This window comes from Roseovarius sp. MMSF_3359, from assembly GCF_030733385.1.
Taxonomy (GTDB): domain Bacteria; phylum Pseudomonadota; class Alphaproteobacteria; order Rhodobacterales; family Rhodobacteraceae; genus Roseovarius.
In genome coordinates this window covers 1-113,672 of record NZ_JASHJC010000004.1, presented here as the reverse complement: position 1 = coordinate 113,672, position 113,672 = coordinate 1, and the positions used below count along the sequence as shown (strand labels likewise).

The following is a 113,672-nucleotide window of genomic DNA, read 5'->3' as shown; positions in this document are numbered from 1 at the left end:
ACGCTGATCTGCGAACACCCCAAGATCGGGCCGCATGCGGACGCGATGCGCCAAGCCCTCGCAGACATCACCGCCGTTGAGGTTGACCGGATCTCGGTCAAGGCCACCACATCCGAAAGGCTGGGTTTCACCGGGCGGGGCGAAGGTATCGCCGCCCAGGCCATCGCAACCCTGATCCGTCGATGAGCAGACTGACCCAAGCCATCGCAACCTTCGGCTATGTCGGACATCTGCGCCCTGCGCCAGGCACCTGGGGATCGCTTGCGGCGTTGCCAGTGGGATGGGTGTTGCATGCCATCGGCGGAACGCCACTTCTGCTTCTTGGCATTGTGGCGGCGTTTACATCAGGATGGTGGGCCACGTCACTGGAAACAAAAGGAAAAGAAGATCGCGATCCTTCGGAGATCGTTATCGACGAAGTCGCGGGCCAATGGATCGCGATCCTGCCATTATCGCTCGGCGCAAGCCATGTGAATGCCGATATCCTGAGCCTCTGGCCCGGTTGGATTTCGGCATTTCTGCTGTTCAGGCTTTTCGACATCCTCAAACCCGGCCCCATCGGCTGGGCCGACCGACGGGGCGACGCCCTTGGGGTGATGCTGGATGACGTGATTGCCGGGCTCTTTGCGGCCATCGGCGTGGCCCTCTTGGCCGGGGCAGCCCATGGGATCCTCGCACTATGAACCCGGCCGAACTCCTTGCAGCGGCGCGCGCGAAATCCTTGCGCTTCGCCCTCGCCGAGAGTTGCACCGGCGGCATGGTCTCCGCCGCCCTCACCGATATCCCCGGTTCCTCGGATGTGGTTGAATGTGGGTTTGTAACCTATTCTAATCAAGCCAAAATTCGCCATCTTGGTGTTTCCGAGGGGACGATTGAGGAATATGGTGCCGTCTCCGAGGAAACCGCGGTCGAAATGGCAAGCGGCGCCCTTCAACAGTCGCGTGCAGATATCGCCGTATCCGTGACCGGGATCGCAGGCCCGGGCGGGTCTGATTTCAAGCCGGAAGGCCGCGTGTGTTTTGGGATTGCAACGGCCACGACCGCCAGCGCAGAGACAATCGACTTCGGCGCCCTGGGCCGCGACAAGGTGCGGCAGGCCAGCGTCGCCCACGCGCTGAAATTGCTGGCAGACGCGACAGACACATACTGACGCAAATTTAGGCAAAGCGGCAAAATTTGCCTGCTTGCTGTGCATTTTACCCTGAAAAAGCCGATACGGTTGGATAATCCCCACCCCCCTTCTTGTTGCGCCCGGAAATTCGGCGATCACACCGCCGAAACGATCAAAAACAATGCACAGAGGGGAAATCAAATGAACGGAGCAGACACCGCGTGGATCATTGTTGCCACCGCCCTTGTCCTCTTCATGACACTGCCGGGGCTGGCCCTGTTCTATGGCGGACTTGTCCGCGCGCGTAACGTGCTGAGCGTTTTCATGCAGTGCTACGCCATTGCCTGCCTGATGAGCGTCTTGTGGTTCGCTTTCGGCTATTCGATCGCCTTCGGGGACGGCAATGCGGTCTGGGGCGGGCTGGGCAAGGCTTTCCTTGCGGGCGTCACCGCCGACAGCCTGTTCGGCACCCTGCCGGAGGTGCTGTTCTTTGCCTTCCAGATGACCTTCGCGATCATCACCCCGGCGCTGATTGTCGGCGCCTACGTGGAGCGGATCGGCTTTGGCTTTGTGCTTCTCTTCTCGGCGCTCTGGATGCTGACCTGTTACGCGCCAGTAACCCATTGGATCTGGGGCGGTGGCTTCCTGGCGGATGGCGGCATCTTCGGCGAAACCGGCGTCAGGGATTTCGCGGGCGGCATCGTCGTGCATGAAACCGCGGGTCTGGCCGCGCTGGTCATTGCCGTCTTCCTTGGCCCGCGCGCAAACCGCACCACCCCGCCGCATAACCCCGGCCTTGTCATGGTCGGCGCGGCAATGCTCTGGGTCGGCTGGTTCGGCTTCAATGGTGGCTCGCAACTGGCCGCCGATGGCGGGGCGGCGATGGCGCTGACGGTCACGCATATCTCTGCGGCCACCGCCTCGCTCAGTTGGGCGCTCTGGGAGCGGATCAAGTTCGGCAAGGCGTCCCTCGTGGGCATGGTGACAGGTACGATCGCGGGCCTCGCCTCGATCACCCCCGCCAGCGGTTTTGTCGGCCCGGTCGAGGCGCTGATCATCGGCGCCGTCGCGGGTGTCCTCTGTCAGGAGGCGGTCAACCTGATCCGCGAGAAGCTCAGGATTGACGATACGCTGGACGTCTTCGCGGTGCACGGCGTTGGCGGCATTTTCGGGACGATCATGATCGCCGCCTTCGGTGCCGGAAGCTGGGCCGCACAGCTTGGGTCGCTGGCGATTGTGGGGGCCTTTACCGTCATCGTGACCGTGGTTTTGGTCAAACTCGTTGGGCTCATCACTCCGCTGCGCGTCGATCTGGAGACCGAAACCAACGGTCTTGACCTGACCGTGCATGGCGAACGCGCCTATGACATGACAAGCTGAGCGATTTCACGTCACGGCGGAGACGGGCCCCATTCGCGGGCCCGTTTTGCGTTTAGGACCAAGGGGCGAGCGTATCCCGGGACCGGGTGGTCAGCCGTAAAGCTCTTCGGCGCGCGCCTCGAAGGCCCGCACGATACGCTGCATCGCCTCGTAGAAAAAAAGGCCCGCCGCCTTCTGTAGGAGCTTGTTGCGAAACTCAAAATCGACAAAGAAGGACACGTCACAGCCATCTTCGGCGGGGGTGAAGGCCCAGTTGGATTTCATGTGCTTGAACGGGCCATCGAGGTATTCGGTGTCGATCCTGAGGTCCTCGGGCCACAAGACAACCCGGCTGCGGAAGCGTTCGCGGAAGAGCTTGAAACTGATGACCAGGTCGGCATCCATCACCTTGCTCCCGTCCTGCTGCGGCGTGACCGAGCGCACCCGCGCGGCGGCCGTCCACGGCAGGAATTCAGGGTATCGCGCCACGTCGGCCACCAGGTCATACATCTGCTGTGCGTCAAAGGGCAGTCGGCGGGTCTCGGAATGGGTGGGCATTTGGTCTTCGATTTATGGTGCGAATTTTGGCGTGACAGTAGCGCGCTATTTCATAGACTAGCGGGAAAAGTGCAAGGGGTGTGTCATGGCGGATCGACCATATGTGATCGACCAGATGATCTCGGCCAAGTCGATCGCCGCGCGGATCGAGGACCTGGCGACAGAGATCAAAGCGGAATTTGCCGGTTGCGAAAAATTGGTCGTCGTGGGGCTCTTGCGCGGCTCCTTTGTTTTTATCGCGGATCTGGTGCGGGAACTCGACATGGATGTCGAGGTCGATTTTCTTGAAACCTCGTCCTATGGCAACGCGATGGAGAGCAGCCGCGAGGTGCGCATCCTGAAGGACATCCGCGGCGAGATCGAGGGGCGCGATGTGCTGGTCGTCGAGGATATCGTCGATACCGGGCACACGCTGGCCCATGTGCTGCACCTGCTGGAAAGCCGCCATCCGCGCAAACTGCGGACCATCGCCCTTCTGGACAAACCATCGCGCCGCGAGGCGGACATAAAGGCCGATTGGATCGGGTTCGAAATTCCGGACGAATTCGTCGTCGGCTACGGCATCGACTTTGCACAACGCAACCGCAACCTGCCCTGCATCGGCAAGGTACGGTTTACTGATGGCTGAGGCCATGGGTCGGTCACACGATGTCTCTCAAGGCGCAACCATGGTGATTACCGGTTTCGAGTCCAAGGCGTCCGTCTCCATTCTGGTCCAAAGCCGCGGGATTGCCAGACCGCGGGATGGCGATCAACCGTCGTCAAACGCGCTTTATCTTTGCCAAGTCCGAAGAACCTCAATTCGTTGCGCAACCTCTCCAAATCGCCAGCCCTTGCGGGCGGTCTGGCGATCGCGCGGCGGCCTTCGGCCTTGATTCCGCGCCGGGACGAAAGCCGAACGGCAGTCTTGTCCGCAATGCTGCCATTCCTCTCTTGATCCAAACCTTCGCAAGCCGCGTGACCAGGCAGAGAACCTGAGCCTAGCCTGGTGCCAGCCGATAAAGCGCGCCGTCGCCTGCGCTGAGGAACCAGATGGATCCGTCCGGGGCTTCGCGAATATCTCGCACCCGTACCGTCTCTGCCGACATCAGTTGTTCTGCCTCCGTCAGCGGCGCGCCATCCAACCGGGCGATGTAGTCGAACTTGAGCGATCCCACAAAGATGTCTCCCTCCCATTCCGGCCAGAGGGCGCCTGAGTAGACCATCAGGCCCGAGGGGGCGATCGACGGGTCCCAGTAAAAGGCTGGTTGCTCCATACCATCCTTGGCGGTGCCCTCACCGATCTTGGCGCCGGAATAATGCCGGCCATAAGAGATCACCGGCCAGCCGTAATTGGCGCCTTTGCGCACCGCGTTCACCTCGTCACCGCCCCGCGCGCCATGTTCGCTGACCCAGAGGTTGCCGTCCGGGTCCAACCCCGCGCCTTGCGGGTTGCGATGCCCATAGGACCAGATCGCTGGCCGCACAGCGGGGTCGTCCACAAAAGGGTTGTCCACGGGGATAGACCCATCCCGGTTGATCCGGATGACCGAGCCGTTTTCGCGACTCAGATCCTGCGCCGAGGGGCGGTCCCCGCGATCTCCGATTGTTATGAAAAGCGTGCCATCAGGAGCCTCGACAATGCGGCTGCCGAAATGCCGCCCGCCAGACGAGCCGGGCGTCAGGTCGAAAATCTCGGTCCAGCTCTCAAGCCCTTGCGCGTCGTCGGACAGGCGCGCCACCGCTACCGCGGTTCCGGCTCCGTCGGGCTGTTTCTTGGAATAGCTCAGGAAGATCTCGCGACTGGTGGCAAAATCGCGCGGGACCATCACGTCGAGCAACCCGCCCTGCCCCCGTGTAGCGACCTCCGCCACGCCCGACACCTCATGCAGGCCCGCCTCGGTCAGCCGCAACAGCGCCCCGTCACGTTCCGTGATCAGCACCGAGCCGTCGGGCAGAAACCCAAAGCTCCAGGGCGCATCAAGCCCCTCGGCCATTTTGGTCAGGGTCACGTTGCCCTGACTGGTGTTCAGCGCAAATGCCGGGCCGGCATGAACAATTGCCAGACACAGCAGCGTCATTGCCGTTGACAGTCTCAGCACCGTTTCTTTGCCCCTTTCAGCCATACGTGATAGGGAATGTAGGTCGGTTTGGTCGAAATGGCAGCCATGAAACGGTAAGTACCTTATGTTAACCCCCATCACCAAATGCCTTGCAGTTGCAGTATTCATCCTGTGCCTTCCGCAATCTTCATCAGCTGTCTTTGATCCGCGTTACAATTGCCAGACGCTGCACGATGAAACTGGCGTTCTTGTTGACGGCACCACCGTTGATTTGCCAAGCGGTACGAACGTAAGGCTCACTTTCTCACATGTCGGCTATGGATATATGCCGGTCTATATCGAGTTGCCCGACCAGATCGGGATAGAGGCCCATGACGGTTTCGCCCATGGAGAGGTGGAAGACCTTCCGAACGACAAAGTGCTGCGACACGGCGAGTTATTCCTGTGGGTACACTCACCAACGGGAAGCGCAGATGGCGTCGTTGAAATAGAGCTGGATTGCGGCCCGCCCCAGTGAACAAAAAAAGGGCGCCACGGCACGGAAGCCTGAGGATGTCAGGCGCGCCGGTCGCCGATCTGGGCGATGTCCAGCACCTCAAGCACCTTCGCCTCGATCTGCGCCGCGTCGAGACCGGCAACACGGTACATGTCTTCGGGGCTGGCCTGATCTATGAAGATATCGGGCAGGACCATGGAGCGGTATTTCAGCCCGCTATCAAAAACGCCGTTCTCCGCCAGGAGCTGCGCCACATGGCTGCCGAAGCCGCCAATCGCGCCCTCTTCGATGGTGATCAGCGCCTCATGCCCGGCCGCCAGCGACAGGATCATCTCTTCGTCGAGCGGCTTGGCGAACCGCGCATCGGCAATCGTTGGGGTCAGGCCACGCGCGCTCAGCGCCTCGGCGGCTTTTTGTACCTCGCCCAGGCGGGTGCCGAAAGACAAAAGCGCCACGCGGGAGCCTTGGGAAATGATCCGGCCCTTGCCAATTTCCAACGGCACACCGGTCTCGGGCATCTCGACGCCCTGCCCCTCGCCGCGCGGATAGCGGAAGGCAATCGGGCCTTGGTCATGCGCGGCGGCTGTGGCGACCATATGCACAAGTTCCGCCTCATCGGCGGCGGCCATCACCACGAAACCGGGCAGATTGGCCAGATAAGCCACGTCATAGCTGCCCGCATGGGTGGCCCCATCAGCGCCCACAAGCCCCGCACGGTCAATCGCGAACCGCACCGGCAGGCGTTGGATGGCCACGTCATGCACAACCTGATCGTATCCGCGCTGCAGGAAGGTCGAATAAAGCGCGCAGAAGGGCTTCATACCCCCCGCGGCCAGCCCGGCGGAAAAGGTCACCGCATGCTGCTCCGCGATCCCTACGTCAAAACAGCGCGACGGGTAGCGTTCGGCAAAGAGGTCCAGCCCGGTGCCATCGGGCATCGCGGCGGTAATCGCGCAGATCTTGTCGTCCTTCGCCGCCAGATCCAACAGGGCATTGGCAAAAACCTTGGTATAGCTCGGCGCGTTTGACGGTGCCTTTTTCTGCTTGCCGGTGACGATATCGAACTTCGCAGTCGCATGGCCGCCGTCGCGGGCGGCCTCGGCGGGGGCATAGCCCTTGCCCTTCTTGGTGGTCACATGGATGAGGATCGGCCCGGTCGCGCGTTGTTGCACCGTGCGCAGGACCGGCAGAAGCTGCTCCATGTCGTGGCCGTCGATAGGCCCGACATAGGAAAACCCAAGCTCTTCAAAGAGCGTCCCGCCCACGGCCATGCCTTTGAGCATCTCTTTCGCCCGCCGTGCACCCTCCTGGAACGGCTCGGGCAGGAGCGACACCGCACCCTTGGCGGCGGCCTTGAATTCCTGAAACGGCTCCCCGGCATAGAGCCGCGAGAGATAGGACGACAGCGCGCCCACCGGCGGCGCAATCGACATCTCGTTGTCGTTGAGGATCACGATCAACCGGCGTTTGAGGTGGCCCGCGTTGTTCATCGCCTCGAAGGCCATGCCTGCGCTCATCGCACCATCGCCAATCACGGCAATCGCATCGCCATGGCCGGTTTCGCAGGCCCCGCCCAGATCGCGGGCGACGGCAAAGCCGAGCGCGGCGCTGATCGAGGTCGAGCTATGGGCCGCGCCGAACGGGTCATAGGGGGATTCGCTGCGCTTGGTGAACCCGCTCAGCCCGTCCTTTTGCCGCAAGGTGCGAATGCGGTCGCGCCGCCCGGTGAGGATTTTATGCGGGTAACATTGGTGGCTCACGTCCCAGATAATCTTGTCGCGCGGCGCGTCGAACACCGCGTGAAGCGCCACGGTCAACTCGACCACCCCAAGTCCCGCACCCAGATGCCCGCCGGTTTCCGACACCGTGCTGATGGTCTCGGCCCTGAGCTCATGTGCCAGACGGCCCAGATCCGCATCCGAGAGACGTTTCAGGTCTGCGGGGCTTTGGACCTGATCCAAAAGAGGCGTTTCCGGGCGGTTCGACATTTGGGATCTACCCACGTTTGCTAGGATTTGCGCGCAATAACGAAACGCGCGATCTGCCGCAAGGTTTCGGCGTCATCACCATAAAGAGATAGGGCATCGCAGGCCTCTTCAACAAGGGCGTGAGCGCGGGTAATTGCCGCATCCAGTCCCAAAAGCGAGACAAAAGTGGCCTTTCCGGCGGCGGCATCCTTGCCGACAGCCTTGCCCACGGCCTCGGCGGTACCGGTCACGTCAATCACGTCGTCCTGTATCTGAAACGCTAGCCCGAGCGCCTGCGCGTAAGTCCGAAGCGGTGCAACATCCGCGCGTGCCATCACCGCCCCCGCCATCGCGGCCCAGCCGATCAGGGCGCCGGTCTTGCCCTCCTGCAGGTGCGTGATCTCATCCAGCGTCAGCGGATTTTCTGCAGTTTCGGCCGCGATATCAAGGGCCTGACCCAGGACCATCCCCTGCCCGCCCGCCGCGCGCGAAAGGGTCAGTACCAGATCGGCCCGAGCCTCGGGCGTCTCCGCCCCCTCCGGGTGGCTGGCCAGTTCGAAGGCCAGCGAGTGCAGCGCATCGCCCACCAGAACGGCGGTGGCCTCGTCCCATTTCACATGCACGGTTGGCTGTCCCCGGCGCATGTCGTCGTCATCCATGCAGGGCAGATCGTCATGCACAAGGCTATAGGCATGCATCGCCTCGATCGCCGTCGCGGGCCAGATCGCCCGGTCGTCAGAAATGCCATGCAGCCGCGCGCTTTCCATCACCAGCAGCGCGCGCACGCGTTTGCCGCCTTGGGTGGCGTAACGCATGCCTTGCGCCACGGCGCCATCGCCGAAACCCGCGAGGATCGTGTCGAAATGCGATTGAACCTCGGCCGCGACCGCCGCGCGTGCGTCCTGCATCGGGATTACTGGCCGTCGACCGGGGTGGTTCCCGTGGGCTGTCCGTCACCATCGAGCGTGATCGCCGCCACCTTTTCCTCGGCCTCTTTCAGCTTGGCCTCGCAGCGTTTTTTCAGCTCCGCCCCGCGTTCATAGAGCGAGATCGAATCCTCCAGCGCCACATCGCCCCGTTCCAACTGGCCCACGACCTTTTCCAACTCGCGCATGGCGGCTTCGAATGACATCTCGGAAATCGGGGTATCGGTCATGATCTGGTCCTGTGGGTCGACGTTTCGCGCGCACCATAGACGTGAGAGAAGCGGTGTTCAATTCGGTTGGGGTGATTGGTGTGTGAAACGGATCCGTTGCGTTTTTGTGTTTCGTTCACGTGATAGGCGACGAACCACGTTGGCCCGCACTGCCCGTGGATTTGGTGACCTCGCGCGGAATCAAAGCCGCAGGCCGCCGCGCATCGACGCCGCGCTCCCACGCGGCGGCGATTTGATCAAGGTCAGCGCAACACATCGAGCATTTCCGGATTTGGCGGACAAAAAAGTGCGTACCACCGACGTCGGATCGCCACCGCGCGCGTCGTCAATGCGCGGCTCGGCTCCGCAATCCCGTAGGTCGGCTCAGGCAAATTGATCTACCGGCGGCACAAACGCTCTACCGCCCCTTGAAGAGCCCGCCCAGAATACCGCGCACAATACGACGTCCCGTAGTGCCTTTCAGTTCCTTCAACACCACATCGGTCACGGCCTTGCCAAAGCTCTCGCCTATCGACACGTCACGCGCGGATTTGCGCGAGGAGGAGCGCGTGACCTTGATCCCCGTGTACCGCCTTCCGGCGTTGAACTCACGCTCTGCGGCGGATTGCTCTTCGGCCTGTTCCTCTGCCACCTCGGCCTCTTTGGCGGCCTCCTCGGCGCGGGCGGCGAGGATTTCATAAGCCGATTTGCGATCCACTGTCGCGTCGTACTTCCCGGCCAGCGGTGACGCGGCCATCACCTGCTCCCGCGTCGCCGCATCAATGGGGCCGAGTTTCGACGAAGGCGGGCGGATCAGCGTCCGTTCGACAATCCCCGGCACGCCCTTTTTCTGCAACATCGAGGTCACGGCCTCGCCCACGCCCACATCGCGGATCGCCTCGGCGGTGTCGAACCGTGGGTTCGGGCGATAGGTCTCCGCCGCGCGCACCAGCGCCTTCTGGTCCCGCGCGGTGAAAGCGCGCAGCGCGTGTTGAAACCGGTTGCCCAACTGCCCCAGGATATCCTCGGGCACATCATCGGGGTTCTGCGTGATGAAATAGACGCCGACGCCCTTGGATCGGATCAGGCGGGCCACCTGCTCGACCTTGTCGACCAGCGCCTTGGGGGCGTCTTCGAACAAAAGATGGGCCTCGTCAAAGAAGAATACCAGCTTGGGCTTGTCCGGGTCGCCCACCTCTGGGAGTGTCTCGAAAAGTTCGCTCAACAGCCACAGAAGGAAGGTCGCATAGAGCCGCGGCGCGCCCATCAGCTTGTCCGACGAAAGGATGTTGATCCGCCCGCGCCCGTCGGGGTCAGTCATCATCAGATCCTTGAGGTCGAGCGCCGGTTCACCAAAGAGCTTGGTGCCGCCCTGGTTTTCCAGGACCAGTAATTGCCGCTGAATGGCCCCTACCGATTGGGTCGAGATATTGCCGTATCGCAACGACAGGTCGCCCGCATTCTGTCCGACCCAAACCAAAAGCGCCTGCAGGTCCTTGAGATCCAGCAGCGGCATCCCCTGCTCGTCCGACACCCGGAAGGCGATGTTCATCACACCCTCCTGCGCCTCGGTCAGTTCCAGCAGCCGCGACAATAGCAATGGCCCCATCTCCGCAACGGTCGTACGGACCGGATGGCCCTGATCGCCGAAAAGATCCCAGAAGGTGACGGGAAATGCCTCGTAGCGGTAATCGGTGAACCCGATGGTCGCAGCCCGGCTCGTGAAAGCGTCATGCAACTTGAAATCAGCACTGCCAGCCGCTGCAAGCCCCGAAAGATCGCCCTTCACATCCGACAAGAAAACCGGCACGCCCGCGGCGGAAAACCCCTCGGCCAGAATTTGCAGCGTGACGGTTTTACCGGTGCCCGTGGCCCCCGCAATCAGGCCGTGACGGTTGGCATATTTCAGATTCAGGCCCTGCGCCTCGCAATAACCTTCACCACCACCGCCAATAAAAACCTGATTTTCCAACGCATTCGCCCTCTGTCTTACTTTTTTCACGGTCTGAACATACTCGGTTAATGTTTTCCTGCCAGTATGAAATTCTACCCGGGGCCTCATGTCCTCTTGGCTCTGGGTGACTTCCTCCCTGTCAGACTGGCCGCGCCCTCGGGTGCGGCCCTTTTTTGTCCATAACATTTTTTCATCATTGCCTGTTGACCGCTGCGGCCATCTGTCCTAGCGTCGCGATACAAATAAGCCGGCCAGTCCGGCAGGGAGATACTTTGAGAAGAGGCCGTCTGGCCTCTTTTCGGTTTTCTGGGGTTGGCATTAGCCCGCAGAGAGGGCAGTTTCGCGCCACATCGCTGGTTCTGGCAGATGGTTTTGACCTGACACGCCCGTCACACCATGTTAGAGCGCAGCAAAGACGTAGTAACCATCAAAACGGGGAACCGATGCCCAGATTATTGAATGTCCTGCCTCTGTTTGCCGCGCTTGTTTTTGGCGCCGCCCTGCATGCACAGGAAACCACCACACCTGATACCGAGGAACCCGCCCAGGCCGCGCCTGAGGCCGCACCCGAGGCGGAAACCACCGAGACAGAGACGACCGGGGCCGAAGCTGGCGCCGCCGAGACCGATGCCGACCCTGCGGCCGAAGAGGATGCCGCCGGGGTGGATGGCCTCGACATGGGCACAGAGGTCGTCGAGGACCCGACATATATCAAAGAGACATATGGCGACTGGCAACTGAAATGCTTCCGCAGCGAAGGCCAGGAAGACCTTTGCCAGATGTACCAGTTGCTGCGCGAGGATGCGGGCAACCCCGTCGCGGAGTTCAGCCTGTTCAAGCTGCCAGAAGGATCACAGGCCACCGCGGGCGCCACCATCGTCGTGCCGCTTGGCACGTTGCTGACGCGGGAACTCCTAGTGTCGATCGACGGCGGTCAGTCCAAGAGCTTCTCTTATTCCTTCTGCAGTGCCGTAGGATGCTTTGCCCGGATCGGCCTGACGGCGGCGGATGTGGATGCGTTCAAGCGCGGCGCTGCTGCCAGCCTGCAGATCGTACCGGCGCAGGCCCCCGACCAGAAGGTCAACATCAAGGTATCGCTCACCGGCTTTACCGCCGCTTACGACAACGTCTCGACGGTTCAGAACTGATTGTTGAAACGCCAATATGCACACCCTAGAACGCCGCTCCTTGCAGAGTGGCGTTTTTGTTTGCGGGAAGGTGTTTTTTCGCTGTGAACGGTGACAATCGCTTTCCGTATAGAACAACGGGTCCAAACCCAATACGGACATTGCTCCCGCCCGGAATCAAGGTGCGCAGCACCGCCGGGCAGCGGTTGCCCATTGAAGGCGCCATTGGTTCGAGCCCAATGGGCGACACCGCCCCATGGGCGGGCGCTTCGTCACCGTTTCAATCCCAGCGATCGTGGGAGGTGCACGCCACCATAAAGAGCGATGAACATCGCTAGGTGCGCCAACCCGCGGTCGGACGATGCCCTCTGTTTCGATGGCGATCCAAGGTCCGCTTCGTCCGCTTAACCGCCACTTATCGCGAGATTGACCAACTACTTGCATCAGAGGACCGCTTTGAGCCCAATGCGGACGTTCGAGTTCGAACCCCGCGCGGAATCAAGGCCGCAGGCCGCCGCGCGATCGCCAGACCGCCCGCAAGGGCTGGCGATTTCGACAGGTTGCGCACCGATCAGAGGTCGTCCGGACTTGGCAAAGATAAAGTGTGCCTAAGAACGGTAGATCGCCATCCCGCGGTCTGGCGATCGCGCGGCTCGTTCTTGGATGCCAGGTTAGTCCGCAAAGCGGCCAAGCCCAAGATCGCTCCCCTCAAAGGAACGTCAAAAACCACCAGGTCGCAGGCTCCTCAGAGCGCCTTGAGAAATTGATATGCAAAGGCCCGGAAATCGCGCCAGCTCGCGCGGGATCTGGTCTTCCGCCAGACATGGCGCAGCTCCGACCGGCGCAGGGGTTTGGTGACCCGCGCACTCACCTGCCCTTCATGCAACCGGTTCGCCACCAACACGTCAGGCAGGATCCCCGGCGCGCCGAGCTGTTGCGCGCAACGGTCATAGAATTCAACATCCATCAGCCAGATCAGGTTTTCATCGAAATGCAGCCCAACCTCCGCCCGCAGGGCCAGAACCGACGGGCTCGACACGGTGTTGCGGCCAAATCGAAGCTGATCGTTAAGGCGCGGCACCATCGGGTTCTCGACCGTCTCCCCGTCCCGCGACACGCCCGACCCGCAGAGCAGCCAGCGCGCACCGGCATCCTCGAACCCGCGCGCAATCTGCTCAAGCGCATCCGCGCGGGCCAGGAAATCATCCTGGAACAAGATCTTGAGGATCCGACCCGATGCATGGCGCATCGCATTGTTGGCATTGGCCGAGGATTGCCGCGGCCCGTCGGTGAAATCCACCCGGCGGATGTTCAGCCGATCGCCATAGCGCGCACAAACCTGCGCGACGCCATCGGTATCCGATTGATCCGAAACGACAACTTCGAAATCCGTGAACCCCTGCCCGACCATCCGCTCAAAGGAGGCCGCAAGAAATCCCGCCCCTTTGCCGCCCATGTCATAGGCCGGAATACAGATGCTGATCGCTGGTTGTGCCATGGGCCGGTTCTCTCGCAGTCTTGCGACAGTGGCAACAGAAAAACGGGGGGCCTTGGCCCCCCGGTAAGTTTCGCCACTCAAGCTCACTCTTTATACCGCCCGGTTTCTGCCTGCGGCCTGAGTGTCGTCAGGGGCGAGCGCACCCGCCCCGGGAAGGGAGACCAGAGCCTGTAAGTCCGATCTCACCTTATCTCCGCCTCCCCTTCACCTTGCGTGGAGGAGCGGCGGTATTCGTCGGGGTCCGGCTCTGGAGGAGACCGAGACCCCTACGCGCCCCAGGAGGACGCGAGTTCCTTAGCTACACCCGCTTGTCGCGCCGCAGGTGTTGCATTTCATGCAGGTGCCGTTGCGCACCAGCGTGTAGTTGCCGCAATCGCCGCAGGGGTCGCCTTCGTAGCCCTGCATCTTGGCCTTGGTGCGCGCATCCATCGTGGTTGCCGCCGCCACTGCCGTGGTCGACGTGGTGGTTGTGGCCACCGCCGCGGCGGTTTCCGGCACGAGCGTTTCAAGCGTGGCGACCGGATCGACCGCCCCATCGAGCGCCGTGGCCCCCACGGTCTGGCCGCCCTGCAGCACCACCAGTTCCTGCGGCAGACGCTTGCGCAGATACCCGGTCGAGCTGATCTGCTTCAGCACTTCGAGCGATTTGTTGGCGCTGGCCTCGGACATCTCGGCGATGTTGCTGACGCCTTCTTCCTCGCCGCGACCGAGATCATCAAACGACGCGCCTTCGGGCTTCACGTGGGCTAGGTCGGTGCGGTCGAGATAGGAAACAGCGAGTTCGCGGAAGATATAGTCGAGGATCGAGGTCGCGTTCTTGATGCTATCATTGCCCTGCACCATGCCCGCCGGTTCGAACTTGGTGAAGGTGAAGGCATCGACGAACTCCTCCAGCGGCACACCGTATTGCAGGCCCACGGACACGGCGATGGCGAAATTGTTCATCATCGCGCGGAAGCCGGCGCCCTCTTTGTGCATATCGATGAAGATTTCACCGAGGGAGCCATCGCCATATTCACCCGTCCGCAGATAGACCTTGTGGCCGCCGACAACCGCCTTCTGGGTGTAGCCCTTGCGGCGCTCCGGCATCTTTTCGCGGTGCGACTTGACGATTTCCTTGACGATCACCTTCTCGACGATCTTCTCGGCCAGCACGGCGGCTTTTTCCTGAGTCGAGCCGCTTTCGAGAATTTCGGCGGCCTCGTCGTCATCCTCGACAAGCGCAGCGGCCAGCGGCTGGCTCAGTTTCGAGCCGTCACGGTAAAGCGCGTTGGCTTTCACACCCAGCGACCAGCTGAGTTCATAGGCTTTCTGACAATCCTCGATCGTCGCGTCATTGGGCATGTTGATCGTCTTGGAGATCGCGCCCGAGATGAAGGACTGCGCCGCGGCCATCATGGTGATGTGGCTGTTGACGGAAAGGTAGCGTTTACCCTTCTTGCCGCAGGGGTTGGCACAATCGAAGATGTGATAATGCTCTTCCTTCAGATGCGGCGCGCCTTCGAGTGTCATGGTGCCGCAAACATGGTCATTAGCCGCGTCGATATCGGCCTTGGAGTAGCCGAGGCTCGCCAGCAGGTCGAAGGTCGGATCGTTCAACTTCTCCGCGGGGATACCCAGCACGTTGGTGCAGAACTCTTCGCCCAGGGTCCACTGGTTGAAGACAAAGCGGATATCGAAGGCAGAGCCAAGCGCCGCGTCAACCTTTTCCAGCTCGTTCGGGCCAAAGCCGTGACCGATGAGAGAGGTATGGTTGACACCAGGCGCGTTGCCGATGGTGCCGTGACCGACCGCGTAGCTCACGATTTCCTCGATATGCGCGGGGCCATAGCCCAGCTTTTCAAGGGCCGCGGGCACCGATTGGTTGATGATCTTGAAGTAGCCGCCACCGGCGAGCTTCTTGAACTTGACCAGCGCGAAGTCCGGCTCGATCCCCGTGGTGTCGCAATCCATCACCAGGCCGATCGTACCCGTGGGCGCGATCACGGTCGCCTGCGCGTTGCGGTAGCCGTGCTTTTCACCCAGTTTCAGCGCCTCGTCCCAGCTTGCCATCGCCAGATCGGCCAGGCGGCTGTCCGGGCAGTTGGCCAGATCGAGCGGCACCGGTTTCACGGCCAGTTGGTCATAGCCTTCGGTCGCGCCATAGGCGGCGTTGCGGTGGTTGCGGATGACGCGCAGCATGTGATCCTTGTTGCGCTTGTAACCCGCGAAAGGCCCCAATTCTCCGGCCATTTCGGCGGAGGTCGCGTAGGATACACCGGTCATGACGGCGGTAAGCGCACCGCAAAGCGCGCGGCCCTCGTCGCTGTCATAGCCCAGACCCATATTCATCAGGAGGCCACCGATATTGGCATAGCCGAGACCCAATGTGCGGAACTCGTAAGAAAGCTGTGCGATCTCCTGCGACGGGAACTGCGCCATCATCACGCTGATCTCCAGCGTCACGGTCCAGAGGCGCGTGGCGTGGACATAGGATTCGGCGTCGAACTGGCCGTCCTTGTAGAAGGTCAACAGGTTCATTGACGCCAGGTTACAGGCGGTGTCATCGAGGAACATGTATTCAGAACAAGGGTTTGAGCCGCGAATCTCACCGTCTTCCGGGCAGGTATGCCAGGCGTTCACAGTGTCGTGGTACTGGATGCCCGGATCGGCGCAGGCCCAGGCGGCGTGACCGACGTCATCCCATAGCTTTCTGGCGTCTATTGTGTCCGCGACTGACCCGTCAGTACGATTGATAAGATCCCATTTTCCATCACTCTCGACCGCCTTCAGGAAAGCATCGGTGACGCGGATCGAGTTATTGGAGTTTTGCCCCGAGACCGACGCATATGCTTCACTGTCCCAATCGGTGTCATATGTCGGAAACTCGATGCTGTCATAGCCCTGCTTGGCATAGTCCAGCACGCGTTTCACATAGGTCTCGGGGATCGCTGATTTTTTCGCCCCGCGAATGGCGTCTTTCAACTGCTCGTTTTTCTTGGGGTCGACCGCATCCTCGGTGCTGCCGTCCCAGGCACGGATCGCGCCGAAGATATCGTTCAGCTTGGCCTCGTGCATCTTGGAGCCGGCAACGATGCTGGCGACCTTTTGCTCTTCCTTGACCTTCCAGTTGATGAACTCCTGGATATCGGGGTGGTCCGCGTCGCAGATGACCATCTTGGCCGCGCGGCGTGTGGTGCCGCCGGATTTGATCGCGCCAGCCGCCCGGTCACCGATCTTGAGGAAGCCCATCAGGCCCGAGGATTTACCACCGCCCGAAAGCGGCTCGTCGGCTGCACGCAGTGACGAGAAGTTGGTGCCGGTGCCGGAGCCATATTTGAACAGGCGGGCTTCGCGCACCCACAGGTCCATGATGCCGCCATCGCCCACCAGATCGTCAGCGACCGACTGGATGAAGCAGGCATGGGGTTGCGGGTGCTCATAAGCACTGCTCGACTTGGTCAGTTTCTTGGTTTTGTGGTCGACATAATAGTGACCCTGGCTGGGGCCATCGATGCCATAGGCCCAGTGCAGGCCGGTGTTAAACCATTGCGGGCTGTTGGGGGCGGCCATTTGTTTGGCCAGCATCACGCGCATCTCGTCGAAATAGGCTTGGGCATCCTCCTCGGTGGTGAAATAGCCGCCTTTCCAGCCCCAATAGGCCCAGGCGCCTGCGAGACGGTCAAACACCTGCTTGGCGCTTGTCTCGCCGCCTTTTTCGACATCATCGCCATCGGGGACCGAGCGCCACAGGAACTCGGGAACGTCCTTCTCCTTAACCTTCTTCAGCCGTGCCGGGACGCCCGCCTTGCGAAAATACTTCTGTGCAATGACATCGCTGGCCACCTGGCTCCACCCGCTGGGGACTTCGACCTCTTCCAGGCGGAACACGATCTTGCCATCCGGGTTGCGGATCTCTGAACTGGTGATCTTGAAATCCAAAGCCGCATAGGCGTCTTGACCGGCTTGGGTAAATTTACGTTCGATTTTCATTTTTGCGCTGCCCCATCAATCCAGCATTTCATTTCATATGTCGGCCAGACGTTGCGGGCCGACTGCCCTTCTCCTCAGACAGACATCTATCCCCCTGCAACACGCGATAACCGCGGCGCAGAACACCAGCCCGAGCTTGCATCCGGGTATGTTTGGGTTAGTTGTCCCTGCCTGGCCGTCGCCACTATATGTTGTGGCTTGTCGGCCGGTCTACACAAACTGACGTATTCACCCCTAGCGGGTCAACGAAAATTTTTAAAAATTTTGAGGAAAAAACCGTTGACGCCGAGAGCCGCAGATGCGCGGACGTTCCCGCGTGATTCATTCGCCAAGATCTTTACGAAGATTAACCCGCGCGCGCGGATTTCGCCCATCCCGGAAAGCCTTTTTATTCGGCCTGTTTAGCCGCAAGAACTCATGGGGGCCGCAGGCAAGGTATCACTGACCGAAACCTGTGGGTCCAATAAATTAACGTAGATTAATGGCGCCCGAAAAAAGTTCGGCGCCGCCATCGGTCGTCGCGAAAATGTTACAAACCTTTGATCGCCGGGCGAGCGGCGCCGGAGAATCAGCCAGATCATGTCGGAAGGAATTCATGGTCGGGACGGCAAGATTCGAACTTGCGACCCCCTGTACCCAAAACAGGTGCGCTACCAGACTGCGCTACGCCCCGGACCGAGGCCGTATCTAATTGCGATTATCCGGATTGAAAAGCCCAAAAACCGCGAAGGGCGCAGGAACGCTCAGCAAGGCCAGGCGGCCACGTCCTTGCCGAAGGCGGGATGGCGCATCTGACTGCCCTCGGTGATGCCCATGACCTCGGCCAGACCACCATTGATTTCCAGGACCGCCATGATCCCAGGGCCGCCCATGATCGGCCGTTCATCGTGGGGAATGGCGTTGACATGTATCCGTCGCACCGTGCCGGTCTCATCCAGAAACACCATATCCAGGGGGATCAGCGTGTTCTTCATCCAGAAGCCAATGCGATCGCTGGGCCCAGGATAGATGAAAAGCATACCGGCACTCTTGGGCATGCTCTCGCGGAACATGAGGCCCTGGTTACGCTCGGCCTCGTCATCGGCCAATTCAACGGTAAAGCTCGCCTGCCCCCAATCGCCGCGCAAGGTCACCTTGTCGTCACGGCACTCACCCGCGACCGCGACCGACCCGGCCATCAGCAAAAGGGATGCCGCACCAAGAGCGCGGCAACATGCGGTGGCGCCGCTTCGGCCCAAGGCAAAAAGCGGCTGCACCCGTCTTACCAGTAAGTCGAAACGCTTCAGGCCGGCGCCTTGACCGCGGTTTCCCATCCACACACCTCTGTCGCCATCCGGCCACGTTTGCCTTCGATCACACGAATTGCCACGGCCTCGCCGGGCTGCAAATCGGCAAGACCGGAACGGCGGAGCACCTCGATATGCACAAACACATCCTCGTCGCGCCCAAAGGTATTGGCAAAGCCAAACCCCTTGCCCTTGTCGAACCACTTGACCCGCGCGGGCTCAAGCGTTGCAGAGTTGATGATTTCCGGATCGACATCATCCAGGTCAAGAAGCCCGGATGATACGGCATCCTGTGGTGGTTCGATGACGTGCACCTCGACAGCCTGAACACCACGATCCGTGTCCTGGACATCTATCTCAATACCAGCGCGATCCGCGACAGAACTCTGCCCGAAATTACGCAGTACATTTGCGTGCAACAGAATATCCGGCCCGCCTTCGTCGGCAACTACAAACCCAAACCCCTTGACGGGGTCGAACCACTTAACTTGTCCTTTTACTCTGCGGGTACCTTCGTTGTCTTTCGTCACTTTGTCCTACCCAACAGTCTTCGTCCCCAAGACCTTAACAACTTTTGCGTCACTCGATGCGCTCATGCAACCCCAAAAAACCCATAGCTCTCAGCACCTTGCATTTTACGTAGCGCGAATGTCACGGATTTAGCCGCTTTATCTCCCAAGGTTTCTCCGATGAAGCGCGGCGCCACACGAACCTGTCATGCAATCTGAACGCCCCATCTGCCCAGAACTCGACCTCCAGCGGGCGTATCCTGAACCCGCCCCAAAAGGGCGGTCGCGGCGGGTTTGGCCCCTTCTGTGCCGTGATCTTGGCCACCTTTGCCATAAGCGTCGCGCGGGACTTGAGCTCCTGCGATTGCTCGGATGCCCAGGCCCCCAGACGGCTCTGCAACGACCGCGATGCAAAATAGGCGTCTGCCTGCGGTCCGTCCTCACGTTCCACAAGACCGCGCACCCGCACCTGCCGCCTGAGCGATTTCCAATGCATCACCAGTGCCGCCTTGCCCGTCGCGTCAAGTTCGCGACCCTTCGCACTGCCGTAATTGGTGTAGAAAACGAAGGCGTCATCCTCGATTTCCTTGAGCAGAACCATGCGCACATTCGGCAGGCCGTCGGCATCCACCGTCGCCAATGCAATTGCATTGGGATCGTTCGGCTCGGTCTCTGTCGCCTCGTTCAGCCAGCCACGGGCTATGTCGAATGGATTGTCGCCTGCGAATATGCCGTCGCGTTCCGTCATGTCACCAACTCGTAACTATCTTCTTAGTAGCGGGTAGACCGGGAGCGCCAACATAGCAAGCTGGGTTTTGTAACAGCCGCCATTCATCGGCGGAGGGTCGCCATGCCCTTGATGCCCTACGGCCAATCGCCTAAAGAAATTGTATAACAAGAAAATTGGCCGAGGGCACGATATGTCGAATAATCTGATGGCAGGCAAACGCGGGGTGATCATGGGCCTCGCGAATGACAAATCAATTGCCTGGGGCATTGCCAAGGCCTGTGCCGATGCGGGGGCCGAACTGGCCTTCACCTATATGGGTGATGCGTTCAAGAAACGGGTCGAACCGTTGGCCGATCAGCTTGGGGTGACCAACCTCTTCGACTGCGACGTCTCTGACCCCGCCTCGATCGACGCCGCTTTTGCCGCCATCGAAAAGGCCTGGGGCAAGATCGACTTCCTGGTTCACGCCATCGGCTTTTCCGACAAGAACGAATTGCGCGGGCGGTACGTGGACACCAGCCGCGACAATTTCCTGATGACGATGGACGTGTCGGTCTATTCCTTCACCGCGGTGGCTCAGCGCGCGGAAAAGATCATGCCCGATGGCGGTGCGATGCTAACGCTGACCTACTATGGTGCCGAGCAGGTCATGCCGCACTATAATGTCATGGGCGTGGCCAAGGCGGCGCTTGAAGCGTCGGTGAAATACCTGGCCGAAGATCTGGGCAAGGACGGCATCCGTGTGAACGCGATCTCCGCCGGACCGATCAAGACGCTGGCCGCGTCGGGCATCGGTGATTTCCGCTATATCCTGAAATGGAACGAGCTGAATTCCCCCCTGCGGCGCAACGTGACCATCGACGACGTGGGCAATTCCGCGCTCTACCTGCTGAGCGATCTGGGCAGCGGCGTCACTGGCGAAAACCTGCATGTCGATGCGGGCTATCACGTGGTTGGCATGAAAGCCGTCGACGCGCCCGATATCGACAAATCCTGATCCAAGATGGAACTCACCCACCTGATTGCCTTCAACCTGGCACTGCTGGCGGCCCTGCTCAGCCCCGGCCCTGCCATGCTGATGGCCATTCGCACCACGCTGGCCTCAGGTCGGCGCGCCGGCATCCTCTTTGGTATCGGCCTTGGTGCCACGGCAGCAGGCTGGACCGCGGCCGCCCTTCTGGGCCTCAACGTCATTTTCCAGATGTTCCCCTTCGCCTACATGACGCTCAAGGTGATCGGCGCCGCATACCTTGTCTGGCTGGCGATTTCGACCTGGCGTCATGCGTCGGAGCCGATTGAAACCCGCGGCGACGTCAGTGGCGGCAACCTTGTCCTCGCCGGGGCGCTGGTCAACCTCGCCAACCCGAAATCGGTCCTTTTCGCTTCGGCGGTCCTTCTGGTGATCTTCCCGCCCGACATGGCGCTTTCGGGCAAGGCGCTCATTGTCCTCAACCAATTCGTGGTTGAATCGCTGGCCTATCTCGCATTTGCCACGCTTCTCTCCACGCGGCCCGCGCGCGACGGCTTCCTGCGCCTCAAGCCCGGCCTCGACCGGGTGACCGCAGCCGTGCTTGGCGCGCTTGGCCTGCGCCTTCTGCTCGACCGTTCCTAACACCGGCTACCGCGCCGCGACCTCGTACCGGCGACCATTGGCCGTCACTTCGGGCACCTGGCCGCTCTGTTCAAAGGCGTCATAGCCCGGCTTCAGCTCTTCCCAGAACCCGAACCACGCATGTCCCGCCGCCCGGGCCATGCGCGCGTCACTCATCCGGAACGGAAAGGCATGCACATCAAACGCGCCCTGCCCCTGCCGCAAGGCCGCCTCGGCCAGCACATAGATCTCTTCGATCGCCGCATCGGTCATCGCGTAGCAGCCAATCGACACGCAATCGCCGTGGACCATCAGGAAACTGCCGGTCCGGTCATGGGCCGTGTCATAGGCGTTCGGAAAGCCGAGGTTGAAGGAGAGGTGAAACCGGGAATTCGGGTTCAGCGCGCCGCGCCCGACCCGGTAGAACCCTTCGGGCGATTGCCGGTCGCCTTCGCGCAGTTTTGGACCAAGCGCGCCGGAATAGTTGCAGATCGCGTAGGTCTTGAAGAGCTCGAACCGCGCGGGGCCCTGCACCCAAAGCTCAAGTTCAGCCTCTTCCTTGAATATCCGCATGAAGACCGGCGCGCCGAAACGCAGCCCCTTGCGCTCAAGCTCTGCCGTGAGCGGCTCGGTCAAAGCCGCGCGGACCTCTTCGATCTCCCCGCCTACACCCAAGGGTCGGGCGATGCGATCCGGCACCGCATGTGGAAAATACCGCGCAAGGATCACCCCACCCCCGACGAGCAGGATCACCACCAAAACCACCGCGCGTATCACCCGCCTCATGTCGACCCCGATGCTACCTCGGGGCAAACGCTAACCCTCCGGGCGCGGGTGCGAAAGCAAAAATGCCGAATGCCTCTTTTGGCGCGCCGGTTCTGCCTGTATCAATGCGCAAATCCTGTCTCACGTCAAAGGAACCCCGATGTCCGACCGCCTGCCCCACGAAAAAGGTTTTCACGTCAGCTGGGATCAGCTGCACCGCGATGCGCGGGCGCTGGCCTGGCGCCTTGACGGGCAAGGGCCGGATGATGGATCGTGGAAGGCCGTTGTTGCCATCACCCGCGGCGGCATGGCCCCCGCGATGATCGTCGCGCGCGAGCTCGATATCCGCACGGTCGATACAGTGTCGGTCAAATCCTACCATTCCGGCGGCGGCAAGGCCGATCAGCGGCGCGAGGCGCAGGTTCTAAAGGCCCCTAATGCCGAGATGATGGGCGATGGCGAGGGCATCCTGATCGTCGATGACCTTGTCGATAGCGGCAAGACGCTGGAACTGGTGCGTTCGCATTATCCCAAGGCGCATTTCGCCTGCGTCTACGCCAAACCCGAGGGCGAGAAACAGACCGATACCTACATCACGTCGGTCAGCCAGGACACGTGGATCTTCTTCCCCTGGGACATGGCCCTGCAATATGTCCAGCCCTATCGCGGCGTCGACTGACCCCTCATTCGCTGACACGCAGCACCGGAGACCCCCATGGTGACACCCCGTACCGCCACCACCTTCTTTCCGCCCGTCATGGAGGCGCGCCGCTGGCTCGAAGGGGTCACATTTGCGCCGGACCGCCCGCTCATCAACGTGAGCCAGGCCGCGCCGGTTGACCCGCCGCCTGAGCCGCTGCGCCAGGTCATTGCCGATGCGGCGGTGAACACGCCCGAAGCGCATCTTTACGGGCCGGTCCTCGGCATGCCCGATCTGCGCGAAGAAGTGGCCCAGCAATGGTCGGCGGCCTATGGCGGTACGGTCACCGCGGCCAATGTCGGCATCACTTCGGGCTGCAACCAGGCATTTTGCGCGATGATCGCGACGCTCTGCGCCGAGGGGGATGAAGTTATCCTGCCAACTCCCTGGTATTTCAATCATAAAATGTGGCTGGACATGGTCGGCGTCACGTCGGTTCCGCTGCCCGCGGGTGCGGGTCTCTTGCCTGATCCGGAACAGGCCGCGGCGCTCATCACCGACCGCACCCGGGCAATTTCACTGGTCACGCCGAACAATCCCGGCGGCGTGGAATACCCCGCCGATCTGGTGCGCGCGTTCTTTGACCTCGCCCGGTCGCGCGGCATTGCCCTTATCGTCGATGAGACCTATCGCGATTTCGATGCGCGTAGCGGCGCGCCACATGACCTCTTCGCCGATCCCGACTGGGACGACACGCTTATCCAGCTTTATTCCTTCTCCAAGGCGTTTCGGCTCACCGGGCACCGCGTCGGCGCCATGGTCGCGGCCCCTGACCGGTTGGCCCAAGCCGAGAAGTTCCTTGATACTGTCACGATCTGCCCCAACCAACTGGGCCAGATCGCGGCGCTTTGGGGGATGCAGAACCTGTCGCAATGGCTGGCAGGTGAACGTGCGGAAATCCTCGACCGGCGCGCGGCCATCGAAGACAACATGCCCCGGCTCGCCGCCAAGGGGTGGCAACTGCTGGGCTGCGGCGCCTATTTCGCCTACATGCAGCATCCCTTTGCCATGGCATCGGATGAACTGGCCAAAAAACTCGTGGCCGAGGCCGGTGTGCTGCTGCTGCCGGGCACGATGTTCATGCCCGATAGTGACCCCGCCGGCGCGCGGCAGATGCGGGTCGCGTTCGCCAATGTGGATCGCGCCGGGATCGGTCAGCTCTTTGAACGGCTGGAGGCACTGGACTGGCCCCTTGCCCCTCCTGCGGCCAGCGCGTAGACAGTCGCGAAGAAAATCACATCCTCAGGTATGAAAAGAAGGCGTCATGGCGGGTAAAGGTATCTCAAAATCACTGGTCTGGATCCTGATGGGCCTGCTCATCCTGGGTCTCGGCGGCTTTGGCGTGACGAACCTTTCAGGCTCCGTGCGCAGCGTTGGATCGGTGGGCGAGACCGAGATCGGGTTGAACGACTATGCCCGCACTCTGCAAAATCAGATCCGTGCGCTGGAAACCCAGGTCGGCGGGCCCGTGAGCTTTGCCCAGGCTCAGGAAGCGGGCCTTGACGCCGCCGTGCTGTCGCAACTGGTCGCGATCACCGCGCTTGAAGAGGAAACCCGCCGCCTCGGGATCTCGATGGGCGATGGCAACCTGCGCCAGCGGATCACTGAAATCGAGGCGTTTCAACGCGCCGATGGCACGTTTGACCGCGAAGCGTACAGCTTTGCCCTGGAACAGGCAGGCAGCAACGAGGCCGAGTTCGAAGATGGTTTGCGCTCGCAGGAAGCAAGCTCGATCCTGCAAAACGCCGTTCTGGGCGGGGTAAACGCGCCGGATGCCTACACCGATACCCTGCTCAACTTCCTGGCCGAAGAGCGTGACATCACTTGGGCGGTTCTGACCCGTGACGATCTGGCGACCGGGTTGCCGGTGCCGACGGACGACGACCTGCGCGCCTATCACGAAGAGAATGCCGCCGCCTTCACGACGCCCGAGACCAAGCGCCTGACCTATGCGTGGATGACGCCGGACATGATCATCGACACCGTCGAGGTCGATGAAGACACCCTGCGCGCCGCCTATGACGACCGCGCGGCGGAGTATATCCAGCCCGAGCGGCGTCTGGTCGAGCGGCTGGCCTTTGCCGATGATGCAAGTGCCACGGCAGCCCTTGAGCGGATCAACAGCGGTGAGGCGACCTTCGAGGCACTGGTCGAGGAGCGCGGCCTAGCGCTGGCCGACATTGACCTGGGCGATGTGCAGAAGATCGAACTCGAAGCTGCCGGTGACGCGGTATTCGCCGCCGAGGCCGGGGATATCGTCGGCCCGCTCGAAAGCCCGATCGGCCCCGCCCTTTTCCGCGTGAACGCCATTCTGGCCGCGCGCGAGACGACGTTTGAGCAGGCCCTGCCCGAGCTGCGCGACGAGATTGCAGGCGACCGTGCCCGCCGCGTGGTGGATGGCCAGATCGAAGGAGTTGATGACCTTCTGGCCGGGGGCGCCACGATCGAAGATCTGGCCGAAGAGACCGAGATGGTCCTGGGGCAGATCGACTGGCATGTGGGTGTGACTGACGGCATCGCCGCCTATGACGCCTTCCGCCAGGCCGCGGGTGCGATCACTGCGGAGGATTATCCAGACGTGGCGCAATTGGAGGATGGCGGCATCTTTGCGATGCGGCTCGACGAGGTGGTGCCGCCGACGCTGCAACCGTTGGAGCAGGTCCGTACGGAGGTCGAAGACGCCTGGCGCCGCGAAGAGGTCGAGAAAGCCCTGAACTCGCAAGTGCAGGCACAGGCCGCCCAGCTGACCGAGGGGACATCCTTCGAAGATCTGGGGATGGAGGCGCAATCAGCCCAAGGCCTGTCACGCCGCGGGTTCCAGGAGGACGTGCCGCCCGAGTTTGTCGAGGTGGTCTATGGCATGGCCAAGGGCGATGTTGAACTGATCCAGGGCGGCGGGCGGCTTTTCGTGCTGCGGCTTGACGATGTGCGCAAACCGGACGCGACCGACCCCGATCTTGCCACCCTGCGCCAAAGCATCCAGGAGCAGACCGCGGGCAGCATCGCGCAGGATCTTTACCAGATCCTTGCCAACGACATTCGCACCCGGGCCGGCATCGAGATCAATCAGCAGGCGCTGAACGCCGTACACTCGAACTTCCAGTAGGAAAGGCGCGCCAGTGGACCTGACCCCAAGTTTCGACGCCTTCGCCGAGGGTTACGACGCCGGACGCAACCAGGTTGTCTATGCCCGGCTTGCGGCCGATCTGGACACGCCCGTTTCGCTGATGCTGAAGCTCACGGGGGCGGCGCGCGATGCGTTCGTGCTCGAATCCGTGACCGGCGGCGAGGTGCGCGGGCGCTATTCGATCATCGGCATGAAGCCTGACCTGATCTGGCAATGTCATGGCGAGGCGAGCCGCATCAACAGGCAGGCCCGCCTTGACCCGGCGGAGTTCGAGGCCCAGGACGGCCATCCGCTCGACAATCTGCGCGCCCTGATCGGTGAGTGCAGTATTGATCTGCCCGATGGGTTGCCCGCCGCCAGCGCGGGGCTTTTCGGGTATCTGGGCTACGACATGATCCGGCTGGTCGAACATCTGCCGGATGTGAACCCCGATCCGCTTGGCCTGCCCGATGCGGTGATGTTGCGCCCCTCGGTCATCGCGGTGCTCGATGGTGTCAAGGGTGAGGTCATCGTGGTTTCGCCCGCCTGGACCCATTCCGGGTTGAGCGCGCGGGCTGCATATGCCCAGGCCGCCGAGCGTGTCATGGATGCGGTGCGCGACCTCGAACGCGCCCTGCCCCAGCAGGCCCGCGACCTGGGCGAGGCGCATGAGGACGCGCCGCCGGTTTCGAACTTCACCCGCGAGGGCTACAAAGAGGCCGTTGAGACCGCCAAGGAGTATATCCGTGCGGGCGATATCTTCCAGGTCGTGCCAAGCCAACGCTGGACGCAGCCCTTCCGGCAACCGCCCTTCGCGCTTTACCGCTCGCTGAGGCGCACCAACCCGTCGCCCTTCATGTTCTATTTCAACTTCGGCGGTTTCCAGGTGGTGGGCGCCAGCCCCGAAATCCTGGTGCGGGTCTTTGGCAACGAGGTCACAATCCGCCCCATCGCCGGCACCCGTCCGCGCGGGGCGACCCCGGAAGAGGACCGCGCCCACGAGGAAAGCCTGCTGGCCGACGCCAAGGAGTTGGCCGAACACCTGATGCTGCTCGACCTCGGGCGCAACGATACCGGTCGCGTGAGCAAGATCGGCACCGTCCGCCCGACCGAGGAGTTCATTATCGAACGCTACAGCCACGTGATGCACATCGTGTCGAACGTGGTGGGCGAGCTGGCCGAGGATCAGGATGCGCTGAGCGCGCTTCTGGCGGGCTTGCCTGCGGGGACTGTCTCGGGCGCGCCCAAGGTCCGCGCGATGGAGATCATCGACGAGCTGGAGCCGGAAAAACGCGGCGTCTATGGCGGCGGGGTCGGGTATTTCAGCGCGAACGGGGATATGGACGTCTGCATCGCCCTGCGCACGGCGGTGGTGAAAGATGAAAACCTTTATATTCAGGCCGGGGGCGGCGTGGTCTATGACAGCGATCCGGAGGCGGAGTATATGGAAACCGTCCATAAATCGAACGCCATCCGCCGTGCCGCCGCCGACGCGGCGCGCTTCACCGGGAATGGCAATTCCTGAGGCGCCGATGGCTCGCCTGATCCTCTTCAACAAACCCTTCGGCGTCCTGTCGCAATTCACCGACAGGGGCTCTGAGGACAGCCCGCGCTCGACACTCTTGGATTACATCGACGTACCGGGCGTCTATCCCGCCGGGCGGCTGGATCGCGACAGCGAGGGGCTGATGATCCTCACGGACGATGGCAAGCTGCAGGCCCGCATCGCCAATCCGCGCCACAAGATGCGCAAGACCTACCTGGTGCAGGTCGAGGGCCTGCCCGATGACGCAGCCCTTCAGGCTTTGCGCGCGGGGGTGACGCTGAAAGACGGTCCCACCCGCCCCGCGAAACTCCGCCGGATCGACCCGCCCGACCTCTGGCCCCGCACCCCGCCGGTGCGCTTTCGCAAATCCGTCCCGGATTGCTGGCTCGAGATCACCATTTCCGAAGGCCGCAACCGTCAGGTCCGCCGCATGACCGCGCATGTCGGCCACCCGACCCTCCGCCTCGTCCGCTGGCGCGTGGGAAACTGGTGCGTAGAAGGTATCGCGCCAGGTGAATGGCGGCAGGCCGTGCCGCCCCGGGCTTGACCCCGGGGCCTCCGCCGCCAAGAGGTCCCGGGTCAAGCCCGGGACGGGGTCACCAGATGTCTTACTCCGCGGTCAGAACCGCCGACACAGGCGCAATCGCCACCCGGCCTGCGCGGTCCTGCAGGCCCCAGAGCAACAGCGCACTGATCGTGTCGGCGCGCAGGCGACCCACCATGATGACGCCCTTCTCTTCCTGTCCGGCGCGAAACGCGGCCTGGTCCAGGAACCGGCGGATGACGGTGGCGTTCTGCCCCTTGGCATCAAAGTCGCGGAACACGCTAGCCGAGGGCACGCCTTCGCGTGCGATGAGTTTTTGCGCGGTGTTGAGACCGTTGGGGAACAGCACTGCCCCGTGGCCGGTATCGCGCAGGATCTGCGCCAGTTGTTCGCTCGCTTCGCGCCCGGCCTGCAGCCCACTGCCGTCCCCTTCCATCACCGCGACGGCCTCCGGGACACGTTCAAGGTAGGTCTGCATCGACACTTCGGTGTCACTCGCGCCCTGACCTTCAGGCAGGTTGATCATGGCCAGCACTTCAAAGCCCGCATCGCGGTATCTCTGCATCGCCGCGCCTGCGCCGTCCCAACCGGTATCCACCGCGAAACTCAGCGGATAGGGAAAGCTGTTGAGCGCATCGAGACCTATGGGGCTGCTGCCGTCGTCGATCAGCACGATCGACATCAGCGGCTTTTCACTCGGGTTTTCAAAGACGGTGGCGAACCGTTGGATCGGCGGCAGGCTGTCATTGGCGGGTGCGGGCTCGGCGGCATCGGGATCGGCGGCAACGGCGGTGTCTTCCTCAGACGGCTCCGGCTCATCGGTGACCGACGGCAGGCGGTCCGTCGTCACGTTCGGCGCAATGTCGTCGATTGTGCCCGAAGGTTCCTCAGGTTCGGCCAGCGCGGCCAGTTCCTCTTCGGGAGCGGCGGGCGGCTCGGGCGTTGCAGGCACCTCGTCAGGTGAGGCGTCAGGAACCTCGATCACCGGCAGGCTGGGGGCGACGACGCTGTCCTGCACCTCGACGGTCTCGGCGTTTTCTTCCGCGGTCTCTTCTGTGGTGTCTTCCGTGGCCACATCACCGCTTTCTCCGGCATCGGCGGTTGTGTCCGTTGTTGCCTCGGCAACGGGTTCAGGCTCCGGCTCGGCCGTTGGGGTGGGCTCGATCACCGCTACCTCGGGCTCTTCCGGCACCTCGATGGTTGGCTCTTCGGCCGTGTTTGATGTGTCGGCAGTCTCCTCGGCGGGCGGCGCCTGCTCCGGCTCGGACGGGGTGGCAAAGCCGGTATCCTCTTCGGAGACATCGGGCAAGGCGGGCTGGGCCGGTTCGGTGGAAATCGACAGCTCTTCTTCAATTGCCGGGGCCGCGGGCGCCTCAGCCTGCGGGGTCGGCTGAACCGGTGCATCGCTGTCGGCGGCAATACCCGGGGCGCTTTCATCGGCGGCGGGGGCGTTCAATGCCACCTCCGTATCACCGGTCTCCGGCTGCGCGGCGCTTTCGGTGTCATCGGTGTCGATCAGGCTCAGGTCATCGGGCTGGGGCGGCTCGACACGGGCCACCTCGGCGGCATCGGTCGTGGCCTCGGCCTCGGGCAAGGTTGCTTCGGTGTCGTCCCGGGCCTGGTTGAATTCCGATCCGGCAGGTACTTCGATCGCGGTTGCCTCCGGCGCTCCCGCGCCTGGCACCTCGGTCATCACCGATGCGGTGCCAACAGCCAAGGCCGATACCACCAATCCTGTGACCGCGCCTGATAAAGTTCCCCGTGCCACTGCCTTTGCCCCTCTATTTGCCTTTTTCCCAGCTTTGCGCCCCTTGACGCTGCCTTGCAAGACTGAACAAGTATAGCGCGACCCTATATGGGGCCTCCAGCCCCCCAAAAGCAAGGACTGGCAAGATGCTGCTCTTGATCGATAACTACGACAGTTTCACCTATAACCTCGTGCATTACGTGGGCGAGTTGGGGGCGGATGTTGTCGTGCACCGCAATGATGCGCTCAACGTGCAGGAAGCGATGGCCCTGAACCCCGCCGGTATCCTCTTAAGCCCCGGCCCCTGCGACCCGGATCAGGCGGGCATCTGCCTCGCGCTGGTGGAGGCCGCGGCCGAGACCAGGACGCCGCTTCTTGGCGTCTGCCTCGGGCATCAGGCCATCGGTCAGAGCTTTGGCGGCACCGTAATCCGCCATTCCGAGATCGTGCATGGCAAGATGGGCATCATGCACCACCAGGCCACCGGTGTTTTTGCCGGCCTGCCTTCGCCATTTGAGGCCACGCGCTATCACTCGCTTGTGGTGGAACGCGACAGCTTTCCCGACAGTCTTGAGATCAATGCCGAGCTTGAGGACGGCACGATCATGGGCCTGCGCCACCGCGAATTGCCGATCCACGGCGTGCAGTTCCACCCCGAATCCATCGCCTCCGAACATGGCCACGCGCTTTTGAAGAATTTCCTCGACACCATGAAGGTTCCTGCATGAGTGACGATATCAAACCCCTGATCGGCGCGGCGGCTGACCGTCCCCTCACGCGGGACGAGGCGGAGGTTGCGTTCAACATCCTGTTCGAAGGCCAGGCCACGCCAAGTCAGGTTGGCGGGCTTCTGATGGCGCTGCGGACCCGGGGTGAAACCGTCGATGAATATGCCGCCGCCGCCGCCGTCATGCGCGCCAAGTGCAACAAGGTCAACGGCCCTGCGGGCGCAATGGACATCGTTGGCACCGGCGGGGACGGCAAAGGCACGCTCAACATCTCGACCGCCACCGCCTTCGTGGTCGCGGGCGCGGGTGTACCGGTTGCCAAGCACGGCAACCGCAACCTGTCGTCCAAATCCGGCGCCGCGGATGCGCTTGGTCAGATGGGCGTCAATGTCATGGTCGGCACCGACGTGGTCGAACGGGCGCTGTCGGAGGTTGGCATCGCCTTCATGATGGCCCCCATGCACCACCCGGCGATGGCCCATGTGGGGCCGGTCCGGGCCGAGCTTGGCACCCGCACGATCTTCAACATCCTCGGGCCGCTCACCAACCCGGCGGGGGTCAAACGGCAACTCACTGGCGCATTTTCGCGCGCGATGATCCGCCCCATGGCCGAAACGCTTGGGCAATTGGGATCCGAGCGCGCCTGGCTCGTGCATGGCAGCGACGGGACCGACGAGTTGACCATCACCGGGCTAAGCTGGGTCTGCGCGTTGGAGGCGGATGGCAGCATTCGCGAGATCGAGCTGCACCCCGAGGATTTCGGCCTGCCCGTGCATCCGTTCGAGGATATCGTCGGCGGCTCGCCCGAAGAAAACGGTGCGGCGTTCCGCGCCCTGCTTGACGGCGCGCCGGGAGCTTACCGCGACGCGGTGTTGCTCAATGCCGCCGCTGCGCTGGTTGTGGCCGATGCCGCGCCGGATCTAAAATCCGGTGTTGCCAAGGCCGCCGAGAGCATCGACAGTGGCTCTGCGCTCAACAGGATCACTGCCCTCGCCAAACTCACATCGGAGGCCGCATGAGCATCCCCACCATCCTGGAAAAGATCAAGGCCTACAAACTCGAAGAGGTTGCGGCTGCCAAGGCCGAGACCCCGCTTGAGGCAGTTGAGGCCCAGGCGCGCGAGGCCGGCCCCACCCGCGCTTTTGTCGAGGCGTTGCGGCAGGCGGCGCAGCCCGGTTATGGCCTCATCGCCGAGATCAAGAAGGCCAGCCCGTCCAAGGGTCTGATCCGCGAGGATTTCGACCCCGCCACCTTGGCGCAGGCTTATGCCGATGGCGGCGCGGCCTGCCTGTCGGTGCTGACCGATACGCCCAGTTTCCAGGGTGCCAAGGAATTCCTGCCGCAGGCGCGCGGGGCCTGTGACCTGCCCGTGCTGCGCAAGGATTTCATGTATGATCCCTATCAGGTGGCCGAGGCCCGCGCCCTTGGGGCCGACTGCATCCTCATCATCATGGCGAGTGTCGATGACGCGCAGGCAGCCGAGCTTGAAGACGCCGCCATCGGCTGGGACATGGACGTGCTGATCGAGGTGCATAACCAGCCGGAGCTGGAACGCGCAGCGGCGTTGAAATCCCCGATGATCGGGATCAATAACCGTGATCTCAACACGTTCGAGACGACGCTTGATACGACCCGGAAACTCTCGAAGCTGGTGCCCGTCGACCGGATGATCGTCTGTGAAAGCGGCCTTGCGACACGCGAAGACCTGGCCGACATGGCCCGCTATGGCGCGCGTAGTTTCCTCATTGGCGAAACGTTGATGCGCGCGGGTGACGTGACCGCCGCGACCCGCGATATTCTTGCCGCGCCCCTGACCCCCGGGGGCATGTAAATGTCGGGCCTCACGCATTTCGACGGCAAAGGCGATGCCCATATGGTCGATGTGTCCGACAAGGCCGTGACCGACCGGATCGCCACCGCCGCGTGTAACGTCAAGATGTTGCCTGAAACCTTTGATATCATTGCCGAAGGTCGAGCCAAGAAGGGGGATGTGCTGGCCGTTGCACGGCTGGCCGGGATCATGGGCGCCAAGAAAACCGCCGATCTCATCCCGCTCTGTCATCCGCTGCCGATCACCAAGGTGACCGTGGATTTAACACTCGACGCGGCGCTGCCCGGGGTGCAGATCGAGGCCACCGTCAAGACCACAGGCCAGACCGGTGTGGAGATGGAGGCGCTGACCGCCGCCAATGTCGCGGCGCTGACCGTCTATGACATGTGCAAGGCCGTCGATCGTGGCATGGAAATCGGCAGCACCCGCGTTATCCTGAAAGATGGTGGAAAATCAGGGCGGTACGAGGCAAAATGATCACCGTCGAAGAGGCGCTTGACCATCTCTTTGCGCTGATTTCCCCGCTTGAGACTGAGGCCGTTCCGCTGACCCAGGCCGTGGGTCGTGTACTGGCCGAAGACGCCATCGCCACGCGCGATCAGCCGCCCTTTGCCGCCTCCGCGATGGATGGCTATGCGGTGCGCGCGGATGAGGTGGCCGTTGGTGCGGGCTTCGACATGATCGGCGAATCCGCCGCCGGGCATGGGTTTGACGGCACCTGCGGCGCGGGACAGGCCGTGCGCATTTTCACCGGTGCGCCCCTGCCCGACGGCGCGGGCCATGTGGTGATCCAGGAAGATATCGACCGCGATGGTGATCGCATCACGATCAGTGACCGGCTGGGCGGCGGTGACAACATCCGCCCCGCAGGCGCCGATTTCCGTACGGGCGACCGCCTCGCTGCGCCCCGCCTGTTGCGGCCCTCCGATATCGCGCTTCTGGCGTCGATGAACATCGCCGATGTCCAGGTCGCCCGCCGCCCCGATGTGGCACTGATTTCCACCGGTGACGAGCTGGTCATGCCCGGCGAGGACCCGGGCCCCGATCAGATCATCGCGTCCAACACCTTCGGCCTCAAGGCGCTGCTTGACGGGATCGGCGCGCGCGCGCGCATTCTGCCGATTGCCAAGGACAGCCGCCCGCTGCTGGAGGCCGCTTTCGATCTGGCCCGCGATGCCGACCTGATCGTCACCATCGGTGGCGCCTCCGTGGGCGATCATGACCTGGTCGGGCCGGTGGCGGAATCGCTCGGGATGCAGCGGTCGTTCTACAAGATCGCCATGCGCCCCGGCAAACCGCTGATGGCGGGCCGGATGGGCGATGCGGTGATGGTCGGCCTGCCGGGCAATCCGGTCTCGGCCATGGTCTGCGGCCATGTTTTCCTCGCGCCGGTCATCCGCGCCCTGCTGGGTCTCGGGCAATCACCCCTGCCCCGGATGACCGCCCGGCTCGGCGCTGACATGCCAGCCAATGGCCCGCGTGAACACTATATGCGCGCCTTCGTCGCCGATGGCGAAATCACCGCCGAAACCCGGCAAGACAGCTCGCTCCTGACCGTACTGGCCGACGCCAATGCCCTCCTGATCCGGCCCCGCGACGACGGCCCAAGGTCCATCGGCGATATCGTCGACTACATCCCGATCTGATCTCTCGAAGCGTCAATTCAAAGCAAACTGGGTTCGTTCGGCACGGCGCCTGTTGCCTTTGATCCCCTTCGGAGCTGACACGCGTACAAAACGCCTCAGGGGACCTTGTTGAGCTCCCTGCGAATGTCGTCCCAGCCCGAACCAAGGCGCGCAGCACCGCCGGGCAGCGCCCACCCACGGTCGGGTACTGCCCGCTGGCTCCTCTGCCACACAGTGAAAAACAGCGAAGCCATTACGCCAGTATCCCATCTCCCTCTCCACGGATTTTATCCACAGTTGACACAAAACGGGAACATGCGTAGAACAAAACAAAACGCAGTGACCGGAGGATGCGTCAGATGTTGACCAAGAAGCAGTTGGATTTGCTGGAGTTTATCCATAAGCGTGTGCAGCGCGATGGTGTTCCCCCGAGTTTCGACGAAATGAAGGAGGCATTGGACCTCCGGTCGAAATCCGGCATCCACCGGCTGATCACAGCATTGGAAGAACGCGGTTTCATCCGCCGTCTGGCACACCGCGCCCGGGCATTGGAAATCGTGAAACTGCCCGAGACCTTGGGCGGCGAAGCGACCCATGGGTTTTCGCCCCGCGTGATCGACGGTGACAAGCCCGATGCGGCGAAACCCGCCAATGCCCAACCGGTTGAGACCGCCGCGGCGCTGGAACTGCCCGTGATGGGGCAGATCGCAGCCGGTGTGCCGATCGAAGCGATTTCTCATGCCTCGCATAACGTCGCCGTGCCGGGCAGCATGCTCAAAGGCTCGGGCGAGCATTACGCGCTTGAGGTCAAGGGCGACTCGATGATCGACGCGGGGATCAATAATGGCGACGTGGTGATCATCCGCGAAACCAGTGCGGCGGATAATGGCGATATCGTCGTGGCGCTTGTCGAAGATCACGAAGCGACGCTGAAACGCTTCTTCCGCAAGGGCAATGCCATCGCGCTCGAAGCCGCCAACCCGGCCTACGAGACACGGGTTTTCCCAGAGGACAAGGTCAAGGTGCAGGGCTGCCTCGTTGGGCTGATCCGCACCTACTGAGAATTCCAGAGCCGCGCGCCGGTGAGCTGGCGCGCAGACACCGTTTTGATCCCCTCATCGGTCCGATAGAGCGCCAAGGCACCTGATTTCTGCAATGTTTCCGGATGGATAACCCGGCACGGCAGGTCCCGCGGCGGATCGACATTCATCACCACCCAGTCCATTTCAGCACAATCGGTCAGGGCCTCTGCGGCGCGTTTGCCGCGGATGGCGGTGATGTTGAAGGCCGCAGGCAGCGCCTCGGACCAACGCGCGGCGGCGCCCTCTTGCAGCGCGGCATCGCCGTCGTTTTCAAGCCAGTTGAGCGCGATGAACCCGCCTCCCTTTGGCCGGCTCAGCGCCCGTCCTTCCTCGGTCATCACGCCGACGAGCCCGCCGGTATCGGCGATCAACACATCGGGCCGGGTAGTTTGTGACCAGAAGACAAAAGCCGCGATCATCGGAGCCACGCCAACGACCCGCGCCCGCCCCTGCCAGAGCACGATCACCAGCGCCCCAAGCATCATCAGCGGCAACACGAAAGGTTCGGGGCTGACCACTGTGCCGCGCGCGCCATCGAGGTTCGAGACGAAATGCGCGACCCCCAAGATCCAGCGCAGGCCAAGCCCCATGATCCAGAGCGCGATGCCCTCAAGCCCGAGAGGCAATAGGCAGGCTGCCAACACAGCAGCGGGCATCACCAGCACGCCCATCAGCGGGACGCTCAGCAGGTTGGCGAGCAATCCGTAATGGGCGAACTGGTTGAAATGCGCCGCCGCAACCGGGGCCGTGGCCAGCCCCGCCACCAGCGACGAGATGAAAACCGAAGACACGCCGTTCATCCAGGGCGGCCCGAACCGGATCTTGTGATCCCTGAACCAGCCGAAAACCGCGACAAGTGCCGTTGTGGCGGCGAAAGACATCTGGAACCCGGGGCCAAGCAACGCCTCGGGCCTGAGCACCAACACGATGATCGCCGCCACCGCCACGGCCCGGAGGCTGAAGACGCGCCGGTCAAAGAGTACCGCAACGAGGGCAACTGCGACCATGACGAAGGCCCGTTCCGTGGCCACGTTGCCACCCGAGAGCGCCAGGTAGCCCGCGGCCACGACCATCGCCATCGCCGCGGCCAGTTTCTTTGTGGGGACCCTGAGTCCGATAAAGGGAATCGCGGCAAGGCCAATGCGAAAGACCGCAAAGACGAACCCGGCCAAAAGCCCCATATGCAGGCCCGAAATGGCCAGCAAGTGGGCGAGGTTCGACACCCGCAGGGCCTTTAGCGTGTCCTGCCCCATGCCGGCGCGGTCCCCCGTCATGATGGCGGCCGCAAAGGCGCCGGTCTCGCCGGGAAGCGCCGCCTGCACCCGGGCCGAGAGCCACATCCGCGTCTTGAAGAGCCACTGGCCGCGCTCCGGCGGGGCGATGGCCAGCAGTGGCGTCCGCGTGTAGCCCACCCCGCCTAGTTTCAGAAACCAGGAGTGGCGCTGAAAATCGAAGCCGCCCGGTTCAACCGGCCCGCCCGGGGGCGAGATATGGGCGGTGGCAATCACCCGCAGCCCGGGAACCGGATCGGTAAACCCCTGCTGCCCATGGAGCGAGATCCGCACGCGTTCGGGGGTCTTCTCCGGCACCACATCGCGCAACACCACCTGATCCAGGGTAAGGCGCACCGCATCGCTGGCCGAGCGGTCGATGCCGATAATCCGCCCTTCGACCGGGCCGTAGTAACGCCAGCCAATCACCGGCGCCTCCATCTGGTGGGCGCGCAAGCCCGCCAGGCAAAACCCGAACGCCACGAGCGCCAAGGCCCAGAGCACCGGCGCCAGCATTGCACCGGACCAGCGGGTCGCCAGCGCCAGGACGCACCCCGCCCCGCCGACCCACCCATAGGCGGCCATCGGCGGTTCGGTTTTCATGGTGAAATAGGTCACGATCCCGATCGCCAGGAACACCGGCACCCAGGGGAACAAATGCCCCCGCTGCGTCAGCCACATGGTTTGCAGGACATGCCCCAAGGCCAAGACTTGTCACCCCTCTGACGGGTCGATAGACAGGCGTTAACGCTATCTCCATCCCGGTTACCGAAAGGTTAATTTGCCCCATGTCGCAGCATGTCGTGACCCGTTTTGCCCCCTCTCCCACCGGTTTTCTGCATATCGGTGGGGCGCGCACGGCGCTCTTCAACTGGCTCTTTGCCCGCCATCACGGAGGGCAGTTCAAGCTCCGGATCGAAGACACCGACCGCGCCCGCTCGACCGATGCGGCTACGCAGGCGATCCTGGACGGGATGAAATGGCTCGGGCTGGATTGGGACGGTGAGGCCACCAGCCAGTTCGAAAGTGCGGCGCGTCACGCCGAAGTGGCGCATGAGTTGCTGGCCAATGGGAAAGCCTACAAGTGCTTTTCGACCCAGGAAGAGATTGCCGCCTTCCGGGACGCTGCCCAGGCCGAGAAACGCTCGACCCTTTTCCAGAGCCCCTGGCGTGACGCCGATCCGTCGACACATCCCGACGCGCCTTTTGCGATCCGCCTGCGCACGCCGACCGAGGGCACAACCGTGATTCACGATCAGGTGCAGGGCGACGTGACCATTCGCAACGATCAGCTTGACGATATGATCCTGCTGCGCAGCGATGGCACGCCGGTCTACATGCTTGCAGTTGTGGTCGATGACCACGATATGGGCGTAACCCATGTCATCCGCGGCGACGATCACCTCAACAACGCCGCGCGGCAGATGGGGATCTATACCGCCATGGGCTGGGACGTGCCGGTCTGGGCGCATATCCCGCTGATCCACGGGCCGGATGGCAAGAAACTGAGTAAACGGCACGGCGCACTTGGGGTCGAGGAATATCGCGCCATGGGTTACCCGGCCTCGGGCATGCGCAATTACCTCGCCCGGCTCGGGTGGAGCCACGGCGATGACGAATTTTTCACCGATGCGCAGGCGCGTGCGTGGTTCGACCTTTCCGGTATCGGCAAATCCCCGGCGCGGTTTGATTTCAAGAAACTAGAAAACCTCTGTGGTCAGCATATCGCGGCCAGCGACGATGCTGCACTGCTGCATGATCTGGCGGATTTTCGGGCCGTAACCGGTCAGGCGCCGCTGTCTGACGCCAAGGCAGCTTTGTTCGAAAAGGGCATGTACTGCCTCAAAGAGCGCGCCAAGACATTCCCGGAATTGCTTGATAAAGCTGAATTTATCCTGGCGGATCGACCGATCACGCCGGATGAAAAATCTGCAAAAATGCTTGATGATGTATCCCGTGGTATACTGAAAGAATTGACGCCGCAGCTGCAAAATGCTAGGTGGTCCCGTGACGACCTTGAGGCGACTGCGAACCGGTTCGCCGAAGATCACGACATGAAGTTCGGTAAGTTGGCCGGTCCGCTGCGCGCGGCACTGGCCGGGCGGAGTGCAACGCCAAGCGTCTTTGATATGATGCTGGTGCTCGGGCGCGAGGAAACGATCGCCCGGCTTACCGACGCGGCCGGTTAGGTGGAGGAGACTGACCTGACGGCACAACGACAAGAGGCCGCCCTGGGGCGCGATGACGGAGGAAATCGACATGACAGACAGCACCAAATCCGCGAAACTTGAAATCGACGGGAAAACCTACGACCTTCCGATTTTCTCCCCCACTGCCGGCCCCGATGTCATCGACATTCGCAAGCTCTATGGCCAGGCGGGTGTGTTTACCTATGATCCCGGCTTCACCTCGACCGCAAGCTGCGACAGCACGATCACGTTTATCGACGGGGGCAAGGGTGAGTTGCTGCACCGCGGCTACCCGATCGACCAGCTGGCCGAGAAATCGCATTACCTCGAGGTCTGCTACGTGCTGCTCTACGGCGATCTGCCTTCGGCCGCGCAGCTTGAGGATTTCGAGAGCCGCGTGACCAATCACACCATGCTGCATGAGCAGATGCATTTCCTCTTCCGCGGGTTCCGACGGGATGCGCATCCGATGGCGATCATGGTCGGTGTCGTTGGCGCGCTCAGCGCCTTCTACCACGACAGCACTGACATCAACGATCCGTGGCAGCGCGAGGTTGCCTCGATCCGGATGATCGCCAAGATGCCGACCATCGCCGCGATGGCTTATAAATACACGATCGGACAACCGTTCATCTATCCGCGCAACGACGTGGACTACGCGTCGAACTTCCTGCGCATGTGTTTTGCCGTGCCCTCCGAGGATTACGAGGTGAACCCGATCCTGAGCCGCGCGATGGACAGGATTTTCACGCTGCACGCGGATCACGAGCAAAACGCCTCGACCTCGACCGTGCGCTTGGCCTCAAGCTCGGGTGCGAACCCGTTTGCCTGTATCGCGGCGGGTATTGCCTGTCTCTGGGGACCGGCCCATGGCGGCGCGAACCAGGCCTGCCTTGAGATGCTGCGCGAGATCGGGACCGTGGACCGCATCCCCGAGTTCATCGACCGCGCCAAGGACAAGGACGACCCCTTCCGTCTGATGGGCTTCGGTCACCGCGTCTACAAGAATTTCGACCCGCGCGCGAAGGTGATGAAGCAGTCGGCGGATGAGGTTCTTGAGCTTCTGGGCGTTGAGGACAACCCGACGCTTCAGGTGGCGAAAGAGCTGGAAAAACAGGCGCTTGAGGATGAATACTTCGCCGAGAAGAAGCTCTTCCCCAATGTCGACTTCTATTCCGGCATCATCCTGGAGGCGATGGGCTTCCCCACGTCGATGTTCACCCCGATCTTCGCCGTGTCGCGCACCATCGGCTGGATTTCGCAGTGGAAAGAGATGATTGCCGATCCGCAACTCAAGATCGGCCGCCCGCGGCAGCTCTACCAAGGTGCGACCGCGCGGGATTACGTGGATATCGAAAACCGCTAAGGTCTTCCGGTCGGTGCAGAACGCCCCGCCGTCCCGGGCTTGACCCGGGACCTCCTTTGGTGAGGCGCAGAGGCCCCGGATCACATCCGGGGCGTGTCATCGTCTCGGAACCCGAAGCGCGCTAAGGCAAATCTGCTTTTCGTTCAGTCATCGCATCGACGCGCCCATAGAGCGTCAGGCCATCGGCACCGGCGGGTGTCAGCGCGTAGATGCCGGTGGAGACCCTTTCGAACCAACCGTAATGGTCATCCGCCATGATCCGCGTGGCATTGCCCACCCCTGTGGCCTTGGCGACCACCGCACCCTTGCTGGCGCCGTGATCGGCAAGATAGGTGGCCACCCGCAACACATCCTGCCGGTAGGCCGTCACCAGCCCCGTGCGGGTCGAACCGCCCTTGGTCGGGTCCCCCACACGGCGCTGAAACTCCCGCAACAGACGGCCAAGATGCGCCTTGGACTTGCGCGGCTTGTAGGGGCCGGGATCAACCATCACATCGACGAAACCGTCGCGTTGCCGCACGGTCATCAGGCCAAGCCCCAACCGCCGGCAAAGCGCGGCATTGTCTCGCATGGCCACGTAAGCGCGGCGGCCAGTCTTGTGCGGCACGGCAAGGTAGACCGCGTCGCTCACCGCCTGCCGCGCAATGCCCTGATGGACGAGGCTCAGCGTGAAGCGGTTCTTGAGCTCGACCAATACGGGCGGATCCTCCCCGCGCACGGCCATCACGTCCACTGCGCCGATCTCGCCCTTGACCACATATCCCTGCCCCTCAAGGAACGCCTTGACTGGGGCATAGAGTGCCTCTTCGGGCGCATCGGACACTCAGCGCCCCTCGTAGCGGGCGGGCCGTTTTTCGAGGAAAGCCACAACGCCCTCCTTGAAATCGCGGGTCTTGCCGCAATCGCCCTGAAGCTGCGCCTCAAGATCAAGCTGCCGGGCAAAGCCGTTTTCCCAGCTATCTCGCACCGCCTGCTTGAGGTTGCCATAAGCCTGCGTCGGCCCCTGGGCCAGATGCGCCGCGCGGGCGCGCCAATGGGCGTCGAACTTCTCATCCTCGACCGCCTCCCAAATCATGCCCCAGTCATCCGCCTGCCGTGCGCTTATCGGCTCGGCAAAAAGCGCGGCCCCCATGGCCTTGGCCGCGCCCATCTGCCGGGGCAACCAATAGGTGCCGCCCGCATCGGGAATGAGGCCAATCCGGGTAAAGGCTTGAAGGAAATAGGCACTCTCAGTGGCGATCACCACGTCGGCGGCCAGTGCCAAGTTGGCCCCTGCCCCCGCCGCCGGGCCGTTCACGGCGCTGATCGTGGGGATCGGGCAGTCGCTGATCGCGCGCAGCATCGGCACATATTCGTCCTTGAGCACCCGTTCGAGGTCGATCGAGGCCGCATTGCCGCTATCGCTCAGGTCCTGCCCCGAGCAGAACGCCCTGCCCTTGCCGGTCAGCACCAACACCCGCGCATTACGCCCCGCATAGCCCGCCGCATCGGTGATCTCGGCGCGCATCTGGGTGTCGAGCGCGTTCATCTTGTCCACGCGGTTCAGGCTGAGAATGGCAATGTCTTCCGACAGCTCCAGCGTGATCGTGTCATACTCTTTCACGAGCGGCCCCTTCCTTTTGCTTGCACCTCCGCAGTCAAACCCGATTTCCGCGAGCGCAGAAAGGGGAACCGCGCGTCATTCTTTCATGATTTCCTTCAGGCGGGCTTCTTCCGCGTCGCTGAGGCCCGCCTCGGCGGGGGCCGTCGCCGCAGAGCGTCGGCGCAGGTAAACTACTCCGGTGACACCGGCCAGCAAGAGCATCACCGGCCCCGCCAGCCACAGCAGCAGGTTCGAGCCGCCCGATTGCGGCTTGAGCAGGACATATTCGCCGTACCGGTCGACGATGAAGGCAATCGCCTCGGCATCGGTGTCGCCCGCAACCAATCGTTCGCGCACCAGAAGGCGCAGGTCGCGGGCCAGGTCGGCGTTGGAATCGTCGATGCTTTCGTTGCGGCAAACAAGGCAACGAAGGCCCTTGGACAGCTCGCGCGCGCGTTCTTCGAGCACAGGATCGTCCAGCACCTCATCGGGCTGCACGGCCCAGGCGGGAGACATCAGCAGGATGAGGCAAAGGACCAGGCGTTTCATTCCGCAGGCACCCCCGCCCGGGGCGCCTTGCGCGCGCCCGCCGCCACGCGGTAGCGGCGGTCACTGAGCGACAGTGCCCCGCCGAGCGCCATCAGGATCGAACCGCCCCAGATCCAGTTTGCCAGCGGTTTGTAATAGCTGCGGACCGCCCATCCACCATTTGCCTGCGGGTCGCCGATCACCACGTAGATATCACGCAGGAACCCATTGTTGAGCGCGGCCTCGGTCGTGGGCATCCCCGCCACGGGATAGATCCGTTTTTCGGGGTGCATGGTGGCGATCACGTCGCCTGCGCGCGAAAGGGTGATGTCCCCGGTGGTCGAGAGGAAATTCGGCCCCTGAACCTCGCGGACACCGTCGAGCGTGATGGTGAAACCGGCGAGGTCGAAACTCTCGCCCACCTGCACGACACGGATATCTTCGACCTCCCAGGCCATCATCGCCGCCACACCGGCAATGGTCACACCAAGGCCCGCATGGGCCACGGCCTTGCCCCAATCCGCCCGCGGCAAACGCCGCAAGCGCCGCAACCGATCCGCGCCCCGCCCGGTCCGCCCCCAAAGGTCGACCGCCGACCCGGAAATCAACCAGGCCGCAAGGAAGAGACCGACCGGCCCAAGCGCCGAGCGGCCGCTCTGCATCGCCCAGGCCAGTGCACCAATCGCCAGCGCCAGGAGGAAGGGCCAGCGCAGGGTTTTGAGGACCCGGCCCAGTTTCGCGCGTTTCCACGGCAGCATCGCGCCCACCGGCAGGATCAGACCGAGTGCCACCATGAAGGGAGTGAAGGCCAGGTTGAAAAAGGGCGGGCCGACCGAGAGTTTGCGGTCAAAGAAAAGCTCGGCGATGAGAGGCCAGATCGTGCCCACGAAAACCACGAAGGCGGCAACGCATAAAAGGATGTTGTTGACCACCAGCATGGATTCGCGGCTCATCAGGCCAAAGACACCCTTGGCCTGCATCACCCCTGCCCGCGCGGCGAAAAGCGTCAGCCCGCCCAGCATGAAGATCGCGAGGATACCCAGCAGGAAGACACCCCTTTCGGGGTCATTGGCGAAGGCATGGACCGAGGTGATGACACCCGAACGGGTGATGAAGGCCCCGATCATCGAGAACCCGAAGGCGATGATGGCCAGCAGGATGGTCCAGCTTTTGAGCGACTCGCGTTTTTCCACGACGATGGAGGAATGCAGCAGCGCCGCCGCAATCAGCCAGGGCATGAAACTCGCGTTCTCGACCGGGTCCCAGAACCAGAAGCCGCCCCAGCCCAGCTCGTAATAGGCCCACCAGCTTCCCAATCCGATGCCGATGGTCAGGAAGATCCAGGCCGCCAGCGTATAGGGTCGCACCCATCGGCCCCATGCCGCGTCGACGCGCCCCTCGATCAGGGCCGCGACGGCGAAGGAGAAGGTCATCGAGAGGCCGACATACCCGAGGTAGAGAAACGGCGGGTGGAAGGCGAGGCCGGGATCCTGCAAAAGCGGGTTGAGGTCGCGACCGTCAAAGGGCGGCACAGCAAGGCGCAGGAACGGGTTTGAGGTGAAGAGGATGAAGGCGAAGAAAGCAACGCCGATCATGGCTTGCACCGCCAGAACCCGCGCGCGCAGACCGGGGGGCAGATTGCCACCGAACCACGCGACCATCGCGCCGAAGAGCGTCACGATCAGCACCCAGAGCAGCATCGAGCCTTCGTGATTGCCCCAGACGCCGGTGATCTTGTAGAGGAGCGGTTTCGCCGTGTGGCTATTGTTCACCACCAGTTGCAGCGAGAAATCCGAATAGACGAAGGCATAGGTGAGCGCCGCGAAAGACGTCGCCGTCAGCAGGAATTGCAGGGTCGCGGCGGGTTCGGCGACGGCAATCCAGCCGGGCATGCGTCTTTGCGCCCCGATGAGCGGCACGATGGCCTGAAAACAGGCGGTAAAGAACGCCAGGATCAAGGCGAAATGACCAAGCTCGGTAATCATACCGTCATTATAGGTCGCAGGCCCCCGAGGGCCAATGCGAAAACCGCTTTCCGCGGGTTCACATTGTCGCGGGCGAGATCAGGCGGCGGTGCGGCGCCAATCGTCAAGTGCCGCGTTGTTCGCCGGGGAAACACTGGCCAGCGTCAGCGCCGCATCGGGGCGGGTGTCAGCCACGCCGGGGCTCTTTGCGCCGAGCTTGCGCAGCGCCTCGATATTGTCGATCACCTTGGGGGCGCGGGCCATCGTGTTGGCCAGCGAGCGTTGGAACTCCTGTCCCTTGAGCTGGTGGCGCGCGCCGAAATAGAACGACACGATCGCCCCCAGTAGCCACCAGAGCGGCTCAGGCACCAGGGCAATCCCCTGCATCCGCTCGGCAAACCAGATCGGGTCGGCCATCGCCGCAATAAAGAGCGCCAGTGTGCCCAATGCCATCGCCGGGCGCGGCAGGCGGTTCAGCCCATCCATGAACCGGTCGAACCAGCCGCGCTGCCGTGGCGCGAATTCGCTGGCATATTGCACCATGGTCTGCTGGCGCATGTCGGCCTCGCGCGCGGCCCCGGCCTCGGCGTTTTCGCGAAAAACCTCCGCGGTCTCGGCGACGACATTCCGCCCGCCGCCGAATACCAGGTTCAAAAGCTGACCGATCAACCCCATGCCGCGGTCCTCTTGCGGAACTCGGCGGTGCTGAGGTGATAGCGGGGCGAAATGAACTCCTCCGCCCGGCGGATCCAACCGCCTTTGCCACCGGCGCGGGAGCGGGCGTATTTGCGTGATGCCGGGCGCCGGTCTGCGAGGCGGAAGTAGTAGTTGCGTCGAGCGATCCCATAGGCATCGACTAGATGGTCAGGCGCAGCGTTGTGGGCGGCGGCTGCCGCGGCCGCGGTCTTGGGCCCGAGGGCGCCATCGACCGTCAGGGCCTGCCCCATCTGCCGCAGCAGCCGTTGCAGGATCTTGATCGCGTTCGATCCAGCATTCACGTACATGTCAAACACGCTGGCCTGCAACGGTTCCGGCAGACGGGCAATGCCGGGACGGTGGAAATAATGGCTGATGAAAATCTCTTCGGCCTGCGCGCGGCTCAACTGCCGCACGTCACGCACATTGATCCGCCCGTCTCCGGTGAGGTCCAACCCAAGCCGCCGCATCGTGTGAATGGTCACGCCGTATTTGGTGGCCCCGCCCGGATCGTCCGGATCATTTACAAACCCGCCTTCACGGGCGACGATTTCTTTTGCAATCTCGGAGACGCTCTGCATGCCTGCACCCATTTTCCTGTTGAAAATTTGGCGCAGAGAGTGCGGCGGGAGGGTTAATGCCGGGCTTAACTACCGTCCGGCTCCTGGTAGACGCCCTGTTCCTTAAGGGCATCGACCACTTCCTTGGGCATGTAGTCTTCGTCGTGTTTCGCGAGGATTTCGGTGGCCTTGAACACCCCACCTTCGAGCGTCCCGGTTCCGACCATGCCCTGATTTTCCTCGAAGAGGTCAGGCAGGATGCCGGTGTAGGTGACCGAGACGACGGCGCCGCCATCGGTGACGTTGAACCGCACCGTCTCGCCCTCGCCGCGCACAAGGCTGCCCTCTTCGACAAGACCACCGATGCGGAACACTTCGGTGGGTGCCGGCGGTTCGGCCACGATCTGGCTCGGGGAGCGGAAGAAGTTGATGCCGTCGCGCATCGCGTACCCGATGAGCGCGGTCGAAGCGATTAATGCCACGGCCGCGATCGAGATGATCTGAATCCGGCGCTTTTTCTTGAGCGACTTCATCTTTTTCCCCTACGGAAAGACCGGCGCCAGCATAAGGCCCGTCGTCTCCTCTTCACCTAACATCAGATTGGCATTCTGCAAGGCCTGTCCGCTTGACCCCTTGGTCAGGTTATCGAGCGCGGCAATGACAATCGCCCGGCCCGGGATGCGGTCGCCCGTGACCCCGACATGGCAGAAATTGCTGCCGCGGATGTGCCGGGTGCTGGGGTGCTGACCGAAGGGCAGCATCTCGACAAAGGGCTCATTCGCATAGGCGCACGCCAGTGATGCATGCACCGCCTCCGGGTCACCTTTTACGTAAACGGTGCCAAGTATCCCCCTGTTTGCAGGCAATAAATGCGGGGTGAACTGCACCTTGACGGGCCGTCCGGCGATGGCGGAAAACTCCTGATCGAACTCGGCCAGGTGCCGGTGCGTGCCGCCCACGGCATAGGCGTGGGCACCCTCGGACAGTTCCGCATGCAGCAGGTTTTCCTTGAGGGACCGCCCCGCCCCGCTCACGCCGGTCTTGAGGTCGATGATGATATCGTCGAGGTCGATCACCCCATCCGCGATCAATGGCCGCAGGGCGTATTGACCGGTGGCCGCGTTGCATCCCGTCCCCGCGACCAGCCGCGCGCCCCGGATTTCCTCGCGGTAGAACTCGGTCAGGCCATAGACCGCCTCTGCCTGGCACTCGAGCGCATCGTGCTGCCCGCCATACCATTTGGCATAGACCTCCGGGTCACGAAGCCGGAAGTCCGCGCTCAGATCCACGATCTTGAGCGTTTTGGGCAGCGCCTTGATCACCGCCTGCGACGTGGCATGGGGCAACGCGCAAAAGCACAGGTCAATGCCGTCAAAATCAATCTCTTCGATCTTCACAAGATCCGGCAGTTTCAGGTGGCGCAGATGCGGGAACACGGCGGCCATCGGCTGGCCCGCTTTCGAATTGGCGGCAAGGGCGGCGATCTCCATCGTCGGATGGGTGGCGATCAGCCGGACAAGTTCGGCGCCCGTGTAACCGGAGGCGCCCAGAATGGCGATTTTATGGGTCATGGCAGACCTCTTTCATTGTTCATGTGGTAGCGTTTAGAAAATTATCGGTGCGGCGGCAATCTATGCCGCTTCAAACTCGATTTTTCGTCGCAAGAACTGCGTGGCGCGGTCCGAGACGCGCTTGGCATCACCGGTGGTCAGGAACCGGGATTCGGCGCCCTCCCCGGCCATATCGGCATGCCGCCCGAGGTAGTCGGCAAGGCTTTCGGCCACCAGGTCGGCCTGAGAATAGACCTTTACCTCCGGGCCGAGGGCAGCCTGAAAAACCTCTTCCATCAAAGGGTAATGCGTGCAGCCGAGAATCGCCGCCTGCGGATTGGGCATCTTGCGTTTGAGCGCGTCCACATGGCTCCGCACCAATGCTTCCGCGAGGATCATGTCACCGTCCTCGATCGCATCGACAACACCGCCACAGGCCTGCGCCTCGACATCGACACCGATGGCGCGGAACGCCAATTCGCGCTGAAACGCCCGGCTGGAAACGGTCGCAGGGGTCGCAAACAGTGCCACATGCTTGACCGCGACCTCGCGCGGCGGGGAATTGTCGCCCCATTGCCGCTCGGTCAGTGCCTCGATCAGCGGCACAAACACGCCAAGCACCCGCTTGCCATCGGGCACACCGGCCTCCTGCATCCGCCGCAGCGCCGCCGCAGAGGCCGTGTTGCAGGCCAGGATGACAAGGTTGCACCCATCCTCCCAAAGCCGCGTCACCGCCGACCTGGTCAGATCATGCACGTTATCGGCATCGCGCACCCCATATGGCGCATGGGCATTGTCACCGAAATAGACGAATGGCACATCGGGCAGTCGCTTCTGAACCGCGTCCAGAACCGTCAAACCGCCAAGGCCACTATCGAAAATTCCTACTGCCATCTGTCCTGCGCCCGTGCGCCATCAATCCCATTCGAATCCGACCGACCGCGAGTCGACCGGGGTTGGAGAAAGCTCATACGTCTTATGGCGGAGGAATTCCATGAGGGATTTCGGATCGCGCGAAAGCGGGTCGAGAAGGTCGCGCCCAAGGGGCTGACCGATATGGACCCGAACCGGCGTATCAACGCGGCGCCCGAACTCCTTGATGAGCAGACCGAGGCGCAACGTCTGATGCAGATGGCTTGCGACCTGGAACAGGCGGCTGTTCTGCCCGTCGAAAAAGAGCGGCACCACGGTGGCATCGGATTTTGCCACCATCCGTGCGGTAAACCCGCGCCAGCCCGGATCCATGGGTCGCGAAAACGGCTTGGCCGAGGTCGCAACGGCCCCGCCCGGGAATATCCCGATGGCACCGCCCTCCCCGAGGAAATCAAGCGAACGGCGGCGAGTCTCCAGGTTCGTTGCGATGGCCGCGTGGGTTTCATCGAAGCTGACCGGCAGGATGAACCGGTTCAGCTCCTCGGCCTTGCGAAAGACCGAATTTGCGAGGATGCGAAAATCACCCCGGGTGTGGCTCAGGATATGACCCATCATCAGCCCGTCGAGGATGCCATATGGGTGGTTTGCGATCAGGATGAGCGGCCCCTTGCGCGGGATCGCGTCGAGCCTGCCCTGCACCACCTCCAGCGACAGGCCATAGCGGTCGGCCATCACCTGCCAGAAATCGCGCCCGGCGGCGACTTCGTCTTCGTAGCCCCGCGCGCGTTTGATCAGGCCGATGCGTCCGGTCAGGTTCTCCATGGCCCGGATCATGGCCCGTCCGCCGCGCGTCTCGGCGGAATGCGCGTAGCTTACATCTCGGACAACTCTCGCGGGCTCGTGCATCGGCAAACCTCCCAAAGCGACACGGCGGGTGGCTGCCACCCGACCGCGTTAGTCTGGAACGTCCTTATCACGTTTTGATGACGGTCACTGCGCCGCCTGGCGTGTTTTCTCGCCCCCTGCGCGGATCACCGCCAACAGCTCCTCACGCCGTTTCTCCGCCTTCGCTGCGTTTGCCTCCTTGACCGGGCCGAAACCGCGGATTTGCAGCGGCAGGAGCGCCAGGGCAAGGATTGCATCACGGGTATCCGCGTCAAGTTTGGGCAGCACCTCCTGCATGTCCCGCTCGTATTGCCGGATCAGGCTGCGTTCCATCCGTCGCTCAGCCGAATAGCCGAAGATGTCCAGCGGCGTGCCCCGCAGACCCTTGAGTTTGGTCAGCATTTTCAACGGTTTCGCCATCCACGGGCCAAAGGTGCGTTTGATCGGACGCCCATCCGTGCCCTTCTTCGACAGGATCGGCGGGGCCAGGTGGAATGTCATCTTGAAATCGCCATCGAATTCGGCGGCGGCCTTCTCCTGCGAGGTCAAGAGAAGTCGGGCAACCTCGTATTCATCCTTGTAGGACAGCACTTTGTGATAACCTTGCGCCACGGCCAGCTTCAGCCCCTCATCATCCACCTTGTCGACCATTTTGCGGAAGCGTTTGGCAAGCCGCTTACCCTGGTACGCCACGAGGTGATCGGCGCGGAAGGCGATCTTTTCCTGGGGTGATTTCGGCAGTTCAATCACCTTGGGCTGGATCAGGCGCGCGGCCTCTTCCGGATGAAGCGCCGCCCAACGACCGATTTCGAAGGCGCGCAGGTTCTTGGCCACCGCCGCGCCGTTCAATTCGATCGCCGCGGTGATCGCCTCAAGGCTCAGCGGGATCAGCCCACGCTGCCAGGTCGCGCCAAAGATCATCATGTTGGAAAAGATCGAATCGCCCATCGCCGCCCGCGCCAGTTCGGTCGCATCGAAAAGCTGCACCCCATCCTTGAGCCGCGCCTGCAACGCCAGCTCCAGCCGGTCGGTGGGCAGTTTGAACTCGGTATCGCGGGTGAAATCGCCGGTGATGATCTCGTGGCTGTTGACCACCGCGCCAGTCCTGCCGCGTTTCGTGAGGCCCAGTGTCTTGGCCCCCGCGCTGACCACAAGGTCTCCACCAATGAGCGCGTCGCATTCGCCCGTGGCCACGCGGATCGCCGCGATATCCTCGGGCCGCTCCGCCAGGCGGCAATGGATATGCACCGCGCCGCCCTTCTGCGCGAGGCCGGCCATTTCCATCATGCCGGCCCCCTTGCCGTCGATCTGCGCCGCCTGCGCCAGCACCGCGCCGATGGTCACGACGCCAGTGCCACCGACGCCGGTGATGACCACGTTATGCGTGCCGTTGATCGCGGGCAGATCGGGCTGCGGCAGATTGGGAAGCTCGATCTCGGCCGTCTTTTCCTTGCGGATGGTCGCGCCCTCAAGGGTCACGAAGGACGGGCAGAAGCCTTTGAGACAAGAAAAATCCTTGTTGCAGCTCGATTGGTCAATCGCCCGCTTGCGGCCCAGCTCGGTCTCGACCGGTACGATCGAGACGCAGTTTGATTGCACCCCGCAATCGCCGCAGCCCTCGCAGATATCAGTATTGATGAAGACGCGCTTGTCAGGGTCCGGAAACAGCCCGCGCTTGCGGCGGCGGCGTTTTTCGGCGGCGCAGGTCTGGATATAGACAATCGCCGACACGCCTTCGATTTCAGACATGCGATTCTGCACATCCATCAACTCGGCACGCTCTTTGATTTCAATGCCTTGCGGGAAGGCTTTAAGGTCAACGTCTTCTTTCTCGTCATAAACGACGGCGAGGTGTTTCACCCCCATCGCCTTGAGTTCAGCCACGATCCGGGGCGCATCAAGGCCACCTTCGTTGGGTTGCCCACCAGTCATCGCGACCGCGTCATTATAGAGGATCTTGTAGGTGATATTCGTCCCCGCCGCCAAGGCCGCACGGATGGCCTGCACACCCGAGTGGTTGTAGGTGCCGTCGCCCAGGTTCTGGAACACATGGTTGCGCGTGGAAAACGGTGCCTCGCCGATCCAGTTCGCGCCCTCACCGCCCATATGGGTGAAACCGGTGGTTTCGCGGTCCATCCATTGCACCATGTAGTGGCAGCCGATCCCGGCATAGGCGCGCGTGCCTTCGGGCAGCTTGGTCGAGGAGTTATGTGGGCAGCCCGAGCAGAAATAGGGCAAGCGCGAGGCGATTTCTTCGGCATTGTCATTCCGGCGCGCATCGGCCAGAAGGTCCAGCCCCGCCTTGACCCGTTCGGTCCCGCGGCCCTCTTCGATCAGGATGCCGCCGAGTTTTTCGGCAATCATGATCGGATCAAGCGCGCCCCGTGTCGGGAAAAGCTCTTCGCGGTGCATCCCACCCGCGCCGCCCTTGTACCAGCCATAGACGCGGCGCCCCTGCCGGTCGTCAAAAATCGCCTCTTTGACCTGAACCTCGATCAGCTTCCGCTTTTCTTCAATGATAACAATCAGGTCCAACCCTTCGGCCCAAGCATGAAACCCCTTCATATCCAGCGGGAAGGTCTGCCCGATCTTGTAGGTGGTGATGCCCAGCCGTTCGGCCTCGTCCGCGTCGATGCCCAGCAGGTCAAGCGCGTGCACCAGGTCGAGCCAGTTCTTGCCCGCGGCGACAAACCCGATCTTGGCCCCGGGTTTGCCGGTCATCCGCTTGTCCATCTTGTTGGCATGGCTGAATTCTTCGGCGGCGAAACGCTTGAAATCGATCATCCGCGCCTCTTGCAGGTGCGGCGTGTCGCCCAAGCGGATGTTGAGCCCACCGTCGGGCATGTCAAACTCCGGCGTGACCAATTGCATCCGGTCGATCCGACCATCGACAACCGACGTGGCCTCGACCGTGTCTTTCATCGTCTTGAGCCCGACCCAGAGCCCCGAAAACCGGCTGAGCGCATATCCGTAGATGCCGTAATCAAGGATCTCCTGCACACCAGCAGGGCTGACCACGGGCATGTAGGCGTCGACCAGCGCCCATTCCGACTGGTGCAGCACGGTGGAGCTTTCGCCGGTATGGTCATCCCCCATCGCCATCAGCACGCCGCCCTTGGCGCTCGTCCCGGCCATGTTGGCGTGGCGCATCACGTCGCCGGTGCGATCCACCCCTGGCCCCTTGCCGTACCACAGACCGAAAACACCGTCATACTTGCCCTCGCCGCGCAGCTCCGCCTGCTGGCTGCCCCACAGCGCGGTGGCCGCCAGGTCTTCGTTAAGGCCTTCGTTGAAAGTGATGTTCGATTGCCCGAGCAGCTTGGCCGCGCGCGTCATCTGCAAATCGACCGCGCCCAGGGGCGAGCCGCGGTAACCGGTCACGTACCCGGCAGTGTTCAGACCAGCCGCCCTGTCGCGCGCTGCCTGGGTCAGCATCAACCGCACAAGCGCCTGCGTCCCGTTCAGCAAAACCGGCGATTTCTCGAGGTCGAACCGGTCGTTCAGTGACACTTGTTGCTTGCTCATAATGGCCTCCCACCGTCTGGCGTGCTACGTCTCAATATAGGGTAATAATAGGTCAAAATATATGACCTACCAAGCGGAAATTGTGGGAATGGGCGGTGTATCTCCGTCGGTTTTTTGCTATTGCGTGACCGGGGACGTTTTGAATCGAAAGTTGCGGGTATGGATTGGGACAAGCTTAGAATATTTCACGCGGTGGCGGACGCGGGCAGTCTGACACATGCGGGCGACCAACTGCATTTGTCGCAATCCGCGGTGTCGCGGCAGGTGCGGGCGCTTGAAGAATCACTTAATGCCACGCTTTTTCACCGCCATGCGCGGGGGCTGATTCTGACCGAACAGGGGGAACTTCTGTTCGACGCAACCCGGGCCATGATGAAGCGCCTTGAGGCGGCGACCGCGCGCATCCGTGACAGCGAAGAGGAAGTCTTCGGCGAATTGCGCGTGACGACCACGATCGGTTTCGGCACGCTCTGGCTCGCCCCGCGTTTGCCAAAGCTCTACGAGAAGTTTCCCGATCTCAAGATCGACCTGATGCTCGAAGAAAAGGTACTTGACCTGCCGATGCGGGAGGCCGACGTCGCCATCCGCATGAAAGAGCCTAGCCAGGCCGACCTGATCCGCAAGCGGTTGATGAGCGTGCACATGCGTCTCTATGCGGCGAAAACCTATTTCGAGACCCATGCAATGCCGAAAGCGCCCCAGGATCTGCATGATCACCGGTTGATCTGCCAAAATCCGCGTTCGGCGCAGGTTGGGGCCGGCGCGGTGCTGGTCAAGGAGTTGATGACCTTTGACATCCCCTCCCGGCTGACCGTCAATAACTACTACGGTGTGCTTCAAAGCGTGCTCAACAACCTCGGGATCGGCGTCCTTCCGGACTACCTCATCAACGACTTCCCGCAGCTCGTGCCAGTTCTACCAGAGGTAGAATCGGTCGAAGTGCCGGTGTTTTTGGCCTATCCCGAGGAATTAAGACATTCGAAACGTATTGCAGCGTTTCGTGATTTCGTTCAGGAAGAAATCGTTCTTTACCGTAAAAATATGAAAAAACAAGAACTTACCTGAAATTCCACCGTGGTATGCACGCAACGCATACCAGCAATGCTGCGGGTGCGGCATTATTGTTCTTGAACGACTCACACGCAATCCCTAATTCAACCCTTGACGGTGATAGCCGCGAGGCGGTCACCATCATACCTCCCTGTTGGACTAAGGCCGAGCTTTTTGCTCGGCCCTTTTTTTTTGCGCTGCGTTGTGTGGCATGCAGGCGTGGCGTATCAATCCCCATGCTCTCTTTTATCCTCCGCGCGCCTGACCTCTCCGAACTGGATGATCTTTCGGCGCTGCAAATGCGGTCCAAGGCGCATTGGGGATATGACGCGGCTTTCATGGCCGCCTGCAAGGAAGAACTGACCCTGACACCCGCGGATCTGTCGGACACGGCGCTTGTGGTGGGCGCGGTCGACGGCGCGATGGCCGGTGTGGCGCAGGTTGGCCCCCGGGGGCAGGATGCCGATCTTCTCGCGCTTTTTATTGACCCGCCCTACATGGGAATGGGCTTGGGCAAAGAGCTTTTCAACTGGTCTGTCACCGCCGCCCGCCAGTTTTCACGGGACAGGCTCCTGATAGACGCCGACCCGGATGCCGCGGCGTTTTACGAAAAGATGGGCGCGCACCGTATCGGCATAACGCCATCGGCATCAATTCCCGGGCGGGTGTTACCGTTGCTGGAGTATCGTCTCAGATAAGCGGGATATCTGCCGCGGCCATCGGCGACAGCATTCGCGGACCATCGGCCTCGATCACGATGTTTTCCTCATGCACCATCAGCGTCCCGTCACCGGTCTCAACGCCCGGCTCCAGCGTGATGACCATGCCCTCCTGCAGGATGGTGTGATCCTTGGACGTGAGCGACAGCCCTTCTGTCAGTTGCATGCCAAGACCATGGCCAAGCCGCCCTGCCCCTTCGCCACCGCCGACAATATCGGCCATCGCCCGCCAGACATCGCTCGCCCGGGCGCCGACGCGCGCGGTCTCAAGCCCCGCCTGCGTCGCCTCGATCAGCCTTGCATGACCGTCCTTCGTGGCCTGACTGGCGTGGCTCACCGCATAATTCCGGTCATAGTCGCAGAAATACCCGTCCCGCACCGCGCCGGTGTCGAGCATCAGCACATCGCCCGGCACCAGCGGCGTATCGCCGGCGGGCGAGATCACATCGCCATACCCGTCCTGCCCCGCCCCACCGGCCAGATAAGGCACCCAATCGGCGCCCTCTTCGAGCAGGAGCCGCTGGAAATCGCGGAACACCTGCGAGAGCGGCACGCCTTCATGCGCGATCTCACCAACCCGGCCAAAGGCGCGGCCCGCGATGGCGCAAACCGCTTCGATCTTGTCGACCTCTGCCGGCGATTTGACCATCCGCAGCGTCGCCACGATCCCGCGATCATCGGTGAAGGTCAAGCCCGACGCCGCCTTGACCCGGTCGTAATCGGTCAGCGGCATGCGCAGATGGCTCTCATAGCCCGATGGCACGCCGACCTTGCCGTCACTCACCAACTCGCGCAGGGTCGAGGCCAGAAGCGTCACGCCATCATCCGCAGGCTCCGGCGCGGACCACGTGCGAATGTCGCTGATCCATGTCCGGCCCATAAGCGCCGCCCCGATCGAGGGGATCACCGCCACGGGCGCGCCGCTCGCCGGCACCACAAGGAACCACGGGCGGCTCGGGCTTTCCCAGAAGCGCGTCAGATAGCCGGTGAAATAGCGGATGTCCGGCTCTGTCGTCAGGAGGATCGCGCCGAGCCCTGCATCATTCATCCGCGCTTGCGCGGCGCTCACCCGTGCCTGGTACTCACTTGGCGGAAAGACGGCGCTCATGCTCAGGCTCCTTCACTGATGATGCAAAGAACCCGTGCCTCCGGGCCAAGGTTCATTTCCTTTGCCGCGGCAAGCCCCGCGCCGCCCGATGTGCTGGTCTCCGCCCCTTGTGCGGCGAGTATCGGCAAGACGGCAAACCCCTCGTCCTCGCTGATCGTGATGAAACCATCGGCATCACGTGCCAGCCCGTTCAGGGCAATCAACGAAGGCTCCTTGCAATCAAGCCGCCCCATGTCCGACACAGGCCCCGCCGCGTTTACGCATTCGCCCGCGCGGATGCTGGCCTGCAAGGCGGGGGCGAATTCCGGCTCCACGACGAAAATCTCCGGGCTGTCGCCCCAGGCCTTGCGGAAATAGGCGGCGCAGGCCCCGGCAAGTCCCCCAACCCCGGCTTGCAGGAAAATATGCGTGGGCGCTTCCGGCATCTGGCGCACGGCCTCTTCGGCCATCACGAGGTATCCTTCCATCAACCGGTGCGGAATGTCGAAATACCCGGGCCAGGAAGTGTCGGACAACAGCGTCCAACCATTCTCATCCGCCGCCGCCATCGCAGCGGTCATGCTGGCCTCGTAATCCGCGCCTGCACGGACGACTTGCGCGCCGAGATCACGCAACCGCTCGGCAAATCCTTCCGGCACCGTCTCAGACAGGTAGATGACCGCCCGGGCGCCAAACGCCTTTGCCCCCGCGGCGATCGACAATCCGTGGTTTCCGGCACTGGAGCTGACAAAGGTGTGTCCGGCCATGGCGGAGGTCATGTCATCCGCGCCCGTGGCCGCCGCCTGATGCGCGATCACATAGGCCGCGCCGAGCGCCTTGAAACTGCCAAGGCCCATCCGCTGCCGTTCATCCTTGGCCCAGACCGCCGCGCCCAACCCGTCGATCCGGAGCATCGGTGTTTCCACCGCGGCCGGGCATTTCGTCAAAAGCGATTGCGGATTCTCAAACAGAACACTGGGTGCGGGCGCCCCGCTGAGGCGGTCCTCGGGAAGTCCCCCGCCGCGCCATTGGTTTTCCAAAATGTCCATGCCGTCCCCTCGGTTTCGCGTCACACAATCCGATAAGCAAGATTCGGTCAAGCAACCTCGCCTCAGCCCCTTCCCCCCCGGCGCGCGATACCCTAAAGAGGCGCCAGAGCAAGATTTGGGGGAATCCATCCACATGCAGGATCCGGCAATCACCGACGAGCTGATCGCGGCACATGGCCTGAAGCCCGACGAATATGAACGTATCCTTGAAATCATCGGACGCGAGCCGAGCTTTACAGAGCTTGGGATTTTCTCGGCCATGTGGAACGAGCATTGTTCCTACAAATCCTCCAAGAAATGGCTGCGGACCCTGCCGACCGAAGGCCCACAGGTCATCTGCGGCCCCGGCGAAAACGCGGGCATCGTCGATATCGGCGACGGCCAATGCGTTGTTTTCAAAATGGAAAGCCACAATCACCCGTCTTATATCGAGCCCTATCAGGGCGCGGCCACGGGCGTGGGCGGCATCCTGCGGGACGTGTTCACCATGGGCGCGCGCCCCATTGCGGCAATGAACTCTTTGAGTTTCGGTGAGCCGTCGCATCCCAAGACGCGGCAGCTTGTGCATGGCGTCGTGGCCGGGGTCGGCGGGTATGGCAACTGCTTCGGCGTGCCGACCGCGGGCGGCGAGGTCCGGTTCGACAAGGCCTATAACGGCAACTGCCTGGTCAATGCCTTCGCCGCCGGTCTGGCCGAGACCGACAAGATTTTCTACTCCGCCGCCTCAGGGGTTGGGATGCCGGTCGTGTATCTCGGCGCCAAGACCGGCCGCGACGGTGTCGGCGGGGCCACCATGGCCAGTGCCGAGTTCGATGACAGTATCGAGGAAAAGCGCCCCACGGTGCAGGTGGGTGATCCGTTTACGGAAAAACGCCTGATGGAAGCCACGCTGGAACTGATGGCCACCGGCGCAGTGATTTCGATCCAGGATATGGGCGCGGCGGGCCTGACCTGCTCCGCCGTGGAGATGGGCGACAAAGGGGGCCTTGGTGTCAAGCTGACCCTCGAAGACGTGCCGCAGCGCGAAGAAAACATGACGGCGTACGAGATGATGCTGTCGGAAAGTCAGGAACGCATGTTGATGGTCCTAAAGCCCGAGCTTGAGGCCGAGGCGCGCGCGGTGTTCGAGAAATGGGATCTGGATTTCGCCATCGTGGGTGAGACCATCGCCGAAGACCGTTTCCTCATCCTGCACCACAACGAGGTCAAGGCGGACCTGCCGCTCTCGAAACTCTCATCGACCGCGCCGGAATATGACCGCCCTTGGGTCGAAACCCCGGCGGCAGCCCCGCTCGATACCGCGAGCGTCACGGAGGTCGATCCAATCGAGGGCCTGAAGGCGCTGATCGGCTCGCCGAACTACTGCTCCCGCCAATGGGTGTTCGAGCAATATGACACGATGGTCATGGCCGATACTGCCCGCACGCCGGGCTTGGGCTCGGGCCTTGTGCGGGTACACGGCAGCGACAAACTGCTGGCCTTCACCTCGGACGTGACCCCGCGCTACGTCAAGGCCAACCCGGTCGAGGGCGGCAAGCAGGCGGTGGCCGAGGCTTATCGCAACCTCACCGCCGTGGGGGCGTTGCCGCTCGCCACCACGGACAACATGAATTTCGGCAACCCCGAAAAGCCCGAGATCATGGGGCAGTTCGTCGGCGCGATCAAAGGCATCGGCGCGGCGGTCTCGGCGCTCGATATGCCAATCGTGTCGGGCAACGTGTCGCTTTATAATGAAACCGACGGGTCTGCGATCCTGCCGACGCCGACCATCGGCGCCGTTGGCCTGATCCGCGGTGCTGATAGCGCGATCAACGGTGTCGCGCGCGAGGGCGATGTTGCCCTGCTGGTCGGGGAAACTGCCGGGCATCTCGGTCAATCTGCCCTGCTGGCGGAGCTTCTGGGACGGGTCGAGGGCGATGCGCCCGCGGTCGATCTTGACGCAGAGAAGCGCAATGGCGACTTCATCCGCAGCAACCATGCCCGGATCGGCGCATGTACCGACCTGTCCGACGGCGGGCTGGCGCTTGCGGCGTTTGAACTGGCCGAAGCGGCAGGTGTGGGCGTCGAGATCGACGCGGGCGATACCGCAACGCTCTTTGGCGAGGATCAGGCGCGATATCTGATCGCATGTCCGGCAGCAGACGCCGAGGCGCTGAGTGCCGCCGCGGCTCATGCGGGCGTGCCGGTTCAGGTTGTCGGCAAGTTCGGGGGCAGTGACGTCCGCTTCGGCGGATCGGCAGCCGACCTGAGCAGCCTTGCCGGAATTTTCCGCAGTACCTTCGCCGCGACCTTCGACTGAACATCTGTTCACGATTGCTTTAGGGGCGTAGCGGCCGGACCTGTGACCCGCCTAGTATGGGACAGACCCAGAAAAGGACTGTTCCATGCGCCGCACTCTCCTCGCCCTTTGCCTTGCCCTGATCCCGCTGACCTTATCGGCGCAAGAAGAGGCGCAACCTTCCGATGCGGTCGAACCCGAAGCGGCGATGACGCTTGAGACCCTGGGGCAGATCATCACCGCGCTCGACCCCGAGGCCAAGACAAACGGCGCGGCCTGGCAGATGCAGGTGGCAGGCACGACGGTCTTCATCGTCACCGATGAGGGCGCCGACCGGATGCGCGCCATGACACCCATCGTCAACAGCGACGAGGTCACGCCGGAAGAGATGACGCGCCTGATGCAGGCCAATTTCGATTCCGCGCTGGATGCGCGCTATGCCATTGCCCAGGGGATGCTGTGGTCGACCTTCATCCATCCGCTGTCGCCGCTGGAGAAGGATCAGTTCATTTCCGGCCTTGGGCAGGCGGTGAACCTGGTGAAGACCTATGGCTCGCTCTATTCCGGCGGGGCGATGCAGTTCGGTGGCGGCGACAGCAACGCGATCCAGCGCAAGTTGATTGATGATCTGCTGAAAAAGGGCGAGGAAATCTGACCGCGGCCACGAGCGTGGTATCTTGCACTCGGTACCGGCGCGCTCTACATCTTGGGCAAGAACCAAGGAGGGCTCAGATGGCCATTCTCGCCTCAGATATCGAAGCATTGATCCGCGAAACCTTCCCCGACGCCCAGATTACCGTGCAGGGTGATGACGGGGCGCATTTCGCGGCCGAAGTGATCGACGAGTCGTTTCGGGGCCAGAACCGTGTGCAGCAGCAACGCGCCGTGATGGCCGCCCTCAAGGGCAAGATGGATGGCCCCAACGGGGAAATCCACGCGCTCGCGCTGACCACGAAGGCACCGGAATAGTGGACCTCTTCACGCTCATCATCGGCGGTCTGGTCGTGCTGTTCATCGGCGCGCTGGCGGTGATGGGTAAGCGCAAGGATACCGACCAACGCGGCAGCGAACCCGGCAAGGGATACCACACGCTGACCTCCGATTATCAATCCGGCATGGGCGGCGGGCATGTCACCACGTGGAAAGTGCCACGCGACCCGCAGGAATATGCCAAGAGATTTGTACCAAAGGACACACCGAAATGACCGACGCAAAGACACAGATCGCAGAGACCGTCAAAGCCAATGACGTGGTGCTCTACATGAAAGGCACCAAGGAGATGCCGCAATGCGGGTTCTCGTCCCGCGTGGCAGGTGTTTTGAATTTCATGGGGGTCGAGTACTCGGATATCAACGTGCTGGCCGATGATGCGATCCGCCAGGGCATCAAGGATTACTCCGATTGGCCGACCATCCCGCAGCTTTACGTCAAGGGCGAGTTCGTGGGCGGGTGTGACATCATCACCGAGATGACGCTTTCGGGCGAGCTTGACACGCTCTTTGAAGAAAACGGCGTGACCTATGACAAGGAAGCCGCGGACAAGATCCGGGAAGCCAACGCCTGAGACCTGCAAAGTGATCTGATTGTGCGCCTGTCGGCGCGCAGGATATCTCGTCGTCCGCCTCCGGCCTCCTCCTCGTGTTGGCGCTTTGGGCGGAGGCTTGGACGAAATCTGCGCCTGAAGCGTGGTTGTCGCGCGACGAGGCGCCGGGTTTTTGGCGGGCCGAGAGGTGATTTAGCCTTTCATGATCGCCTCGAACCCGTAACCCGCCAGGAGGGATCCCGTGATCGCCAGGGCCAGGTAGAGCAGGAAAGGCGGCAGGCGCAGGACCGGGAAGATCGCCATTGCGCCCCAGATGCTCACCACCCCGCCCGAGACCAGGAAGGCCATTGCCGCACCCGGCGACATGCCGTGATCCATCAGGGCGCGGGTGAGTGGCAAGGCCGCATAGCCATCCACATAGGTCGGCGCACCGACGAAAACCGATAGCGGTATGGCCCAGGCCGTGTCCCGCCCGACATAGGCGCTGAGGGCTTCGGGGTGGAGCAGTTCGTTCAACATATGCTCCGCCGCGAAGGCCGGGATCAGGCAGATCAAGATGAGCCGTGTCGTCGCCTTTGCCTGCCGCATGAACATGTCGCGGCGGGCCTGCTCACGCCAGATTGCCGGGCAAAAGGACGTGGGCGCCCCGCAGCGCGCGGCCACGACCCGCCCGACCAGCGCATTCTGCCGCAGGGGGTTGGCAACCCAAGGTGAGCCGCCGAAGAGAACCGTTCCGGCCCCGCCGAGGAGGCCGAGGATGAAGGCGGCAACGGTCTTGCCGATCGCAAAGCTGAGCCCAAGGGTCGCGGCTGTGGTCGCGAGCATGGCCGGATCCGTGACCGGTGAGGCCAGCCAGAAGGCCATGACCGGCGCCAGCGGCACCCCACCTGCAAGAAGCCCCGCCATCAGCGGCAGCACCGTGACCCCACATACCGGTGTGACGGCCCCGATGGCCGATGCGGCGACGATCGCCCGGCCCATGCGCCCTTCGAACGCCATCGCGATCCGGCCATCGGCACCGCTGGCAATGATCCATGCGGCAAGGAGGATGCCGGGAATCACGAGCGGCGCAATGATCACTAGGCTCCACCCTACGAACACGAGGGTTTCGAACGCCACATGCGGCCAGCGCGCCGCCGCAACAGCTAGGGCTGCGCCGCCCGCCATCATTGCAATCTGCCAACGGCTCCAACCGGGGTGTTCTTTCGTGCGCTCTGACATTTCGGTCATCCTTTAATCTTCGGGTTGCCAATATGAGGCGGCACGAGATAAAAGAAAAACGAATATTATTTCTTTCAGATATGAGTAAATCGAATGAATAGTCTGGAAAGCGATCTGCTGCGCACGTTTATCGCCGTTGCCGAAACCGGCAGTGTCACCTTGGGAGCCGCGCGCATCATGCGGACACAATCGGCCGCCAGCCTGCAGATCAAGCGGTTGGAAGAAACGCTTGGCCAACCGCTCTTCCGGCGCCACGGGCGCGGCGTCAGCCTGACCCCGCTCGGTGAGCAGCTTCTGCCGACGGCGCGGCAGGTGACGACCACGCTGGACACGACCTTGCGGTCACTGACGGCCGATACGCTAAGCGGCAAGCTGCGCCTCGGGTTTCCGGACGATCACAGTCACGGCACGCTGGCCAAGATCATCGCCGCCTTTTCGCAATCTCATCCGTCGGTCGAGCTTGATGTGATCTGCGATATCAGCGCGCAGTTTCCGAAGCTGCTGGCCGACGGTCAGCTCGATCTTGCGGTCTACGAGGTGGCCAACGCCGACAGCCCCGCAGACATCCTGTGGCAGGATCAGACCTATTGGGTCACCTCCCCCCATCACGACCTGATTTCGCGGGACGAATTGCCCGTGGCTCTTTTTCATCACGATTGCTGGTGGCGGGACGCAGCCCTCAATGCGCTGGAGACCATGGGGCGGCCCTACCGTATTCTCTACTCAAGCCAAAGCGTGCAAGGGATCGCCGCTGCCGTCGAATCCGGGATCGCGATTGCCCTGATGGGCAGTAACGCGCTTGGCGACAAGATCACCGCGCTCGGGCCAAAGGACGGCTTCCCCGAGATGCCCAAATCGAACCTTGTGCTGAAGACCGCAGGGCCTGACACCCCCGCGCGGCAAAGCATCGAGGCGGCTATTCGCGATACCTTCCGGCACCGCCCCGGTGCAACCTACGGCGCCTAACCGGCAACCTTGCCGTCAACGGTTTCGGCCAAAGCCTCCGCCCGGGCAGCAATTTCGGCCAGCGTATCGGTGACGTGGTTCGGCACCACCGGCACCTCGACGCGCTCGGCCTCGGGGCGCGGGGCGCTGCGCAACTGCTCCAACTCGGCCTCTTTCTCGGCCATCCGGTCCTCGGCCTCGCGCAACTTGTCCTGCACACCCGCCGTCTTGTCGGCAAGCATCAGCCCGGCCATCAGGAGCATGCGTGCCTCGGGGATACGCCCGATCTGCGAGGCCAGAACGCTGGCCTCTTCGTCAAGCATCTTGGCGGCGGCGTGCAGGTAATGCTCTTCGCCCTCCTGGCAGGCCACGTCGAAGGACCGGCCACCGATCTGTATCGTCACTTCGGGCATCAGGCGTCCTCCTCTTGGGTCGTGGTCGACGATGCGGCGCCGGTAATCAGCCGGTCCAGATCGGCCATCACGGCCGAGGTTTCCGCCCGATCCGCCGACCGGGCCGCGCGCAACCCCTCAAGCTCAGCCAACATGGATTTGTTGATGAGATGCGGCTCGGCCACGCCGGCCTCATTGGCCTCGCGCAGCGCCTTGTTGTTCTCGCGCAGCTGCTGATTGGCCTTGCGCAGGGATTGCAGTTCCGCATCCAGCTTGCGCACCGCATCCGCCTGCCGTTCATCGGCCTCGGATTGCTGTTTCTGCTTCTGTGACACGGCCTTGAGGCGCTCGGCAAGCTGCGCCGAGGCCAGCTTTTCATCCTCCAGCTCTTTCTTGAGGGCCTCGACCTCGCCGGCATCGACACCACCACCCGGTGACAACCCGTCAAGCCCCTGCCCGATCCGGTCCAGCGCCGCCGTGATCCTGCGTTCCAGCTCGTCTATCTGGCTCATTCCTCAACCCCCTCAACCATCATCTACCAGGGCAATCGCGAATCGCGGCCCCGCCTGTGTGGCCCCGAGTTTACCCAATGACCGGACAAAATGCGCCCCCTGAAACATGCTGTCCTTCTGGCCGGGTTGATCTTTGGGGCTGGGCTGATATTGAGCCTTATCTGTTGCCACTGCCAAAGGAAGACCCCCCGTGGACATTGCTGCCCTGCGCCAAGCCAATCCCGACCACTGGAACAAGGCAGCCGCCATTCGCGCGCTGACCCTGGATGCGGTTCACGCCGCCAATTCCGGCCATTCCGGCATGCCGATGGGCATGGCCGATGTCGCCACGGTCCTCTATGAAAAACACCTGAAATTCGATGCCTCCGCGCCCAACTGGCCGGATCGTGACCGTTTCATCCTGTCGGCGGGTCATGGCTCAATGCTGCTCTATGCGCTGCTGCACCTGACCGGGTACAAGGGCATGGAGCTGGATCAGATCAAGAATTTCCGCCAATGGGGCGCGCGTACCGCGGGACACCCGGAAAACTTCCTGCATGACGGGATCGAGACCACCACCGGCCCGCTCGGTCAGGGCATCTCGAACGCCGTGGGCTTTGCCATGGCCGAAGAAATCCTGCGCGCGCGTTACGGCCGCAAGCTGGTCGATCACTACACGTACGTGATCGCCGGTGACGGCTGCCTGATGGAGGGTGTCAGTCACGAGGCCATTGGCCTCGCCGGGCGGCATTCCCTGGGTAAGCTCATCGTCTTCTGGGACAACAATGACATCACCATCGACGGCAAGGTTTCGCTCTCGGACAAGACCGATCAGGTCAAACGCTTCCGCGCCGCGGGCTGGCAGGTGATCGAGATCGACGGACATAACCCGGATGAGATCGACGCGGCGATCACCGCCGCCAAGAAGACCAAGAAACCCACGATGATTGCCTGCAAGACCCATATCGCCCTGGGCCACGCGGCGCAGGACACGTCGAAAGGCCACGGGGCGCTGACCGACGAGGCGCAGATGGCCGCTGCCAAGGCCGCCTATGGCTGGACCACCGGCCCGTTCGAAGTCCCCGCTAATATCAAATCCGCCTGGGAGGCGATTGGCAGTCGCGGCGCGGCAGATCATGCCGACTGGCAGGCCCGGTTCGCGGAAGCCTCGGACCGTCGTCAGGCGGAATTCACCCGCGTGTTCGACGGTGACGCACCCGCGAAGCTGTCGGCCCGGATCAAGGCGCTGAAGAAACAGATTTCCGAGGAAAAGCCGAAGGTTGCAACGCGCAAGTCATCTGAAATGGTGCTTGAAGTTGTCAATCCGATCATGCCTGAGACCGTGGGCGGCTCCGCCGACCTGACCGGCTCGAACAATACCAAGACCGGTGATCTGGGCGTTTTTGACACCGATAACCGCAAGGGTCGCTATGTCTATTGGGGCATTCGCGAGCACGGCATGGCCGCCGCGATGAACGGCATGGCGCTGCATGGCGGTATCCGGCCCTATGGCGGCACGTTCATGTGCTTTACCGATTATGCCCGCCCTGCAATGCGCCTCGCCGCGCTGATGAAAGTGCCGAGCGTCTTTGTGATGACCCATGACAGCATCGGTCTGGGCGAAGACGGCCCCACGCACCAGCCGGTCGAGCATCTGGCAATCAGCCGCGCGACCCCGAACACGATGGTCTTCCGCCCCTGCGACACGGTTGAAACTGCGGAGGCCTGGGAATTGGCGTTGAGTGCCAAGGCGACGCCATCGGTTCTGTCCCTCACACGTCAGGGCCTGCCCACCGTGCGGGTCGAGCACAAGAACAAGAACATGACGGCGCAGGGTGCCTATGTTCTGGCTGACGCGGACGGCAAGCGCCAAGCGATCTTGATCGCCACCGGCTCGGAGGTCGAAATTGCGCTCAAGGCCCGCGACATGTTGCAGGCCGAAGGGATTGGCACGCGCGTCGTTTCGATGCCCTGCATGGAGCTTTTCGCCGAGCAGGATGAGGCCTATCGCAAGCGCGTCCTGCCCGGCGGGCCGGTCCGCGTGGCCGTCGAGGCCGCCGTGCAGCAAGGCTGGGACCGCTGGCTTTTGGGCGAGCGCGGGCGCGAGGCCAAGGCAGGTTTCGTCGGCATGTCGAGTTTCGGCGCCTCCGCACCGGCTGGCACGCTCTACGAGAAGTTCGGCATCACCGCCGAAGCGGTGGCCGAGAAGGTCAAATCACTGCTCTGAGCACCACACTGCGGATCAAAGCCCGGCACATGTAAAGGCAGGGCTTTGATCACCGATAGAGTTTGCCTCTGCGGATGAAGCTGTCGTTCGACTTTCATGTCCCGCGCGGAATCAAGGCCGAAGGCCGCCGCGTGATCGCCAGACCGCCCGCGGGGGCTGGCGATTGGGAGAGGTTGCGCACCGATCAGAGGTTTTTCGGACTTGGCAAAGATAAAGTGCATCTGAAAACGGTTGATCGCCATCCCGCGGTCTGGCAACCACGCGGCTTTGAATTGAGGATGGAGATGTTCGCACAGGGATCGGAGCCGCCTTTGAACCTGTCCGGCGACTGACCTCGCCAAGCAGCTCTCACTCCGCTCAGACGGTCGGACTTCTACGCGGATGGCTCCAGCTCCTCCGCCGGCATCCGCGCCATAAGGTTCCCCGACAGTTCGATCCGGCGCAGCTTGGTCTCGACCACCTTCACCTTTTCCACCTTCACCGTCAATTTCGGCTCCAGCGTCCCCGCGGAGGCCTTGGTCACCTCCCGATCCACCACCGTCAGCACCACGCCCGAGGCTTCGACCTCCAGTGTCACCGGCACGGAAACCGTCCGCAGGTCCGCAACCTCTCCCAGGCTCAGGCGGATTTCGGGCGTATGGGTCACCTTGAGTTTATGTTTGGCCAGCGCAGCAACCCGCGGCTTGCCGTCCATGGGACCTTCCCGACCGGTTAGGTCGGTGATGCTTTTGACCCCGTGCCACCCCTTCAGCAGCGCATCGAGAACCGAGATCGACAAGGCGCTTTCCACCGCATCGGCCACGCTTTTCTGCAACGCCCCGCCATCGAGGCCAACGCCCGCCAATCGAACGCCGGAATCACCGGTGGTCAACGAGGATTTCACCGCATCGACCACGTTGCTGAAGGCCGCGGGCGCCATGTTCTCGGCAATGGTTTCATCCTTCATTCTGCCGCCCTTTCCAGATCCGTTTCAAATACCATGAGCGCCGTGGGCGCCGCGCCGGGCGAGACTGTTAGCACGAGGCTGGGGAGGTCCGCGCCGCTGACCTCCACGGTTGGCGACATGTCCGGATGGGCCACCACGCGGAGGTTTGGTGCGCCTGCAATTGTCTCTGCACCGGGCCGGCGAAACCCGCGCCGAAAGAGCCCGACAATCGCCGCCAGCAAGGCGATCACGACCACCACCCCGATCCCCACCGGCACCAGCCAATCATTGACCGGCGGCGGCGGTGGGGGTGGCGGCGAGACCATCCGCCCCGGCACCTTGTCCGCGACCTGCGGGATGAGCGGTTGCGGGTCCACGCCCCTGCCCGCCTGCGACGCATCGCTGTTCCAATCGGGCGCAGTATCCGCCTGCGGCGGCGCAGGGCGCACCGGTGGCAGCGTGGTCACCTCCGGCCCCGGCAGCAGGATACGCTCAAGGTCTATCCGGCGCTGAGGTGTCTTGCGGTTGCCGTCTTCGACCCAGAAGACGATGTGGCCCTGTCGCCCGGCTGCGGGCATCACGACCGGCATCGCAACGGGGGTTCCGAAAAACTCAATGACGCCGCGCTGACCGTTGCTGCGGTTATGGAAAAAGATCCGGGCCTTGTCCGACCCTTCCACACGGGCCATCACCGCCAGTTCCGCCGCGTCGCTGCGCAGCAGATCACCATTCAGACCCTCGGCGGACAACAGAAGGGTCATCGGCCCGGGCCGCGAGAGGGTCACGGTCTCGGTGGCCAATATGTCGCCGGTGCGGCGGTCAATCGCCTCGAAGGTGATGCGGCTTGTGGCGCCTTCGGCCAGATCCACGTCAAACCGCAGCTCCCTGCCAGCATATTTTTTGCGCCCCGCCGCCGCGCCGTCGATGCGCATCCGCACTACGCCCACCGCGTCAGTCTGGCGCGGGTCTTGCACCCGTACCCTGACCGGGGTCGTCGGCCCGGTGGCCTCCGGCGGTGCGTTCACCTCAAGCGCGATCTGCACGACGCCCACCCGCCATTCCAGCTCCCTGGCAATCACGGGCCAGCTAAAACTCCCAACGATCCCCTTGTCCTTGAGCGCGCCGCAGGTGTTTGGCCCCGCAAGACCGTCGATCCCGCCCCCATAGCGGCCCAATCCCGTCAGGCTACGTTGTACGGATTTCACGGTTCCGACCGTCACGTCATCAACTCTGCCACAGCCCGGAATACGGCGAATGGTCACCGGCACCGCACGCGACGGGTTTTGACGACGGTCCCAGGCCTGGATGGCGATCTGCGTGGGCCGGTAATGCGGCGGCAGGGGAACGGATGCGGCGTAGCGGACCCCGCCAGCCGAGGCCATCGCGATCCGGCCCCCGTCGCCCACCACGACCGCGCGCGCGACGCCGCTTGCGTCGCGAATGTCGGCCAGGATGCTGGCGCTCCCCCGCGTGCTTTCGAAATTGTTCTGCACCGGTGTGATGACCGGCCCCTGCCGATCCGCGACCTGCACGTCGTCGCCATTCGTTGATCCGCCACCGGCAGGCGGCTGCACGTCATCGTTGTTGTTGGCGCGGTTCAACTCCTCTTCAAGAAGTTGGAGTATGCCGCCCACGAAGGGGTTCACCGGGTCATTTTGCTGTGCCGGCCGTGCGGGTTGCGCGGTGCCAGCGCCTTGCGCCTGCGCCAGGGATGCCGCGGGCAGGTTGATATAGGAAAGCGCGACCGCAAGGACCGCTGCCAGGAAACGAACGCTCATCTCAATACACTCGATTTTAAAATCCGGCTGACGACCCCGAAGGATCCGCCACTTCAACTAATGCGGGTATCATAGCACCAAAATGCGCCGCGCGCTACATCGGGAACTGTTAGCGCCATCAACCGGAAACGGCACCAAAACCGGTTGGGATTTATCGCTAACACCGGAAATTTAGCCAATTTTCGCCTTTCGGGGCCGCCAAGCGGGGTCTATATCGCGGGCAAGAATTCGCATCAGAGGAAACCGCCATGACCATCAAAGTTGGCATCAACGGCTTTGGCCGTATCGGCCGCTGCACCCTTGCCCATATCGCCCAGAGCAGCCGGGACGACATCGAAGTGGTCAAGGTGAATGCCACCGGCCCGCTGGAGACGGCGGCCCATCTCATCAAATATGACAGTGTGCATGGCCGGTTCGCCAACGAGATCACCCTGGGCGACGGCACGATGGATCTGGGCAAGGGTCCGATGCAGATGTTCTCGACCTATGACATGGACGAACTGGACTGGTCGGGTGTCGATGTGGTGCTGGAATGCACCGGCAAGTTCAACGACGGCGAGAAGGCCAAGAAGCATTTTGAACGCGGTGCCAAGAAGGTGCTGCTTTCGGCCCCGGGCAAGAACGTGGATCGCACGGTGGTCTATGGCGTCAACGATGGCGATCTGCAGGCCGGTGAGAACATGATCTCCAACGGGTCCTGCACCACCAACTGCCTGGCCCCCGTTGCCAAGGTGCTGCACGAAGGCATCGGGATAGAGTCAGGCATCATGACCACGATCCACGCCTATACCGGCGATCAGCCGACGCTGGACCGCCGCCACAAGGACCTCTACCGCGCGCGTGCCGCGGCCATGTCGATGATCCCCACCTCGACCGGTGCGGCGAAGGCGCTTGGCGAAGTGCTCCCGGCGCTCAAAGGCAAGCTCGACGGCTCTGCGATCCGTGTGCCGACGCCGAATGTTTCGGCCGTTGACCTGACATTTGTGGCGGGCAAGGACGTGACCGAAGCGGATGTGAACGATATCGTCGCCGAAGCCGCCGCGGGGCCGCTCAAGGGCGTTCTGGGGTACGACCCCGAGCCCAAGGTGTCGATCGACTTCAACCATACCGAGGAAAGCTCGGTCTTCGCGCCCGCGCAGACCAAGGTCATCGGCAACCGCCTCGTGCGGGTGCTGGCCTGGTATGACAATGAATGGGGCTTCTCGTGCCGGATGGCGGATGTTGCCGTTTTGATGGGCAAGCTCGGTTAAGTATTGAAATCTTGCAGTAATTCGTCCCGTCGGGCATACCCGGCGGGACGTTTTTGTTTCGGGCCGCCGCAAATGACCAACCAGATTGCCATGATATTGGGGGCCGCCATTCTGCTCGGTCTGGGGCTTGACTGGTTCTTCAACGACTGGACCGCGACGCTCTATCTCAGCCGCAAACTGGCGGACATGGTGGAATGGATGGCGTTCTGGCGATGAGGCAAGCACTCCGACCGTTTTCGTGTCCCGGATATTGATGTGCGCATTTGAAGAAGTTTAGATTAGCTGCCCCTGGGCTTGGATCTCGCACGCCCTGTTCCTTGATACGCTTGGCCAGCAAACCAGGTTCTGCGCCTTACATAGCCGGTAAGAGCCCCAATTCGCCGCGCTACGCCCGCCCCCAAAAGTATTTCGAGCAAAATGACGGAGGGCCGGATTTGGCATGATCCGTTTCGAGCGCAATGCGGACGTTCGGGGTTTCCACCCGCGCAGAATCAAGGCGCGTAGCGCCGCCGCGCGATCGCCAGACCGCCCGCAAGGGCTGGCGATTTTGAGAACTCGCACACCGATCAGAGGTCTTCCAGACTTGGCAAAGATAAAGTGCATCTGAACACGGTCGATCGCAATCCCGCGGTCTGGCAATCGCGCGGCTCGTTCTGGGGTGTCCTTTCAATCCGCTGAACGGTCCCGCCATCTGGCCAGAGCAAGGCGAACGACATGTTTCGACAGATCCCCGCCATGATCCGTTCAGGAATAGCTGCGCAACAACGCGTCCCGGACCGCGGGTGTGACGAATTTCGTAATATCACCACCCAGGCGCGCGATCTCCTTGACCAGTTTCGACGCAATCGCCTGGTGGTTGGCATCCGCCATGAGGAACACCGTCTCGACCGACGCATCCATCGCGCGGTTCATGCCGACCATCTGGAACTCATATTCGAAATCCGCCACCGCACGCAGACCGCGCACAATCATCTGGGCACCCACATCCCGAGCGCATTGGATCAAGAGGTTCTCGAACGGGTGCACCACGATCTCGGTCGCCGTTTCCGCCGACAGGGCCGCGCATTCGGCCTCGATCATCGCCACCCGCTCTTCGAGGTCGAAAAGCGGGCCCTTGTCGCGGTTGATGGCCACCCCGATCACAAGCCGGTCCACGAGCACGGCCGCCCGGCGAATGATGTCGATATGACCCAGGGTGATCGGGTCGAACGTGCCGGGGTAAAGGCCGATGCGCATGAGCATGCTCCTTGGAAAAATCGTCTGGCGTCACGCAATAATGACGCCGCCCGGAATGCAAGCGTTAATGGCCCATGATCATGCCCTGAAGGGCATCTTTTTCCATCGCCAGTTCCTGCAACCGCGCCTTGACCACGTCACCGATGGTCACGATCCCGACCAGGGTGCCGTCGGACACCACCGGCATGTGGCGGAAACGGCCATCGGTCATCCGCGTCAGCACCGCGTCCGATGTGTCCTGCTTGGAGCAGCAGACCGGGTTGCGCGTCATCAGATCCTCGACCTTGTCGGTCAGGCAACTTGCGCCGCGCATCGCCAGCGACCGGACGATGTCGCGCTCCGAAAGGATACCGTCCGCCGAAGTGCCATCCTTGGAGACCACAAGCCCGCCAATCCGCTTCTCCGCCAGGATGCTTGCCGCCTCTGACACCAGCGTCGACGGCTTGATGGTGATCACGCCACCATCGCCCTTGGATTTAAGGATTTGTTGGACCAGCATGGCGTGCCTCCGCTAAAAATTGTTTCAATATCCACAGGTTCCCGCATGAGCAGGAATGTGTCAAGTCAGCGCCTCAAGCCGTGCAACCTCTCGCCGCATCCCGTCAACCAGCGCCTCGGCGAAACGATTGAGCCGCTCCAGACGCCGGTCATCCGCATGGCGCACCAGGTAAAAGCTGCGGGTCAGGCTCAACTCCTCGGGCAAGACCTTCTGCAGCCCTTGGGTCCAGGGAATGGCGAAGTCATGCACGATGCCGATGCCGCTGCCGTTCCGGATCCAGTTGATCTGCACCGAGACCGAATTGGACGACAGCGTCACCTGTTCGACACCGGTCTCGCTGAGATAGTCCAGTTCCTTGTCGAAAATCATGTCCTGGATATAGCCCACCACCCGATGCCCCTTGAGATCGTCAAGCGACCGGATCGGCGGGAAGCGGGCTAGATATTCAACCGAAGCCGCGAGGTGCAGCTTGTAGTCCGCGACTTTCTGCACCGTCAGGCGGCCCGCATTGGGCGGGCTGACGGCGACGACCATATCCGCCTCGCGCCGGGTCAGGTTGAAGACCCGCGGCAGCGCAACAAGCTGAATTTCCAGGTCGGGGTTGTCGTTCGAGATCTGCTCGCACACCTGTGGCAGCAGGAAATTGGCCGACCCGTCGGGCGCGCCGATCCTGATCTGCCCGCTGAGGCCGCCGGTCGTCCCCATCATCTCTTCGGCGGCTTCCTGCATCGCCTGCTCCACGCGCATGGCATGGCCCATCAACCGCTGTCCTGCGTCGGTCAATGCGTAACCCGTTGGAGATTTGGCAAAAAGGGGTGCGCCATAGGCGCCTTCAAGCCGCGCGATGCGCCGGCCCACCGTGGCCGGGTCGATCTTGAGCACCCTGCCCGCCCCCGACAAGCTGTCGCGCCGCGCCACAGCCAGAAAAATCCTGAGATCATCCCATTGCGGGTCCATCCATCATCCCCTTTGCATTTTTGCAAATCTCTTTTGGAATATTGCCTCTTTTACAATGAAAATTGCAACGCTACCCTGCGCACAAATTTCCAAGGAGGAAGAAATGCAGGAACTGACGCACTTTCTGAACGGCGAACAGGTCAAAGGCTCGTCCGGTCGTTTCGACGACGTATTCAACCCCGCGACCGGCGAGGTTCAGTCGAAATGCCCGATGGCCAGCGTGGCGGAAACCACCAAGGCGATCGAAGATGCCGCCGCGGCGCAGGTCGCCTGGGGCGCCACCAACCCGCAGAAACGCGCGCGGGTGATGATGGCCATGGTCGGCCTGATGAACCGCGACATGGACAAGCTGGCCGAGGCGCTGAGCCGCGAGCACGGCAAGACCATTCCCGACGCCAAGGGTGACCTGCAGCGCGGCCTGGAAGTGATCGAATACTGCATCGGCGCGCCGCAGATGCTCAAAGGTGAATACACCGATGACGCGGGCCCCGGCATCGACATGTACTCCATGCGCCAGCCCCTGGGTGTTGTCGCGGCGATCATGCCGTTCAACTTCCCCGCCATGATGCCGCTCTGGCATGTCGGACCGGCGCTGGCCTGCGGTAACGCTGTTGTGCTGAAGCCGTCGGAACGCGACCCGTCGGTTCCCCTGATGCTGGCAGAGCTCTTTGTCGAAGCCGGCCTGCCCAAAGGTGTGTTCCAGGTCGTCAATGGCGACAAGGAAGCCGTGGACACGCTTCTGGATCATGACCTGATTGGCGGTGTGTCCTTCGTGGGCTCGACCCCGATTGCGCAATATATCTACAGCCGCGCCACCGCGAACGGCAAACGCGCGCAGTGCTTCGGCGGCGCCAAGAACCACATGATCGTCATGCCCGACGCCGATATGGATCAGGCCGCCGACGCGCTTGTGGGCGCCGGGTTTGGCGCGGCAGGCGAACGCTGCATGGCCATCTCGGTTGCCGTGCCCGTTGGCGATGAAACCGCCGACCGTCTGATTGATGCGTTGGTCCCACGGGTCGAGAAGCTGCGCGTAGCACCATATACAGACGGCAACGACGTCGACATGGGTCCGGTTGTGACCGGGGCCGCCAAGGAGCGTATCCTGGGCCTGATCCAGTCCGGCGTCGATCAAGGTGCAAAACTGGTCGTCGACAACCGCGATTTCAAATTGCAGGGCTACGAAGATGGCTTCTTTGTCGGGCCGCACCTCTTTGACCATGTCACGCCCGATATGGACATCTACAAGCAGGAGATCTTCGGCCCGGTCCTCAGCACCGTGCGCGCGAAGACCTACGAAGAGGCGATTGGCCTCGCCATGGACCACGAATACGGCAACGGCACGGCGATCTTCACCCGTGACGGCGACACCGCCCGCGATTTCGCACATCGGATCAATATCGGCATGGTCGGGATCAACGTGCCCATCCCGGTGCCGCTGGCCTATCACACCTTTGGCGGCTGGAAAAAATCCATGTTTGGGGACCTGAATCAGCACGGCCCGGATTCGTTCAAATTCTACACAAGGACGAAAACCGTCACCGCACGCTGGCCCTCGGGCATCAAGGAAGGCGGCGAGTTCAACTTCAAAGCCATGGACTAACCCCCTAGGATAGTCGATTTCAAAGCGTCCGCTCCGAAGCGGGCGCTTTTTTAATGTCAGGTCCGCTCTGAGCCCAATGCGAACACGGCCCCCGCCCGGAATCAAGGTGCGCAGCACCGCCGGGCAGCGCCCGACCGCCCCATGGGCGGGCGCTTCTTTACCGTTTCAATCCGAACGATTGTTGGAAGTACACGTCACCATAAAGTACGATGAACCACGTGGGTGCGCCCACCCGCGGTCGGGCGATGCCCTCTGTTGCAATGATGATCAAAGGGCCGTTTCGTACCGATCCAGACCAAACCCATCACCATCCCCTCGGGCGTCGACAGGTCAATTTTTCAACACATTTTCGTCCAATTCGTTGCTTAACCTAACCTCGATACAACTCGGGGATGTCAGATGATGAAACTGTTTGGCTTCAAACAGGAGAGCGACGCGGTACCGGCACCTGAGCTGGAGGTGCCGGATCTGGATAAACGCTACACGCGCTTTCCCCACAAACACCGCCGCACGCTGGCTAGTCCCCCCACCAATCCCCCTGCCAGTTTCGCGGAAGAACCTTCGCGGCAGCCCTGCGAAACCGCACCGGTCATGCCCCGGCGCCCCTCTGCGCGCGGCGTCAAGGAACAGGTCGAGACAACAAGCCTCGCTGATCAACTTCATTCCGAGGCGGCAATTTCCACCGCGCTTTTGCGCCGGGCGCTGCCGCTTCGCTTTGCCGATATCGACGCGGATACCCGGGACGTGGCGCAAGAGAGCGTCGCCGATCTGCAGGCGCAATTCCGCTAGCCCCACCACCACAACCCTCTGCAGTAAAAAAAGCCTCTGACCACTCGCCGCCGGTTCGACGGCCACCCGGCTTGCCAAAAACCCTCCCGGCGGGCATCGTGGACGTGGTGCGGCCAGAGGGAGGGAGCACGTGTCATCAGACCCGGAATTCACAATCGGTATCGAAGAAGAATACCTGCTTGTAGATCGCGACAGCCTGGCCCTTGCCGAAGCGCCGCCCGAGCTGATGGAGGCCTGCAAGAGCGAGTTGGAGGATCAGGTCAGCCCCGAATTCCTGAATTGTCAGATCGAGATCGGCACCAAGGTCTGCCGCAACGTGGCTGAGGCGCGTGATGAGCTGAAACACCTGCGTAGCTGCGTCTCGGAGAACTCGGCCAAGTTCAATCTTGCCCCCATCGCCGCCTCCTGCCATCCGTTCTCGGATTGGCGCGATCAGCATCACACCGACAAGGAACGCTATAACGACTTGTCGCAAAACCTCGCCGGGGTGGTGCGGCGGATGCTGATTTGTGGGATGCATGTGCATGTCGGCATCGACAGCCCCGACCGGCGGATCGACCTGATGAACCAGCTTGCGTATTTCCTGCCGCATATGCTGGCGCTGTCGTGCTCCTCGCCCTTCTGGCAGGGGCGTGACACCGGCCTCGACAGCTACCGGCTGACCGTGTTCGACAACCTGCCGCGCACCGGCCTGCCGCCGCGCATGGAGAGCTTTGGCGAGTTCGAACGCTCGGTTGACGTGCTGGTCGATCTCGGCGTGATCGAGGACAGTTCGAAAATCTGGTGGGACCTGCGGCCATCTTCGAAATTCCCCACGCTGGAGTCGCGTATCTGCGATGTGCAGCCAAGGCTTGAACATACGCTGACACTGGCCGCGCTGACGCAGGCCCTCACCCGGATGCTTTATCGCCTCGCGCGGAAGAACCAACGCTGGCGGATCTATGACAGCTTCCTGGTGGCCGAAAACCGCTGGCGCGCGCAGAGGTACGGCGTCCGCGAAGGGTTGATTGATCTCGGCGAGGGTCAGATCAGCCCGTTTGGCGATCTCTTGGAGGATATCCTTGAGCTGGTCGAGGAAGACGCCCGGTTCTTCGAATCCGTGGCCGAGGTCGAGACCGCCCGCGATATCCTCAGGACCGGAACAAGCTCCACCCGCCAACGCCGCGCTTACGAAGACGCCTTGGCAGCCGAGGATGACCGCGAACACGCGCTGCAGGCCGTCGTGCGCCACCTGATCGAGGAATTCCACGCCGATCTTTGAGCCATTTGCAGGTGCCGCAACGCTTGCAATATTCGTGTAATATTTGGTAATTAAACACACGTTCAATTACCGGATTAAGGGGACGATTCGATGGATTTCGCGCTGACCGAGGAACAAACCGCCATTTTCGACATGGCGCATGCCTTTGGGCAGGACAACATCGCCCCCCATGCCCGCGATTGGGAGCGGCAAGGCACCATCCCCAAAGAGCTTTGGCCGCAGATTGCGGAGCTTGGCTTTGGCGGCCTCTATGTCTCGGAAGAGACCGGTGGGTCGGGCCTCACGCGGCTCGACGCGACGCTGGTTTTCGAAGCCCTATCAATGGCTTGCCCCTCGGTCGCGGCATTCCTGTCGATCCATAACATGTGCGCCAAGATGATCGACACCTTCGGCAGCGATGATCTGAAGGCGCGGATCATGCCCGACATCCTGACCATGAAAACCGTGGTCAGCTACTGCCTGACCGAACCGGGCTCCGGCTCGGACGCAGCGGCATTGAAAACCCGCGCGACCCGCAGCAACGAGGGCTATACCCTGAACGGCACCAAGGCATTTATCTCGGGCGGCGGCTATTCCGACGCCTATGTGGTCATGGTCCGCACCGGCGAGGATGGCCCAAAGGGCATCTCGACCATCTATGTGGAGGACGGCACCGAGGGGCTGAGTTTTGGCGGGCTTGAGGACAAGATGGGCTGGCGCTCGCAACCCACGGCGCAGGTGCAATTCGACGAGTGCAAGATCAGCGCCGACAACCTCGTGGGCGAGGAAGGCAGCGGGTTCAAATACGCGATGGCGGGGCTTGATGGCGGGCGCCTCAATATCTCCGCCTGCTCGCTTGGGGCGGCGCAAACCGCGCTCAACATGACCCTGCAATACATGTCCGAGCGCAAGGCGTTTGGGCGGTCGATTGACCAGTTCCAGGCGCTGCAATTCCGCCTCGCCGACATGGAGATCGAGTTGCAGGCCGCCCGCACCTTCCTGCGGCAGGCGGCGTGGAAACTCGACACCGGCGCGCCCGATGCCACGAAATTCTGCGCCATGGCGAAACGGTTTGTTACCGAGACCGGCTCGAAAGTGGTCAACCAATGCCTGCAACTGCATGGCGGCTATGGCTACCTCGCCGATTACGGCATCGAAAAACTGGTGCGCGATCTGCGCGTGCATGAAATCCTGGAAGGCACGAACGAAATCATGCGCCTCATCGTCGCCCGCCAATTGCTGGCGGAACAATGAGCGATATCACGATCCGCAAGGCGGGCCGCGCGGGGCGCATCACCCTCACCCGCCCAAAGGCGCTCAACGCCGTCACCTACGAGATGTGTCAGGCGATCGAGGCCGCGTTGGACGAATGGCGCGACGATGATGAGGTCGCGCTGGTCATCATCGACGCCGAGGGGGACAAGGCGTTCTCTGCCGGGGGCGATATCCAGAAACTCTACGAGACCGGCCGCGCGGGCGATTTCGCCTATGGGCAGAAATTCTGGGCGGATGAATACCGGCTCAATGCCAAGATCCGTGAATACCCCAAGCCCTACATTGCCTTCATGCAGGGTTTTACCATGGGCGGCGGCGTCGGCATTTCCTGCCACGGGTCGCACCGGATCGTCGGCGAAAGCAGCCAGATCGCCATGCCCGAATGCGGCATCGGTCTTGTCCCCGATGTGGGCGGCTCGCTCATGCTGGCGCAAGCACCCGGGCGATTGGGGGAATACCTTGGCACGACCGGCGCGCGCATGGGGCCGGCAGACGCCATTATGGTTGGGTTTGCAGATAGTTACGTGCCACAGGAGATGTGGTCATACCTGATATCCAAGCTGGAAGAAACCGGTGATGTATCCGCGATCGGGAAAGAATCGCAAATCCCGCCCGACGGCACCCTGGCCGCGCAGCAGGCGCAGATTGATGCGCTTTTTGGCGGCGATGGCCTGATCGACGTTCTGAACGCTCTGCGCAGCGACGAAAGCGACTTTGCCGCGGGTGCGCTCAAGGCTCTGTCGCGCAGTTCGCCCCTGTCGGCGGCCTGCGCCATCGAGATGGTCCACCGGTTGCGCCGCACCGGGGTGACGATCCGCGATGCGCTGGAGCTTGAGTATCGCTTCACCCACCGTGCGATGGAACATGGCGACTTCCTTGAGGGCATCCGCGCTGCGGTGATCGACAAGGACCGCAGCCCGAATTGGCAACACGATCTGGACAACCCGCCCTCACTGGCGGCGACCAAGATGCTTATGCCACTGGGCGAAAACAAACTGACATTCGACGAGGGAGACTAGGCCATGAAGATCGGGTTTATCGGGTTGGGCAATATGGGCGGGCCGATGGCGGCCAACCTGGCCAAGGCCGGGCATGAGGTGGCCGGTTTCGACATGGCCGATGTGGCCATCGACGGCGTGAGCCTGGTCAAAAGCGCCGAAGAGGCCGCGACGGGCCGCGATGTGGTCATCACCATGCTGCCCAACGGTCAGATCCTGCGCGCGGTCGCGGATCAGGTCATCCCGGTCATGCAAAAAGGCGCAGTGCTGCTGGATTGTTCGACCGTCGACGTGGAAAGCGCGCGCGCCGTGGCCACTCAGGCGCAGGATGCCGGGCTTTCCGCGCTCGATGCCCCTGTTTCCGGCGGTGTCGGCGGCGCGCAGGGCGGCACGCTCACCTTCATGGTGGGCGGCGACGATGCGGGCTTTAATACTGCCAAGGAACTCTTTGACATCATGGGGCAAAAGGCGGTTCATTGCGGCCCATCTGGCAATGGTCAGGCCGCGAAGATCTGTAACAACATGATCCTGGGTGCGACGATGATCGTGACCTGCGAGGCCTTTGCGCTGGCTGACAAGCTGGGCCTTGACCGGCAGGCGATGTTCGACGTGGTCAGCACCTCATCGGGCTATTCCTGGTCGATGAACGCCTATTGCCCGGCGCCGGGGATCGGCCCGCAAAGCCCGTCGGACAATGACTATCAACCGGGGTTTGCCGCGGACCTGATGCTCAAGGATCTGCGCCTCGCGCTGCAGGCGGCGGAGGCCGCGGACGCGGACACGCCGATGGGCCGCGCCGCGCGGGATCTCTATGCGCAATTTGTGGAAAACGAGGACGGTGCGGGCCGCGATTTCAGCGCCATGCTGCCCCGGTTCGAAAAACGCGGGCACGCATAGGAAAAGGCCCCGAAAATCCTCCGGGGCCTTTCAATATCTCATGGGTTTCAGCCCGCGGCGGCCACAGCCCGCTTGGTCATCACGCCCACCAGATGGGCGCGGTAATCGCCACTGCCATGCAGGTCGCTGATCATGCCATCCCCGGCGAGCGACAAACCGTCAAGCGCGCCCGCGGAGAAGTCCGAGCTCAGCGCCGCCTCGGCCTCGGACCAGCGGAAGACGCCCTCTTCGGACGCCCCCGTCACGGCAACCCGCACGCCATCCGCGTATTTGGCGACAAAAATCCCCACCAACGCAAAGCGCGATGCGGGCTGTTCGAACTTCGCATAAGACGCCTTTTCCGGCACCGGGAACTTGACCTCGGTGATGATCTCGCCCTCGTTCAGGGTTGTCGCGAAAAGCCCGTCAAAGAAATCATCCGCCGCGATTTCCCGCGATGACGTGACCACCGTCGCCCCCGAGGCGAGAACCGCCGCCGGATAGCAGGCGGACGGATCGTTATTGGCGAGCGATCCGCCAATGGTGCCGCGATTGCGCACGGCCGGATCACCGATATTGCCCGCAAGCGACGCCAGCGCCGGATAGGCCCCGGCCCCGGCGGCGACATCGGCGTGGGTCGTACCCCCGCCGATGCAAAGCGCGCCATCGTCGGCAGTGCAGATTCCTTTGATCTCGTCCACCGCACCAAGGCTCACCAGCTTTTCCGGCATCGCCAGTCGCTGTTTCAGCGTCGGGATCAGGGTCTGCCCGCCGCCAAGCGCCTGCGCCTCGGACGCATCGCTCAGGAGTTTCACCGCATCGGCCAGGCGTGTGGGACGTTCGATATCAAATGAATACATGTCTGATCTCCTTACCCTTGCATGGCCTGCCACACGCGCGACGGCGAGAGCGGCATATCGATATGGGTGACGTTGTGACCGCCGCTTTGCAGCGCATCGACGACCGCATTGACCACCGTTGGCGGGGAGCCAATCGCCCCGGCCTCGCCGCAGCCCTTCACGCCAAGGGGGTTGTGCGTACAGGGCGTCTGGCACGAATGATCGACGGCATAGAACGGCACGTCATCGGCCCGCGGCATGGCGTAATCCATGTAGGACCCGGTCAGAAGCTGGCCGTTGTCGTCATAGGCGCAGTTTTCGAGCAAGGCTTGCCCGATCCCCTGCCCGAGGCCCCCATGGACCTGCCCGTCAACGATCATCGGATTGATGATGTTGCCGAAATCATCCGCCGCCGCGAAGCGTTCGATGGTGACCTTGCCGGTTTCGGGATCGACCTCCACCTCGCAGGCATAGGCGCCCGAGGGATAGGTGAAGTTGGCCGGATCGTAGAACGCGGTCTCCTCCAGCCCCGGTTCGACATCCTCGATCGGGTAGTTATGCGGCACGTAAGCGGCCAGGGTCACATCGCCCCAGGCCACCGATTTGTCGGTACCTGCGACGCTGAACTGGCCGTCCTTGAGTTCGATATCCGCATCAGATGCTTCAAGGAGGTGCGCTGCGATCTTCTTGGCCTTGGCAATGATCTTTTCGGTCGCACGCACCATGGCCGACCCGCAGACCGCCAGGGAGCGGGAGCCATAGGTGCCCATGCCAAACGGGATCTTGGACGTATCACCATGCACGATATCGACCATCGCGGGGTCGATGCCCAGCATCTCGGCCACCACCTGCGGGAAGGAGGTTTCATGCCCCTGCCCGTGGCTATGGGCGCCCACCATGACCGAGATCGAGCCGGTGGCATTCACCCGCACCGTTGCCGCATCGTAAAGCCCCGCGCGGGCACCAAGCGCACCGACCAGCGCCGAGGGCGCAATCCCGCAGGCCTCGATATAGCAGTTGACCCCAAAGCCACGCAGCTTGCCACGCGCCTCCGATTCCGCCCGCCGCGCGGCAAAGCCCGCGACATCGGCAATCTCTTCGAGCTTGTCCATCGTGGCCACGTAATCGCCCGTGTCGTACTCGACCGCCACGGGCGTGGCATAGGGGAACTCGGTGATGAAGTTCTGCCGCCGGAGCGCAATCGGATCGACGCCCAACTCCCGCGCGGCTTTGTCGATCACCCGTTCGATCTGATAAGTCGCCTCGGGCCGTCCGGCCCCGCGATAGGCGTCGACCGGCACGGTGTTGGTAAAGACCGCTTTGACGTTCACATAGATGTTGGGCGTCTTGTAGTTGCCCGCCATCAACGTGCCGTGCAGATAGGTCGGCACGCAGGGCGCGAAGGTCGAGAGATAGGCGCCCATATTGGCGTAGGTTTCCGTGCGGATCGCGGTGAAGTTATTGTCCGCATCCAGCGCCAGGTCGATCTTGGTCACGTGATCGCGACCTTGGGCGTCAGAGATGAACGCCTCCGACCGGCTCGAGGTCCACTTGACCGGCCGGTTCATCGCTCGCGCCGCGAAGGTACAGAATGCCTCTTCGGCGTAGTGATAGATCTTGGAGCCAAAACCGCCGCCCACATCGGGGGCGACCACACGCAGTTTATGTTCCGGAATGCCCAGCACGAACGCGCCCATCAGGAGGCGGATCACATGCGGGTTCTGCGAGGTTGTATAAAGCGTGCTTTCGTCATTGGCGCGGTGATAGTCGCCCACGGCCACGCGCGGCTCCATCGGGTTGGCCACAAGCCGCTGATTGACTAGCTCCAGCGTGGTGACATGGGCCGCATTGGCAATCGCCTCGTCCACGGCGCCCTTGTTATCCTCGACAAAACCCCAATCGTAGCAAAGGTTCGAGCTCAGATCGTCATGCACCTTGGTCGCGCCATCGGCGAGCGCGGCCTTCATGTCGATCACGGCGGGCAGTTCGTCGATATCGACCTCGATCGCCTCCGCCGCATCGCGGGCCTGTTCATAGGTTTCGGCCACCACGGCGACAATCGGATCGCCCACATGGCGGACCTTGCCCTGGGCCAGCACCGGGTGCGCGGGCTCCTGCATCGGCTCGCCATGCTTGTCGGTCACCTGCCAGCCGCAGGGAATGCCCCCCACCTCGGCGAAATCCGCCCCGGTGAAGATGCGCAACACACCCGGCATACCGTCCGCCGAGGACGTATCCACGTTGTTGATCGTCCCATGCGCCACGTCCGAGCGCAGGAAATGCACATAGGCCTGACCGTTCAGGTTGATGTCATCGGTATAATTTCCGGACCCGGTCAGAAACCGGACGTCCTCGCGGCGCGGTGTCGGTGCGCCAATGCCTCCATCTGCTGGCATGTCTTATCCTCCCTGTTGGCGCGTCATTCCGCGGCGATGTGCGATACGTCTTGACCGGCGGCGGCCATGATCGCCTTGACGATGTTGTGATACCCGGTGCAGCGGCAGATATTGCCCTCCAGGTAATCGCGGATTTCCGCCTCACTCGGGTTCGGGTTCTCCGACAAAAGCGCGGCGGCGCTCATCACCATTCCCGGGGTGCAGAATCCGCATTGCAATCCGTGGTGGTCCTGAAACGCCTGCTGGATCGTACCAAGGGAGCCGTCGTCATTGGCCATCCCCTCAACGGTGGTGACCTCGGCGCCTTCGGCTTCGGCGGCGAACATGTTGCAGGATTTGACGGCCTTGCCATCCACATGCACCACGCAGGCCCCGCATTGGCCGGTATCACACCCCACATGGGTGCCGGTCAGGCCCAGATTTTCGCGCAGGAATTCAACAAGTAATGTGCGGCCTTCGACTTCGCCGGACGCAGACTTGCCATTCACGGTCATGCTGACCTGTGACATCGGCACCTCCCAGTTTGTTATTGTCTATTGCCGAAAGATAACCACGCATCCCCCGCCATGGGAAGGATGTTTTCCGGCCCGGCAGGTAATCGCGACTAAAGTAGCATCCCGAATTTGCATGTTCCCTCTGCCTCCTTTCGTTCATCTTTTGGGTTGAATGAAGTTGGATGACATGTTATTCACCCATATGGTTGAACAAGAATCACATGACTGGCTGACCGATATTCTCAAGGCCGCAAGCGACCCGACCCGCCGCGCCATCCTGACGCTTCTGGCGCAGCATGGCGCGCAACGGGTCACCGCCATCGCCGGGCATTTCGACATGAGCCTCAATTCCGTCTCCAAGCACATCAAGGTACTGGAACGGGCCGGGCTGGTAATCCGCCGCACGGAATGGCGCGAACACCTGATCGAGGTGCAGATGGACCCGCTGCGGGAAATCGACCGCTGGTTTGACGATCTCCGTTCGATCTGGGCGCAACGGCTTGAGGCGCTCGACACTCTGCTCACAAAGGACACTGCCACATGACACTCACGGATACCGACCTCACCCTTACCGTTACCCGCACCATCGCCGCCCCGCCCGAGCGCGTCTTCGATGCCTGGCTCGACCCCGAGATGCTGATGAAGTTCATGCAGCCCGGACCCGGCATGACCACACCAAGCGCCTGCGCCGATCCGCGCGAAGGCGGGCGGTTCGACCTCATCATGAAACGCGACGAGGACGAGATGCCCCATGGCGGCGTCTACAAGGTCATCGACCGGCCCCGGCAGATCGTCTTTTCATGGGAATCGCCTTTCGCCGTCGAAGGCAGCACCGTGACACTCGATTTCCACGCCGAAGGGGGTGGCACCCATGTGACCCTCACCCACGTGCGCTTCCCCAATGAGGAGAGCCGCGGCAATCACGAAAACGGCTGGACCGCCATTCTGGCCCGTCTGGCTGACGTTATCTGAACCACACATGCGCAGGCGGGACTGAATTCCGACCCGCCTGGGCTTTATTTCGCTTGCCAAAACCGAGGCCGCAGGATTGAGTTTCCGGAAATGACCGGAGACCACGATGACCCTTCACTTTGATGCCGCCGAATATGCCGCCCGACAGGCCCGCGCCACCCAGGCCGTGGCCGATGCCGGGCTAGATGCGCTCATTATGTTCGCCCCCGAAAGCCATTTCTGGATCAGCGGTTATGACACGTTCGGCTTTGCCATGTTCCAGGCGATGGTGTTGACCGCCAATGGTGATCTGCACCTGCTGACCCGCCTGCCCGACCTGCGGCAGGCGCAACTGACCTCGACACTCTCGGATGACGAAATCCACATCTGGACCGAGGTCGAAGGGGCCCAACCGGTGCAGGACCTCATCAAGCTGCTGGGCCGGCTCGGCGTGGCAAACGGGCGGATTGGGTTTGAGTCCAACACCTCCGGCCTCACGGATTTCAACGGCCAGATGGTGCGCAGCGCCCTACCCGACATGGCGGATGCGTCCGAATTGATCCGCGGCCTGCGCCGGATCAAATCCCCGGCGGAGATCGAGATGCACCGCAAGGCCGCGGCCCTTTCGGATGATGCGATGGATGCGGGCCTCGCCGTGACCCGCGCCGGTGCCTTTGAGGGCGATATCCTGGCGGAGATGCAGGGCGCGGTCTTCAAGGGCGGCGGTGACTATGCAGGCAATGAATTCATCCTCGGCTCCGGCCCCGGTGCGCTTCTTTGCCGGTATTACTCAGGTCGCCGCCACCTCGATGCGCAGGATCAGATCACCTGGGAATGGTCCGGCGCCTATGCCCGCTACCACGCCGCCATGATGCGCACCGTTGTGATCGGCGAACCCGACGCGCATCAACGCCACATGCACGCGGCCTGTGTCGAGGCGCTGGAGGCTTGCGAAGACGCGATCCGTCCGGGCGACCCCATGGGCAATGTCTTTGATGCCCACGCCCGCGTGTTCGACGCCGCAGGTCTCCACCACGCCCGGTCACAGGCCTGCGGCTATGCCATGGGCGCGATCTACAACCCGATCTGGGTGGATTTCCCGATGTTCTATCACGGCAATCCGCTTCTGATGCAGGAAAATCAGGTGTTCTTCCTGCACATGATCCTGATGGACAGCGAGGCCGGACAGGCCATGTGTTACGGCCATTCGGTGCGCGTCACCGACACTGGCGTCGAGCGTCTGTCTCGCCAACCGCTGGAATTGCTGATCCGCTGAGTGACAATGACCGTTTTGCGGACGAACTGGACATCCGAGAACAAGCCGCGCGATGGCCAGACCGCGGGTTGGCGAACAACCGTGTTCAGATGCACTTTATCCTTGCCAAGTTCGGAAAACCAAAATTCGTCGCGCAACCTCTCCAAATCGCCAGCCCTTGCGGGCGGTCTGGCGATCGCGCGGCGGCCTACGGCCTTGATTCCGCGCTTGAAGCAAACTCGAAAGTCGGCACAGAGCTCACTGCGATCATCCGATGCCATTTAGCGAGCGGTTCAGGGACGAACAGTTGGTTTGCGGACAAAGCGTCCCTTGACGTGTCTAAATCCTTTGTTTCATGTGACGGCTATGTTGTGTTTCTCGCGCCATCACCGAAATGGGTGATTTTCCATCGAACGTACTTTCCCATTTTACACCATTCCACGAGTGGCTTGATGAAATTGTGGAACATTCCGACCATGCGTTTCCCGAAGGTGGAATGAATTGGCGGGTAGATTTCTCTAAGCGAAAATCGGACGTGGACAAAAAAGTGCTGTCCAATCTCAAAGATTGGCGTCAATTCAGCAGCCTCGAAAATACAAAAGATATCAGTCTCATGTGGTCGAGGTTCTATTGGGCCGCGGCTGGGCTTGGTGGATCGCTGCAAAGCCTCGTTCTTCCTGAGGAATGGTCTGCAAAAGAAACCAAGCTCACGCAGGACAATTTGAAGAATGTGGAATTTGTTGCGGCGCTGTTCGTCTCCGCCCAAGCTAGCGGTTATTGGTTTTCATTTGAAGAGGACGATAACGGGATATCGATAGACTGTGTTACGCTTTTCGGAAAGCGCGTTCTTGAACACAGTGTGTATTGGTCAATTGATTAGGCGGCTTTGGGCTCAGAGCAGCCATTAACAAAACAAATAATCGGCCCCTGTTTAGATAGCGGTCCGCTTCATTAATTCGCCAGATGCGTTCCGGCGACGACGGGAACCTCCATCGTATTCTTGCTCCGCCGCCGGGACTACCCCATATAAAGACCATGCTGAAGCTCATGCCCTTCATATTGGCCATCGCCTATGCCCTCGCCATGTACCGGTTTTCGGTCTGGCGGACCCAGCGCGAGCTTGACGCCCGCTCGACCGAACTGGCCGATCCGCTGCTCAAGGTGATGACCGACCGGCTGGCCCGCGCGCTCGATCTGCCGCGGATCAAGGTGCATATCTACGAGATCGACCCGGTGAACGGCCTCGCAGCACCGGACGGCCGCATCTTCATCACCCGCGGCTTTTATCGCAAGTTCCAGAACGGAGAGGTTAGCGCCGACGAAATGGCCAGCGTGATCGCCCATGAGCTGGGCCATGTGGCCCTCGGTCATTCGCGGCGCCGGATGATCGACTTCTCGGGCCAGAATGCGCTGCGCACGGCACTTGCGATGCTCCTGAGCCGCTTTCTGCCCGGGATCGGGGTATGGATTGCAAACGGGCTGACCTCCCTTCTGGCTGCGCGGCTGTCACGGTCGGACGAGTATGAAGCGGACGCCTATGCCGCCGCCCTGCTGACCAAGGCCGGGATCGGCACGACCCCGCAGAAATCGCTCTTCCACAAGCTTGAAGACCTGACCCAGGCCCGCGCCGGCGCCGCCCCCGCCTGGTTGATGAGCCATCCCAAGACCGACGAACGCATCGCCGCCATCGAAGAGCTCGAAGCGCGCTGGCAGTAGTGTCTTAGGGTTCAGGAGAGCGCCTTGCCCAGGCGAGGTAGCCGGGCTTTCTTGAGGAGGCTCCGCATCTGCCAGGTTTGACCGGAGAGGCGATTGGCGTCGGTCAGCACATCGGCCGCGACCTGCGCCACCAGATCCGGTTGCGCCTGCCAGATGCCGTGCAAAAACCCGTCGGGATCAGTCCGGCTCAGCCCCTCTTCGGCCAGGATGTTGCGTGGGAAGTCCTTGGCGTTGAGCGTCAGGATCACATCCGCCGATCCGGCAATCGCCGCGGCCAAGACATGCGTGTCCGCCGGATCCGGCAACCAGAGCCGTTCTTCGAGCGCCGCGGAATAGCGCACCTCTGCCTCGGGGAAGCGCGCGGCCAGCATCGCGGCTTCGGCGCCCGCCTGCGCAACGCCTTCAGCGCCGAGTTTCATCGCTGCCCGCTGCCACTCCTCGATAATCCGCGCGGACCAGAGCGGCGTGAAGACACCCTTTGCGGCCACGCCAAGGATCATCTGGCGCATCACCGTGGGATAGATCACGCAGGTATCGAGCAGCACTTTCATAACCGGTAGAACAGCGCCTTGAGATAGCTGCTTTCGGCCAGTTGCGGATGGGTCGGATGGTCCGGCCCCGCCGCGCCGGTGTGAATAAGCTGTCCAGACCGCCCCGCACGCCCGATCCCGCGGGTAGAGGCCGCGCGGAACCGCCCCAGATCGGCGGCGTGCGAACAAGAGCAGAGGCCCAGATACCCGCCCTCAGCCACCAGTGGTGCGGCAAGCCGTGCGACACGTTCATAGGCGCGCAATCCCGCCTCCAACGCCTTTTTCGACGGTGCAAAGGCCGGCGGGTCGCAGATCACCACGTCGAATTCGGCCCCTTCCGCGGCGAGGGCCGTCAGGACGTCGAAGGCATCGCCCTTGCGGGTGGCGAATACGTCGGATTTGCCCATGGCATCGGCCCCCTGCCCCGCCAGCGAGAGCGCCGGTTCCGAGCCATCGACCGCCAGTGCCGAGCTGGCCCCACCGGCCAGCATCGCCAGTGAAAACCCCCCGACATGGGAAAACACATCCAACACCCGCGCCCCTTGGGCCAGTTTTGCCGCAAAAGCATGGTTCGGGCGCTGATCGTAGAAAAGCCCGGTCTTCTGTCCCCCGGTCAGATCCGCCATATAGGTAGCGCCGTTCATCGGCACCGGCAGTGCCGCATCAGGGGCCTCGCCGATCAACGCTGCGCTCTTGTCATCAAGCCCCTCAAGCCCACGCGCGCGGCCGGATGCGTTTTTGAGCACCGTAGTGACGCCTGTCACCTCGACCAAGGCCTGCGCCAGCTCCGGCAGCAAGGCGTCCACCCAGGCAGCATTCGGTTGGATCACCGCCACCTCCCCGAACCGGTCGATCACGACGCCGGGCAGGCCATCCGCTTCGGCATGGATCAGGCGGTAAAAGGGCCGGTCGTAGAGCCGCGTGCGCATCTCCAGCGCGCGGGCAAGCCGGGCGATGAGCCAATCGCGGTCAATCGTCGCCGTCAGGTCCGTGGTCAATACCCGCGCCATGATCCGCGACGCGGGGTTGACCGCGACCAGCGCCATCGGCCTGCGCTCGGCATCTTCGAGAACCGCAATCGTCCCAGGGTGCAGCGCCTTGGTGCGGCGGTCGGTGACAAGCTCGTTGTCATAGACCCACGGGAAGCCGTGGCGGATGGCCTGGGGCCGGGTTTTCGGCTTGAGGCGAATAACGGGGCGCGAAGATTGTGTCATGCAGCCCCCATAAAAGGTTTCCGGCCCGTGCGAAAGATTGCATTTGGCGGGTCTGGGCGCAGTCGGCTTCGTTCGATGCCACCCCGAAGCCCCGGATACCAATCGGCGAATCCCGGCACCCCGCGACATGAGCCGCCGGATGGCGCGCCGGTCCGGGCGGATCACGACCGCAATTGCGGCGCAGAAACGGCGTGGGACGACCGAATTGATGGTCCCCAGGCGGCAAAATTTCTGCCGGGTCGGAAAGTGCAACGCATGTGCAACACTTGGCCGACCGACCACCCGCATCAGCGCCTTGCAGATTGACCAAAAGCTCAGGCAACCGAAATATGCGCTTGGGTTTCGGGGGCATTCACACTTGGGTTGACTGGACGTTCTGAATGCAAACCAAACTCGCCTCCGACACGATCGAAATGATCTGTCGCACCTCTCCGATCATCTCCACACCCTCTATCGACAACGCCACCAATGCCGCGCCGCTGGCGAAGGCTCTGACCCGCGGCCGCCTTCCGGTGATCCAGGTGTCGATCCGTGCGCGCAACGCGGCCTCGGTGATCCGCGAGATTGCGCAGGTGCCCGATGCGATCGTGGGCGCGGGCATGATCCTGTCGCCAGACGATGTGCAGATCGCCCGCGAGGCCGGGGCGCAGTTCTGCTCGACCCCGGGCATCACCGATCCGCTGCTGCGCTATTTCGACGGGATCGAAATGCCGCTTTTGCCGGGCGTTGTCACGCCAACCGAGGCGATGCACCTGCTGAGCCGCGGATATACCACGCTCAACTTCTATCCCGGCGGGTCGATGAACGCGCTGGAGACGCTGAAGGCCATGCACCCTCCGCTGCCGCAGATCAGGTTCAGCGTGTCGGGCAACATCGGACTGGACGCGGCCAGGGACTACCTGTCGATGCCCAACGTACTCAATGTCGCGTCTGATTGCGTGGCCCCGGCGGAGCTTATTGAAAGCCACGATTGGGATACCATCACCCGCCACGCCCGCACGTTTTCACAAAGAAAATCCTGACGAGGCGGCCACAGCGCGGGGATTTCGGGAGAATTTTAGCCATTTTGCCGCCATTGTTTCGACCATCACAGGAACGGTCCGGTTCAATCCAACTTCTGCCAGATTTGGGGGTGATCCTGCCTCCAGCTGCTCTTTATCTGGTTGTTTGTTATGGCTCTGTTCCCCATTTTGCTGGTGGCGCTCATCCTGTTGGGTGTTCTCAGCATCTTCTCGCTTGAACCTGCGCGCCGCACCTTTCTTGAAGGGATGGCGATCACCGTGATCTTCGGCTGCTCCTTTGTGGTCGCCGTCGTGATCTACATGGCCATTCAGGCGCTCGGTTAAGATCAAAGGTCACGATCAACGGGCTGCCGCCTCGCGCCGTGACCTCTCCGCGCCACCGTCAAACGGCGGTGGATTTGCATGACACCCGTAGCAGATTGCCCTAGTCGCGCGGGCGTGACCGCCATCCGCCCCGCCGTTTGGGTTTCATTGCCCTGGCATTGCCCTCATCGAGAACCTGCGTCATTGGGTGGTCGGGGAAATCGGCGCGGTACCGGTCCAGAAGCGCCGCTATCATGGGTCGGCTATCTGCCCCGTCCGGTGTCGAAAGCGCCCAGTCGAGAAAAATTGATCGGCATTCCCCAAGGGTGATCGCGTCAATCCGGTAGGCCTCCCGGATCAATCCCTTGTGGTCCAGTGGATCGCGCTCCATCTCAACACCCTCGCGGTTGCCGCGCCAGCGCACGGTCAATGATTTCTGCGGCGGCTCCGGTTTCGGCCTCCAACGCCTCAAGGAGCGCCTCGAGCGAGTCATGACCCGTCTCGCGCAACACGAACCCGGCACCTCCTGCGCCAAGCTGTTCGGGGTCGAGCGGTTTGTCACTCAGCAGGCGCGCCGCCTGAAGCACTTGCCAGCAAAGCCCGTAAGCCCGCGACAACGCCGTCCTGTCCGCGTCATCCAGCCAGCCGATTGCGACGCCCGCCGCCAAACCCGCCGCCACATCGCGTTTGGCACCGCCCCCCATCAGCGATCCGGCCTGTGCCAGAAGCTCGATCTCCTGTTGCCGCCCTGGGCCGAGCTTTGTGTCCCACGGACCTTCGGGGCGTTTCGCCGCGGCAATCCGTTCGCGCATTTCCGCGACCTCGATCAAGACCCGCGCCGGATCGCCCTTCTCGGCCAGAAGCGCCACGCGAAACGCCTCGACCTCTTTGGCCAGATCGTCAGGGCCGGTGATGACACGCGCGCGGGTCAGGGCCAGGTGCTCCCACACCCAGGCATCGTTGCGCTGATACTCCTGGAACGAGGCCCAGCCCGTGGCTACTGGCCCCTGGTTGCCCGACGGCCTTAGGCGCATATCGACCTCGTAAAGCCGCCCTTCGGCCATCGGCGCGGTCAGGGCGGTAATCATCGCCTGTGTCAGCCTGGCATAGTAAAGCCGCGAAAGAAGCGGCCGCCGCCCCTCGGACTGATCCACCCCCGCCGCGTCATAGATCACGATCAGATCGAGATCTGACCCGGCGTTGAGTTTCCTGGCCCCGAGCGAGCCCATGCCAAGCACGACCGCACCGCGCCCCGGCGGAAGCCCGTGTTTTTCGGCAAAATGCGCCACCACCTCGGGCCAGACCCCGGCAATCACCGCGCCCGCCAGATCCGCATATTGCCCCCCGGCATCATCCGCGCCAATTAGGCCGCGCAGGTGATGCACACCGATCCGAAAATGCCACTCCTTGCGCCACCGCCGCGCCGCATCGAGCTTGCGCTCGTAATCCGTCTCTCCTTCCAGGTGATCTTTCAACGCCGCCTCAAGCGCCGCACACCCCGGCCAGGGGGCAAAAAAATCACCGCCGATCACCGCGTCGAACACCCCTGCATTCTGCGACAGATATCCCGCAAGCGCGGGCGCGGTACCGACAATATCCACCAGCAGATCAATGAGGTGCGGATTGGCCTCGAAGAGCGAAAACACCTGCACCCCGGCCGGAAGACCGGCGAGGAATCCGTCAAACGCCATCAATGCCTCGTTGGGATGGGCGGTATTGGCGAGCCGCGACAGGATATCGGGTTTGAGTCGGTTGAAGATCTGCACCGCCCGCGCCGAGCGCAGCGCCGGATAGCTGGGCCAGCGGCGGATCACGTCATCGTCCAACCCCTCGTGCACCGCGCCGGTGGTTTCACCTGCTTCGGGGGCAAAGAACTGCTCGATCACGTCATGAACCTCGCGCAGCCGCCCCCGCAGATCGGCCTTGAGCGCATCGGTCTCTGTACCCATGAACGCCGCCAGCCGGTCAAATTCATCATCCGAGGTCGGCAGGGAATGCGTCTGCGCATCGCGCAGCATTTGCAACCGATGCTCCACCTCGCGGTGATGGCGGTAATGATCCGTCAAAAGCCGCGCTGCGTCGGACGGAATCCATCCCTTCTCCGCCAGTTTGCCAAGCCCCTCGACCGTGCCGCGCACACGCAGATCCACGTCGCGCCCCCCGGCGATGATCTGCCGTGTCTGGGTGAAAAACTCGATCTCGCGGATGCCGCCCTGCCCCAGTTTCATGTTGTGGCCCTGGAGGTTCAACCGCCCGCCTAGCCCCTTATGCTCGCGGATGCGCAGCCGCATGTTATGGGCATCCTCAATCGCCGCAAAGTCGAGATGCTTGCGCCAAACGAAGGGCCGCAGCGTATCGAGAAACCTCTGCCCGGCCACGAGGTCCCCGGCACAGGGGCGCGCCTTGATATAAGCGGCGCGTTCCCAGGTCCGCCCGAGGCTTTCGTAATAGGCCTCCGCCCCCGCCATCGCCATACAGACGGGTGTGACCGCCGGGTCCGGGCGCAGGCGCAGATCGGTGCGAAAGACATAGCCGCCCGCCGCGCGGTCGCTCAGCATCGACGACATCCGTCGCGTGGCCCGTACGAAGGACGCGCGTGCCTCGTGATACTCATCCGGGTCGAACCGGGTTTCATCAAACAGGCAGATCAGGTCGATATCCGAGCTGTAATTAAGCTCTCCGGCGCCCATTTTGCCCATGGCCAGCACCACCATGCCACCTGCGGTCGGCACATCATCAGGCGTCATCCCGGGCAGCTTGCCGCGCTTGATCTCGGCGCCGATGGTGGATTTTAGGGACAGATCGACCGACAGATCGGCAAAATCGGTCAGGACCTGCGTCACCATCTCAAGCGGCCAGACACCGGCCAGATCCGCAAGCCCGGTGATGAGGGCAACCTGCCGCTTGGCCTTGCGCAACGCCTCGGCAAGCTGATCCGGCGCCACCATCGGCAGGTCGGCGAACACATCGCTGACCGCGCCTTCGGGATCGTTCAGTGCAACAGGCAGCCAATCGGCCTCCTGCGCGATCAACGTGGCCAGGTACGGGCTGCACCCCGCCGCCCCGTCGATCAGATCGGCGAGCTCCGCCACCAAACCCGGCACCAGCGCACGGGCTTCGGCCCCCTGTTCGGGATCGTAAGGGCGCGGCAGGCGGGTGATACGCGGGGCAAATTCCATGGGTCCAGTGATACAAGCCCCCCCGGGCGGGTCAACGCCCAAGACGCGCCCGGAATGGCCGGTCTTTTGCTGGCGCAGCAAGGGTGATACGGATCGGCAACGTGATCTCGCCGGAGAAACCAGATGAGTAAGAGCCTGAAACGAGTGATCCGCGCCCTTTCCGAGGCCGGCATTGAGTCGGCACCGGTGGAAATCGGGCAGGCCACCACCGCGCAGATGGCCGCCGATCTTGTCGGCTGCGCGGTCGATCAGATCGCGAAATCAATTATTTTCCGTGGCGAAACCACCGGCGCGGCCCTGCTTTTCATCACCGCTGGCGGCAGCCAGGTGGATGCCGCCCGCGCCAGCGCCCTGGCGGATGAACCGCTTGGCAAGGCCGATGCGGCACTGATCCGCGCGCAGACCGGTTTTGCCATTGGCGGCGTCTCTCCGGTGGGGCATCTGACCCCGCCACGGGCGTTTTTCGACCCGCGTCTTCTGGCGTTCGATCAGGTCTGGGCGGCCGCAGGCACCCCCCGGCACGTCTTTGCCGCCGCACCCGCCGACATGATGCGCATCGCTGGCGCGACGGTGGCTGATTTCACCAACTGATATCTTTTTCGCGTCTTATTATGTGGTTACACAACAAAGCTAATCCACTCGCCTTGCGATCCCGCTTTCTCATCGCTACCTAAATCACCGTCACAGCCAACCGGGGCCTTATGCTGAAATTCATCAATCTGGGGCTTCTCGTCCTTTTTCCGATCTCCTGGTTTGCGCCGCTAATGCGCGCCGGTCTCGGGTTGCCCCTTTTCGGGCTGGATGAGATCAGCGTGATCTCCGGTCTGCAAAGCCTCTGGGATTCGGATATTTTCCTCGCACTTTTGGTCACCTTCTTCGCCCTTTTCGCGCCTTACATGAAAACGCTCGGGCTGGCGCTGATTCATTTCGGGTTGATGCGGCGCAAGGTGCTGCCCGTCCTGCATATCCTTGGCAAACTGGCGATGGCCGATATCTTCCTGATCGCGCTTTACATCACGCTAAGTAAGGGCATCGGCATCGGCAAGATCGAGACTGCCTGGGGGCTGTACCTTTTCACCGCCTGCATCCTCGCCTCGATCACCATCGGCTTTCTCACCGAAAAACGCGCGCGGCGCGAAACCTGATTTCGGGGTTTGACCGACCGCGCCGCATCGGGCATCACCGACCCATGGCAAAATCGAGCACTTTCACCTGCACATCCTGCGGCGCGACCCATTCTCGCTGGTCCGGGCGTTGCGATGCCTGCGGCGAATGGAATTCCATCGTCGAAGAGGCACCGCTGACAACCGGCCCCAAGTCGAAATCCCTGGGCGCCAAACGGGGTACGCCCATCCCGCTCAGCGATCTTTCGACCGATGAAGCGCCCCCGCCCCGGACGCGCTCGAACCTGGCAGAGCTGGACCGGGTACTGGGCGGGGGCCTTGTGCCTGCCAGCGCGATCTTGGTGGGAGGTGATCCAGGCATCGGCAAATCGACCCTTCTTTTGCAGGCCGCGGCGCGTTTTGCACAATCGGGGCTGAAAACCATCTATGTCTCGGGCGAAGAGGCCAGCGCGCAGGTGCGGATGCGCGCGCAACGCCTTGGGCTGGCCGATGCGCCGGTGCAACTTGCCGCCGCGACGTCCCTGCGCGATATCCTGACCACGCTTGAAGCCGAGAGCCCGGGCCTTGTCATCATCGACTCGATCCAGACGATCTGGTCCGATACGGTCGAAAGCGCGCCGGGCAGCGTGGCGCAGGTCCGCGCCGCGGCCCATGAACTGACCAGTTTCGCCAAGCGCAAGGGCGTCTCCGTCGTCCTTGTGGGCCACGTGACCAAGGAAGGTCAGATTGCCGGCCCCCGCGTGGTCGAACACATGGTCGACACGGTGCTTTATTTTGAAGGCGAGCGCGGGCATCAATTCCGCATCCTGCGCGCGGTCAAGAACAGGTTTGGTCCCGCCGATGAGATCGGCGTGTTCGAGATGACGGGCAAAGGGCTGGCCGAGGTCGCGAACCCCTCTGCGCTTTTCCTGTCGGCGCGCGGTACGCCCAGCCCCGGCAGCGTGGTTTTCGCGGGGATCGAAGGCACGCGGCCCGTTCTTGTCGAATTGCAGGCGCTCGTCGCCCCCACCCCGCATTCGCAGCCTAGACGTGCGGTTGTCGGCTGGGACGGGGCGCGATTGGCGATGATCCTCGCGGTGCTGGAATCACGCTGCGGCATCCCGTTTGCCGGGCTTGATGTCTATCTCAACGTCGCGGGCGGGCTGAAAATCGGCGAACCGGCGGCCGATCTGGCCGTTGCCGCGGCCCTTCTTAGTGCCCGGGAAGACACAGTTTTGCCCGCAGATACAGTGGTTTTTGGCGAAATTAGTTTGTCCGGCGCCCTCCGACCGGTAGGACAGACGGAAAACAGGTTGAAAGAAGCCCGAAAACTTGGTTTCACGTCGGCCATCGCGCCCGCGGGCGGAAAATCCACCGGGGATAGCGGCATGGAAGTGTCGCTGATGGGCGATTTGACGAGTTTTGTGGGTGAAAAATTCGGCGCGGGATAAGCGCCGCTGAGGTTCGAGGAAGAGCAAATGGACGGCTTTACCATCATCGACGGCGTTGTGGCGCTGGTTATCGTCTTGTCGGCATTGCTGGCCTATTCGCGCGGTTTCGTGCGCGAGTCGCTGGCCATCGCGGGCTGGATCGCCGCCGGTATCGTGGCCTTCATCTTTGCCCCGCAGCTTGAGCCGATCGTCAAGGAAATCCCCGTCGTGGGCGAATTCATCGCCGATAGTTGCGAATTGTCGATGATCGGGGCCTTTGCCGTGGTCTTTGCCATCGCGCTGATCGTGGCGTCGCTCATCACCCCGCTGTTTTCGTCGCTGGTGCAACGCTCCGCCCTTGGCGGGCTGGACCAGGGCCTTGGATTCATCTTTGGCGTGGCCCGGGGTATCCTTCTGGTTGCAGTAGCCTATTTCGTCTATGAGACGGTCATCACCTCGCAAAATATTCAGATTATCGACGACAGCCGCTCTGCCCGGGTCTTTGCCCAGATGACCGACAAGGTCGAAAGCGGCAATCCCGAAGAGGCGCTTGGCTGGATCACCAAGCAATACGAAGAACTCGTCGGCAAATGTGACGCCCCGCGCCTGCAGCAGGTCGAGTAAATCGCCGGAAAAACGGGGAATCAGGCAGAATCACTCCGATTCGACCGGTTTCGGAATGCAATCAAATCCTTGTTTTTAAGGGCGAAACCGTCGTTCTTGGTTAACAGTTTATTACCCGGCGTTCGCATCTGGCGGGGAATGGCATGCTGGTCAGGGTGACTGGCAACCATATGGAAATATTGACTTTTAATCGCCCTGACCGTGTCGAAATTATGGCAGATTTTCGGGTCCTGTTGGTTGGCAGACAACGAACCGCATCTAGCCGAAGGAAACAACAACATGCTTCTCAATCATTCTGCCGCTTTCACCAGCTTTGAACCCGTCACCGAGGGCGCCGCAGCCCCCCGCAACCACATCGCCGCACCGGCCATGACCGCCGGTACGATGGTCGAAACCCAGGAAGGGTGGATGCCTGTCGAACGGCTTGCCCTGGGGGATGCTGTCTATACCTTTGACGGTGGCCTTGCCCCGATTGCCAACCTGCGTCAGACCCGCCTCAATGCCGGTACTCAACTATGGCATGTGCCCGGCGGCGCGCTTAACAATTGCTCCGACCTGTACCTGACCCAGGACCAGCACGTGATGATTTTCGACGACAATGCCGAAGATCTCTACGACACGCCCTATGTGCTGGTGCCGGCCACCGCCCTGCAAGGGTTCCGTGGCACCCGCCAGATGGACTGCCTGCCAGGCACCATTGCCGTCGAGATGACGTTTGACGCTGACGAGGTGGTGTTTGCCAATACCGGCACGCTGATCCGCTGCGCCGCGCAATCCGGCAAGGGCGACGGCTTCTTCCGTATCCTCACCAATGCCGAAGCCCGGATCCTGCTGGCCCTGCTGGACACCGACGAAACCGAACGTCTGCACGCTCTGGCCGCCTGAAGATACGCAGCCGCATCACGGTCGCCCCTCATTTCCGGGGCGGCCATGGCGCTCGGGTCGATGGGCAATTCTGCGCCAATAACAAACGCTTGACTTGTTGAATTTCGCCGAAGGGCTAGTTTTGACCTACCCGCAGCGAACAGATGGTGATCTGAATGGTACTCCGCAGCTTCTTTGCTTTCGACAACGCCAATCTCGTCGTGACGTCCAGTTCGAATGGCTCTCTTGTCGGCAATCCGATCATCAACAACGGCAACACACCCAATGGCACTGTCTTTGTCTATTCGAGCGGCGGTGGTGCGACGGTCACGCTGGATGACGATGAAAGGCGAAATGTCTTCGATGATGACGAAGAAGAGGATCACGTCATCGTCGATGGGGGCGGGCTTGTTGCGAACGGGACCGAGGTCGAAGCGGAATCGCGGATTTTCGTGCGCGCCCTCGATGGGAACGGCGATCCGACCGGGCCGACCATCCGGCTCACGGTGTTTTCCCAGGATGGCAACTTCAGCGACATCTGGGGCTTTGGCACCAACCGCGAGCTCCAGGACGGCGTGTCCTATGTCAAGGTCAGCGGCTCCAACACCGGTGACACCCGGTACAACAGCTTCATAACGTGCTTCGGCCCCGGATCAGCGATCAGAACCGCGTCGGGCGACATGCCCGTCGAAGATATCACCGTAGGCCAGATGGTCTGGACCCGCGACAATGGTGACATGCCCGTCACCTGGATTGGGTCGACGACCGTCCCCGGAACGGGTGCCTTTGCGCCCGTCGTTTTCACCCCCGGCAGTATCGGTAATGATGCCGAACTCGTTGTCTCACAGGAACATCGGATGTTCTTTGCCTCGGCCCAGGCCGAGATGCTCTTTGGGCAATCCGACGTCCTGATTGCCGCAAAACACCTTTGCGGGCTGCCGGGGGTTAATATCATCGAGCGAGAGGAGATCAGATATACCCACCTGATGTTCGACAGCCATCAGATCATCCAATCGAACGGTGTGCTGACCGAAAGCTTTTTCCTCTCCGAAAACGCGCTTTCGGGCGTGACCCGCGATCAGCGTCGGGAGCTTCTGTCGCTGTTCCCGTCGCTTGATGAGGGGGTGGAAAGGTTCGGCCGCAGTGCCGCGCTGACCCTGCGCAAGGCAGATGCCGCGCTCCTTCGGCCGCACCTGCCCTGATGCCGTGATCGGGCCGACGTGACGTAACGGCGACAGCACATTTCGGATACCGCGAGATTTTATGATAGTTTCGTGACATACTGGACCCAAACCCCTATGTACGGGTCAAATCGCGAGTAAACGGATTCGGAGCTGCCCCCCTTGTCCAAACAGATGCCCCCTGCCCATCCCTTCGACGATGACAAACTTCACGAGGAATGCGGCATATTCGGCGTCATCGGCCTGACCGATGCGGCGAATTTCGTGGCCCTTGGCCTGCATGCGCTGCAACATCGGGGGCAAGAGGCCGGCGGGATCGTCTGTCACCACCCGGAACATGGGTTCAACTCGGCGCGGCGTTTCGGCTATGTCCGCGACAATTTCACCAAGCAATCCCTGATGGAAACCCTGCCCGGGCCGCTGTCGATCGGGCATGTGCGCTATTCGACCGCCGGGGGCAAAGCGCCCGTCATCCGTGACGTACAGCCGTTTTTCGGCGAATTTTCCATGGGCGGCGCGGCGATCGCGCATAATGGCAACATCACCAACGCCGATGCGCTCCGGCGGGAACTGATCGAACGCGGCTCGATCTTTCAATCGAATTCCGACAGTGAATGCATCATTCACCTGATGGCGCGGTCCCTGCAACGCACGATCCCGGAACGCATGGAAGATGCCCTGCGCCGGGTCGAAGGGGCGTTTTCCGTCGTGGCGATGACCCGGACCAAGCTCATCGGTGTGCGCGATCCGCTTGGCGTGCGCCCGCTCGTACTGGGCCAGGTCGGCGATGGCTGGGTCCTGAGTTCCGAGACCTGCGCGCTCGACATCATCGGCGCGCAATTCGTCCGCGAGATCGCGCCGGGCGAAATGGTGGTCATCACCGACAAGGGTGTCGAAAGTCACTACCCGTTCCGTCCGCAGCCTGCGCGTTTCTGCATCTTCGAGCATGTCTATTTCTCGCGCCCCGACAGCATCATCGGCGGGCGCAGCGTCTATGAGACCCGCCGCCAGATCGGCATCGAACTGGCCCGCGAAGCGCCGGTCGAGGCGGATCTTGTCTGCCCGGTGCCGGACAGCGGCACACCGGCGGCCATCGGGTTCAGCCACGAATCGGGCATTCCCTATGCCATGGGCATCATCCGCAACCAATATATGGGCCGGACCTTCATTGAGCCGACCGAGCAGATCCGCAACATGGGCGTGCGCCTGAAGCTCAACGTCAACCGCGCGCTCATCAAGGGCAAGCGCGTGATCCTCGTCGATGACAGCGTCGTGCGCGGCACGACCAGCCGCAAGATCAAGGAAATGATCCTCGATGCGGGCGCCAAGGAGGTGCATTTCCGCATCGCCAGCCCCCCCACCGCCTGGCCCTGCTTTTATGGTGTCGATACGCCCAACCGCGAAAAGCTCCTGGCCGCGACCATGTCCGAAGAGGAAATGCGCGACCACCTGGCCGTGGACAGCCTCAAATTCATCTCGCTCGACGGGCTTTATCGCGCGGTTGGCGAGGCCAAAGGCCGCGACAAGGCCTGCCCGCAATATTGCGATGCCTGCTTCTCGGGCGAATACCCCGTGACCCCGTCGGACATGATCGAAAAAGGGTTCGAGCTGAAGGCCGCCGAATAAGTCGCCTATTCACGCGGAAGCAGGCCCCAGCCGATACAATGCTGCGTTGCAGCGTAAATCCGCTGATCGGGCGGTGACGTGACCTTTTCTTTACCTGACCCGCCTGTTATGCGCCCGCCGCGCACATAGATGGCGCGATATCACGGGCCATGACGCGCCCGGTCAGCCCAAGGTCTCCAATGTCAGATCAAACAGATACCCCGCAGGAAACCCTGCGCGCCGCCACCATTGAAAATGCGATGCACCAATCCTGGGCAACGGTTCTGGGAACGGTGGTCAAACCCGAAGAGGTGCGCGCCCTGATCCGTTACAGCAGCGGCAGGATCGCCAATGTCACCCCGGGTGACCGCGTGGGGCGCGGCACCGTCGTCGCGATCGAGGACGGCGTTGTGGTTCTGACGCTCAATGGCGAGACCCGCAAGCTCAGGGTCGGCGGCGTTTGACAATCGCCCCGCTTTCCGGGCAGATGCGGCTGCCATGACACCGCCGATCCTTACCTTCCGTCCGCATCACTTTCTCTGCTCGCTCGGGTTTAAGGGCAAGGGCTATTCCGATGGATTCACCGCGAACATGTCGCAGATCGTGGTGGACACGCTGCGCGCGCCCGGGGGCGACGACACGCTGATCGAGGTAACCGGTGCCACCGATGACATTTGCGGCCCCTGCCCCAAGCGGCGCGGCACGCTCTGCACCGAACAGGCCAAGATCGCCGCTCTCGACGCCCGCCACGCCCGCGCATTGCGGCTCTTTGTCGGCACCCGCCTGAGCTGGGGCGAGGCGAAACGGCGGATCGTCAAACACGTCCCGCCGGGCTCATTACAAACGTTGTGTCAGGGCTGCCAATGGTTGGAACTGGGCCTGTGTGAAAAAGCCTTGGCCGATCTGCACGATGGTCATTAGCTGTCGGCCGGGCTCATATCCGTCCGCTCTGAGCACCTGCAACCATTAGTTTCGCCGCGCAGTGCGCGTCGACCTGAGCCTTCCCAACTCAGAAACGGTCTAGTTTGCGGCTTGTGCCCACAGTCATCGCTGCGTCGCATCACGGAAAGCCGATCCGCCTTGCCGCGGGAATAACGGTCGTTCGGCTGTCATTTGAGACACCAGCGAAAGGCGTTCTAGGAGGATATTCTCAACGCCCAGTCCGATGGCGGAATCCACAAGCGGTGAAGCATCAGTTTCTGATCGTTTATAGTGTAAACCTCGACATCAGCAATTTGCCCGATCGTCCCAGAGGCGACGTTCAGCTTGGCGCAGATATCATCAGAAAACCTGCCCGTTGCGATTTGCCAGTCGAACCGAACCGAGGGCAATCCGAAGCGGGTTTGCAGGAGCGTGCGGATCGCCACATCCTTGATCATCTCCGGGTCGAGATCGAGAAGAATACGCAGGCGCGGATCAGCCAGGTAGATGTCGCTGTGCACCATGAACTCGCCAGATACTTCCAGGTCACGCGACACTTTCAGCATGGGACCATTATCGCCGAAGAACCGGGACCCCGGCCCCGGCGACAACGTTTCGGTGACTTCGATGGACTTGAAATCAACCGTCTCGCTGCGCCCGTCCTCGCGGTGCCGGAATCTGAGAAATACGATATCGCGATTCAGGTTGTCTTCCGACGCAACGAAGCTTCCCTGCTTCTGCTTTCTGACAATCACCTTTTGATCAGAGAGCATCTTCAAAGCCGCCTGGACGGTTGCCACGCTCAGCGGCAACAGGTGGGCAAAGTCCGCATCCGTCGGCAGGCGGTCACCCGGGTTCCAGAAACCGCGCTCGATCATCTTGAGGACCGCCTGATAAAGCCTATCGCGTTTACGCCCGGGTTTGTTGGCAAGGTCGTCGTAGAAACCCAGAAGAGCTTCTATCCGGATGTCCGAGGTCGGCTTCTTCTTGAGTTCTTTCATTTGGTCTCTTTCGCTTTCAGGCGTCTGCGAATACCAAATTGCCAGATAAAGAACAGGGTCAGAAGCGAAAACGGCAATGCAATCGGGCTGGTGAAGTAAACCAGCGGGTTGTTGTCGTTCAAGACCATTGCCTGCCTGAGGGTTTGCTCAAGGATCGGCGTCAGCAGGAAGCCGATGAACAGCGATACGATGGAAAACCCTGTTTTGCGCATGATGAAGCCAAGAATGGCAAAACCGAACATCAGGCCAACCTCGAAGAGCGAGTTCGACGGGATCCAGGCGCCAAGCACGCAGAAAACGGAAACCGCGGGCAGGATCACGGCCTTTGGCACTTTAAGCGCCATGACCCAGAGAGGAATACCCGCGCGCCCGATGAACAGATGTACGACATTGGCCATGAGCATCGAGGCGAAGAGCGCGTAGACGATCTGTCCGTTCATCGCCATCATGAAAGGCCCGGGCGTAATGCCATGGATCGTGAAGGCGCCAATCAGCAAGGCGGCGGCGATGTTGCCCGGGATACCAAGCGCAATCGTTGGGATCAGGTTTGCACCTGAAACTGCGCTGTTGGCGGCTTCGGTCGCGGCGATGCCTTCCAGATGGCCCGTGCCGAATTTCTCGGGCGTTTTCGAGGCGCGTTGCGCGGCGCCATACCCCAAAAAGCCCGCCAAAGTGACACCAAGGCCCGGCATCATACCCACGAACGTGCCGATATAGGACGAACGCACCAGCGTTTTCAGGCAGGCCCGGAATTCGTGCCAGTGAATGCGCTGTGCTGCCTTGTCCCAGGTTGTGATGGCGGATGTCGGATCAAGATGCGGCCGCCAGATATCCACCAACTGGCTAAGAACCGAGGACATGGCCAGCAACCCAATGGCCAAGGCGTTGAGCGAGATGCCGTCGTAAAGGGATATCACACCGAAGGTCATACGCTGGCTGCCGTCTTCGGGGTCGAGCCCGATCGTGGCGAGGAACATGCCCACGGCCGCGGCCAAGAGGCCCTTGGTCAGCGAATTGCCCGAAAGCCCGGCAATCAGGGTAAAGGCCAGCAACACCATCGCCGAGATTTCCACCGGTCCGAAGAGCAATGCCAAGGCTGCGAAAGGAGCGGCCAGCAGGATCAGAACGACATCGCTGGCGCAATCGCCAAAGACCGATGAATAGAGCGCCATCCGCATGGCCTTCACCGGTTTGCCCTTCTGCGCCAGCGGATAGCCGTCACGGGCTGTGGCGACGTTTTCAGAACTGCCCGGCGCATTGAGAAGGATGGCCGGAATGGCGCCGCCGGATGTGCCGCCCTTGGTAATGCCGATCAGGAAGGCGAGTGCGGTCACCGGGGGCATGTAAAAGGTAACGGGGATCAGGATGGTCAGGGCGGTCACCCCGCCAACCCCCGGCAGGACGCCGAACAGGATGCCGATGGCGACGCCGAGAATGACAAAGACAAGATTCCAGAGCGTCAGCGCATCGCCAAAACCGGCGATCAGTTGCGCGAAAATGTCTGCAAACATGGCGTTCCCCCTAGAACATACCGGTCGGGACGGTGATGTAGAGCGCGCTCCACAGGATCTGTTTCAGCGCAATCGGAAAGCCCACGCATAGGATCAGCAACCAGACCGGCTTGCGAAATCCGCCGAACCACATGCAGGCCGCAAGGGTCAGGGACGTGGCGATGACAAAGCCCACATATTGCAGCAAGACGACGTGTCCCGCGCATCCCAAAGCCAGCAGGACCGTATTGCTGATCTCTCGCTGCCCGAAGCCCTGGATTTCGTTGTCCTCGTTGTCCTCTGCGATGGCTTCAAGCCCCCTGACCCGGCGCAACACCACCCCGGCAAGCAAGCTGAGCGAAAGGACCAGGACAGCAATCGCCGACAGGCGTGGCATGAATTGCGCCGACAATCCTTGTCCGGAACCGTCGCGAACGGCGACGTGAACCGGGATCAGGTAAGCGAGCGCAAAGAGGCTCAGGGTAGCAAGGCAGACCGATGCGGCGATGTTGAACGTGCTGAGATCCGAAGATCCCAGCACCTCCTCGTTATTGGCTGCCTCGGCCATCAGTTCGCAGTGATTTTGGACAAGTTGTCGTTCAATCCATCCAAGTAGGCTTTCAGATCAGAGCTGCTGACCATAGCTACCGGCGCTTTCAACCGCTCCTCCACGATGGTCACGAAGTCAGCATCCGCCGCGGCCGCCGTGATCGCCTGTTCGAGTGTCGCCGCGATATCGTCTGGCACGCCCGCCGGGGTCAGGAACACGATTTTGGCAGGCATGGACATACCGTAACCGGCCTCGGCAAAGGTCGATTTATCCGCAGCGTTCGGCAGACGGCTTTCATTGAATGACCCGATCACGTCCCACAGCTCGGGGTTCTGGTTGTGGATGCCGCCGGAATAGCCCGCCTCGACCTGTCCCGACAGCAGGAGCTGTGTGACCTCCGCACCACCGCTGGCGGTTACGACACGGGCATCGATTCCGGATTGTGACACCAGTTCATCGACGAACAACTGCGTGATCCCGCCGATATGGGCCAGTTTGACGCCTGGGTTAGCCTTCGCATATTCGACAAATTCCTCGAACGATCCATATGGCGCGCCCGCCTTGGCGATGAAGGCGTTCTGGTATTCCGCCACCGCTGCGATCGGGCGGAAACTGTCATACGAGAAATCCACTTCGCTGGCATGGGGGATGTAGGCGGGAATATCGTCGCCACCCATCAGGACCGTGTATCCATCCGGCTCCGAATTGGCCAGCACCGACCCCCCAACGGCCCCGCCGCCGCCCTTGTGGTTGACCACGACTACTGGCTGCCCAAGCTCTTTGGTCATCGCCTTCGCGAAGACACGCGCCATCGTGTCGGTGCCGCCACCCGCGCGGTAGGGCACGATCAACTGGACGGGTTTTTCCGGGAAAGCCTGGGCCTGCGCCGATGATGTGGTTGCCACAACCGGGGCAAAAGCCAATCCCGCTGCCAGCGTCAGCGCGCTCGCTAGCTTTCCGAACTGGATGCTGAATGCAGATTTCATATCTGTCTCCCTGTTTGAGCCGCGGTAAATCGGAGCGATTCGCCAGCGGACCATCTTCATTGTGGGTACAAGATACACAAAACTAGATAAAAAACTAGTTTTTATAATGTAATCCCTTCAAGAAACTCTGCTGCGTCAAATTTTGCGCCTACTTTCTTGCCGATAAAGCACAAAACCTCGCAAGTATACGATGACACTTGGCGCGCCGTTTTCAGGATATGTAGCACATGTCAAACCACCAACGCTGCTTTGAGGGGTTGAAATCAATCCTGATTCAATAGAAACTAGTTTATATAATCAACAGCCGACAAGAACCGATTGGGAGACCCACCATGCAGCGAGCCAATACTGTTTTCATCTTGTCGGACGAACATAACAGGGATGTCCTGGGGTGCTACGGGGACCCCCATGTCAAGACACCGAATCTCGACAAACTGGCGGCGCGCGGCACGTGCTTTGACAATACCTATTGCAACTCGCCGGTCTGCGTTTCCTCCCGGGCCTCGCTGGCGGCAGGGCGCTTCCCGCACCAGATCGGCGCCTGGGACAGCGCATCGCCCTATTTCGGAGCACCGAAGGGGTGGGCCAGCAGGCTGCGCGACCAGGGGCACGAGGTCGTCTCGATCGGCAAGCTTCATTATCGCTCGGCCCAGGACGACAATGGATTTTCGGCAGAACACGCCCCCATGTACGTGCATAACGGTGTTGGATGGATCAGCAGCCTGTTGCGCAACCCGCCGTTTCCCCTGCCCGGCGCGGAACTCATGGCCAAGCAGATCGGCGCTGGAGAAACCGACTACACCGCATATGACCGCCGGATCACCGAACTCACCTGCGACCGGCTGACCGAGGCCGCGAGACGCGAGCACAACAAACCCTGGGTGCTATATGTCGGTCTGGTGGCGCCGCATTTCCCGCTGATCGCACCGCAGGAATTTTTCGACCTCTACGCCGATGTGGATTTGCCCGCCCCGCGGCAATATGCCGAGGACGAGCGCCCGCGCCACCCGGTGCTGGATGCGTTACGGGAGTCGTCGGATTACGATGGTCCGTTTACCGACGAAAGCGTCCGTGTCGCGCGGCAGGCCTATTATGGCCTGACCTCCTTCCTTGATCACAATATCGGTCTGATCATGGATGCACTCGATAAAAACGGGCTATCGGAAACCACCCGGGTCATCTACACGACCGATCATGGAGAGAACCTTGGACATCGCGGGCTCTGGGGCAAGTCAGTCATGTACGACGATTCAGCCGCCCTGCCGCTGATCGCCGCTGGTCCGGGCATCCCAGAGGGCCAACGCGTGAAGACACCCGTGTCGCTTGTCGATCTGCACCCGACGCTGACCGAATTCGCTGGCGAAGACATCCATCCAGACGATGGCGACCTGCCGGGTACCTCTCTGTCGAAGTGGTTCGATGCGCCGGAGGCCGACAGGGCGGTTTTCAGTGAATACCACGATTGGTCCGCGATCACGGGGATGTTCATGCTGCGCACGGCGGAGTGGAAGATCGTGCGGTACCCCGGATACCCGGACCAGTTGTTCAACATGATCGACGACCCGAACGAAAAGGTTGATCTGGCCGATGATCCGGCGCATGGCGACGTTTTGAATGACATGCGCGAGCGTTTGGCGGCGGTGACCAACGTAGATGAGGTCAACACGACCGCTTTCAGGGACCAGAAGATCAAGATCGACGCCCATGGCGGACCCGAGGCGATCATGCGGGCCGAGGACAAGGCCTATACCCCTGCCCCGACCGAAGACCCCGACGCGGTTCTGGCCGACAGATACGAGCCCTAACGAAACCCGGCCGGCTTAGGTTTCGCGAAACAGGTAAATCGGGCTTGACCAGGCAAGATGCCCGTCCTCGGTTGCGATACGGCACCAGATTGGCGTGTCGCCTTCTGGGGCCAAGGCCACACGCTGCGTCACTGAAAACGACCGATGCGAGAGAGCATCCGGCAAGCACGCCACCGTGACCTTGCGGTCCAGGCCCCCGGCTTCGAGCGTCACGGGTTCGACACCCAACGACGACAACCCGATCTGTTGAGAGACATGATTTGTCGTGATCGCGGCCTCGCCTTGCACTGTGTCCAGCCAGACATCGAAACCCACGAAATTGCCGGTGGTCAGCAGATCGAATTCGACCGTGTCATCGCCGGTTTGTTCGAGGATCCTGTCGTGGTTCCAGGCATTGATTTTCGTGAATTTCTCGATCCGTGCACCTGCAAAACGCACCTGACCCGTCCAGGTCGTTTGCCGCCCGCGGCCACGATATTCCGCCCCGTGAAAACAGATGCGCACGCGGTGGCCCAGATCGCTTTGATCGTATGGGCGGAAAGTCTCCAGAACCTCAGCGCCACGCAGAAGGTCAATCGAGAGCAAGGGCGATTGAGTTTCGGCAGCGACAGTGATCTCGCTCTCGTCATCAGACACCGCGACGATATCGCCCATCATCGCCCGTTCGGACAGGAATGAACCACCCGGCCCCAGCCTGGGGTCTGTCTCGAATATGCGCGCTTGTCCGTCAAATCGCGCCGTGACATCCAGGTGCAGCCGCGCGCCCGTCGTGCCATAGTGGTGTCGGCGACGCATTGCGTCAAAGATCCTGTCCCGGCTCAGCTCGGTTGCCAGAAAACAGGTCAGCCCGCCAAAGGCGCCAAAACTCGCGGCGCCAGGATGGCTGGCCCCCGGACGGCCCTTGTGGCCATCGGAATTGCATACAAGCCCGTGCCGGTAGCCCAGATCAAAACTGTCGTTCATGATCCATTCGAACGTCCCCCAGTCGGAGTGTACTTCGACGGATGTGCGCAGCGCCCCGCCATCGGCCTGGGCGATGTTGGCCGGTCGGCCGCCCACATGCGCGAACAGCGCGCAATCCTCGTCCTTCAGCGCGTTGAACAAGGCCGAGGTCGTGTTGACGTCATCCCCAAGATCGCTTCGGTCCTGCAACAGAGCGTGCGACGAACGCCGTATCCTGCGGCCTTCGTGACGGAAGAAAACATTGTGATCGCCGCCCGTCGGCGTATTTCCGGACCATTCGTAGCCCGGGAATGCGACGAAGCGCCCCGGCTTGTCAAATTCCGCCGTAACCTCGTTGATCTCGTCCCAGAACCGGTTCTTGATCTGAAAGTCATTGGCCTGATGGCTCATCACGTCCAGCATCGCCAGATCACGGCCAAATTCAAGGTATTCGCGGATCGTGTTGATGCCGACGGTTTCACCGCTTTGCCCGTGCAAATCACCCCAATAGCCCTCCAATGTGCTGTCGCGCACCACCAACGGGTTCGAACGTGCCAGCTCAGCGCCCGCGTCATCACAAAGGGCAATCCGCAGGACGCAGGGTTCGGGCACGCTCAACCCATCCAGGCGCAGCGACCGTTGCCCCTTTTCGAATGTCACTGTGTCCGGCAACCCGTCGACGGGCCGGTCGGCATGAAGCCGGAACGTACCGTCAACCTGATCGGACGGGTTGCCCCAGATGTCATCTGCACGCAGGCAGAGCGCGAATGTGCGTTCTGGACGGCGCAGGCCCGGCAGGATGGCCCGCCAGGTCGCCGGCGGCCCCGGCATGATCGTGATCGCCGGGCGATCCGGCAGCGGCATGTAATGCCGCGTCGCGCAGGCATCGACGAGCACCCGAAACTCATGGGCGCTTTCGCAAAAGGTCGGCATCCGCAGCCCCGGTCCGCCCTGCGACCGGTCTCCGAAAGTGATCGTGATCGTATCGCCGGGCCGCATGTAGCCTTTGTTCAACGTAACGCACAGCGATCGGTCCCACGGGCGCTGGTGGCCCAGCCGTTCGACCTCAAGATCAAGCGAGACCCCATTCGAGGCAGCAGCCGTTACATAGTTCATCGCTGCCGGGTTGTCCGTTTGCCAGCGCCCGCCATCATTGGTGAATCGCTGCACAACCTTCAGGCCACCCGTGTCATCCAGCCCGAATTTGCCGACTTCGTAGATCAACTGGAGCGTCTGCATGGATCGGATTTCGACCGGGTCTGCCGGTGTCAAATAGGCCGATCCGTAGTCCGACAGATCGACACCAGGATGCGCGGAAGGCCAGACATCGCCCATCAGACGGTCCGGGATGATGCTCGGATTTTCCTGGTTGCGTGTCACAGAAACCTATCCCGTGGAGAATAATGAAGCCGCGGCAAGATCCATCGTAGCATTCCCGACCGATTTGAAGAGCGTTATTTCCGTGTCGCTGCGCCGAGTATCCTTGCCGATGCACAACGTGTGAAGGTCGCCCAAGATATTCGCTTCCGAGATCGCGCCCGTCTCGAGCGGTATCTTGATCTCGCCAGCCTCAGAAAGCGCAAAGCGCGTGTCGACATAGATGGATGATCGTTGCAGCGCGAGGTCGTCGGCTTCGCGCATCGCCGGTGTGAACGCGCCCAGAAGATCGATGTGTTGTCCGTCACGTAGCCATTCACCCCGCAGGACAGGTTCGGTTGCCAGGGTTGCCGCGCTGATGATGTCGGCCCGGGGCACCTCCTGGGACAGATCCTCGGCGATATCCGCTTTCCATCCATCGGCCCTCAGCATCTCCACCAGTTTTTGCGCCGATCCGGGGGTTCTGTTCCAAACCAACACCTCGTCGATCGGTCTCACGGCCCGAAAGGCTTCGGGCAACTGGCACGCCACTTTGCCGGCACCAAGCACAAGCAGACGACGCGCATCCGGGCGCGCAAGGTGCCGGGCCGCGAGCGCCGATGCCGCCGCCGTCCTGCGGGTGGTCAGAACTGCGCCGTCCAGAACGGCCAGATGCGCCCCGGTCGCCCGGTCAAAAACCAGCACCGAACCGGCAATAGCAGGCAACCCCCGGGCGCTGTTGCCCGGTGTTGCGGTGACGATTTTCACGCAACCAATCCTGTCGGACCATGCAGGCATCAGAAGAAGGGTGGCGTCCGGCTCTGCGGTCATTGGCATGGTATGATGATGTCGGTCAGGGGCGGACAGGCCTTGCGAAAACATATCCTGCATCCGGTCGATCAGCGCCGGAAACGGCAGGTTTTCAGTAGTTTCTGCAGCGTCGAATATTTTCATTGCCATGCCCATTCCTGTGCTCTTCAGGGTCACTGGGAACAAACAATGGCTTTGGCAAAAGTAAAACGGCGTCGCGGCACAGAAAAGTTGCATGACCGTACAACAAAGATCGCTTTCGCTGGCTACCCCTTGTGCAGCAGATCAAGAAACCCGCGGGTCACCACGGAGTGTTTTCGGGTCCGTTTGCGAACGACAGTTATCGGACTGGAATAGGCGAAGGCCTCGGGCAAAATGCTCAGCAGATCGGAATCTGCCGCATGTTTGGGCAAAAAGCCCAGGTAGGCACCGGCCTGAACCAGTGTTGCCACCGCCTCGGTCTGGTGCACCGTGGGGCCGCGCGGGAACTGCTCCTTGATATCGGCAAGCCGCTCACCTTCCAGATACCCGCGGTAAACAAGCTCGTGGTGCAGAACATCGTCAAACGACAGCTTTGCACCGTCACTTAACTGGCGAGCTAAAGGGTGCGATGGCCCGGCAAACAATGCCACGTCTTCGACGTAAAGATCTTCGTAAACCAGCTCGGGCAGAGACCGATAGGCCGGAACGATCCCAAGGTGATAACTGCCGTCAAGAACACCGCGTTCAACTTCGCCCGGGGACAGTATCGCAAGATTGATCGTGACACGCGGCGCCAGATCTCGGAAGGCGCGTATGGCGGAAAGCATCGGATTGTTCGGATCGGTAAAGCTGCTATCGATCATCGCAACGTCGATCTTGCCCACGAAATCATCGTTGATCGACGCGATGTTTTCGGCAAAATCCTCCGCTGCGGCCAAGAGCTGATTGACGTAGGTCAGCGCCTGCTCTCCATGTTGCGTCAGCTTGAACCCGCTGCGCCCGCGGTAGCAGAGCTTGAACCCGAGCCGGGTTTCCAGATGCGAAATCTGGCGCGATATGGTCGAACGCCCGACGCCGAGCTCGCTCTGGGACGCCGAGAAACCGCCGCATTCCGCCACGGTCTTGAACACGCGGATCAGGTGCATGTCAGAATCGCTCACCCGGCCCAGCAGCTTTCTTCTTTTGTTGAGCTTTGGCTCCATCAGGCAAATTCCACGTCTGTTGATGGGTCTTTGTTTCATGTTTATTCACCAAAGCCACTGTAATTCACACCCCAATCCGTGCCTTCTTCGTGGCAGACTGCCGGACAGAGCCGAAAGGAGGGCCACCATGACGACCAATCCTGCTGAAATCCTGTCCGATGCCATTGGGGCGGAACAGGTTTTGACCGGTGAGGCACTTGCCGCGCGCAATCCTGGTTATTGCGAAGACAGTCTCGGGGCGCAGGTTCTGGTTCGGCCCCGGAGCACCCAGGACCTTGTCACGATCTGTCAGACAGCGGCGGACAACAAGATCGCCCTGGTACCTCATGGCGGTCTGACCGGACTGGTTGACGCGACAGCATCTCACATGGGTGAGGTCATCGTATCCTTTGAACGCATGAACCGCGTGCTGCGCATTGACCCGGCGCAGGGCATCGCCGTAGTCGAGCCGGGTGTCACCTTGGAGGCGCTTACTGACGCGCTGTCAAAGCACGACGTGATTTGTGGCGTCGATATTCCGTCACGCGGCTCCTGCACGTTGGGTGGCATGGTTTCGACCAATGCAGGCGGCGCCCGGGTCCTCAGATACGGAATGATACGCCAGAACGTTCTCGGCCTGGAAGTCGTCTTGGCGAACGGTCAGATTCTGGACATGACGAGCCCCCTCCTCAAGAACAATGCGGGATATGACCTCAAGCAATTGTTCATAGGCTCGGAAGGAACCTTGGGGCTTGTGACCAAGATCGTTCTCAGGCTCTGGCCCGCGCCAAAATCCTTAAGCTGTGCGCTGGTGGCGTGCGACAGTTTCGATCACTTCTCCCAACTGTTCGAAAGGGCGCGGCACGTGCTTGGCGCCCGCCTGATGTCGTTCGAGGCGATGTGGCCCGACTACTACCGCCTGACCACATCACAACCCGGCTTCGGCGCGCCACCGCTTGGGGCAGATCACGGGCTCTATGGCGTGATCGAAGTATCGGGAGCGGATGAAGAATCGGCCCAAAATGCGTTGATGTCCTTGATGGAACCGGCGTTTGAGGCCGGATTGGTCGCGGATGCCATCGTCGCACAATCCGAGGCCGAACGCGCCACGATCTGGCGCGCACGGGAGGACAGCGATGCCATCGAACATCTCCACGAGACATATCTATCCTATGATGTCGGCTTCGAGCTGCGCGATCTCGGCCCCTTCGCGACGGCGCTGGTCGACAACTTCGCATCCCGTTTTCCGGAAATTACACCGTACATTTTTGGCCATGTCGGTGATGGCAACCTGCATGTGATGTACGGGCTTTCGCACTCCGAGGCCGCCAATCGCGATGTTTATGACGCGCTTCTCTATGATACCGTCTCAGGGTTTGCGGGCAGCACTGTCTCGGCGGAACACGGTATCGGGCTTGAAAAGCGGGCCTATCTGGACCGCTCGATCACGCCTCAGATGCTTGACGTCATGAAATCGCTCAAGCGCACACTGGACCCAGACAACATTCTAAATCCCGGCAAAATCTTTGAGCTCTGAAGATGAAAGAGACCAGATCGAAACTAACCGATCTGGTCCTTGGGTTCCGGCGATTGGTCACACGGATCAGCGTTTGGCCGCAATCACCATGAATTCAACCAGAAACTCCGGCGCGCCCAGCCTCGATTCACCACAAGCCCGGGTGGGCTGATTGTTCGGGTCGACCCAGGCATCGTAAACTGCGTTCATACCGTCGAAATCATCCATATCGGCCAGCCAGACCGTCACCGACAGAATGTCGCTTTTGGTGCCGCCCGTAAGCGCCAGCAGCCGTTCCACCTCGGCCAGTGCATTGCGGGTCTGCTCTGCAATGCCGTCACCCTCTCCGATCTGGCCAGCGAGATAGATCGTATCGCCATGCACAACGGCCTGGCATTTACGCCCGTCGGGCTCGTAACGTGTGATAGTCATGTCGCATTACCTTTGCTTTTGGCCCGAAACCCGGGCGCATGAGTGATCAGGGAAAGGATCTGGAACAACATCTGCGCGCCAACCTGCGCGGTATTGGTCCCGGGATCGTATTGCGGTGCCACCTCGACAACATCACCACCGATGAAATCGACACCTTTCATGCCGTTGAGGATCATGGTCGCCTCGCGAGAGCTCAGCCCGCCGACCTCGGGCGTGCCGGTGCCGGGCGTGAAGGCCGGGTCCAGCCCGTCCACGTCGAAGCTCAGATAGGTCGGGCCATCGCCCAGCACCTCGCGGGCCTTCGCGATGACGGCCTCGACACCCATTTCATGCACTTCTTCGGCGTGAATGACCGTCATTCCCGAGGCAAAAGAGAACTCCCAAAGGTATTCGCCACCGCCACGGATGCCGATCTGAACCGTGCGTTCGGGGTCCAGCAGCCCATCCAGGACCGCGCTGCGAAACGGCCCGCCATGATGAAACTTCTGGCCCTCGTAAGGCCCGGCAGTGTCACAGTGGGCGTCGATCTGGATCATGCCAACGGGCCGGTCCGCCGCGATCGCCTTGAGGATCGGATAGCTGATCGAATGATCGCCCCCGACGCTCAGCGGGATCACGCCGCTCTCCGCGACGCCACGATAGAAGGTTTCGATATCCTCGGTGGACATGTTCAGGTCGAACCGACTGCGAAAGGGAACGTCGCCCACATCCGCCACCGAACATTCGGTCAGCGGCGCCGTGCGCAGCACGTGATGGAACGGGCCGATCCGCTCGACGGTCCGAACCGCCCGCGGGCCGAAACGCGATCCGTTGCGGTTGGTCACGCCAAGGTCCATCGGCACACCGATTATCGCCACATCCAGCCCGTCGAACCCGTCGTCAGGGGCGTCAGGCCGATAGGGCGCATCCAGGAAAGTCGACACCCCTGAATAAGGCGGCGGGCGACGATCACCGCTGAACAGAGCCTCAGCCACGGCTTGGAATTCAGCATCATGCATCTTGCCGCCGCTGGCGCCCGCATAAAGTTCGCGCAGTTTCTTCAATTTTGGAGACACGTTCATTTCAGGACCTTCCGAAAGGGGTTGGCCCTGCACTAGACCCTCATATGTGTCACAAAAACTGCGCGGTATGAATTTTATGTTGCACGAAAATGCAACAAATAGACCTCAGCGCCTGGCTTCAACCCGGCCCTCACCGGGGATCAGAATGATTTCCTCGCCATCCGACAAAACTGACCAGGCATCTTCACGAAACCCATCCATCAGGGCAATGCCCGCGAAAATCGCGCCCTGAACGAAAATCGGGCTTGTTTGTCGAAAGATGATCCCCGCTGGTGCCAGTTTTCTTTCCTTCAGCCCTGCCAATGACCACGAGGCAGCCACGCCGCCCTTTGGATTCGTGAAGACAAGGATGCGCCCGGTCAGGGACTGTCCGAAAAGGTCGTGATCGCGGTTTGATACGACACCCGTACGCTGATCCAGGTCATATCTGACCCCAAACCCATGGCGCGACAGCAGAACCGGTGCCCTGACGGTGTCGCCCACCCCCCGACCGCCACTCAGGACGGT

General features: G+C 62.0%; 110 protein-coding genes and 1 tRNA gene (1 of these 111 running past the window's edge). 57 read left to right on the top strand and 54 right to left on the bottom strand.

The genetic code is table 11. From position 1 onward, the window contains the following. The 4 genes from RBB29_RS07525 to RBB29_RS07510 form a co-directional block, all read left to right on the top strand. A protein-coding gene (locus tag RBB29_RS07525; RefSeq protein WP_306113958.1) for a bifunctional 2-C-methyl-D-erythritol 4-phosphate cytidylyltransferase/2-C-methyl-D-erythritol 2,4-cyclodiphosphate synthase crosses the window boundary here: on the top strand, positions 1 to 186 show its final stretch. It extends 951 nt beyond the left edge of the window; 186 of the gene's 1,137 nt are visible here — the last part of the coding sequence; the start codon falls outside the window, past its left edge; its stop codon occupies positions 184 to 186. Then, positions 183 to 683: a phosphatidylglycerophosphatase A gene (locus RBB29_RS07520; protein WP_306113957.1), complete on the top strand. Its 501-nt coding sequence runs from the start codon at positions 183 to 185 to the stop codon at positions 681 to 683. Before RBB29_RS07525 ends, RBB29_RS07520 begins: the two co-directional genes overlap by 4 nt. Further along, positions 680 to 1,150: a CinA family protein gene (locus tag RBB29_RS07515; RefSeq protein ID WP_306113956.1), complete on the top strand. Its 471-nt coding sequence runs from the start codon at positions 680 to 682 to the stop codon at positions 1,148 to 1,150. Before RBB29_RS07520 ends, RBB29_RS07515 begins: the two co-directional genes overlap by 4 nt. A gap of 162 nt (positions 1,151 to 1,312) precedes the next feature. Next, complete coding sequence (locus RBB29_RS07510) at positions 1,313 to 2,491, top strand: ammonium transporter (protein ID WP_306113955.1); 1,179 nt, start codon at positions 1,313 to 1,315, stop codon at positions 2,489 to 2,491. 90 nt (positions 2,492 to 2,581) lie between these two features. On the opposite strand, the gene RBB29_RS07505 is transcribed toward RBB29_RS07510, so the two are convergent. Further along, positions 2,582 to 3,028 (bottom strand): type II toxin-antitoxin system RatA family toxin, encoded by a 447-nt coding sequence (locus RBB29_RS07505; RefSeq protein ID WP_306113954.1) that lies wholly within the window; start codon positions 3,026 to 3,028, stop codon positions 2,582 to 2,584. Between the two features lie 85 nt (positions 3,029 to 3,113). On the opposite strand from RBB29_RS07505, the gene hpt reads away from it, so the two are divergent. Continuing rightward, complete coding sequence (gene hpt, locus RBB29_RS07500) at positions 3,114 to 3,656, top strand: hypoxanthine phosphoribosyltransferase (RefSeq protein ID WP_306113953.1); 543 nt, start codon at positions 3,114 to 3,116, stop codon at positions 3,654 to 3,656. A gap of 352 nt (positions 3,657 to 4,008) precedes the next feature. Here hpt and RBB29_RS07495 read toward each other — a convergent pair whose 3' ends face one another. Continuing rightward, on the bottom strand, positions 4,009 to 5,088 hold the full coding sequence (locus RBB29_RS07495) for a PQQ-dependent sugar dehydrogenase (protein ID WP_306114119.1): 1,080 nt from the start codon (positions 5,086 to 5,088) through the stop codon (positions 4,009 to 4,011). 106 nt (positions 5,089 to 5,194) lie between these two features. Here RBB29_RS07495 and RBB29_RS07490 point away from each other — a divergent pair, with 106 nt between their 5' ends. Beyond that, positions 5,195 to 5,587, top strand: a complete 393-nt coding sequence (locus tag RBB29_RS07490; RefSeq protein ID WP_306113951.1) for a hypothetical protein — start codon at positions 5,195 to 5,197, stop codon at positions 5,585 to 5,587. Between the two features lie 38 nt (positions 5,588 to 5,625). On the opposite strand, the gene dxs is transcribed toward RBB29_RS07490, so the two are convergent. From dxs to RBB29_RS07470, 4 genes are all read right to left on the bottom strand, one after another. Further along, the gene (gene dxs / locus RBB29_RS07485) at positions 5,626 to 7,554 is read right to left on the bottom strand and encodes a 1-deoxy-D-xylulose-5-phosphate synthase (RefSeq protein ID WP_306114118.1); all 1,929 of its coding nucleotides are present in this window, start codon (positions 7,552 to 7,554) and stop codon (positions 5,626 to 5,628) included. A 20-nt stretch (positions 7,555 to 7,574) separates the two neighbouring features. Next, complete coding sequence (locus tag RBB29_RS07480) at positions 7,575 to 8,441, bottom strand: polyprenyl synthetase family protein (RefSeq protein WP_306113950.1); 867 nt, start codon at positions 8,439 to 8,441, stop codon at positions 7,575 to 7,577. A gap of 5 nt (positions 8,442 to 8,446) precedes the next feature. Then, positions 8,447 to 8,689, bottom strand: coding sequence for an exodeoxyribonuclease VII small subunit (locus RBB29_RS07475; protein WP_306113949.1), 243 nt, complete (start codon positions 8,687 to 8,689; stop codon positions 8,447 to 8,449). A 397-nt stretch (positions 8,690 to 9,086) separates the two neighbouring features. After that, on the bottom strand, positions 9,087 to 10,640 hold the full coding sequence (locus RBB29_RS07470; protein WP_306113948.1) for a helicase HerA-like domain-containing protein: 1,554 nt from the start codon (positions 10,638 to 10,640) through the stop codon (positions 9,087 to 9,089). A gap of 425 nt (positions 10,641 to 11,065) precedes the next feature. Here RBB29_RS07470 and RBB29_RS07465 point away from each other — a divergent pair, with 425 nt between their 5' ends. Beyond that, complete coding sequence (locus RBB29_RS07465; protein ID WP_306113947.1) at positions 11,066 to 11,770, top strand: invasion associated locus B family protein; 705 nt, start codon at positions 11,066 to 11,068, stop codon at positions 11,768 to 11,770. A 724-nt stretch (positions 11,771 to 12,494) separates the two neighbouring features. Here RBB29_RS07465 and RBB29_RS07460 read toward each other — a convergent pair. The 6 genes from RBB29_RS07460 to pdxH all read right to left on the bottom strand — a co-directional run bounded on the left by RBB29_RS07460 (position 12,495) and on the right by pdxH (position 19,762). After that, on the bottom strand, positions 12,495 to 13,247 hold the full coding sequence (locus tag RBB29_RS07460) for a glycosyltransferase family A protein (RefSeq protein ID WP_306113946.1): 753 nt from the start codon (positions 13,245 to 13,247) through the stop codon (positions 12,495 to 12,497). Between the two features lie 294 nt (positions 13,248 to 13,541). Continuing rightward, positions 13,542 to 17,219: a vitamin B12-dependent ribonucleotide reductase gene (locus RBB29_RS07455; protein WP_306113945.1), complete on the bottom strand. Its 3,678-nt coding sequence runs from the start codon at positions 17,217 to 17,219 to the stop codon at positions 13,542 to 13,544. A 596-nt stretch (positions 17,220 to 17,815) separates the two neighbouring features. After that, positions 17,816 to 17,892, bottom strand: a tRNA-Pro gene (locus RBB29_RS07450). 70 nt (positions 17,893 to 17,962) lie between these two features. Further along, complete coding sequence (locus RBB29_RS07445) at positions 17,963 to 18,532, bottom strand: DUF192 domain-containing protein (protein WP_371931447.1); 570 nt, start codon at positions 18,530 to 18,532, stop codon at positions 17,963 to 17,965. After that, positions 18,502 to 19,035, bottom strand: coding sequence for a cold-shock protein (locus RBB29_RS07440; protein WP_306113943.1), 534 nt, complete (start codon positions 19,033 to 19,035; stop codon positions 18,502 to 18,504). Before RBB29_RS07440 ends, RBB29_RS07445 begins: the two co-directional genes overlap by 31 nt. A 121-nt stretch (positions 19,036 to 19,156) precedes the next feature. Beyond that, on the bottom strand, positions 19,157 to 19,762 hold the full coding sequence (gene pdxH, locus RBB29_RS07435) for a pyridoxamine 5'-phosphate oxidase (RefSeq protein WP_306113942.1): 606 nt from the start codon (positions 19,760 to 19,762) through the stop codon (positions 19,157 to 19,159). A gap of 172 nt (positions 19,763 to 19,934) precedes the next feature. Between pdxH and fabI the strand changes: the two genes are divergently transcribed. Beyond that, the gene (gene fabI, locus RBB29_RS07430; protein ID WP_306113941.1) at positions 19,935 to 20,741 is read left to right on the top strand and encodes an enoyl-ACP reductase FabI; all 807 of its coding nucleotides are present in this window, start codon (positions 19,935 to 19,937) and stop codon (positions 20,739 to 20,741) included. A gap of 6 nt (positions 20,742 to 20,747) precedes the next feature. Next, positions 20,748 to 21,356, top strand: a complete 609-nt coding sequence (locus tag RBB29_RS07425) for a LysE family translocator (protein WP_306113940.1) — start codon at positions 20,748 to 20,750, stop codon at positions 21,354 to 21,356. 6 nt (positions 21,357 to 21,362) lie between these two features. On the opposite strand, the gene RBB29_RS07420 is transcribed toward RBB29_RS07425, so the two are convergent. Continuing rightward, positions 21,363 to 22,121: a murein L,D-transpeptidase family protein gene (locus RBB29_RS07420; RefSeq protein WP_306113939.1), complete on the bottom strand. Its 759-nt coding sequence runs from the start codon at positions 22,119 to 22,121 to the stop codon at positions 21,363 to 21,365. Positions 22,122 to 22,260: 139 nt separating this feature from the next. Here RBB29_RS07420 and gpt point away from each other — a divergent pair, with 139 nt between their 5' ends. The 5 genes from gpt to RBB29_RS07395 are packed head-to-tail and all read left to right on the top strand — an operon-like array spanning position 22,261 to position 27,999. After that, positions 22,261 to 22,779 (top strand): xanthine phosphoribosyltransferase, encoded by a 519-nt coding sequence (gene gpt / locus RBB29_RS07415; protein WP_306113938.1) that lies wholly within the window; start codon positions 22,261 to 22,263, stop codon positions 22,777 to 22,779. 36 nt (positions 22,780 to 22,815) lie between these two features. After that, on the top strand, positions 22,816 to 24,018 hold the full coding sequence (locus RBB29_RS07410) for an aminotransferase (protein WP_306113937.1): 1,203 nt from the start codon (positions 22,816 to 22,818) through the stop codon (positions 24,016 to 24,018). A 46-nt stretch (positions 24,019 to 24,064) separates the two neighbouring features. Then, on the top strand, positions 24,065 to 25,906 hold the full coding sequence (locus RBB29_RS07405) for a peptidyl-prolyl cis-trans isomerase (RefSeq protein WP_306113936.1): 1,842 nt from the start codon (positions 24,065 to 24,067) through the stop codon (positions 25,904 to 25,906). A 13-nt stretch (positions 25,907 to 25,919) separates the two neighbouring features. Further along, on the top strand, positions 25,920 to 27,431 hold the full coding sequence (gene trpE, locus RBB29_RS07400) for an anthranilate synthase component I (RefSeq protein ID WP_306113935.1): 1,512 nt from the start codon (positions 25,920 to 25,922) through the stop codon (positions 27,429 to 27,431). A gap of 7 nt (positions 27,432 to 27,438) precedes the next feature. Continuing rightward, positions 27,439 to 27,999: a pseudouridine synthase gene (locus tag RBB29_RS07395; protein WP_306113934.1), complete on the top strand. Its 561-nt coding sequence runs from the start codon at positions 27,439 to 27,441 to the stop codon at positions 27,997 to 27,999. Positions 28,000 to 28,060: 61 nt separating this feature from the next. Here the strand turns inward: RBB29_RS07395 and RBB29_RS07390 are convergent, their stop codons facing one another. Continuing rightward, positions 28,061 to 29,713 carry a divergent polysaccharide deacetylase family protein gene (locus tag RBB29_RS07390; protein ID WP_306113933.1) on the bottom strand — a complete coding sequence of 551 codons (1,653 nt, stop codon included), beginning with the start codon at positions 29,711 to 29,713 and terminating at the stop codon, positions 28,061 to 28,063. 176 nt (positions 29,714 to 29,889) lie between these two features. On the opposite strand from RBB29_RS07390, the gene RBB29_RS07385 reads away from it, so the two are divergent. The 6 genes from RBB29_RS07385 to lexA all read left to right on the top strand — a co-directional run bounded on the left by RBB29_RS07385 (position 29,890) and on the right by lexA (position 34,988). Next, positions 29,890 to 30,471, top strand: coding sequence for an aminodeoxychorismate/anthranilate synthase component II (locus RBB29_RS07385; protein ID WP_306113932.1), 582 nt, complete (start codon positions 29,890 to 29,892; stop codon positions 30,469 to 30,471). After that, on the top strand, positions 30,468 to 31,490 hold the full coding sequence (gene trpD / locus RBB29_RS07380) for an anthranilate phosphoribosyltransferase (protein WP_306113931.1): 1,023 nt from the start codon (positions 30,468 to 30,470) through the stop codon (positions 31,488 to 31,490). Before RBB29_RS07385 ends, trpD begins: the two co-directional genes overlap by 4 nt. Then, a complete protein-coding gene (gene trpC, locus RBB29_RS07375; RefSeq protein ID WP_306113930.1) occupies positions 31,487 to 32,302 on the top strand; it encodes an indole-3-glycerol phosphate synthase TrpC in 816 nt (271 codons plus the stop codon). Before trpD ends, trpC begins: the two co-directional genes overlap by 4 nt. After that, a complete protein-coding gene (moaC, locus tag RBB29_RS07370) occupies positions 32,303 to 32,779 on the top strand; it encodes a cyclic pyranopterin monophosphate synthase MoaC (protein WP_306113929.1) in 477 nt (158 codons plus the stop codon). After that, positions 32,776 to 33,948, top strand: a complete 1,173-nt coding sequence (gene glp / locus RBB29_RS07365; RefSeq protein ID WP_306113928.1) for a gephyrin-like molybdotransferase Glp — start codon at positions 32,776 to 32,778, stop codon at positions 33,946 to 33,948. The genes moaC and glp overlap by 4 nt, the downstream gene beginning before the upstream one ends. Positions 33,949 to 34,286: 338 nt before the next feature. Further along, the gene (gene lexA / locus RBB29_RS07360) at positions 34,287 to 34,988 is read left to right on the top strand and encodes a transcriptional repressor LexA (protein WP_306113927.1); all 702 of its coding nucleotides are present in this window, start codon (positions 34,287 to 34,289) and stop codon (positions 34,986 to 34,988) included. On the opposite strand, the gene RBB29_RS07355 is transcribed toward lexA, so the two are convergent. Further along, on the bottom strand, positions 34,982 to 36,988 hold the full coding sequence (locus RBB29_RS07355) for a ComEC/Rec2 family competence protein (RefSeq protein ID WP_371931445.1): 2,007 nt from the start codon (positions 36,986 to 36,988) through the stop codon (positions 34,982 to 34,984). The two genes, lexA and RBB29_RS07355, sit on opposite strands and share 7 nt — an antisense overlap. Positions 36,989 to 37,068: 80 nt before the next feature. On the opposite strand from RBB29_RS07355, the gene gltX reads away from it, so the two are divergent. Then, positions 37,069 to 38,469, top strand: coding sequence for a glutamate--tRNA ligase (gene gltX / locus RBB29_RS07350; RefSeq protein ID WP_306113926.1), 1,401 nt, complete (start codon positions 37,069 to 37,071; stop codon positions 38,467 to 38,469). A 70-nt stretch (positions 38,470 to 38,539) separates the two neighbouring features. After that, positions 38,540 to 39,835, top strand: a complete 1,296-nt coding sequence (gene gltA / locus RBB29_RS07345; protein ID WP_306113925.1) for a citrate synthase — start codon at positions 38,540 to 38,542, stop codon at positions 39,833 to 39,835. Positions 39,836 to 39,956: 121 nt separating this feature from the next. Here gltA and RBB29_RS07340 read toward each other — a convergent pair whose 3' ends face one another. The 11 genes from RBB29_RS07340 to RBB29_RS07290 form a co-directional block, all read right to left on the bottom strand. Beyond that, positions 39,957 to 40,658 (bottom strand): DUF2161 domain-containing phosphodiesterase, encoded by a 702-nt coding sequence (locus RBB29_RS07340; RefSeq protein ID WP_306113924.1) that lies wholly within the window; start codon positions 40,656 to 40,658, stop codon positions 39,957 to 39,959. Continuing rightward, the gene (locus tag RBB29_RS07335) at positions 40,659 to 41,438 is read right to left on the bottom strand and encodes an enoyl-CoA hydratase-related protein (protein WP_306113923.1); all 780 of its coding nucleotides are present in this window, start codon (positions 41,436 to 41,438) and stop codon (positions 40,659 to 40,661) included. A 75-nt stretch (positions 41,439 to 41,513) separates the two neighbouring features. After that, positions 41,514 to 41,966 (bottom strand): cytochrome c-type biogenesis protein, encoded by a 453-nt coding sequence (locus tag RBB29_RS07330; RefSeq protein ID WP_306113922.1) that lies wholly within the window; start codon positions 41,964 to 41,966, stop codon positions 41,514 to 41,516. Further along, a complete protein-coding gene (locus tag RBB29_RS07325) occupies positions 41,963 to 43,930 on the bottom strand; it encodes a heme lyase CcmF/NrfE family subunit (RefSeq protein ID WP_306113921.1) in 1,968 nt (655 codons plus the stop codon). Before RBB29_RS07325 ends, RBB29_RS07330 begins: the two co-directional genes overlap by 4 nt. 78 nt (positions 43,931 to 44,008) lie before the next feature. Further along, positions 44,009 to 44,584, bottom strand: a complete 576-nt coding sequence (locus RBB29_RS07320; RefSeq protein ID WP_306113920.1) for a holin family protein — start codon at positions 44,582 to 44,584, stop codon at positions 44,009 to 44,011. Continuing rightward, the gene (locus tag RBB29_RS07315; RefSeq protein ID WP_306113919.1) at positions 44,575 to 45,186 is read right to left on the bottom strand and encodes a holin-associated N-acetylmuramidase; all 612 of its coding nucleotides are present in this window, start codon (positions 45,184 to 45,186) and stop codon (positions 44,575 to 44,577) included. Before RBB29_RS07315 ends, RBB29_RS07320 begins: the two co-directional genes overlap by 10 nt. 65 nt (positions 45,187 to 45,251) lie before the next feature. Then, complete coding sequence (gene ccmE, locus RBB29_RS07310) at positions 45,252 to 45,698, bottom strand: cytochrome c maturation protein CcmE (RefSeq protein WP_306113918.1); 447 nt, start codon at positions 45,696 to 45,698, stop codon at positions 45,252 to 45,254. Positions 45,699 to 45,707: 9 nt separating this feature from the next. After that, positions 45,708 to 46,736: an N-acetyl-gamma-glutamyl-phosphate reductase gene (argC, locus tag RBB29_RS07305; RefSeq protein WP_306113917.1), complete on the bottom strand. Its 1,029-nt coding sequence runs from the start codon at positions 46,734 to 46,736 to the stop codon at positions 45,708 to 45,710. 60 nt (positions 46,737 to 46,796) lie between these two features. After that, the gene (gene murI / locus RBB29_RS07300; RefSeq protein ID WP_306113916.1) at positions 46,797 to 47,609 is read right to left on the bottom strand and encodes a glutamate racemase; all 813 of its coding nucleotides are present in this window, start codon (positions 47,607 to 47,609) and stop codon (positions 46,797 to 46,799) included. A gap of 21 nt (positions 47,610 to 47,630) precedes the next feature. Then, positions 47,631 to 48,494, bottom strand: a complete 864-nt coding sequence (locus RBB29_RS07295; protein WP_306113915.1) for a lysophospholipid acyltransferase family protein — start codon at positions 48,492 to 48,494, stop codon at positions 47,631 to 47,633. A gap of 84 nt (positions 48,495 to 48,578) precedes the next feature. Continuing rightward, complete coding sequence (locus RBB29_RS07290) at positions 48,579 to 51,998, bottom strand: indolepyruvate ferredoxin oxidoreductase family protein (protein ID WP_306113914.1); 3,420 nt, start codon at positions 51,996 to 51,998, stop codon at positions 48,579 to 48,581. A 159-nt stretch (positions 51,999 to 52,157) separates the two neighbouring features. Between RBB29_RS07290 and RBB29_RS07285 the strand changes: the two genes are divergently transcribed. Together RBB29_RS07285 and RBB29_RS07280 are read left to right on the top strand one after the other, a co-directional pair. Next, positions 52,158 to 53,063: a LysR family transcriptional regulator gene (locus RBB29_RS07285; RefSeq protein ID WP_306113913.1), complete on the top strand. Its 906-nt coding sequence runs from the start codon at positions 52,158 to 52,160 to the stop codon at positions 53,061 to 53,063. A 221-nt stretch (positions 53,064 to 53,284) separates the two neighbouring features. Then, on the top strand, positions 53,285 to 53,746 hold the full coding sequence (locus RBB29_RS07280; RefSeq protein ID WP_306113912.1) for a GNAT family N-acetyltransferase: 462 nt from the start codon (positions 53,285 to 53,287) through the stop codon (positions 53,744 to 53,746). On the opposite strand, the gene RBB29_RS07275 is transcribed toward RBB29_RS07280, so the two are convergent. Both RBB29_RS07275 and RBB29_RS07270 read right to left on the bottom strand, forming a co-directional pair. After that, positions 53,739 to 54,875, bottom strand: a complete 1,137-nt coding sequence (locus RBB29_RS07275) for a Xaa-Pro peptidase family protein (protein WP_306113911.1) — start codon at positions 54,873 to 54,875, stop codon at positions 53,739 to 53,741. The genes RBB29_RS07280 and RBB29_RS07275 overlap by 8 nt on opposite strands. A gap of 2 nt (positions 54,876 to 54,877) precedes the next feature. After that, positions 54,878 to 55,903: a pyridoxal-phosphate dependent enzyme gene (locus RBB29_RS07270; protein WP_306113910.1), complete on the bottom strand. Its 1,026-nt coding sequence runs from the start codon at positions 55,901 to 55,903 to the stop codon at positions 54,878 to 54,880. Between the two features lie 133 nt (positions 55,904 to 56,036). Here RBB29_RS07270 and purL point away from each other — a divergent pair, with 133 nt between their 5' ends. From purL to grxD, 5 genes are all read left to right on the top strand, one after another. After that, positions 56,037 to 58,202, top strand: coding sequence for a phosphoribosylformylglycinamidine synthase subunit PurL (gene purL / locus RBB29_RS07265; protein ID WP_306113909.1), 2,166 nt, complete (start codon positions 56,037 to 56,039; stop codon positions 58,200 to 58,202). Between the two features lie 85 nt (positions 58,203 to 58,287). Next, positions 58,288 to 58,836, top strand: a complete 549-nt coding sequence (locus RBB29_RS07260) for a hypothetical protein (RefSeq protein WP_306113908.1) — start codon at positions 58,288 to 58,290, stop codon at positions 58,834 to 58,836. A 77-nt stretch (positions 58,837 to 58,913) separates the two neighbouring features. Beyond that, positions 58,914 to 59,150, top strand: coding sequence for a BolA/IbaG family iron-sulfur metabolism protein (locus RBB29_RS07255; protein WP_306113907.1), 237 nt, complete (start codon positions 58,914 to 58,916; stop codon positions 59,148 to 59,150). Continuing rightward, complete coding sequence (locus RBB29_RS07250; RefSeq protein ID WP_306113906.1) at positions 59,150 to 59,386, top strand: hypothetical protein; 237 nt, start codon at positions 59,150 to 59,152, stop codon at positions 59,384 to 59,386. The genes RBB29_RS07255 and RBB29_RS07250 overlap by 1 nt, the downstream gene beginning before the upstream one ends. Beyond that, positions 59,383 to 59,745, top strand: a complete 363-nt coding sequence (gene grxD, locus RBB29_RS07245; RefSeq protein ID WP_306113905.1) for a Grx4 family monothiol glutaredoxin — start codon at positions 59,383 to 59,385, stop codon at positions 59,743 to 59,745. Before RBB29_RS07250 ends, grxD begins: the two co-directional genes overlap by 4 nt. A 171-nt stretch (positions 59,746 to 59,916) precedes the next feature. Here the strand turns inward: grxD and RBB29_RS07240 are convergent, their stop codons facing one another. Beyond that, positions 59,917 to 60,945: a permease gene (locus tag RBB29_RS07240; protein ID WP_306113904.1), complete on the bottom strand. Its 1,029-nt coding sequence runs from the start codon at positions 60,943 to 60,945 to the stop codon at positions 59,917 to 59,919. Positions 60,946 to 61,038: 93 nt separating this feature from the next. Between RBB29_RS07240 and RBB29_RS07235 the strand changes: the two genes are divergently transcribed. Then, on the top strand, positions 61,039 to 61,911 hold the full coding sequence (locus tag RBB29_RS07235; RefSeq protein ID WP_306113903.1) for a LysR substrate-binding domain-containing protein: 873 nt from the start codon (positions 61,039 to 61,041) through the stop codon (positions 61,909 to 61,911). Here the strand turns inward: RBB29_RS07235 and RBB29_RS07230 are convergent. Both RBB29_RS07230 and RBB29_RS07225 read right to left on the bottom strand, forming a co-directional pair. Beyond that, the gene (locus tag RBB29_RS07230; RefSeq protein WP_306113902.1) at positions 61,908 to 62,303 is read right to left on the bottom strand and encodes a cell division protein ZapA; all 396 of its coding nucleotides are present in this window, start codon (positions 62,301 to 62,303) and stop codon (positions 61,908 to 61,910) included. The two genes, RBB29_RS07235 and RBB29_RS07230, sit on opposite strands and share 4 nt — an antisense overlap. After that, positions 62,303 to 62,794 (bottom strand): hypothetical protein, encoded by a 492-nt coding sequence (locus RBB29_RS07225; protein ID WP_306113901.1) that lies wholly within the window; start codon positions 62,792 to 62,794, stop codon positions 62,303 to 62,305. The genes RBB29_RS07230 and RBB29_RS07225 overlap by 1 nt, the downstream gene beginning before the upstream one ends. 190 nt (positions 62,795 to 62,984) lie before the next feature. Between RBB29_RS07225 and tkt the strand changes: the two genes are divergently transcribed. Continuing rightward, on the top strand, positions 62,985 to 65,000 hold the full coding sequence (gene tkt, locus RBB29_RS07220) for a transketolase (protein WP_306113900.1): 2,016 nt from the start codon (positions 62,985 to 62,987) through the stop codon (positions 64,998 to 65,000). Here the strand turns inward: tkt and RBB29_RS07215 are convergent. The 3 genes from RBB29_RS07215 to RBB29_RS07205 form a co-directional block, all read right to left on the bottom strand. After that, on the bottom strand, positions 64,940 to 65,242 hold the full coding sequence (locus tag RBB29_RS07215) for a hypothetical protein (RefSeq protein ID WP_306113899.1): 303 nt from the start codon (positions 65,240 to 65,242) through the stop codon (positions 64,940 to 64,942). The two genes, tkt and RBB29_RS07215, sit on opposite strands and share 61 nt — an antisense overlap. Before the next feature lie 131 nt (positions 65,243 to 65,373). Continuing rightward, entirely contained in the window at positions 65,374 to 65,946 is a 573-nt protein-coding gene (locus tag RBB29_RS07210; protein ID WP_306113898.1) for a hypothetical protein, read from the bottom strand. Beyond that, positions 65,943 to 67,703, bottom strand: coding sequence for a hypothetical protein (locus RBB29_RS07205; RefSeq protein ID WP_306113897.1), 1,761 nt, complete (start codon positions 67,701 to 67,703; stop codon positions 65,943 to 65,945). Before RBB29_RS07205 ends, RBB29_RS07210 begins: the two co-directional genes overlap by 4 nt. A gap of 248 nt (positions 67,704 to 67,951) precedes the next feature. Between RBB29_RS07205 and gap the strand changes: the two genes are divergently transcribed. Together gap and RBB29_RS07195 are read left to right on the top strand one after the other, a co-directional pair. Beyond that, the gene (gap, locus tag RBB29_RS07200; protein ID WP_306113896.1) at positions 67,952 to 68,953 is read left to right on the top strand and encodes a type I glyceraldehyde-3-phosphate dehydrogenase; all 1,002 of its coding nucleotides are present in this window, start codon (positions 67,952 to 67,954) and stop codon (positions 68,951 to 68,953) included. 72 nt (positions 68,954 to 69,025) lie between these two features. Then, positions 69,026 to 69,169: a hypothetical protein gene (locus RBB29_RS07195; protein WP_306113895.1), complete on the top strand. Its 144-nt coding sequence runs from the start codon at positions 69,026 to 69,028 to the stop codon at positions 69,167 to 69,169. A 528-nt stretch (positions 69,170 to 69,697) separates the two neighbouring features. Here the strand turns inward: RBB29_RS07195 and coaD are convergent. The 3 genes from coaD to RBB29_RS07180 all read right to left on the bottom strand — a co-directional run bounded on the left by coaD (position 69,698) and on the right by RBB29_RS07180 (position 71,645). Further along, positions 69,698 to 70,189, bottom strand: coding sequence for a pantetheine-phosphate adenylyltransferase (coaD, locus tag RBB29_RS07190; RefSeq protein ID WP_306113894.1), 492 nt, complete (start codon positions 70,187 to 70,189; stop codon positions 69,698 to 69,700). Positions 70,190 to 70,253: 64 nt separating this feature from the next. Continuing rightward, positions 70,254 to 70,688, bottom strand: coding sequence for a CBS domain-containing protein (locus RBB29_RS07185; protein ID WP_306113893.1), 435 nt, complete (start codon positions 70,686 to 70,688; stop codon positions 70,254 to 70,256). 60 nt (positions 70,689 to 70,748) lie between these two features. After that, positions 70,749 to 71,645 (bottom strand): LysR family transcriptional regulator, encoded by an 897-nt coding sequence (locus RBB29_RS07180; protein ID WP_306113892.1) that lies wholly within the window; start codon positions 71,643 to 71,645, stop codon positions 70,749 to 70,751. 103 nt (positions 71,646 to 71,748) lie between these two features. On the opposite strand from RBB29_RS07180, the gene RBB29_RS07175 reads away from it, so the two are divergent. From RBB29_RS07175 to mmsB, 6 genes are all read left to right on the top strand, one after another. Beyond that, a complete protein-coding gene (locus RBB29_RS07175) occupies positions 71,749 to 73,248 on the top strand; it encodes a CoA-acylating methylmalonate-semialdehyde dehydrogenase (RefSeq protein WP_306114116.1) in 1,500 nt (499 codons plus the stop codon). A gap of 399 nt (positions 73,249 to 73,647) precedes the next feature. Next, positions 73,648 to 74,037, top strand: coding sequence for a hypothetical protein (locus tag RBB29_RS07170; RefSeq protein WP_306113891.1), 390 nt, complete (start codon positions 73,648 to 73,650; stop codon positions 74,035 to 74,037). 130 nt (positions 74,038 to 74,167) lie between these two features. Further along, the gene (locus tag RBB29_RS07165) at positions 74,168 to 75,298 is read left to right on the top strand and encodes a carboxylate-amine ligase (RefSeq protein ID WP_306113890.1); all 1,131 of its coding nucleotides are present in this window, start codon (positions 74,168 to 74,170) and stop codon (positions 75,296 to 75,298) included. A 90-nt stretch (positions 75,299 to 75,388) separates the two neighbouring features. Next, complete coding sequence (locus tag RBB29_RS07160; RefSeq protein ID WP_306113889.1) at positions 75,389 to 76,531, top strand: acyl-CoA dehydrogenase family protein; 1,143 nt, start codon at positions 75,389 to 75,391, stop codon at positions 76,529 to 76,531. Next, entirely contained in the window at positions 76,528 to 77,571 is a 1,044-nt protein-coding gene (locus tag RBB29_RS07155; protein ID WP_306113888.1) for an enoyl-CoA hydratase/isomerase family protein, read from the top strand. Before RBB29_RS07160 ends, RBB29_RS07155 begins: the two co-directional genes overlap by 4 nt. A 3-nt stretch (positions 77,572 to 77,574) precedes the next feature. Further along, positions 77,575 to 78,447, top strand: coding sequence for a 3-hydroxyisobutyrate dehydrogenase (gene mmsB / locus RBB29_RS07150; RefSeq protein WP_306113887.1), 873 nt, complete (start codon positions 77,575 to 77,577; stop codon positions 78,445 to 78,447). A gap of 47 nt (positions 78,448 to 78,494) precedes the next feature. Here the strand turns inward: mmsB and RBB29_RS07145 are convergent, their stop codons facing one another. From RBB29_RS07145 to RBB29_RS07135, 3 genes are read right to left on the bottom strand one after another with little or no spacing between them, the layout of a single operon-like run. After that, positions 78,495 to 79,286 carry a xanthine dehydrogenase family protein subunit M gene (locus tag RBB29_RS07145; RefSeq protein WP_306113886.1) on the bottom strand — a complete coding sequence of 264 codons (792 nt, stop codon included), beginning with the start codon at positions 79,284 to 79,286 and terminating at the stop codon, positions 78,495 to 78,497. An 11-nt stretch (positions 79,287 to 79,297) separates the two neighbouring features. Continuing rightward, complete coding sequence (locus RBB29_RS07140; protein WP_306113885.1) at positions 79,298 to 81,661, bottom strand: xanthine dehydrogenase family protein molybdopterin-binding subunit; 2,364 nt, start codon at positions 81,659 to 81,661, stop codon at positions 79,298 to 79,300. Between the two features lie 23 nt (positions 81,662 to 81,684). Next, positions 81,685 to 82,170 (bottom strand): (2Fe-2S)-binding protein, encoded by a 486-nt coding sequence (locus RBB29_RS07135; protein ID WP_306113884.1) that lies wholly within the window; start codon positions 82,168 to 82,170, stop codon positions 81,685 to 81,687. Positions 82,171 to 82,342: 172 nt separating this feature from the next. On the opposite strand from RBB29_RS07135, the gene RBB29_RS07130 reads away from it, so the two are divergent. The 5 genes from RBB29_RS07130 (at position 82,343) to RBB29_RS07110 (ending at position 86,077) form a co-directional block, all read left to right on the top strand. Then, a complete protein-coding gene (locus tag RBB29_RS07130; RefSeq protein WP_306121118.1) occupies positions 82,343 to 82,699 on the top strand; it encodes a helix-turn-helix transcriptional regulator in 357 nt (118 codons plus the stop codon). After that, positions 82,696 to 83,127 carry an SRPBCC domain-containing protein gene (locus tag RBB29_RS07125; RefSeq protein WP_306113882.1) on the top strand — a complete coding sequence of 144 codons (432 nt, stop codon included), beginning with the start codon at positions 82,696 to 82,698 and terminating at the stop codon, positions 83,125 to 83,127. Before RBB29_RS07130 ends, RBB29_RS07125 begins: the two co-directional genes overlap by 4 nt. Positions 83,128 to 83,233: 106 nt before the next feature. Beyond that, on the top strand, positions 83,234 to 84,382 hold the full coding sequence (locus RBB29_RS07120) for a Xaa-Pro peptidase family protein (RefSeq protein WP_306113881.1): 1,149 nt from the start codon (positions 83,234 to 83,236) through the stop codon (positions 84,380 to 84,382). Between the two features lie 373 nt (positions 84,383 to 84,755). Continuing rightward, positions 84,756 to 85,241, top strand: a complete 486-nt coding sequence (locus tag RBB29_RS07115) for a hypothetical protein (protein WP_306113880.1) — start codon at positions 84,756 to 84,758, stop codon at positions 85,239 to 85,241. Between the two features lie 155 nt (positions 85,242 to 85,396). Then, positions 85,397 to 86,077 (top strand): M48 family metalloprotease, encoded by a 681-nt coding sequence (locus RBB29_RS07110; protein WP_306113879.1) that lies wholly within the window; start codon positions 85,397 to 85,399, stop codon positions 86,075 to 86,077. Positions 86,078 to 86,088: 11 nt separating this feature from the next. Here RBB29_RS07110 and RBB29_RS07105 read toward each other — a convergent pair whose 3' ends face one another. Both RBB29_RS07105 and RBB29_RS07100 read right to left on the bottom strand, forming a co-directional pair. Then, a complete protein-coding gene (locus RBB29_RS07105) occupies positions 86,089 to 86,628 on the bottom strand; it encodes an RSP_2648 family PIN domain-containing protein (protein ID WP_306113878.1) in 540 nt (179 codons plus the stop codon). After that, complete coding sequence (locus tag RBB29_RS07100) at positions 86,625 to 87,821, bottom strand: RSP_2647 family RNA methyltransferase (RefSeq protein WP_306113877.1); 1,197 nt, start codon at positions 87,819 to 87,821, stop codon at positions 86,625 to 86,627. The genes RBB29_RS07105 and RBB29_RS07100 overlap by 4 nt, the downstream gene beginning before the upstream one ends. Positions 87,822 to 88,201: 380 nt before the next feature. Between RBB29_RS07100 and eda the strand changes: the two genes are divergently transcribed. Further along, a complete protein-coding gene (gene eda, locus RBB29_RS07095; protein ID WP_306113876.1) occupies positions 88,202 to 88,843 on the top strand; it encodes a bifunctional 4-hydroxy-2-oxoglutarate aldolase/2-dehydro-3-deoxy-phosphogluconate aldolase in 642 nt (213 codons plus the stop codon). 150 nt (positions 88,844 to 88,993) lie between these two features. Beyond that, a complete protein-coding gene (locus tag RBB29_RS07090) occupies positions 88,994 to 89,167 on the top strand; it encodes a hypothetical protein (protein ID WP_306113875.1) in 174 nt (57 codons plus the stop codon). Between the two features lie 100 nt (positions 89,168 to 89,267). Here RBB29_RS07090 and RBB29_RS07085 read toward each other — a convergent pair whose 3' ends face one another. Further along, positions 89,268 to 89,537 carry a hypothetical protein gene (locus RBB29_RS07085; RefSeq protein WP_306113874.1) on the bottom strand — a complete coding sequence of 90 codons (270 nt, stop codon included), beginning with the start codon at positions 89,535 to 89,537 and terminating at the stop codon, positions 89,268 to 89,270. Between the two features lies 1 nt (position 89,538). Then, positions 89,539 to 92,325, bottom strand: a complete 2,787-nt coding sequence (locus RBB29_RS07080) for a glutamine-synthetase adenylyltransferase (protein WP_306113873.1) — start codon at positions 92,323 to 92,325, stop codon at positions 89,539 to 89,541. A 123-nt stretch (positions 92,326 to 92,448) separates the two neighbouring features. Between RBB29_RS07080 and RBB29_RS07075 the strand changes: the two genes are divergently transcribed. From RBB29_RS07075 to RBB29_RS07035, 9 genes are all read left to right on the top strand, one after another. Next, on the top strand, positions 92,449 to 92,916 hold the full coding sequence (locus RBB29_RS07075; RefSeq protein WP_306113872.1) for a YbaK/EbsC family protein: 468 nt from the start codon (positions 92,449 to 92,451) through the stop codon (positions 92,914 to 92,916). Positions 92,917 to 93,026: 110 nt separating this feature from the next. Beyond that, on the top strand, positions 93,027 to 93,470 hold the full coding sequence (locus RBB29_RS07070; protein WP_306113871.1) for a paraquat-inducible protein A: 444 nt from the start codon (positions 93,027 to 93,029) through the stop codon (positions 93,468 to 93,470). 44 nt (positions 93,471 to 93,514) lie between these two features. Continuing rightward, on the top strand, positions 93,515 to 94,879 hold the full coding sequence (gene radA, locus RBB29_RS07065; RefSeq protein ID WP_306113870.1) for a DNA repair protein RadA: 1,365 nt from the start codon (positions 93,515 to 93,517) through the stop codon (positions 94,877 to 94,879). A 27-nt stretch (positions 94,880 to 94,906) separates the two neighbouring features. Continuing rightward, positions 94,907 to 95,482: a CvpA family protein gene (locus RBB29_RS07060; protein WP_306113869.1), complete on the top strand. Its 576-nt coding sequence runs from the start codon at positions 94,907 to 94,909 to the stop codon at positions 95,480 to 95,482. Positions 95,483 to 95,761: 279 nt separating this feature from the next. After that, the gene (locus tag RBB29_RS07055) at positions 95,762 to 96,367 is read left to right on the top strand and encodes a Hint domain-containing protein (RefSeq protein WP_306113868.1); all 606 of its coding nucleotides are present in this window, start codon (positions 95,762 to 95,764) and stop codon (positions 96,365 to 96,367) included. Positions 96,368 to 96,522: 155 nt separating this feature from the next. Next, on the top strand, positions 96,523 to 97,548 hold the full coding sequence (locus tag RBB29_RS07050) for a Hint domain-containing protein (protein ID WP_306113867.1): 1,026 nt from the start codon (positions 96,523 to 96,525) through the stop codon (positions 97,546 to 97,548). A 153-nt stretch (positions 97,549 to 97,701) separates the two neighbouring features. Then, positions 97,702 to 99,153, top strand: coding sequence for an amidophosphoribosyltransferase (gene purF / locus RBB29_RS07045; RefSeq protein WP_306113866.1), 1,452 nt, complete (start codon positions 97,702 to 97,704; stop codon positions 99,151 to 99,153). Between the two features lie 179 nt (positions 99,154 to 99,332). Then, positions 99,333 to 99,596 (top strand): hypothetical protein, encoded by a 264-nt coding sequence (locus RBB29_RS07040; protein ID WP_306113865.1) that lies wholly within the window; start codon positions 99,333 to 99,335, stop codon positions 99,594 to 99,596. 34 nt (positions 99,597 to 99,630) lie between these two features. Beyond that, positions 99,631 to 100,053, top strand: a complete 423-nt coding sequence (locus tag RBB29_RS07035) for a DUF1284 domain-containing protein (protein WP_306113864.1) — start codon at positions 99,631 to 99,633, stop codon at positions 100,051 to 100,053. A gap of 215 nt (positions 100,054 to 100,268) precedes the next feature. Here RBB29_RS07035 and RBB29_RS07030 read toward each other — a convergent pair whose 3' ends face one another. From RBB29_RS07030 to RBB29_RS07015, 4 genes are read right to left on the bottom strand one after another with little or no spacing between them, the layout of a single operon-like run. After that, the gene (locus RBB29_RS07030) at positions 100,269 to 101,054 is read right to left on the bottom strand and encodes a GntR family transcriptional regulator (RefSeq protein WP_306113863.1); all 786 of its coding nucleotides are present in this window, start codon (positions 101,052 to 101,054) and stop codon (positions 100,269 to 100,271) included. Beyond that, positions 101,051 to 102,565, bottom strand: a complete 1,515-nt coding sequence (locus RBB29_RS07025) for a tripartite tricarboxylate transporter permease (protein ID WP_306113862.1) — start codon at positions 102,563 to 102,565, stop codon at positions 101,051 to 101,053. Before RBB29_RS07025 ends, RBB29_RS07030 begins: the two co-directional genes overlap by 4 nt. A 10-nt stretch (positions 102,566 to 102,575) precedes the next feature. After that, on the bottom strand, positions 102,576 to 103,112 hold the full coding sequence (locus RBB29_RS07020; protein ID WP_306113861.1) for a tripartite tricarboxylate transporter TctB family protein: 537 nt from the start codon (positions 103,110 to 103,112) through the stop codon (positions 102,576 to 102,578). After that, positions 103,112 to 104,080: a tripartite tricarboxylate transporter substrate binding protein gene (locus tag RBB29_RS07015; protein ID WP_306113860.1), complete on the bottom strand. Its 969-nt coding sequence runs from the start codon at positions 104,078 to 104,080 to the stop codon at positions 103,112 to 103,114. Before RBB29_RS07015 ends, RBB29_RS07020 begins: the two co-directional genes overlap by 1 nt. 332 nt (positions 104,081 to 104,412) lie before the next feature. Between RBB29_RS07015 and RBB29_RS07010 the strand changes: the two genes are divergently transcribed. Beyond that, on the top strand, positions 104,413 to 105,885 hold the full coding sequence (locus tag RBB29_RS07010; protein ID WP_306113859.1) for a sulfatase-like hydrolase/transferase: 1,473 nt from the start codon (positions 104,413 to 104,415) through the stop codon (positions 105,883 to 105,885). A 15-nt stretch (positions 105,886 to 105,900) separates the two neighbouring features. Here RBB29_RS07010 and RBB29_RS07005 read toward each other — a convergent pair whose 3' ends face one another. From RBB29_RS07005 to RBB29_RS06995, 3 genes are all read right to left on the bottom strand, one after another. After that, positions 105,901 to 108,207 (bottom strand): DUF3604 domain-containing protein, encoded by a 2,307-nt coding sequence (locus RBB29_RS07005; protein WP_306113858.1) that lies wholly within the window; start codon positions 108,205 to 108,207, stop codon positions 105,901 to 105,903. A 6-nt stretch (positions 108,208 to 108,213) separates the two neighbouring features. After that, on the bottom strand, positions 108,214 to 109,143 hold the full coding sequence (locus tag RBB29_RS07000; RefSeq protein ID WP_306113857.1) for an ornithine cyclodeaminase family protein: 930 nt from the start codon (positions 109,141 to 109,143) through the stop codon (positions 108,214 to 108,216). Between the two features lie 116 nt (positions 109,144 to 109,259). Beyond that, positions 109,260 to 110,216 (bottom strand): LysR family transcriptional regulator, encoded by a 957-nt coding sequence (locus RBB29_RS06995; protein ID WP_306113856.1) that lies wholly within the window; start codon positions 110,214 to 110,216, stop codon positions 109,260 to 109,262. Positions 110,217 to 110,304: 88 nt separating this feature from the next. Between RBB29_RS06995 and RBB29_RS06990 the strand changes: the two genes are divergently transcribed. Continuing rightward, entirely contained in the window at positions 110,305 to 111,693 is a 1,389-nt protein-coding gene (locus tag RBB29_RS06990) for an FAD-binding oxidoreductase (protein ID WP_306113855.1), read from the top strand. A gap of 66 nt (positions 111,694 to 111,759) precedes the next feature. Here RBB29_RS06990 and RBB29_RS06985 read toward each other — a convergent pair whose 3' ends face one another. The 3 genes from RBB29_RS06985 to RBB29_RS06975 all read right to left on the bottom strand — a co-directional run. After that, entirely contained in the window at positions 111,760 to 112,104 is a 345-nt protein-coding gene (locus tag RBB29_RS06985; protein ID WP_306113854.1) for a RidA family protein, read from the bottom strand. Next, positions 112,101 to 113,165 carry an agmatinase gene (speB, locus tag RBB29_RS06980; protein WP_306121117.1) on the bottom strand — a complete coding sequence of 355 codons (1,065 nt, stop codon included), beginning with the start codon at positions 113,163 to 113,165 and terminating at the stop codon, positions 112,101 to 112,103. Before speB ends, RBB29_RS06985 begins: the two co-directional genes overlap by 4 nt. 105 nt (positions 113,166 to 113,270) lie before the next feature. Beyond that, on the bottom strand, positions 113,271 to 113,672 hold a 402-nt coding region (locus tag RBB29_RS06975), incomplete at its 5' end, for an aconitase X swivel domain-containing protein (RefSeq protein WP_306121116.1).

Coding starts and splice junctions, on each gene's coding strand:
- RBB29_RS07520 (WP_306113957.1), top strand. CDS start 183: ATGAGCAGACTGACCCAAGCCATCGCAACCTTCGGCTATGTCGGACAT.
- RBB29_RS07515 (WP_306113956.1), top strand. CDS start 680: ATGAACCCGGCCGAACTCCTTGCAGCGGCGCGCGCGAAATCCTTGCGC.
- RBB29_RS07510 (WP_306113955.1), top strand. CDS start 1,313: ATGAACGGAGCAGACACCGCGTGGATCATTGTTGCCACCGCCCTTGTC.
- RBB29_RS07505 (WP_306113954.1), bottom strand. CDS start 3,028: ATGCCCACCCATTCCGAGACCCGCCGACTGCCCTTTGACGCACAGCAG.
- hpt (WP_306113953.1), top strand. CDS start 3,114: ATGGCGGATCGACCATATGTGATCGACCAGATGATCTCGGCCAAGTCG.
- RBB29_RS07495 (WP_306114119.1), bottom strand. CDS start 5,088: ATGACGCTGCTGTGTCTGGCAATTGTTCATGCCGGCCCGGCATTTGCG.
- RBB29_RS07490 (WP_306113951.1), top strand. CDS start 5,195: ATGTTAACCCCCATCACCAAATGCCTTGCAGTTGCAGTATTCATCCTG.
- dxs (WP_306114118.1), bottom strand. CDS start 7,554: ATGTCGAACCGCCCGGAAACGCCTCTTTTGGATCAGGTCCAAAGCCCC.
- RBB29_RS07480 (WP_306113950.1), bottom strand. CDS start 8,441: ATGCAGGACGCACGCGCGGCGGTCGCGGCCGAGGTTCAATCGCATTTC.
- RBB29_RS07475 (WP_306113949.1), bottom strand. CDS start 8,689: ATGACCGATACCCCGATTTCCGAGATGTCATTCGAAGCCGCCATGCGC.
- RBB29_RS07465 (WP_306113947.1), top strand. CDS start 11,066: ATGCCCAGATTATTGAATGTCCTGCCTCTGTTTGCCGCGCTTGTTTTT.
- RBB29_RS07460 (WP_306113946.1), bottom strand. CDS start 13,247: ATGGCACAACCAGCGATCAGCATCTGTATTCCGGCCTATGACATGGGC.
- RBB29_RS07455 (WP_306113945.1), bottom strand. CDS start 17,219: ATGAAAATCGAACGTAAATTTACCCAAGCCGGTCAAGACGCCTATGCG.
- RBB29_RS07445 (WP_371931447.1), bottom strand. CDS start 18,532: ATGGGAAACCGCGGTCAAGGCGCCGGCCTGAAGCGTTTCGACTTACTG.
- pdxH (WP_306113942.1), bottom strand. CDS start 19,762: ATGACGGAACGCGACGGCATATTCGCAGGCGACAATCCATTCGACATA.
- fabI (WP_306113941.1), top strand. CDS start 19,935: ATGTCGAATAATCTGATGGCAGGCAAACGCGGGGTGATCATGGGCCTC.
- RBB29_RS07425 (WP_306113940.1), top strand. CDS start 20,748: ATGGAACTCACCCACCTGATTGCCTTCAACCTGGCACTGCTGGCGGCC.
- RBB29_RS07420 (WP_306113939.1), bottom strand. CDS start 22,121: ATGAGGCGGGTGATACGCGCGGTGGTTTTGGTGGTGATCCTGCTCGTC.
- gpt (WP_306113938.1), top strand. CDS start 22,261: ATGTCCGACCGCCTGCCCCACGAAAAAGGTTTTCACGTCAGCTGGGAT.
- RBB29_RS07410 (WP_306113937.1), top strand. CDS start 22,816: ATGGTGACACCCCGTACCGCCACCACCTTCTTTCCGCCCGTCATGGAG.
- RBB29_RS07405 (WP_306113936.1), top strand. CDS start 24,065: ATGGCGGGTAAAGGTATCTCAAAATCACTGGTCTGGATCCTGATGGGC.
- RBB29_RS07395 (WP_306113934.1), top strand. CDS start 27,439: ATGGCTCGCCTGATCCTCTTCAACAAACCCTTCGGCGTCCTGTCGCAA.
- RBB29_RS07385 (WP_306113932.1), top strand. CDS start 29,890: ATGCTGCTCTTGATCGATAACTACGACAGTTTCACCTATAACCTCGTG.
- trpD (WP_306113931.1), top strand. CDS start 30,468: ATGAGTGACGATATCAAACCCCTGATCGGCGCGGCGGCTGACCGTCCC.
- trpC (WP_306113930.1), top strand. CDS start 31,487: ATGAGCATCCCCACCATCCTGGAAAAGATCAAGGCCTACAAACTCGAA.
- moaC (WP_306113929.1), top strand. CDS start 32,303: ATGTCGGGCCTCACGCATTTCGACGGCAAAGGCGATGCCCATATGGTC.
- glp (WP_306113928.1), top strand. CDS start 32,776: ATGATCACCGTCGAAGAGGCGCTTGACCATCTCTTTGCGCTGATTTCC.
- lexA (WP_306113927.1), top strand. CDS start 34,287: ATGTTGACCAAGAAGCAGTTGGATTTGCTGGAGTTTATCCATAAGCGT.
- gltX (WP_306113926.1), top strand. CDS start 37,069: ATGTCGCAGCATGTCGTGACCCGTTTTGCCCCCTCTCCCACCGGTTTT.
- gltA (WP_306113925.1), top strand. CDS start 38,540: ATGACAGACAGCACCAAATCCGCGAAACTTGAAATCGACGGGAAAACC.
- RBB29_RS07330 (WP_306113922.1), bottom strand. CDS start 41,966: ATGAAACGCCTGGTCCTTTGCCTCATCCTGCTGATGTCTCCCGCCTGG.
- RBB29_RS07325 (WP_306113921.1), bottom strand. CDS start 43,930: ATGATTACCGAGCTTGGTCATTTCGCCTTGATCCTGGCGTTCTTTACC.
- RBB29_RS07320 (WP_306113920.1), bottom strand. CDS start 44,584: ATGGGGTTGATCGGTCAGCTTTTGAACCTGGTATTCGGCGGCGGGCGG.
- RBB29_RS07315 (WP_306113919.1), bottom strand. CDS start 45,186: ATGCAGAGCGTCTCCGAGATTGCAAAAGAAATCGTCGCCCGTGAAGGC.
- ccmE (WP_306113918.1), bottom strand. CDS start 45,698: ATGAAGTCGCTCAAGAAAAAGCGCCGGATTCAGATCATCTCGATCGCG.
- argC (WP_306113917.1), bottom strand. CDS start 46,736: ATGACCCATAAAATCGCCATTCTGGGCGCCTCCGGTTACACGGGCGCC.
- murI (WP_306113916.1), bottom strand. CDS start 47,609: ATGGCAGTAGGAATTTTCGATAGTGGCCTTGGCGGTTTGACGGTTCTG.
- RBB29_RS07295 (WP_306113915.1), bottom strand. CDS start 48,494: ATGCACGAGCCCGCGAGAGTTGTCCGAGATGTAAGCTACGCGCATTCC.
- RBB29_RS07290 (WP_306113914.1), bottom strand. CDS start 51,998: ATGAGCAAGCAACAAGTGTCACTGAACGACCGGTTCGACCTCGAGAAA.
- RBB29_RS07285 (WP_306113913.1), top strand. CDS start 52,158: ATGGATTGGGACAAGCTTAGAATATTTCACGCGGTGGCGGACGCGGGC.
- RBB29_RS07280 (WP_306113912.1), top strand. CDS start 53,285: ATGCTCTCTTTTATCCTCCGCGCGCCTGACCTCTCCGAACTGGATGAT.
- RBB29_RS07275 (WP_306113911.1), bottom strand. CDS start 54,875: ATGAGCGCCGTCTTTCCGCCAAGTGAGTACCAGGCACGGGTGAGCGCC.
- RBB29_RS07270 (WP_306113910.1), bottom strand. CDS start 55,903: ATGGACATTTTGGAAAACCAATGGCGCGGCGGGGGACTTCCCGAGGAC.
- purL (WP_306113909.1), top strand. CDS start 56,037: ATGCAGGATCCGGCAATCACCGACGAGCTGATCGCGGCACATGGCCTG.
- RBB29_RS07260 (WP_306113908.1), top strand. CDS start 58,288: ATGCGCCGCACTCTCCTCGCCCTTTGCCTTGCCCTGATCCCGCTGACC.
- RBB29_RS07255 (WP_306113907.1), top strand. CDS start 58,914: ATGGCCATTCTCGCCTCAGATATCGAAGCATTGATCCGCGAAACCTTC.
- grxD (WP_306113905.1), top strand. CDS start 59,383: ATGACCGACGCAAAGACACAGATCGCAGAGACCGTCAAAGCCAATGAC.
- RBB29_RS07240 (WP_306113904.1), bottom strand. CDS start 60,945: ATGTCAGAGCGCACGAAAGAACACCCCGGTTGGAGCCGTTGGCAGATT.
- RBB29_RS07235 (WP_306113903.1), top strand. CDS start 61,039: ATGAATAGTCTGGAAAGCGATCTGCTGCGCACGTTTATCGCCGTTGCC.
- RBB29_RS07230 (WP_306113902.1), bottom strand. CDS start 62,303: ATGCCCGAAGTGACGATACAGATCGGTGGCCGGTCCTTCGACGTGGCC.
- RBB29_RS07225 (WP_306113901.1), bottom strand. CDS start 62,794: ATGAGCCAGATAGACGAGCTGGAACGCAGGATCACGGCGGCGCTGGAC.
- RBB29_RS07215 (WP_306113899.1), bottom strand. CDS start 65,242: ATGGCGATCAACCGTTTTCAGATGCACTTTATCTTTGCCAAGTCCGAA.
- RBB29_RS07210 (WP_306113898.1), bottom strand. CDS start 65,946: ATGAAGGATGAAACCATTGCCGAGAACATGGCGCCCGCGGCCTTCAGC.
- RBB29_RS07205 (WP_306113897.1), bottom strand. CDS start 67,703: ATGAGCGTTCGTTTCCTGGCAGCGGTCCTTGCGGTCGCGCTTTCCTAT.
- gap (WP_306113896.1), top strand. CDS start 67,952: ATGACCATCAAAGTTGGCATCAACGGCTTTGGCCGTATCGGCCGCTGC.
- RBB29_RS07195 (WP_306113895.1), top strand. CDS start 69,026: ATGACCAACCAGATTGCCATGATATTGGGGGCCGCCATTCTGCTCGGT.
- coaD (WP_306113894.1), bottom strand. CDS start 70,189: ATGCGCATCGGCCTTTACCCCGGCACGTTCGACCCGATCACCCTGGGT.
- RBB29_RS07185 (WP_306113893.1), bottom strand. CDS start 70,688: ATGCTGGTCCAACAAATCCTTAAATCCAAGGGCGATGGTGGCGTGATC.
- RBB29_RS07180 (WP_306113892.1), bottom strand. CDS start 71,645: ATGGACCCGCAATGGGATGATCTCAGGATTTTTCTGGCTGTGGCGCGG.
- RBB29_RS07175 (WP_306114116.1), top strand. CDS start 71,749: ATGCAGGAACTGACGCACTTTCTGAACGGCGAACAGGTCAAAGGCTCG.
- RBB29_RS07170 (WP_306113891.1), top strand. CDS start 73,648: ATGATGAAACTGTTTGGCTTCAAACAGGAGAGCGACGCGGTACCGGCA.
- RBB29_RS07160 (WP_306113889.1), top strand. CDS start 75,389: ATGGATTTCGCGCTGACCGAGGAACAAACCGCCATTTTCGACATGGCG.
- RBB29_RS07155 (WP_306113888.1), top strand. CDS start 76,528: ATGAGCGATATCACGATCCGCAAGGCGGGCCGCGCGGGGCGCATCACC.
- mmsB (WP_306113887.1), top strand. CDS start 77,575: ATGAAGATCGGGTTTATCGGGTTGGGCAATATGGGCGGGCCGATGGCG.
- RBB29_RS07145 (WP_306113886.1), bottom strand. CDS start 79,286: ATGTATTCATTTGATATCGAACGTCCCACACGCCTGGCCGATGCGGTG.
- RBB29_RS07140 (WP_306113885.1), bottom strand. CDS start 81,661: ATGCCAGCAGATGGAGGCATTGGCGCACCGACACCGCGCCGCGAGGAC.
- RBB29_RS07135 (WP_306113884.1), bottom strand. CDS start 82,170: ATGTCACAGGTCAGCATGACCGTGAATGGCAAGTCTGCGTCCGGCGAA.
- RBB29_RS07130 (WP_306121118.1), top strand. CDS start 82,343: ATGTTATTCACCCATATGGTTGAACAAGAATCACATGACTGGCTGACC.
- RBB29_RS07125 (WP_306113882.1), top strand. CDS start 82,696: ATGACACTCACGGATACCGACCTCACCCTTACCGTTACCCGCACCATC.
- RBB29_RS07120 (WP_306113881.1), top strand. CDS start 83,234: ATGACCCTTCACTTTGATGCCGCCGAATATGCCGCCCGACAGGCCCGC.
- RBB29_RS07115 (WP_306113880.1), top strand. CDS start 84,756: ATGGGTGATTTTCCATCGAACGTACTTTCCCATTTTACACCATTCCAC.
- RBB29_RS07110 (WP_306113879.1), top strand. CDS start 85,397: ATGCTGAAGCTCATGCCCTTCATATTGGCCATCGCCTATGCCCTCGCC.
- RBB29_RS07105 (WP_306113878.1), bottom strand. CDS start 86,628: ATGAAAGTGCTGCTCGATACCTGCGTGATCTATCCCACGGTGATGCGC.
- RBB29_RS07100 (WP_306113877.1), bottom strand. CDS start 87,821: ATGACACAATCTTCGCGCCCCGTTATTCGCCTCAAGCCGAAAACCCGG.
- eda (WP_306113876.1), top strand. CDS start 88,202: ATGCAAACCAAACTCGCCTCCGACACGATCGAAATGATCTGTCGCACC.
- RBB29_RS07090 (WP_306113875.1), top strand. CDS start 88,994: ATGGCTCTGTTCCCCATTTTGCTGGTGGCGCTCATCCTGTTGGGTGTT.
- RBB29_RS07085 (WP_306113874.1), bottom strand. CDS start 89,537: ATGGAGCGCGATCCACTGGACCACAAGGGATTGATCCGGGAGGCCTAC.
- RBB29_RS07080 (WP_306113873.1), bottom strand. CDS start 92,325: ATGGAATTTGCCCCGCGTATCACCCGCCTGCCGCGCCCTTACGATCCC.
- RBB29_RS07075 (WP_306113872.1), top strand. CDS start 92,449: ATGAGTAAGAGCCTGAAACGAGTGATCCGCGCCCTTTCCGAGGCCGGC.
- RBB29_RS07070 (WP_306113871.1), top strand. CDS start 93,027: ATGCTGAAATTCATCAATCTGGGGCTTCTCGTCCTTTTTCCGATCTCC.
- radA (WP_306113870.1), top strand. CDS start 93,515: ATGGCAAAATCGAGCACTTTCACCTGCACATCCTGCGGCGCGACCCAT.
- RBB29_RS07060 (WP_306113869.1), top strand. CDS start 94,907: ATGGACGGCTTTACCATCATCGACGGCGTTGTGGCGCTGGTTATCGTC.
- RBB29_RS07055 (WP_306113868.1), top strand. CDS start 95,762: ATGCTTCTCAATCATTCTGCCGCTTTCACCAGCTTTGAACCCGTCACC.
- RBB29_RS07050 (WP_306113867.1), top strand. CDS start 96,523: ATGGTACTCCGCAGCTTCTTTGCTTTCGACAACGCCAATCTCGTCGTG.
- purF (WP_306113866.1), top strand. CDS start 97,702: ATGCCCCCTGCCCATCCCTTCGACGATGACAAACTTCACGAGGAATGC.
- RBB29_RS07040 (WP_306113865.1), top strand. CDS start 99,333: ATGTCAGATCAAACAGATACCCCGCAGGAAACCCTGCGCGCCGCCACC.
- RBB29_RS07035 (WP_306113864.1), top strand. CDS start 99,631: ATGACACCGCCGATCCTTACCTTCCGTCCGCATCACTTTCTCTGCTCG.
- RBB29_RS07030 (WP_306113863.1), bottom strand. CDS start 101,054: ATGAAAGAACTCAAGAAGAAGCCGACCTCGGACATCCGGATAGAAGCT.
- RBB29_RS07025 (WP_306113862.1), bottom strand. CDS start 102,565: ATGTTTGCAGACATTTTCGCGCAACTGATCGCCGGTTTTGGCGATGCG.
- RBB29_RS07020 (WP_306113861.1), bottom strand. CDS start 103,112: ATGGCCGAGGCAGCCAATAACGAGGAGGTGCTGGGATCTTCGGATCTC.
- RBB29_RS07015 (WP_306113860.1), bottom strand. CDS start 104,080: ATGAAATCTGCATTCAGCATCCAGTTCGGAAAGCTAGCGAGCGCGCTG.
- RBB29_RS07010 (WP_306113859.1), top strand. CDS start 104,413: ATGCAGCGAGCCAATACTGTTTTCATCTTGTCGGACGAACATAACAGG.
- RBB29_RS07000 (WP_306113857.1), bottom strand. CDS start 109,143: ATGGCAATGAAAATATTCGACGCTGCAGAAACTACTGAAAACCTGCCG.
- RBB29_RS06995 (WP_306113856.1), bottom strand. CDS start 110,216: ATGAAACAAAGACCCATCAACAGACGTGGAATTTGCCTGATGGAGCCA.
- RBB29_RS06990 (WP_306113855.1), top strand. CDS start 110,305: ATGACGACCAATCCTGCTGAAATCCTGTCCGATGCCATTGGGGCGGAA.
- RBB29_RS06985 (WP_306113854.1), bottom strand. CDS start 112,104: ATGACTATCACACGTTACGAGCCCGACGGGCGTAAATGCCAGGCCGTT.
- speB (WP_306121117.1), bottom strand. CDS start 113,165: ATGAACGTGTCTCCAAAATTGAAGAAACTGCGCGAACTTTATGCGGGC.